This window comes from Ensifer adhaerens (genome assembly GCF_028993555.1).
GTDB lineage: Bacteria > Pseudomonadota > Alphaproteobacteria > Rhizobiales > Rhizobiaceae > Ensifer > Ensifer adhaerens_I.
Map to the genome: position 1 here is coordinate 1,401,514 of NZ_CP118610.1, position 112,990 is coordinate 1,514,503.

Genomic DNA, 112,990 nt, shown 5'->3' on the forward strand with positions numbered 1-112,990 from the left:
TGGAACATAAACAAGCTGCAACTCGGCTTTGATGAATTCCAGCCACCGAACCCACGGACTTCGGTCTCTGCACGAGCACTCACTCGCTCATGCTCGCGCCAAGGGCTATCGAGCCATGCAATTCAACTTCGTCATCAGCAGCAATGAACGTGCGGGACGGCTGTGGCAGTCGCTCGGATTTGAGACCGTCGGTCGGCTTCCGGAAGTGTTCGTTCACCCCTCGCTCGGCTACGTCGACGCCTTCGTGATGTTTCGCAAGCTTTAGCCGAATGCTTCATACACTGCATTTGCGAGGGGGAAAGAGCGATCAATTTCATCGCGGCTCGCTGTGCCCGACGAGTCTGCGGAGAAACGCACCATGAAAGGCCGGGTCGTCGACACGCCGGTCCGTCAACGAAATTACGCACCTCGGCGGAGATCTCGGATTGGGGTGTCGTACGGAACCGCTGTTGCTTTGATCAGTGGTGATCGCGTGTCGACCAGATAAGGTTGTGGACGCCTCGATGCGGGCGCCGCTGTGGCTCGGGTCGAAGGAGATCGGGCCGGAGCGGTTTTTTCGGCGAACGGATGGCGCGCGATGGCGTTCCGTTGAGCAGGCGACGATCGTTGGCAATGGACTCCGCAAGTGTGGCGTCCGGCGTCCCACGCATACTTCCTTTCTTTGATGGTGTCTTTAGCTGAGTGCGCCCTGTTCTGTGTCACGAGAAGCCGGTGCGAAAGGGGGGCGCTGGCTATCGGACCAGGCGGATCGCACCGGGATTGTTGATGGTGTTGTTGGCAAGTGCCGCCTTGCAATCCAGCTTGAAGCTGCTGTTGCCGATCATGGTGATCTCCTGCGCGACGATGCGCACGCATTCGCCGCCGGTGGAGCCGTTGCCGGCATACTGGATCTCGTTCGATGCCGGCATGTAGATGATGCCGGCAAGCGACGAGGCGCTGTTGCCATTGATCGTTGCCGGCGCCGTATTGTTCCTGGCAGCAACGATTGCGAAACCTGCCCACTCACCCGTCAGGGATGGCGTGACCTTGAAGGTCGAGCCGCCGTGAATGTCGAGCTGCGCACCGTTCAACAGGAAGAAGGTGACACCTTCGCCGCTGATCACCGACTGGCTGGCGAATTTTAGGTTTCCGCCGTCGATGATGTAGTAGCCCGGCCGCAGAAGAACCTTGCCCTTGATCTCTAAACCACCGTAGGTGCCGGGCTTCAGTTGGACAGTGTAGCCGGCAGGCGCGTTGTTGGGCGTCTTGCTCGTGCCATTGCAGTCACCATTGCCGCCGCCACCAGCCACGAAGTTCTGTCCGCATCCGGCAAGGCTCACCCAGCTCCCGGTTGTCGGCATTTTCTTGGACCCGAACGGATCGGAGATCGGCGCAACGTCCTCCACGGCCTTGGGGCAGGCAAGCGTGAGATGGGCAAGCGTCGCCGAAACCTTGCCCGTGGCATAAAGACACTCGGCCTTCAACGTGGCCGAACCGCTGAGATAGATCGACTGCGCATCGCTCGAATTCGACGTGATGGTACAGCCTGAGGTGTCGACACTGGCACTGCCGCTCACTTCGAAGGCCCGGGTTGCGGTCGGGGAGAGTGCCAGCATGCATGCTTCCCGCCCTGGCATGCGGGCTGCCACGCTTGCGCGATCAATCGTATAGGGTTTAAGGCCCCAGAAGAGCGGCGCGTATTTGAGCTCATAGGTTGCCGTCGCCGTGGTCTCCACGCCGAGGGTACCGAAGGCGACTTTGATGGCCTGCGACTCCACCGGCGCCGAGCTCCCCTCCGAGCCGATATCTGCAACGATCTCCGGCGTGCCGAAGTTGGCGAAGAAGGTGTTGTTCGCCAGGTCTTTCGCCTTGGACTCATTCGCCCCCTCGCCATAGGACTTGACCGCGGAAAAGGCGGCCGCATCGAGCCCGTCCTGCATTTTGGCGGATTCAAGATTGATACGGGCGAGATTGATGGCGATGGACGCGCCGGTAAACAACGGCACCAACGCCAGAGCTGTCAGGATGGCGAAGTTGCCGCCTTCATCCTTTCCTATGCGGGTAAGATTGTTTCTGAGAAAGCTTAGCATCGATTTGTTGCCCCCACGAATCACGACGGCTCCAGTGGCAGGTGGCCAACGAAATGGCGCATCCACTTCTCCTGAGGGAGAAGCGGTCCAGTCGGCCGCATTTTCCCCGCCGCCTCAATCTGCACATTAGAAAAGAATAATATGGTGAAGCTAAAAAGCCGTTAAGCTACCCGGTCTGGCGCTACCGGGCTAGATCTGCCTTGACCTGCAGGCGGAAGTCGTGGCTGCTCTATGTGCCGTCAAGGCTGCAAGCTGCCGCGCAATTGGACCCTGGCGCTGCTGTTCCAAGAGGTTGGAGGCTTCGAACACGGGTGGTATATATTCTCAAACCATCATATAAGAGAGCGGCGGGGAAGGCGTATGCTCGAAAGTCGGGTCAACAATCCACGACAACCGACGAGACCTTCGGGACGCAAGGGACGCCTCTCCGAATATGGAGGCGAGCGGCGGATCGTCACCGCCCTTTGCTATGATCTCGTCGGGTCGACGAGACTCCTCCACCTCCTCGATATAGAAGACTACCAGGAGCTGATCGTTGCGTTTCAGAATGCGGCGAAACACGCGATCATCTCGCATTCCGGCGTCATGCAGCTTGAGGCTGGCGATGGCGGCGTGGCGCTCTTTCCGATCGAGCTGGGCGCCAAGGATGCCGCATCACTTGCCATCCGGGCCGGTCTCGCGATCGTCGAAGGATGCGCGGGCGTTGCCCGGGAAACCGGGCGCGACGACTTGCGCGTTCGCGTCGGGATTGCGACATCCGTCGCGCTCATACAAGAGACGCAGGAGGAGAAGGGGGAACCGGTTACCGGTGCCGCACTGGCTATCGCCACCCGCCTGGAAGAGATTGCCGACCCGGACAGCGTTTTTGTTTCGGAGGACACGCGCGACCTGGCTGGCAGGTCGCATGCTTTCGTGTTCGAAGGTGCAAGGACGCTCAAGGGCTTTACGGTGCCCGAGAAGGTATGGCGTGCACTCGGGCACAAGATTGATGTCGACAGGTTCTACGCTTTCGGTAGCCTCGGCGGCCCCTTCATCGGCCGCGAAAGCGAGTTGAACACGATCGCGGGCTGTTGGGAAAAGGTTCGCACGCAGGGTGGCGAAATCCTCGTGCTCGAAGGCGATGCAGGCATCGGAAAATCGCGGCTTCTGCGGGAGATTCGCAAGATGACGCGCGACCGGCGATCGGGACTGTACTTCTTTCAGTGCCTGCCAGGCGGGCACCGCTCGACGTTGCATCCCCTGTTGAACAGTCTTATGGGCGCCACGTCTGGACAGGACGATCAACTGGGCCTGTCAGCCTCCGCCGTAGCGACCCCCTTTGAACGAAACGGCATTCGCGACGCCGAAACGATTGAAACATTCGCCTATTTGCTGGGTGCGCTCGGGCGAAATCAGCGTCTCGCCGACAACGACCCCAAAGCCATTCGGGGAAGGGCTCATCGCGCCGTGTTTCGCGCACTCGCCGCCTTGTGCGCGAACGGGCCGATCGTCCTGGCTGTCGAAGACATCCACTGGATCGATCCAACCTCCCGGGATTTGCTGGTGGAGGCCGCTCGGGTTGCACGCCAACTTCCGATTCTCCTTGTCACGACCTCACGTCCCGGGTTTGCGTCGGATTGGCTCGACGCGGCCAACCCCACGCGGCTGACGTTGCTCCCGCTTGATCGTGACGAAACTCGGCGGGCGATAGAGGCAAGATGGCCGGAGCAGAGGCAGGCCATGCTGCCTGAGCTCTACGACGTTATCGAAAGGATATCCGGGGGCGTACCGCTCTTCATTGAGCAAATCTGCCAATGGGTCTCGGAGAACGTTGCCGCAGACACTATGAGCCTGTCGGAAAACGTTAAACCCAGCCATGTGTCGGCATTCGAGGAAATACTGGATGCGCGCCTCAACCACCTGGGTACGGCGAGAGACGTGGCGCGAGCGGGAGCAGTTGCGGGCAGCCGGTTCACGCTGTCGTTGCTGCGCGAACTTCTGCCGGGGCTCGGCAAGAAGTCTCTGGCCAAGGCTGCCGATACCCTGAGTGATTCAGGGTTCCTGATGCGGATCAGGACGCGAGGGCATATCGCCTACGGCTTCCGGCACGTTTTGATTCAGGAAACGATCTACAACGCACTCCTGCGCAGGCAGCGGCAGGCATTGCATCGGCGGCTGTTCGTTGCTGTCAGTAAAAACCGCCAAATGGCCGCTTGGATGGACACCGGAACGCTCGCCGAACATGCGGAACGAGCGGGGTTCATTGAAAATGCAATCGAATTGTACACGGCAGCGGGCAAGGAAAGCTCGAGCCGATCGGCCATGGTCGAGGCGCGCAACTATCTGGAGCACGCCGTGGAGATTTGCGATCGTTTCGGCGAGGGACATGCGATCGAAACACTTCAGCTATCCGCGCTGACTTCGCTTGGCCCAGTTTTGACCGGTCTTGTCGGCCTGAACTCACCTCCGGCCCGCAAGTTGTATGAAGACGGCGTGGCCATTGCCCGCCGGCAACCGATGGAAGAGCAATCCAGATGGTTTCCGATCTATTGGGGGTGGTGGCTCACGGGAACAGACTTTCGCGTTATGCGCGAACGCGCTCTGCAAGTGCGGGCCATGCAGTCGGGCACGGAAGATCCCGAGATCAAGCTTCAGGTCAACCATTGCAGCTGGGCCATCGATTTTAACCTCGGCCACCATCGGGAGGCTCAGGATGCGATCAAGGCCGGACTGGCGCTTTATGATGAGCAATCGGCGAAAACCAACAGAACGCTATTTGGCGGCCATGACGCCAAGGTGTGCGGCCTAGGGCAATTGGCCCTTTCGCTCTGGCTGACAGGACAACCGAAAGCCGCGGATAAGGCGCTTTCAAAGATGGTCGCGTTCGTTGACCGGATATCACACGCGCCCAGCAAGGCGCATTCGCTCGATACGGAAGCGGTGTCTGCCTTCTACCGGGACGACTTTGGTCGTCTCACCGAAATCTCCAAGAGAATGGGAGACTTCGCGAGATCGCATGAAATGCAGTCGCTATCCGGCCTGTCGCTGCTCTTTACTGGATGGGCTCTCGCGCATAGGGAAAGCCTCGCAAGCGGGCATGCGATGTTTCGCGAGGGCCTATCGCTCTTGAGAAGCCTCGGTGTCGTCGCAGATCTCCCGATTTATCTCTACATGCACGCCACGCTGCTCGGGCAAGCTGGCAACTATCAATCAGCACTCGAGGTCACGAATGACGCGATCGAAAAGGCGAGGGAAACCGGTCATGCCTATTGGCTCGCAGAGCTCTACCGTCGCCGCGCCGTTCTTCAGGCGCGGGTCAGCACCACAAAGGATCCCATCATCCTCGATCTGCTCTCAGCCGTAGATATCGCCGAGAGACAAGGAGCAAAGGCACTTCTAAGACGGGCGAGACACTCAATGCAGGAGCTTGGCGTTGCCGTCCAACGTTGAACCAACGAGGCGGAAACCCGACGATCCGTCAAATCTTCAGCGGATGCTTGCGCGTTTTCGCGACGCCATACTTGCTGGCTTTAGCAATCCGCTTTCTCCCCCCGCGAACCTTGAAGAAGCCGAGCAATGCTTGCGCACGATTTTACCGCTTTGCCGTCGTACGGGCATAACCCGGCTCGGTGATCTGACTGGACTTGATCGGCTCGGGCTTCCGGTTGTTCAAGCCGTTCGACCCATCGCCCTCTCTGAAGTCTCGTCGCTGGGGCGGGGCTTTTCCATGGTGGCAGCGGCAGTGGGGGCAGTCATGGAATCGCTTGAGCGGTTCTACGCCGAAGCCATTCCCTCCGAGCGAGTATTTTTCACAACGGCGGATGAACTCAAGATCGCGGACGGCCTGTTTGACAATCTCCTGGCACTTGATCGCCGGGGGAACTGGCGGGCAAGGACGATACCCTGGATCACCGGCATCGACGTCGCTACCGGGTTCTCACAATCGATCCCCCTGGAGCTTGTTCACACGTGCTACACGGATCCGCCGCCCGCCCATGATGGTCTATTCATGCGCACGACCACGGGGCTCGCCTGTCACATGACGGTTTTCGACGCGTTCCTGCATGGATTGTTCGAATGCATCGAGCGCGACGCTATCGCTCGCGCCTTCGCCACCCACGGCTTCTTCGATCGAATGCGCATTTCCCCACTCGGGCTGGGTGACGGAGTCGAGCACATACTTTCCATTGCGGGCAAGCACCATATTTCCTTCGGCCTTTGGCTAGCCTCTTCGCCGGCAGATGTCCCGGTGGTCTGGTGCCAGACAATCGAGACGGGCCCCGGCGAACCGATCCTTGCTCTTCCGACCGAGGGCTATGCGGCGGGACCGAGCATCGCTGCGGCAGCGGAGAGCGCGATGCTCGAAGCGCTGTCAGCACGGGCCGGGGCGATATCGGGTGCGCGCGACGACCAAACCCGGCGGCATTATAGACGCAGCACCGATTTGATCGTCGCCAAAGCTCGCCAACTCATTCTTGCGGACACGTCCGGCTTGCCACGGCCGTCAATTGAACCGTGCGCCGTTTCGGATCTCGGCGCGCTTATCGGCAGGGTCATATCCGCCGGCATGGGGCCCATATTGGCTGTGCCAGTGGGAGCGGACGTCGAAACAGGCGTTCAGTGCGTGAGGACCATCCTTCCCGGAGCCAGCCCCTTTTTGATCGTGCGGTGAGTGTTCACATGGTCGATGCGAGCGAGAAGGGGCCGATCCTGGTGTTTCTTGGTCCGACGCTTCGGCTGAGCGAAGCGGAGCCGGTTCTCGACGCCATCTACCTGCAGCCCGCCGCGCAAGGCGACATTCTGCTTGCAGCCCACGCATTCCGGCCGCGTGCGATGGTCCTGATCGACGGGCAATTCGAGGACAGGCCGGCTGTCCGACACAAGGAAATCCTCTGGGCGATGGCGCAGGGGATCGTCGTGATCGGCGCGGCAAGCATGGGCGCGCTCAGGGCGGCGGAACTCAGTGAATTCGGCATGATCGGCGTCGGTCTGATCTACAGGTGGTATCGGCGCTGGCGGCTTGCTCCCGATGATGCGGTCGCCGTTCTTTCGGGACCGCCGGAGCTTGGCTTTCTTCCTTTGACAGACGCACTGGTCGATCTCCAACGGACGTTTTCCACCCTGACACGCCGGAATTTCATATCGGCCGCCGAGTGCACCTCGCTCACCACAACGGCGCGGAACATGAACTTTCGAGAACGCCGGTTCGAAGCGATTTTACGGGATGCAGGATGGCAGGAGGAGGGGCTCAAACAATTGCGGAAGGAGATAGTGGGGCAAAAAAGACGGGACGCTCTGCATGCACTGCGAATCGCGCCAACCCTCGTGCTGCGGGAAGATGCAGCGCGGGTGAGGGGGAAGGACGCATGGGTTGCAACGAACACCTTCGTGCGTGATCTAGAGGCGGGCGGCATTGACTCAAAATTAGTAAACACTTATAAATTGAATCCTTAAATCCCGGATTTTCAATCGTGGGGGGGCATATGTTCCATGCGTCTGGTGCGCGACGATGCCCCCGAGTCCGGAAATGCGCGTGTCGGCACACGCTTTTGGATTTATCCGCAGCCTCCGTTCATTCCCGGATACGAACAGCCCGATCGTGTGTGGCTATCGATACCGCGCGACGAAATCGGTGAGGGCCCGAGCGACGTCTCCATGTATGTGGCGGATCCGCTCTATGACAAGCGGCCCTATGGCCTTGCGGGCTTGCCGCCATTCGGGGGGGCGAAGCGCGCGCCGGTGGGGCCTGGTCCGGACCGTCACTTCGATAACATCGATCCAGCCTCCCGTCCATTTCTTGCTGTTCACGCCTACGCCTGCGTGCGTTTTGTTCTCGACATTTGGCAAAGTTATTTGGGGCGCCGGGTCCACTGGTTCTTCGATCAGACCTTTCCAAGGCTAGAAATCGTTCCATTTGTCGATTGGGACAATGCTCAAGCGGGCTACGGTTTTCTGGAACTGGGTTGGTCCGACGTCGATGGCATCCTGAGACCTTACGCGTTGAATTTTGACACGATCGCGCACGAGGTCGGGCATCTGATCATGCTCTCGGAGACGGGTCTGCCAACAGTGACATCGCCTGATGGTGACTTCTTTTCGTTCTCCGAAGCTTTTTCGGACTCTGTTTCGCTGATCTCGTTCCTGCACTTTGATTCCGCGATTGACCGGCTTTTGCGGCGAACGAGAGGCAATCTGCTGCTCTACAATGAATTGAACCGCTTTGCGGAAACCAGCCCCGAAACGCAGATCCGTCTGGCCACCAATTTTCGGCGAATGTCCTCAGTTACCCGCGAGGTGCACGACCGCGCGCTGCCGTTCGTTGGCGCAATCTTTGACAGCATCGTTGCACTTTATCATCGCGATCTGGTCGCGAACGGTTGCGCCGACAGGCGGCTTCTGGATGTCGATATTCGGGATCTGGCGCGGGACGAATTTGATACGTTTCGTCAAGCGACGGCGGAGGCATTCAGCAAGAAGCCTTTATATTTCAAGTTGGCACTGATCGCAGCGCGCGACGCCGTGGGAGCAGCGCTAGCAACCTCATTAAACAGGCTTGACCTGAACTCGCTGCGCCTTGAGCAGGCGGCAGAGGCCATCGTCACTGCGGCGAACGGGGCGGCGGCCGAACTGCTCGAAGAGAATTTTGCCTGGCGCGAAATCACCGCTTCTCGGTAAGTCAAGGGAGGAAAAAATGAGTGGTTGTTACGCGAATCCTGTTGTTGGAGATGTGCAGGAACTGAAAGATAGAATTGACTACAAATCTTATAGACCGGGTGATGTTCGGCTCTATGGAAGGCCTGCAAAGCTATATGAAAAAAAGAAAGATGGTAAATATATAAAGGACAATTTGGACGATATCGAGAAGAAACTAAAGAGCATAGGAAATAAGGATGTGGCTGATGATGTAGGCAGTATAATACTAAAAATTATAGAGTATATGATGGGTAGCTCTGGTATTGTTGGTGACGGAGTGACGGTTGCTGTGTTTGATGGTGATTGTTATAGTTTTCTTCCCGTCAGCATGAATGTGCCCAAGAATTACATTAATAGTATTGGTGTAATTTATGGCTATGCCTATGAGGGGCATTGCTACAAGTTGCCGAAACCGCAGATCATGTGTCTATCTGAAAGACCGTCAAAAATCCTCAAGGGCGATTGCGGCTGTGATTGTGGGTTTGACCCGGCATTTGGATATGCTGTTTGGTCGATCGACAAGCTTGAACGGGCCATATCTCTCGACATCCGTGCTGACGATCTAAAGACGCTGGTGCTGGACGAAAACCTGCCAGGCAACCGGTCGCCGCTCGCCTATGCGCAGACGATGGCGTTGGCGCCACAACGGAACCGAGACTGACGGGGCGCACTTCTATTGGAGGAGGGCTCAATGCCTGCACCGGTGATTTCCCAGCGTTCCAGGTTGGCAACTGCGCGGTTGCGCCCGACCGCACGGACTTATGCGATGAAGCGACGAGGTTCTCGTTTTGTGCGTTTAGATGGTGTTGTCTAATCGCTCGGCATAGATCAAGCTCTTTTTGACATGCTCAACAACGGCCGGCCGAGCATCGTTCGACCTGACGAGTGTCAAACTGCGGATGTGCGGACCGCTGTTTCGTGGTGCGGTGTTGATGACGTTTGCCGGGAGCACGGTTGTCTGCGCGGTCGATAGCTGATCGCCGCATGAAGGGTTTTCGCCGGAGGGATCTTCCAATGTAACGGACGCAGTATGGACGTGGGACACGTTCAGCTGCCAACACCATCTGCGGAATGACCCGACCTACGTCCCGGCAGGGACGATTCAACGCATCCGATAAGGCGGACTTAATTCCGACCTGGTGAACTCAGGCAGTCATGCCGGCGGACCGGTCAAAAGATTCGCCGGTTGTCAGCATTCTATGCATTATCACCGATAGCTTGCGCGCCACAGCAACTGCCGCTCGTTTGAAGCCGACCTTCTCTCTGAGCTTCATCCCCCAGGCACGAAGTGAACTGTCAGCATGGGCCCGGGTCAGGATCACCGTAGCGGCCTCATAAAGGAGGCCACGCAGATGACGATCTCCCCGCCGAGAGATGTGGCCGTCATAGTCGACTTCCCCGGACTGATACCGTCTTGTTGTCAGTCCCAGCCATGCTCCCACCGACCGGGAGATTCGGAAGTTTTTCGGATCCTCTATCGCCGCAACAAAGGAGGCGGAAGTCACCGCACCGATCCCGGGAATGGACTTCAGTACCTGACATGCGTCGCTCCGCCGTGCCATAGTGACGAGCTGACGATCAAGTTGCGCAGCGCGGCCTCGGATACTACGCCAAGCCTCGAGAAGGGGCAGGATGATCTGTTCTAAGGCCGCATTGCTAGCCAACAGATTGCGTACATTCGCCGCAAATACCAAGCCACTAGCTTTGGACACGACCAGCCCAAACGTCTTCATAACCCCACGGATCTGATTGGATAGCTCCGTCATGATCCCGATGAGCTTGGTGCGCGCGGTCACCAATGTGCGGATAAGCATGCTGTCATAGCCCTTCACGCGTACCTCGCGGTAGAAGCCGACCTCAGCCAGCTGTGCCAAGCCGTCGGCGTCTTTGGCGTCTGTTTTGTTCGGGGCCATGTCGAGCGCGGCCTTGGCATGGCGGGCGTCGATACAGATTGCCGGAAGCCCTTCTGCGCTCAGCGCATGATAGAACCACACAGACAAAGGACCGGTCTCGAACACCACCCGCTCTGCTGCCGGTGCGCGCTGGCGGATCACCTCTGCGAGCAGCTTCGGATCGGATGGGCATTTGCCGCGCCAAATCCTCTTGCCATCGCGCCGAACAGAAATCGCTGTCTCTTTCAATGACACGTCGAGGCCGATATATTCGCTCATGGTTGTTCTCCAATTGATGTTTGGGGCCCGGCATCCAGTCGTGAGCCCGTATTCGCATCTTATCGGGGAGCAACCACCTTGCTATTCAGTACCATGACCAATCTGGCGCCCCGGGGCGGCTCGCTCCTGCGATTACCCCATGTAACGGGCGGAACCCGGCTCGCCAGGTTTGAAGGGCCAGTGGTCGTCCCTCACAATGATGGTGTCGCGGAGTCAGGAGTGGCCTGCTCCATAGCATCACGGAGAAACGACCATGAAGCAGTATGCGGGCATCGACGTATCATTGGAATACTCGAGTGTGTGCGTGGTGGATGCGGATGGCCGGATCATCATCGAGGCGAAGATCCTCAGCGAGCCGGATGCGCTGGTCGCCTGGTTCGGCGCGCACGGCGTGGCGATGGAGCGCATTGGTCTGGAGGCCGGCCCGTTGTCGCAGTGGCTCCATGCCGGGATGGTGAAAGCAGGTCTTTCTGTCGAGCTGATCGAGACGCGCCACGTGCGTGCAGCCTTTAAGACGATGCCGGTCAAGACCGACAAGAAGGACGCCCGCGGCATTGCGCAGTTGATGCGGCTTGGCTGGTTCAGACCGGTCCACTGCAAATCTCTTGCCGCCCAGGAGGTGCGTGCGCTGCTGACTGCCCGCAAGCTCATTCAGGGCAAGCTTCACGACATCGAGATGAGCATCCGGGGCATCCTGCGCGGCTTCGGCCTCAAGGTCGGGCCGACGACGCGGCGCACTTACGCGGGACGTATCCGCGCGCTGATTGCCGGCCATTCGACCTTGGAAGCGATCGCTACGGCACTGCTCAAAGTGCGCGACGCGCTTGTGCACGAATTTGCAGGGTTTGACCGCAAGCTGCGTGCCATCGCCCGCCAGGATGACAACGCACTTCGGTTGATGACGACGCCCGGCGTTGGCGTCCTGGTGGCGCTGACGTTTGTCGCGGCCGTCGATGCACCGGAGCGATTCCGCTCCTCGCGGGCGGTCGGGCCACACTTCGGATTGACGCCGAAGAAATATCAATCGGGCGAGACCGATCATAGCGGTCGCATTTCGAAGATCGGCGATGGGGGTGTGCGAACCGCGCTTTACGAGGCGGCCAACGTCATCCTGACGCGACCGGTCAAAGGTTCCGATCTGAAGGGCTGGGCACTGGCGGTCGCCAGACGTGCCGGTCCGAGAAAGGCGCGTGTGGCGCTGGCTCGCAAGCTGGCGGTGGTGTTGCATTGCATGCTCAGGGACAGAACCAACTTCATTGCTCATAAGGGAGCGTCCGCCCTGCCGGGTTGACCGCAGGAGACGACAAGACAGGCGTTCGGACGGGCACAGCCATCAGCCCTCCGCAGCAAGGTCCCTTCGCCGGGACGATGGATGGGTTAGGCCGTTATGCGATCAGCAGCACGCGGTGACTGCGCCGTTTTAGATTGGCCAACCGGTCCTCAGCAGACCCCATAGAGCAGCGGCAAAGCTCCGACTGCGGACAGAAGCAAGCACTCGGCGAGGGATTACGCGCACAAGGGATTGACGAGGCGCCCGTTACAGAAGGATCGCATAATGCATAGAGGCTTCGAACACGTTGAGAGGCTTCAGATCACCACCTGCTCGCCGAGTTCTACGACTCGGTTGGGCGGAAGGCTGAAATAATCAGCCGGATCGATCGCTGCCGATGCCATCGCGATAAACAGCTTGTCTTGCCATCCAGGAAGCCCGGAGTTCGGATCGGCGATCAGCTTGCGACGGCCGAGGAAGAAGGACGTGGACATGATCTCGAACTTGAAGCCGGCCTTCTTGCAGAGCGCGAGGGCCTTGGAGACATTCTGCGTGTCCATGAAGCCGAAGGTCAGCTCGATGCGAGTAAAGCGCTCGGAGAGGTGGGTGATCGCAAATCGCTCGCTTTCACGAACAAACGGTACGGAGGCGGTCCTGATCGTCAGTATGACGTTGTGGGTATGAAGGACGCGGTTGTGCTTGATGTTGTGGAGAAGGACTCCAGGCGTTTTATCGGGGACGCTCGTCAAAAATACGGCAGTACCGGGAACCTGTGCAGGAGCGTGGTCGGATTTTCGTTCGATCGAGGCGATGAATGCCTCCAGTGGTATATCGTTGCGCGTCGCCTTCTCCCGAAGCACCAGCGTCCCTTTGCGCCAGGTCCACATCAGGATCATGATGGTCGCCGCTATCAGGATCGGCACGTAGCCGCCATCATGGACCTTCAACAAATTCGCTGAGAGGAAGATGCACTCGAGGACAAGGAGCGGCATCAGAAAGCTAGCAGCAGAGAAGGCCGACCATCCCCAGGTGACACGGACGAACTGGAACGAGAGAAGCGTGGTCACCACCATCGCGCCTGTCACCGAAATGCCGTATGCGGTGGCGAGAGACTCTGAATCTCCGAAGGCAAAGATCAGCACCAATATGCCGACGAGCAACACCGAGTTGACGTCCGGAACGTAGATCTGACCGGTGTTGGATTCAGAGGTGAAGCGGATTTCGAGGCGAGGCAGAAAACCGAGATGGATGGCTTGGCGCGCAAGCGAGAATGCACCTGTGATCACCGCTTGGCTCGCAATGATTGTTGCAGCCGTTGCTAGAATGACCACGGGCAGCAGCGCCCATTTCGGAAACATCAGGTAAAAAGGATCTGAGGAGGCGGCCGGGTTGTCTAGGACCAGGGCACCCTGTCCGAGATAGTTGAGGGCGAGCGACGGGAACACTAGAGCGAACCAGGCTGCCTGGATCGGCCGCCTACCGAAATGGCCGAGATCGGCGTAAAGCGCCTCCGCCCCCGTGACCGTCAAGAACACGGCACCTAGTACGATCAGCCCGACGAAGCCCGCGTGCGTGATGAAGTAGACTGCATAGACCGGATTGAGGGCGTTCAGGATGGAAGCGTCGTCAGCGATATGGGCGAGGCCGCCGGCCCCCATCACGAAGAACCAGAGAACGGTGATTGGTCCGAAGAGGCTCGATACCGCGGCAGTGCCTCTCGACTGAACAAGAAAAAGTCCCAGCAATATCGTTGTCGAGATCGGCAGCACATAGTCGCCGAGGGCCGGCGTTACCAGCTTCAGCCCTTCGACGGCAGACAGGACGGAAAGGGCTGGCGTGATCATTGCGTCGCCAATGAAGAGTGCTGCACCGATGAGGCCCGCGAAGAACAACACCGTCGTGTGCCTCGTGGACTTCTTCATTAGGAGAGCAAGCAATGACAGCGTCCCGCCTTCGCCGTCGTTGTCCGCCTTCAGAAGGAAAAGGACGTATTTGACGGTGACGATCAGTGTCAGCGTCCAGAGCATCAACGAAATCAACCCAACGACTTCGTCATGGCTTATGCCATCATGGGCGAAGGGGCGTAGCGCTTCCCGGAACGCATAGAGGGGGCTTGTACCTATATCGCCGTAGACAACGCCGACAGCGCCAAGAACGAGCGCGGCGAAGCGCCTCTTGTCAGCGCCATGGGCCACAGCGTCAGTTACGGAAGTGGTCATCGATCCTCCGGTCGCGGCGGGCAGCTATTCTTGCCGGGCTTCTCATCTCGTGAGTTGAGTCATTGATCCCAGCCTGCCTCACCTTGCAAGTGGCTCTCGGCGTTGAAAGGCGGTTCCCTCGGCCGTTTTCCAGAGACGAGATCGACCTCTATTTTGATGCGCAAACGGTCCACGGTAAATGCTCTTTGACCGTAACCTGCAACGATCCGAGATGAAATGCGACACCCGCTTGGAAGGGAATTAGTCAGTCACGTGCGACCGGTGCAGGTGTATAGTGGCGGTGCCAACGCCGCAGGTCTGCACGACGTGAACCTGTTGTAGCTCCGTAATAAGCTAATTCGGCAGGAGTTGGTTCAGTGGCTGCTTCTAGACCAAAGCCAGGAAACATGTTGCCTTTGCTTGGGGACGGGATCGCGGACTCTGTTCCAACGAGATAGCACCGGCGAGCTTGGGCTATCTCGCAGCGGTCGTCCTGACTGTCATTGCGACAGTCGTCGCCATCGACGTCGACAGCGGTGTCTCGATCCCGAACCTTTCCCTCATCTTCGTGGTGCCAGTCGTCATTGTGCCCGTTACTTTTGGATTGGGGCCATCGGTGTGTTCGGCGGTTCTTGGCGCGCTTGCCTACAATTTCTTCCTGACTGAACCGCGCTACACGCTGATTGTCGATGACCCGGCGAACATCTGGGCTATCGGTCTTCTCTTTGTAGTCGGCCTGATTGTGAGCGGTGTAGCCTTCACCGCTCAGCGACGAGCGAAAGAGCTAGTGGAACTGAGGCGCGATGTTACCGTGTTGCAGGAGTATTGCCGTGACGTATCGAGGGTGAACAACAACACGCATGCGGCCGTCTCTACCGCTGCCAGGGTATTGGCCGAACTCTTCCACGTGCCCGCTTTCGTAGCGATTGTTTCGGATGATCAGGTAACATTCTTCAAATGCGCTGGGGATCTGGAGCCGAGGGTCGCTGAGTTTGAAGCGGCACGACTATCACTCGTGACGGGAACAGCTCAACGCGCCGGAACGTATCCGACCTTGGACTCGCGTTTCGATTTCTGGCCCTTGGCAACGACGGGGCAGGGTGTTGTGGTTGGCCTGTCCTTCGACCCTGACCGACGTCCCGCTGCGCCAGATGATCTGGTTGATATCGTGGGGAGGGTCCTGTCACTGGCGATCGAGCGGCAGCGCTCCTGAACTCGTCGAAGAAAATGAGTTTCAAGCGCCTTAGAGTATCGAAATCGAGTTTCGGTGCGGCTCTACCGACCGGACTAGTCGTCGGCAAATGGGGGGCGCCAACCGGTCGGTCAGGTTGGCGAGGAGTCGCTTTGCAAATTGAAGATTTACCTGCAGGCCGCTACTGAAATCGTTCAACCTTCCTCCGGTGGCCTGACATGTCTGAACTGCAACAGCAGCAATAGGTCATAGGCGATCTTCAGCGCTGCGCAGATGAGGAGCGGCCAGGCCCGGTAGGACGCGGCAAACAGTGCTCCTGCCAGAGCGGGACTTGCGGCGGCAGCGAGACTGCGCGGCACGGATGTGAAACTTGCCGCCGCGGCGCGCTCCGCTTCCGTCACGACGGCCATCACATAGGACGAGCGTGTCGGCACATCCATCTGAGAGAGTGGCTCGAATGTGCTGGCAACGGCCGCAGCCTGTTTGGACCGACCGTGTCTGGCGAAGCTTGGGGGCTGGGCGCCGTCAGAACGGCTGAATGGACCGGCGTTCCCATGATGGAAGTGCTTGAGCCAGCGGGCCTGCAACCTGAGGCGACGGAACTGACGTTCCGCGGTGCGGATAGCGGGCTCGTCGACGGGCACGGCACGCCGGTTCGTTTCGAACGTGGTCTCAGCCTGGACCAGATTCGTGAAACGGGCGCACTTCTTGCCTACGAGATGAACGGCGAACCGTTGTCATCGCCCCACGGTTATCCGTTGAGGCTGATCGTACCCGGTTGGTATGCGGTCACCTCCGTCAAGTGGCTGGCCGAAATCATCGTCTGCGACCAGCCCTGTAAGGCCCACTACCAGACTGAGAAATACTGGTGCCATTGGGTGCGCAATGGGTAAGACGAGCGCGCGCCGGTGGAGTTTATGAACGTGCGAGTGCTGATATCTTCGCCAGATGAGGGCGAGTGCCTGCCGCATGGCGAGACCGCGATCCGTGGTGTCGCGTGGTCGGGCGCCGCGAGCATATCCAGGGTCGACGTAAGCCTGAACGGCAGCTCTTGGCGCGAGGCGCGGCTCGTTGGTGAGCGGCGGCGCTCTTCCTGGCAATGGTGGGAGCTGATCACGCGACTTGAGCAGACGGGGCCGCTCATAGTGCGGGCGCGCGCCACAGACATGGCGGGCCGGACTCAACCTGAGCACGCTGAGTGGAACCGACTGGGCTACGGCAACAATTCGATCCACTCGGTAGCGGCAAACGTAGTCTGAAGGCGAGAAGGCGTGCGCCTCGGTAAGCGCCGCCACTGCAGGTACGGGGTAAGGTCAGATGCCTGCTGGTTTCTTGCGTGATCATGGTCTATCTCGCAAGCTACCATCTCTTCGATCGCGCCGCTTATCGGCGGCGGCGCATCGCCACCCGTTACGACAAACCCGTGCGAAACTTCATTGCCGCCATCCAACTCGCCGCAACCAATATCTGGTGGGCTGATTGAGTCCGGGGCAGACGCCTCGAAATTCAGCAAGCGTTCAGCCAAGTTCCTGCGCGTTGCTCGCCACCTTCAGGATTTCCTCCGCGGCACGGGTGGCGCCTGCCGCTGCCTGCATCGTCTTCGCGTTTGCCTTCAGACGGGACTTCATCACCGCGTCTGAAACGAGATCGTCGATCGCGCCGGCGAGGTCGCCATCCGTCCAGCCGTAGCGATCGAGCTTTCGCCCGACGCCCGCCTCCGCGGCGCGGGTGGCATTGTCGTGCCCATCCCAGCAATAGGGCATGACCAGCGACGGCACGCCGTAGTAGAGCGCTTCGCAGAACGAGTTGTTACCGCCGTGGTGGATGAACAGGCGCGCCTGCTCGACCACTGAGGGTTGCGGGAACCAACTGTCGATGAAGACATTGTCCGGCACCTCGCGATATTCGTCACGCCAGTGCCCACCATTGACGAGGAAGCGGTAGGGTAGCGTGGCGAACACCGCGATCATGCGTTTCATCATATCGACATCCAAGGCGCCAAGCGAACCAAAGCTCGTCAACACCAGCGGTGCGTCGTTGTGGCTGGCAAAGCGCGGAGCCGCATAGGGAGCCTCGTGGCGGACACAGCCGTCGAGAAAGACGAACCGGCGAGGGTCCAGCGGGACCTGTCGATCATGACGGATGATCGTCGGCGCCAGAAGGAGGTTCAGCCATGGCGAGGCCGAAAGGAAGTTGGAGCTTTCCAGTGGTTTCAGGCCGCAGTCCGCCAGAAATGCGGAAAATCGACGGTGGGCCGGAGCGGTAACCCGTTCGTACGCCTTGGCGAACGCTTCCCAATCAGTGTCCGGCCTCTCGCCGCAGCCGGAGAGGTAGGGTGGCACGTTCGGGTCCGGCACCTCGGTCTCGGCGCAGGAGACAACACGGATCCATGGTACGCCGGCATTGGCGATCGCGGGAAACATCACGACGTTGTCGAGTACGATCGCATCCGGCTTCAGCCTGGATAGCAACTGGCGCAGCGGTTCCTCGACGCGGATCGCAGTGTCGACGATCGCGTCCCATGTCGGCCTGACATAGCTCTCAAGCTGATCGAATGGCGACTGCCGGAAGGCGTCCTGATGGCGCGCGATGAAGTCGTTCCAGTCCGTCGGCGCACCGGAGGTGTCATCGGCGAGCTGGTACTCGGGGAAACCGTACTCGGCGAAAACGCCGGAAAAGCCGGGATGACAGATGAAGACGGGCCGCGCACCGAGGCGGCGCAGTTCCTGTGCGATCCCCACGCAGTTCAGCGCCGCGCCGAAGCTCGCTTCCGGAAAGAGCGCTATTGTCTTGGATGCGGCCATTGGGATCAACGCGAAACGAGCTTGAAGGCGGGGGGCACGCCGCGGCCGGCCAGTCGCGGCCGCCGTTGGCGGGAGAGCTGCAGATGCACGCGCATGAGATCGGCGGCGAGGTCCATCTGGCCGCGCTCGATCTGTTCCAGGATCTGCAGGTGTTCGAGGTTCGACTGCATTAAGCGGAAGACTGCAACGTGGCCGGCTGGCGGAGATGCGCGGCGGCGGCGGTGATGGTTTGCCAGCGCCTCCGCCATGAACGGGTTGCCACAGCTCTTGGCGATCAGTGTGTGGAAGTCGAAGTCGGTCCGCTCGAAGAGCTTGCGGTCGAAGGTCGTCTCGTTCATCCCCTTCAGGATCAGCATGGACTGGCGCAGCGCAGTCAGCGCCGGCAGGTCGCGGCGAAAATCGGGAAGCGTCAGCGCCAGGGGCTCGGTGGCAAGCCGGAACTCGTAGCTCCAGGCGGCGGCGTCGCCGCTGACGGCGAACTGCTTCAACAGCCACTGCTGGCCGGCGCCCCGCTCGGCAAGGTTTTCCTCCGCCAGTTTCATCAGCGCATTTTGTACCGTCTGGCGAGACACGTCGTATCGCCGCTGCAAGGAGGCGATTGTTTGCATCTCAGCGATACGGCCGGCGGCGAGGTCGCGCAGGATCGCTGCGTGGATTTCGTTCTCGCCGTCTCCTCCCGAAGTGTCGTCCAGGCGCGCGGTCGCGGCCGGGTCGGCGGCGAGAAGATAGCCGCCCTCGGGCTCGGACGTCACAAGGCCGCGCTCGGCAAGTACCTGCAAAGCCTTGCGGATCGGCGTTCTGGAGACATTGCAGAGCGAGGCGAGTGCCTGTTCTGCCAGCCGTTCACCGGGCGAAAATCCACGCTCACCGGCGATGTCCAGTATTTTTTGCGCCAGTTCCACATGGCGATAATTGTGGCGCTTCGGTTCCGGATTCATGCGCTCAAACTGGCCTCCATCGCCGCGCATGCTGCCTGTTGCGCCGCGGTTTCGCAAGTCTCGGGATGACAATTTTCTGCTTTCTCGAACTGCGTCAGAATCCCTATTGACGTATTTTTTTTCTAATTAATACTTCCCCACGAGAGGCAGCGGAGAGTTCGGATCAACCGACGGGCTGCATCGACAGAGGCCAGGAACAATTCAAACAAGGGAGTTTTTTCGTGAAAGCGAAGAACGGAACGGTCGCATTGCGCGCGGCCGCGGCATTTGTTGCCGCCAGCCTGACCGCGGGGACGGCCTCGGCAGCCGACCTCGTCATCTCCAACTGGGACGGCTACATGGCGAAAGACATCGCCGAAAGCTTCAAGGCTGCGACCGGGCTCGAGATCGAGGTGGTGAACCACGCCACCAACGAAGAGATCATGGGCAAGATCATGGCGGGCCAGGGCAAGGGCTATGATGTCGTGTTCGTCTCCTCGCCATTCGCAGAAATCCTCAACCATCAGGGGCTCGTAGAGCCGCTTGACAAGGCGGCGATCCCGAACCTCGCCAATCTCTATCCCGAAGCGGCGGCGCTCGCCTACGATCCGGGCAACGCCTTTTCCGTTCCCTATACTTGGGGAACCACGGGGCTCTGCTACCGCTCCGACAAGGTCAGCGGCACGCCCGACAGCTGGCTGAACCTGCTGCAGCCGTCCGACGACCTCAAGGGCAAGACGACCATGCTTGCCACCGACCGCTGGCTGATGGGGGCCGGCCTGCTTGCCAAGGGCTACTCGGTCAACGAGGCCGATCCGGCCAAGATCAATGAGGCGCGCGATCTCTTGATCGAGGCGAAGAAGACGCTGCTCGCCTATGACGACACCACCTTCTACTCCAAGCTCGTCTCCGGCGAGGCTTCGCTCGTCCACGCCTGGGACGGCTGGTGCAACTACGGCATAACTGAAAACAAGGACATCAAGTTCGTCGTGCCGAAAGAAGGCTCCGATCTCTGGGTCGACACCATCGTGGTCATGAAGAATTCGGAGAAGAAGGAAAACGCGATGAAGTTCATCAACTTCATCCTCGACGCCAAGAATCACGCCTGGGCGGCCGAGAACATCCTCTACAAGGTGCCGAACAAGGCTGCGATGGAAAGTCTGCCGGCTTCCCTCGGTGAGCAGTATCCGAACATGAAGATGACCCCGGCGGAGCTCACGAAATATGAGCTGCTGCGCGATCTCGGCCCAGCCCAAAAGGACTATTCGCGCGCCGTTAGCGAGATCAAGGCGGCGAACTAGAGCGCCGTGGGTTCATATGAACGCACAAAGGGCGCTCTAGCACTCTGATCCTAGAGCATCTTTCCGCTTTCATGCTTCGTTGAAGGCGGGATGCTCCAGAGGCTTCCTTTTCCTAACGGGGAGAAGGCGTCGGCAGGTGGACGAGGGGCGGTTCCAGCGAGGCTGCGGCCGATGGGAAATTGCCCTTCATCCCGACGCTCCCCCCGAAGGCGGGGAGAGGGGAATCTGGCGCCGTGCCCGGGCTCATCAAATTGCGCGAAAAACCGGGCTCATCAAATTGCCCGAAAAAAAAGTTGCCGAGCGGTCGCGCCGTTCCCTCACGAAACAACAGCAAGGCGAACACCGACGTGTCTTCCAATGCCACCAGACCGAACCTGCTTGTCGCTCCCGGCGTTGCCTGGCTCGTCACCTTCATGGTGGTGCCGTGCCTGCTCGTATTGTCCTATGCCTTCATCCAGCGCGGGATGTGGGGAGGGGTCGAATACACCTTCACGCTGGAGAACTTTGCCCGCGTCGCCGACCCCCTCTATGCGAAGATCTTCCTGAATTCGGCGCGCATTGCGCTGACGACCACGATCGTCGCCATCCTGATCGCCTATCCGGCGGCCTATGCAATCGCCCATGCACCGCGCATGCGCCAGCCGATCCTGCTGTTCTTCGCCGTGCTGCCCTTCTGGAGCAACTACCTGATCCGCACCTATGCCTGGATCGTGCTTCTGAACCGCGAGGGCCTCATTAACAACCTGCTGCGCGCGCTCGGCTATACCGGCGAGCCTCTGTCGCTGCTCTATACGGAGTCAGCCGTCATCACGGGCCTCGTCTACAACTACCTGCCCTTTGTGATCCTTGCGATCTATTCCACGCTGTCGCGGCTGAATCCGGAATTGATGGAGGCTTCCCGCGACCTCGGTGCCGGTCCGGTCCGCACTTTCTTCCGCGTGACACTGCCGCTGACCCTCCCGGGCGTCGCTGCCGGCGGCGTGTTCGTCTTCGTTCTGTCGATTGGCAATTTCGTCACCCCCGCATTGCTCGGTGGCGGCCGGTTTCAGATGGTCGGCAATCTCGTCTACGACCAGTTCCTGACCGCGAACGACTGGCCCTTCGGCGCAGCGCTTGGTGCGGCCCTGATCGTCACGATGATCGTGCTTCTACTAACTCAGGCCCGCGCCACCTCCCGTGCGAGCGGCGAGACGAGGGGGGTGCAGGCATGATCGGAGATACCGTAACAGGCGCGATCGCCGAGGCCCCGGTTGTCACAAGCCTGGCAGTGAGCGCCTTTCGCCGCAAGTTGCCGGGCCGCATCATCCTTCTGCTCGTCTTCGGCTTCCTCTACCTGCCGATCGCCGTGCTTGTCATGCTATCCTTCAACGATAGCGGGCTCCCGACTTCCTGGTCGGGCTTCTCCACCCGCTGGTATGCCTCGCTGCTCGGCAACTCCGATATCCTGCACGCGGCCTGGAACACGCTGGTTGTCGCCGTCTTCGCGACCCTGATTTCCACAATCCTCGGCACGCTGCTGGCGCTCGGCATGGAGACCAGACGCCGCAAGAGCAATGGGTTGGAGGCGCTGGCGTTTGCGCCGATGGTGATCCCCGATATCGTGCTCGCCGTGGCGCTTCTCAGCTTCTTTTCGCGCCTCAACCTGATGATGGGGCTGCACACGATCATTGTCAGCCATGTCGTATTCGATCTCGCTTTCGTCTGCTCGGTGGTGCGGGCACGATTGAAGAACTTCGACTTCTCGATCGTGGAAGCCTCGCGCGATCTCGGTGCCTCGGGATGGACAACCTTCTGGCGCATCACTTTCCCGGTGCTGCTGCCGTCGATCGTCGCGGGCGCCTTGCTCGCCTTCACGCTTTCTGTCGACGAGTTCATCATCGCTTTCTTCACCGCCGGCGCCGGCCGCTCCTCGATCACCCTTCCCATGCAGATCTACTCCATGATCCGCTTCGGCATCACGCCCGAGGTCAATGCGCTCGCGACCATCGTCATGGGCATAAGCGCCACAGCACTGCTTATTTCGCAATGGCTTAACAAAGAGCAGGTCCGATGAACCCACAAACGCCTCCCATCCTTCGGATCGAAAGCGTGGCGAAGAGCTTCGGGCCGGTGACCGCCGTCGATGGAGTATCGCTCGACATCCGCGAGAACGAGTTCTTTGCGCTTCTGGGGCCGTCGGGCTGCGGCAAGACCACGCTTCTGCGCATGCTTGCCGGCTTCGAGACGCCGAATGCCGGCCGAATTCTGCTCGATGGCCGGGACATCTCGCCACTGCCGCCGGAAAAGCGGCCGCTGAACCTGATGTTCCAGTCCTATGCGCTGTTTCCGCACATGACGGTTCGCCAGAACCTCTCCTACGGTCTGGAGATGGAAAAGCTCGACAAGACTGAGATCCGCCGCCGGGTCGACGAGACGTTGGCAACGACGGACCTGACCCAATTCGCAGACCGCAAGCCGGAGCAGCTCTCGGGGGGACAGAAGCAGCGCGTCGCACTCGCCCGCGCGCTCGTCAAGCGTCCGAAGGTCCTGCTCCTCGACGAACCGCTCGGCGCACTCGACAAGAAGCTGCGCGAAAAGATGCAGCTCGAACTGAAGCGAATGCAGAACGAGGCGGGCATCACCTTCATCGTCGTCACGCACGACCAGGAGGAAGCCCTGGTCATGGCGGACCGCATGGCGATCCTGAAGGACGGGCGGCTTTTGCAGTGCGGGTCGCCAGAGGAAATCTACGAGGCGCCGGCGGACCGTTTCGTCGCCAACTTTATTGGGGTGATGAACTTCATCGAAGGGACGGTGACAGGGGAGGGCCACTTTGTGGCCGAGGGCCTGCGGCTGGCGCTGCCCGATGCGAGACCGGGGCCGGCGACGCTTGCCGCGCGGCCGGAGACCATCGCTGTCGGTCAACCCGGACAGCGGCTGGCCGGCACGATCGCCGACATCGCCTATCACGGGCTCGACCGCGTGCTGCACGTCAAGACCGCCGCCTCGCCGGTACCGCTGCAGGTCCGCGTGCTGGCGAACGGCGCCGCCGCCCACAGGATCGGCGACACACTCGGCCTGACCATCGACCCGGCCAAGTGCCGGCTCTTTGCGGGAGTGGCGGCATGAGGGGATGGAGACGGCGAGGCTTGCCAGCTTCTCCCCGTTCACGCGGAGAAACTGGCGGCAGCCGGCTGAGGGGCTGAGCCCGAGGTAGAAACCGAATTCAGGGACGTCATAAAGAGGGAACAAATGTCCAAGACCATCGCATTCTTTCCGGAAGCGGCCTTCGGGCCGGCGTTGAACTCGGTCGGCATCGCCCAGGCAGTACAGGTTCTCGGCCACAAGGCCGTTTTCCTTTCGGATCCGGGCTTCGTTTCGGTCTACGAAGGCTACGGATTCGAGGCCCACCCGGTGAACCTGTCCGAACCGATGCCGCCGGAGCAGATGGCCAGGTTCTGGGAGGACTTCATCAACGGCCACATCCCGAACTTCCGCAAGTCTCCGATCGAGCAGGTCGACAACTACGTCAAGGACTGCTGGACGGCGATCGTCGACAGCGCCAAGTGGGCACAGAAGGACCTGCCGGGTGTGCTCGCAAGGATCAAGCCGGACCTGATCTGCGTCGACAACGTCATTCTCTTCCCTGCCATCAAGCAGTTCGGCAAGCCGTGGGTGCGTATCATCTCCTGCTCGGAAAACGAGATCGAGGATCCGAAGATCCCGCCTCATCTTTCCGGCTGTGGCGAGAAGGACTACGCAGGTCACGCGGCCTATCGCGACCATTTCAATACAATCATCAAGCCGATCCACGACGACTTCAATGCTTTCCTGACCGAGAACGGCGAAGTGGTCTATCCGATCGGTCAGTTCTTCGAGGCCTCGCCCTACATGAACCTGCTGCTTTATCCGGAGCCGGTGAAGTTCGAGCGCGAGCATCCGCTTGACCCGAAGCAGTTCCAGTATCTCGAAGGGTGCGTGCGCAAGGAGAAACCCTACGAGGTGCCGACCTTCGCCGAAAACAACGACAGCCCGCTGATCTACATCTCCTTCGGCTCGCTCGGCGCGGGCGATACCGACCTTCTGAAGCGACTGATCACGACGATCGGCAAGCTGCCCTATCGCGCGCTCGTCAATGTCGGCGACTACAAGGACCAGTACGAGAACCTGCCGGGCAACATCATCGTTGAAAGCTGGTTCCCGCAGCCTTCGGTGATCCCCCAGGTCGACGCCGTCATCCACCATGGTGGCAACAACTCGTTCACCGAGTGCCTCTATTTCGGCAAGCCGGCGATCATCATGCCCTATGTCTGGGACGGTCACGACAACGCCACCCGCGTCGACGAGACCGGCCACGGCTTCAAGATGCCGCGCTATGACTGGACCGACGCCGACCTTGCCGCCAAGCTCGACGCCTGCATCAACGATCCGGCGATGAAGACGAAGCTCGCCGCCAGCAGTGCCCACATGCAGGCCCGAAGCGGGCCGAAGAAGGCGGCAGCAATCCTCGATGAGCTGGTGAAGACGGGGGACCCATGATGGCTGAGGAACCCCGCTTGTCGGCGTCCGCTTCGCACCGCTCTCCCCGACCGGGAGAAGGTGGCCCGGAGGAACGGATGGCGGCATTCGCACGAAAAGGATGAATAAGTTGACAGAGAACTTCAAATCGACCGCGCCCCACATCCACGGTGCCACCACCTATTCCGACCTGGTGGACTGGGGAGCCCAGCCCGACAGCCAGGAGGGAAACTCGCACTCCTCCGGCCGGCTCGTCTTCAAGGGACCGAACAACCAGCCCGAAAGCGGCATCTGGGTCTGCACGCCCGGCCGTTGGCGGCTTTCCATCCCGCGCGACGAGTTCTGCCACTTCGTTGCGGGCAGGGCTCTCTATCGCTCCGACGACGGCGAGGTGATCGAGGTTGAGCCCGGCACGGTGGTTATGTTTCCCGGTGGCTGGACGGGGGAATGCACCGTCATCGAGACGATGCGCAACGTCTACATGCTCGTTTGAGGTGAAACCATGGCGACGCCTTGTCGGCCGGATACCGCCGCTGTCGCGATCAACGACCGGGTCCAGGCGTCACTCGAACACAATCGGCGGATGCGCGGCAAAGCGAACTCGGTCTCGTCTGATGCCGCCGTGGTCATTGCCACCGGCTGGACCGGCACTTCCATCATACCAGAACCCTGACCGAGGCTCGTGTGAGCCGCGGCGATCGACGCACAAGGACAAAGGAAACACCATCATGCCGATTACCCCCTTCATGAAGAAGCCGCTCGAGCAGACCGACCTCGTCGACTGGGGCGTCATCCCGACGATGATCGAGGGAGAGAGCCGCACCTCCGGCAAGGTCATCCACAAAGGGCCGAGCGGGGCGTCGGAATGCGGGCTGTGGGTATGCACGCCGGGCAAATGGTTCTGCCACGTCACCCGCGATGAGTTCTGCCACTTCCTCGAGGGCCGTTGCACCTACGTTCACGAGAGTGGCGAAGTCATCGAGATCACTCCTGACACGGCCGCCTTCTTCCCGCAGGACTGGAAGGGCGAGTGCACCGTCCACGAGACGATCAAGAAGGTCTACATGATCCGATGAGCCGGGGGAGGCCAGTGAGACTAGAGAATCCCGCTCTCAAGTGGAATCACTGGAAGCGGAAAGATGCTCTGGAATCAAAGTGCTAGGGCGTCCTTAGTGCGTTCATATGAACGTACGGCGCTCTAGAAGGCCTGCCGCCGAGGCGCTCGCGTCAGTCAATCCTTGCCACTCATTTACCTGCGGGAGAGAGCCAGGAGAAGGGGCATGACCCGAAACGCAGCCGCCCCAAAGAACAAATCGAAGATGGATCCAACCCGTCACCGACAGAGAGAGGAACCCCGATGTTCAACCCAGCCGAGCCGGTGTTCTACCGGCATCCGGAATATGTGCCGGCAAGAGGTAGTCACCATCCGGTGATCGACCCCGCGCGGCTGACGGAGGTCGGGCGGTTTGCCATTACCACGACTGACGAGATGGACGCCACGCTCGATGTGGCGACTGCCGCTCAGCGCGACTGGAAGAAGCTCGACGCCAAGGCGCGCGCGACCGTGTTGCACCGGATCGCCAATCGCATCGAGGCGACCAACATGCGCCGCTGCGCCGAATTGATGTCGCGCGAGATGGGCAAGCCCTATCCGGAAGCGATCGGCGAAGTGGCGAACTGCGCCGGTGCATTCCGCTATTTTGCCGAGATGGCGCGCGACGAGGCCGGCAAGGTCGCCGGCACAACGCAAGCCGGCTCGTTCCAGCACGCCCGCTACGAGCCGCTGGGCCTGAGTGTCCATATCATGCCCTTTAACTTCCCGATCCTCCTGATGTGCTGGACGGTCGCAGCGTCGCTTGCCGCCGGCAACGGCTGCATCATCAAGCCCGCGCCGGCGACGACGCTATCGACGCTCGAATTCATGCAGGTCTTCGAGGCTCTGCCCGCGGGCTTGATCGCCTGCCTGCCGGGCGACGTGGCGCTGGGCGAAGCGCTGGTCGCCTCGCCCAAGACCCATGCGATCGCCTTTACCGGCTCGGTCGCCGCCGGCAAGGCGGTGGCGATGGCGGCCGCCGGTCACATGAAGCCGGCCGTAATCGAGGCGGGCGGCTCCGACCCGATGATCATTACCGCGAACGCACCGCTCGACGTCGCCGCAGCCGGCGCCGTCACTGCGGCGTTCCACATGTCCGGTCAGGTCTGCACCTCCGCCGAGCGCTTCTTCGTCGTCGGAAGCGTGCACGATGCCTTCGTGGAAAAGTTTGCGGCTGAGGCGAAGCGCCTTCGTATCGGCAACGGGCTGAGCAAGGCCGAGATCGGCCCTCTCGTTTCGGAGACGGCGCGCAACAAGGTCATCCGGCTGGTCGAGGACGCCAAGGCCAAGGGTGCCACCGTCGTTATCGGCGGGAAAGTCCCGGACAGTGAGCCGGTCGGCTGGTTCTACGAGCCGACGATTCTCACCGGCTGCACCCCTGACATGGCGATCATGCGGGAAGAATGCTTCGGCCCGGTCGCCGCGATGATGACCGTGAAGGACTTCGACGAAGCGATCGAGAGGGCGAACGACAGCGAGTTCGGCCTCGGCGCTTCGATCTTCACCAACTCCCTTGAAGAGGCGATGGAGGCGGCCGACCGGCTGGAAGCCGGCATGGTCTGGGTCAACAATCCACTGATCGACAACGACGCACTGCCCTTCGGCGGCTGGAAAAAGTCCGGACTGGGGCGTGAACTGTCGAAGCTCGGCCTCGACGCGTTCCGCCGCTCGAAGATGGTCATCATCGACCATAAGCCGGTCATTCAGGGCTGGTGGTATCCCTATCCGGACGAATGGTTCTACGAGTCCGAGGGGCGCAAGCACGCTTGAGGTCCGATCTCAAAAGGAAAGAACATGATTATCACTCTTCTCGGCGGCGCGGGTTTCATGGGCGCGGGCATCGTACGTGACCTCGTCTCCGATCGCGCCATCATCGACATCACCAAGATCCGCCTTTGCGACGCCGCGCGCGAAAAGATGGAAGCGCTCAAGGACGAGCTCGGCGACCCGCGCATCGAGCTCGTCGACCTCGACGTTGCCGATCCGGCCACGCTTTCCGCCGCGATCATCGGTGCGAACCTCTGCATCAACTGCGTTCCGACGCTGCTCGGCTTCCAGATGACAATCTTCGAGGCAGCACTCGCCGCAAGAGTGTCCTATGTCGACCTCGGCGGACTTGGAACCTACACGGTCAAGCAACTGGTCGAGCATGAGCGTTTCAAGGCGGCCGGTGTCACCGCCGTCATCGGTGTCGGTGCCGACCCCGGCATGTCGAACGTCATCTGCCGTGCGGTAGCCGACGAACTGGACGAGATCGACAAGATCAATCTCTATTGGGCGGCCGAGCTGACGGGCGAAGAGAATCCGGTACTGGTTCCCCCTTACAGCGTTTCGACGGTGCTTGCCGAATACGCCCATCCGAGCACGCAGTTCTATGACGGCGGCCACGTGGAATGCCCCCCGATGAGCGGCCGCGAATTTCTGGACCTGCCGGATCCGTGGGGACGCTGCGAATTCATGCATTCGCCGCATTCCGAGCAGCTCACCGTTCCGCTCGCCGACGGCATCCGCGAGAAGGGCATCAAGGAATTCTCCTGGAAACTGCACCTGCCGCACCGAGAGCATGAAGCCTGGGTCGGGCTTGTGAAGGCCGGTTTCGGCGATTTCAACGATCCGGTGGAAATCGGCGGCGTCAGCGTCCGGCCGCTCGATGTGCTGAACAAGGTGATCGAGCGCAACATCCGAAGGAACGCTGAAAAAATCCCCGCTCAGGAAAGCCACGAGATCCATTTCGCCATCGGCATGGGCCGCAAGAGCGGCAAGCCGGCCACTGTGCGTGTCGAAGTGACCGTCTCGCCGGACCCGATGTACGGCCCATATGTCGACGCCTGCACCTCGATGAACGCCTCAATCGCCGCGCAGTTGATCCTGAAACACCCGAGGAAGCCGGGCGTCTACGCGCCGGAGGCCTACTTCGACGTGGCGACCTACTTCCCCGAGTTGGAGAAGCGCAAGTTCCGGATCTCGAAGACGAGTTGTTTTATTTCCTGATGACGTCACTCCCATCGCTTCAGCAGCCCTGCCAGAACGGTCAGCGCCTCTGTCAGATCTTCGAACGACGGGCCGCCGAGGCAAAGTCGAATCCCGCTCGCCTGATCGTCTCTGTCTACCATCATGGTTTCCGGTGGGGTCAATTTGATGCCGGCCGCCGCTGCAGCGAATACGAAACGATCGGCCGTGTCGCGCTGCATTGGTAGCCAGGCGTTATAGGCGCCGGGATGCCAGATCAGTTCGGCGGTGCCGAGGAGAGAGGCCGCCAGGCTGGATCGACGCCGCGCCTCATGGCGCAGGTCCCGCTGGATCGATGGGATGATGCCGGCAATCAGCCATTCTTCGACCACGGCGCAGGAGAGGGGCGACGGCGACACAGGCATATCTTGCAGGGTCTCTTCCGCTGCTGCGCTTAATCCAGCCGGTAGTGCGAGCGCACCGATTTGCAATCCGGGGCCGAGCGACTTGGACATCCCGTTGACATGAAGGACGATTTCTGGAGCCAATGCCGCCAGCGGAGGTAAGCCAGGCTCGGATGCCGCATAAACGCCGTCTTCGATGATCGATGCGCCCGCCTGACGGCAGATTTCCGCCATTGCCTGCCTTCGCTTTTCGCCCATCGTGGCGGTTGTTGGATTGTGCAGCGTCGGCGTGAGATAGACTGCCTTGCTGCTGGCTGACGAGGCGCTGTCGAGCGCGTCTGCAAGTGCCTCGGGCACCATCCCTTCCGCGTCGATCCTGACGCCTTGCATCCGATACCCCTTGCGCCGGGCGAGCGCGATCGCGCCAGGATAGGTGATGCGTTCCGTCAGGATCACGCCTTGCGGACCACAGGCGAGGTCGAAGGCCAATGCCAGCGCCTGACGGGCACCGCTGGTCAGCACCAGATGCGACGGATCGACGGTCAGGCCGAGCGTTTCGAGCCAGCGGGCCAAAACAAGCCGGTGCTCCAGATGTCCGGCGGGCGGGGCGTAAAGATTGAAATGATCCGCATCGATCTTGCGTGCGATCCCGGTCAGCGTCCGCGCCAAAATGCGGGCGTTGAGCGTTGCGGGCGGGGTATTGGATGAAAGGTCGATCTGCCGATCGTTGCGCGCCTGGCGGATCGCCACGAATGTTCCACGGCCCTTGACGCTACGCGTCAGGCCTCTCCGTTCAAGAGCGGCATAGGCTTTCGTCACCGTGCCAAGGCCAATGCCCAGTTTCCACGCAAGATCGCGGTGCGCGGGAAGACGGTCGCCTCCCATCAGCCGCCCTTCGATGATGTCGTCGGCGAGAGCAAGCACCAGCCGTTCGGTGGCATTCGTCTCGACGTTTGCAAGTCGTGGAGCCCAAGGGGATTGCAGGAGCACGTTCGCAACCTCGATAAAAGTGTCACGTTACACTATTTAAATAAACAGAAAGTGTAACATAGGTTATGACGACGCTGAATGAAATCCACACTTTGAAACAGCCGCCCGGCCGTCATGACGGGGCGCATTGAGGATCTAATGTTCAGCCACGTAACCGTCGGAACGCGTGATCTTGAGCGGGCGGAACGCTTCTATGACGCCGTGCTCACCCCGCTCGGGCTGAAGCGCCGGGTCGTTACACCAGATGGCGGGCCTGCGGCACTCTGCTGGGTGACAGCGCAATCCTCTTTGCCTCGCTTTTATGTCTATAGCCCCTTCAATGGAGAACCGGCGACGGCCGGAAACGGCGGCATGGTCGCCTTTCTGGCGCCGTCGAAAGAGGCGGTGAGCACGGCCTATGCCGGCGGTGTTGCGCACGGCGGCACGGATGAAGGGGGCCCCGGGCCGCGCCCGCACTACGGCGACGGCTATTTCGGTGCGTATCTGCGTGACCCCGACGGGAACAAAGTCCACATCGTTCATCGCGGAGACCTCCGGCAATAGTGCCGGAGAATAGTCTCTCGTTTCTGGAGATAGTCCGAATGATCGCCAGCCAGATCGCACTCGTCTACGGCACCTACCTCGTCGCCACCGCCAGCCCGGGGCCGAGCAACATGGCGATCATGGGAACGGCGATGCGCGACGGCCGTCTGCCCGCCCTCAGCTTGGCGGCGGGCGTTATCACCGGCTCGCTCTTCTGGGCGATCCTGGCGGCGACCGGCCTGTCCGCCGTGCTGGCCGCCTATGCCCAGGCGCTTTTCGTCATCAAGATCTTTGGCGGTGTCTACCTGCTGTATCTGGCCTTTCGCGCGGGCAGGTCGGCCTTAAGGCCGGTCTCCGACTTTGCGAGGACGGATGCGGGGCGGGCGAGGCCGCGCTATCGATCGCTCTACCGGCAGGGTCTTCTCATGCATATCGGAAACCCTAAGGCCATCATGGCCTGGATAGCGATCATGTCGCTGGGATTTCGTGAGGACGCTCCCGCCGGCATGCTGCCGGCGATCGTTGGCGGTTGCGCCTTTCTCGGCGTCATTGTGTTCGGCGGCTACGCCGTGCTCTTTTCGACCGCGTCGATGATTACCCTCTACGCCAGATTGCGACGCTGGATCGAAGCTGTGCTCTCGGCGGTGTTTGCGGCGGCGGGACTTAAACTGCTTGTCTCGCAGAGTTGAAGTCCCGCCCCTCCGCGCCGCCGTCAACAATTGATCCGAATTCAAAAGCGATGTCATGACCTTTGCTATCCATATGGTCGATGTGTTCGGCGCCGGGCCGCTTGCCGGCAATCCGCTGGCGGTCGTCATCGGCGCCGACGCTTTGTCGACGGACGAAATGCAGCGGTTGACGCGGTGGTTCAACCTTTCCGAGACCGCGTTTTTGCTCCCGCCCACGCATTCGCAGGCTGATTACCGGGTCAGGATTTTCACGCTGGACCGGGAGATGCCTTTCGCCGGGCATCCGACGCTTGGCAGTTGCCATGCCTGGCTCTCCGTCAACGGCTCGCTAAAAAACGAAGCGGATATCATCCAGGAATGCGGCGCCGGTCTGGTCACGATCCGGCGTGCGCATGGACGGCTTTCCTTTGCCGCTCCGCCGCTGATCCGTGCAGGCGCGCCGACGCAGGGTGAATTGGACGAGGCGCGGCAGCTGTTGGGGATTGAAGCGCACGACATCCTTGATTCCGCCTGGATCGACAACGGACCCGGATGGCTGGGGATCAGGCTGGCATCGGCGGAGAAAGTGCTTTCGCTTGGTCCGGTCCGCAGCTGGCCCGGCCGGATCGATGTCGGTGTGGTTGGTCCTCATGCAAAAGGCGGCGATACCGCCTTCGAGGTTCGCGCCTTCTTCAGCGATCATCTGGGTGCCATCGTCGAAGACCCCGTCACCGGAAGCCTCAACGCCTCTCTGGCGCAGTGGCTGTTCGCCACGGGCATGGTTGAGGAGGACTATGTCGCCGCCCAGGGCACAAGCCTCGGGCGCCATGGCCGCATTCACTTGAGCCGCGATGATGCCGGCCAAATCTGGGTCGGCGGCGAAACGCGCACGCATGTCGAAGGTCGGCTGCACGGCCTTTGAAAAGACAGATGACAACGAGGTGACTTGATGGATAGCAGTGTTTTCCGCCCTATCTCCGAACGCGTATTGGCGGACGATTGGGGACGGCTGACCAAGTACGAGTATGACCTTCGGCTGAGGGACGGAAGCTGGCAACGGCAGACCCGCGAGGCATACGATCGCGGTAACGGGGCGACATGCCTGTTGTACAATCCCGCAAGCGGGCGTGTCCTGCTGACCCGACAGTTCCGGTTGCCGGTTCTTTTGAACGGCGGCCTGGAGTCGCTGATAGAAACACCGGCAGGACTGCTTGAAGGCGCGGAACCGGCAGCGCGGATGCGTTCGGAACTGATTGAGGAAACCGGCTATGAGGTTTCCGAACTCACACATTTGTTCGACATCTATATGAGCCCGGGATCGGTCACAGAGTACCTGGCATTTTTCTATGGCGAATATGCCGAGAAACACAAAGTGGGGGCGGGTGGCGGCTCCGCCGACGAGGGGGAAGACATAGACGTCCTGGAAATCGCCTTGCCTGAGGCGATGCAGATGATCAACCGTGGCGAGCTTCGCGACGCCAAGACGATCATCCTGCTTCAGCATCTTGCCATCCGGCTTTTGCAGGAAAAGCACGGGACACGCTCATCCTGACCTCCGGATCTTGTCGATCCGGGATCGCTGCCGGTTATGCTCTCACGGCTTGCCCGCAAAACTGTTTTCCGACCCGGCGCGACAGCGCCGGATCAGCCTGATCATTGTTTGAAGATCGAAAACGCCAAGGAGTTTCAGCATGTCTACTGCCCCGCCCAGCCCGATCCACACACGCACCGCATCGGCGGCAGATACCCTGAAAATGCTGGTGCGCTATAAAGCCTGGGCGAATGGGCTGACGTTTGGGAGCATGATGGCGCTGCCGGAGGGTGAAGCCCTTCGGCAGAGGCCGACACGGTTCGGAAACATGGTGCATACGCTGAACCATGTTTATGTGGTGGACGACATCTTCAGACATCATCTGCAGGGAAAGAAACACAGCTACACCGCGCGCAACACCGACCTTTCGCCCGCAATTGGCGATCTGTGGGAGGCGGTTCAGGAAATGGACCGCTGGTACAGCGATCTTGTCGACACCTGGTCGGACGAGGACCTCGCGAAAGCCGTTCATTTCGAGTTTGTCGGCGGAGGGGAAGGCGTTATGACCCGCGAGCAGATCGTGCTGCATGTCGTCAACCATGGCACCTATCACCGCGGCTTTGTCGGCGACCTGATGTATCAGGTGCCTTTTACGCCACCGTCAAACGATCTTCCGGTCTTCATCAGGGATCATTATTGCAACGCTCGGTGAGCGCACGCCAGCCGCGGATCGCGGGCAAGTGCCTTTTTGTTTGCTTGCCGGCCTCATCGCCTATGACAAGGCCACGATCGGCGAGGTCGTGTCGCGGCTGATTGCCAAGGGATTGCTGATCCACCGTAAGCAGCGCGGACCGGCGTTCCCGTGAGTTGCATATCACCGAAGCGGGTTCCAATCAGCTTGCGAAGATGATTCCCGGGGTTCAGCGAGTCCAGCAACAGCTTCTGGCGGCGCTGACCGAGCCGGAACAGGCCCAGTTCCTGGAACTGCTCAAGAAAGTGACGCAAAGCGTGAACGAAAGGAGCCGGGCGCTGTTGCGGACCCAGGACAGCTAGCGACCACACGCTGTAGTAACAACATTCTAATTCGGCATGGGCATGAGTGGTGTGCTGGAAGGCCTCATCGAGGCGGCTGCATCCGCCGCGCCAAGTAGATGTAGGCCAGCGCGATCCCAGGAAAAGTTTTGGGCGGTTTTTCCGTCCTGAATTGCGCAATTCCAGGGAGTTGGGTCAATTCAATGTTTCAGAGACCCGTACCGTTCTCAAAACAGTCGCAACCCTTTCAGGCTCACGTGACCGTCCTTGCCGATGATGATGTGATCGTGCACGGCGATCCCCAAAGGCTTCGCTGTTTCGACGATCAGCTTGGTCATGTCGATATCGGCGCGCGATGGGGTCGGATCGCCTGATGGATGGTTGTGGAGCACTCTGTCCATGAGTGTATCCATACGATTCGAGTGACGTTCAAATGGTGCCGGAAAGTGGGGTGAGTCTTGTGGTCGGAGAATCAAGCGGCCTCAGCTTTTTCAGCTTGATCCCTCTCTCCTGCTTGGTCGTTGTGCCATGCGGCACATCACCATATTCTTCTGATCCCACATGGGATGTGGATGCGAAGCGTTCTCGCTTTTCTTTCCAAAATCGCATGATGTATCAAGTGGAACAGTCGGGCGAGTGTAAGTGCCTTCGACCAACGTTTGTGAAGTTCTTGCGAAGGTGTCGTTACGGTTGCTTCGTTGAATTGGCCGGCACCTTTCGGCAAGGTGTCACCGACCATTTGGCGCGATTCCCGCGCGAAGGACCGATTGTTTGCCGATGAAGACGAGCCTCGACCACTTGCCCGAAGCCAAGCGGCGCCAACTCGCCCGGGCGCTCGAAATCCTGCGCGAGGAGTTTGAGGACGCGCTGGCTGGGGGCGAGGCCGATTTCAAGAAGAAAGGGCGCATCCTCAAGGTCATTCTGTTCGGCAGTTACGGCCGCGGCGACTGGGTCGATGAACCACACACTGGCAAGGGCTATCGTTCCGACTACGACCTGTTGGTGATTGTCAACAATCGCAAGCTGACGGACTTTACCAGATACTGGAACAACGCTGCCGACCGGCTTTTGAACGACCGGGAGCTGAAGGGCATCCAGGTGTCGTTCATCGTGCATTCGCGCCGAGAGGTGAACACGGAAATCAAGCGCGGGCATGGCTTCTTCTGCGACATCCGCAGCCAAGGCATCGTCCTCTACGAGCTCGACAGCGAACCGCTGGCTGAACCGCAACCGATGTCTGTGGCGGAGCAGTTGAAGGTCGCGCAAAGTCACTATGAGAGCCGCTTCCCCCACGCAGAAGGGTTCGTCATAGGCGCTGAGTTTCATTGGAAGGGCGGACGTCCCAACCATGCCGCTTTCGAACTGCATCAAGCAATCGAGCACGCTTACTCAACCGTGCTTCTTGTGCTGAAGAACTACGGCCCACCGTCTCACAACTTGCGCTTTTTGCGTGGGGTTGCAGAGGGTCTCGATCGTCGTCTCGTCGAGGCCTGGCCGCATGGCCAGCAACGCTACGTTGCCTGGTTCAACACGATCAACGACGCCTATGTGAAGGCGCGTTACTCCATGCACTATCAGATTAGTGATGAAGCGTTGTCCTTTTTGGTGGAGCGCACCCAGGTTCTTCATGCTTTGGTCAAAACGGTCTGCGAAGATTATCTGGCCGGGCTGACCGGCGAAAACCGAAGGTAAGTTGCGATCTGGAGCCTTCAAATACACTCGTGCAGACGCGGATTGATGCCTTGAAACGGTCAATGAGCGCCTTGGCGATCGGCGTGGTATCCTTGCGCGGGATCAGCAGCATTTCCAGGATTTCATAGTCCGCGAGCACGGCGTCGCCATGCTCGCGGTAGCGCGCCCGCAGCCGATCACGATGGCCGTGATAATGCGCTTCGGGTGCCGGTGCCTTCTTGGCCGCCGGTCCGCTGTCCAACTGCAATTGTGGAAAGAACGTCCTCTCGTCCGCCGATGGCGCTTTCATCGCCGTCAGGGGAGATCGGACGCTTCTTCATGCGGCGCCGGCGTTGTTGAGGCCCGGCTTGAACAGGCCGGCCGGCGACAGCGTGAAGATCTCGCAGCCATCGGCGGTCACGCCGACCGTGTGCTCGTACTGGGCCGAAAGCGACCGGTCACGGGTAACGGCGGTCCAGCCGTCCGCGAGCACTTTCACGTGTGGGCGCCCGAGATTGATCATCGGCTCGATGGTGAAGATCATGCCCTCGCGCAATTCCGGGCCTTCATTGGCGCGACCGTAGTGCAGGATGTTCGGTGCGTCGTGGAAGAGTTTGCCGACGCCGTGACCGCAGAAGTCGCGCACGACCGAGCAGCGTTCCGCTTCCGCGTAGGTCTGGATCGCCTCGCCGATGGCGCCGGTGCGGGCGCCAGGGCGTACGGCGGCAATGCCGCGCATCAGGCTCTCATGGGTCACATCGAGCAGCCGCTCGGCCGCGCGCTTGATCTCGCCCACCGGATACATGCGGCTGGAATCGCCGTGCCAGCCATCAACGACATAGGTGACGTCGATATTGACGATGTCGCCGTCGCGCAGCGGCTTGTCGTTCGGAATCCCGTGACAGACCACGTGATTGATCGAGGTGCAGGAGGACTTCGTGTAGCCACGGTAGTTCAGCGTCGCGGGCAGGGCGCCATTGTCCATGCCGAACTCGAACACGAAGCGGTCGATCTCGTCGGTCGTCACACCGGGCTGCACGCGCGAGACCAGTTCGTCGAGGCAGCGCGCGGTCACCTGGCAGGCCTTGCGCATGCCCTCAAAACCTTCCGGTCCGTAGAGCCGGATGACGCCGGTGTTTTTATAGGGGGCGGACCCTGCCTCGATGTAAGTCACCATTCCAAAGCCTTCATTTGTTCCAAGTCGGATTTCATAGAGCAGCGAGGGCGCCTTCGTCCACTGCCATCAACCCGGTCGGACGGATTTGCGTCGGCGATACCTGACATTTGATCGCGTAGGCCTCGACCCCACGCGCCATGGCGCGATCAAAGGCTTGCGCGTAGGCCGGATCGAAATCGCGGCAGATTCTTAAGCGTTCGCAGTCGCCGCGCTGCACGAGATAGATCATGACGGCACGGTGACCAGCTTCGACCATGTCGCCGAGCTCGTCGAGATGTTTAGCGCCGCGTTCCGTCGGGCTATCCGGAAACTCCGCTAGACGCGGCGTGCGGCTGAAATGCACGTTCTTCACCTCGACATAAGCAAGGCCGCGATCGGGGTCGCTGAGCAGGATATCGATCCGCGAATTGCGGCCGTATCTCTGTTCCCGGGCGAAGCCTTGATAGGTGTGGAGATCGGAGACGAGCCCCAGCCGAATGGCCTCTTCTGCGAGCCGGTTGGGCAAACCGGTGTTTATCCCGACCAGAGTGCCGTCGGCTTCGACGATTTCGAGCATGTGACGGTATTTCCGTGTCGGGCTGTCATGTTCCGACATCCAGATGCGCGAGCCGGGCGTCGTCAGGCCACGCATCGAGCCCGTATTCGGGCAGGATCCGGTCAGAGCTGCGCCGTCGGGCAGGATCGCATCGAAAAGAAAGCGCTTGTAGCGCTGCACGAGAGTTGCCTGTGCGAGCGGCGGGTCGAAGATCAAGATTGTTCCTGCAGCTGTTTCATGCCCGCGCGCGAACGTAGGAGCCTGGCGCTTCCTCGAGCGAGTTCAGCGGTCCACCGGCTTTACGGGCCGGAACGCGCCTCTTGTCGAGCTTCTCGATCCATTGGTGCCAATGCGGCCACCAGGATCCGGGCGTTTCTTTCGCGTCCTTGAACCAGTCGTCAAAATCGCCCTTGGGCGCGCCGCCGGTCCAGAACTGGTACTTGCCCTTATCCGGCGGGTTGACGACACCGGCAATGTGGCCGGAGCCGGAAAGCACATAGGTGACCTTGCCGCCAAAGGAAGAGCTGCCCAGGAACACCGAGCGCGGCGGGGCGATGTGGTCTTCCTTGGTGGCGAGATTGTAGATCGGGACCTTGACGTCGCCGAGCGACACCTGCCGTCCCGCCAGCATCATCTCGCCCTTCGAGAGCTTGTTCTCGAGGTAGCAATTGCGAAGGTAGAAGGAGTGGTTGGCGGCCGGCATCCTTGTCGAATCGGAATTCCAGTAGAGCAGGTCGAAGGGCAGGGGATCCTGCCCCTTGAGGTAGTTGTTGACGAAGTAGGGCCAGATCAGTTCGGAGGCGCGCAGCATGTTGAAGGCGGTCGCCATCTTCGAGCCGTCGAGATAGCCCGTCACGCTCATGTTCTGCTCAATCTGGCGAATCTGGTCCTCGTCGACGAAGACCTTGAGGTCGCCGGCATGGGTGAAATCGACCTGTGTCGTGAAGAGTGTTGCCGAGCGGATGCGATCGTCGCCTTCGGCGGCATGCAGTGCGAGGGTCGCAGCAAGCAAGGTACCGCCGACGCAATAACCGATGGCGTTGACCTCACGCTCGCCGGTCGCCTGCTCGACGGTATCGAGCGCAAAGCCGATGCCTTCGCGGGCATAGGCTTCCCAGTCCTTCGTCGCATGCCGTTCATCGGGGTTCACCCAGGAGATGACGAACACCGTATGGCCCTGGTCGACTGCCCATTTGATGAAGGATTTCTGCGGGTTCAGATCGAGCACGTAGAACTTGTTGATCCATGGCGGGCAGATCAGCAAAGGCCGCTTCAATACGGTCTCCGTCGTCGCCTCATACTGCAGCACCTGGCAGACATCGCTTTGGGCGATGACCTTGCCGGGCGTGATCGCGATATTCTCGCCGATCGCGAACTTGCTGGTGTCGGTCTGCCTGAGCTTGAGGTCGCCGCGGCCGGCGGCCACGTCCTCGGCAAACATCTGCATGCCCTTGACGAGGTTGGCTCCGTTCGATGCGACGGTTTCCCGATAGAGTTGCGGATTGGTGGTGACGAAATTCGTGGGTGAGAGCGCGCTCGAAACCTGGCGAACGTAGAAGGCCGCCTTGTGTTTGGTGTGGTCGTCGAGCCCTTCGGCGTCCTCGACCATGCGCTCGGCCCAATCCGAGGTGACGAAATAGGCCTGCCGGATGAAGTCGAAGAACGGGTTCTTCACCCAATCCTCGTCCGTAAAGCGCTTGTCGTTACGCTGGAGGGCGGCAGGCGCCGCTGTGCCGACGTCGCCGGACATGCGGTGGAGCGTTCGCGACCAGATCTCGAAGAAGCTGCCCATCAGGTGCGTCTGCGCTTCAAGCGTGCGGCGCGGATCGGAAAGCCAGTATTCGGAGACCTTGGAGAGCGTTTTCACCATGTCGGTGACCGGCTCGGCGAAGACGTCGGATTTCTGCCCCGATTCACGCGGAGCCAGCCAAGCGGATGCCGCCTTGCCGAGTTGCTCCATGGCGCGGGCGAGGTTGACGGCGAGGCTTTCCGGGTCCTTGACGATGTAAGGTTCGACGGATTTGGGGTCGAATCCCGCGAAGCCGTCCTTGCCAGTGGTGCCTTCCGCATTCCTCTCTGCTGTCACCCGGCTTCCTCCACAGCATCTTGTTTGTTTTGTATTTTTACATTCTGCCCGAAAATGATTACAAGGGCTAGCGCATCGTCGCGCGTCAAAACAGAGGTCGTCTTTAGTATGCTTGCCGTCGGAAAACAGCGTCCCATCACCTGGCTTGCCGGGATCGTTCTGCTAGGCGCGCTTGCTGGCTGCAACAGCCAGAAGACAAACTTCGAGAACTATCCTTCGGTCTATGGTCAGAAGCCGGCCGCGACGACGCAGATGACCAATGAGGAAGCGGCCGACATGCAGGCGCGCCTGACGTCGCTTGGCGCCGCCCGCAAGTCCGGCGCGATCTCCGAAGCTGAATATCAGCGTCGTCTGAAGGAAATGCGCGCGCTCGCCGAACAGCACGGTACTGACACGCTGAAAGAGATCCAGAATTAGCGCTTGCCTTTCCGGTGATTTGGACGCAAAGCGTTCAATGGCCGCAAGGACGGCCGTTCACCACAGCGCACGGTTTCGCGAAGGCTTGAGCCGCTGGCGGGAGCGTGCGCCAAACGAGGTTTGGAGATGGAAGAGTTTCACAAAGTCCGGCGTTTGCCGCCCTATGTTTTCGAACAGGTCAACCGTTTGAAAGCAAGCGCGCGAGCGGCCGGTGCTGACATCATCGACCTCGGCATGGGCAATCCGGATCTTCCCACACCACAGTCGATTGTCGACAAGCTCTGCGAGGCCGTTCAGGACCCGCGCACGCATCGTTATTCGTCGTCGAAGGGCATTCCCGGGCTGCGTCGTGCCCAGGCCGCCTATTACGCCCGTCGCTTCGGCGTCAAGTTGAACCCGGATACGCAGGTCGTCGCCACCCTTGGTTCCAAGGAAGGCTTTGCCAACATGGCCCAGGCGATCACGGCGCCCGGTGACGTGATCCTGTGCCCGAACCCCACCTATCCGATCCACGCCTTTGGTTTCCTGATGGCCGGCGGCGTCATCCGCTCGATCTCGGTCGAACCGGACGAGACCTTCTTCGGGCCGCTGGAGCGCGCCGTTCGCCACTCGATCCCGAAGCCTTTGGCGCTGATCCTCAACTATCCGTCGAACCCGACGGCGCAGGTAGCGACGCTCGATTTCTACAAGGACGTGATCGCGTTTGCGAAGAAGCACGACATCATCGTGTTGTCGGATCTCGCCTATTCGGAAATCTACTTCAACGACGCACCGCCGCCGTCAGTTCTGGAAGTACCGGGCGCGATCGACTGCACGGTCGAGTTCACCTCGATGTCGAAGACCTTCTCGATGCCGGGCTGGCGCATGGGTTTTGCCGTCGGTAACGAGCGGCTGATTGCAGCGCTGACACGGGTGAAGTCCTACCTCGACTACGGCGCGTTTACGCCGATCCAGGTGGCCGCCACCCAGGCACTGAACGGCGACGGCAGCGACATTGCCGAAGTGCGCAACATCTACAAGCGCCGCCGCGACGTGATGGTCGAGAGCTTCGGCAAGGCCGGCTTCGAAGTGCCGCCGCCGGCAGCGACGATGTTTGCCTGGGCGAAGATCCCCGAGAAGTTCCGTCATCTCGGTTCGCTCGAGTTCTCGAAGCTCCTCGTCGAGAAGGCTGACGTCGCGGTTGCTCCGGGCATCGGCTTCGGCGAACAGGGCGACGACTATGTTCGTCTGGCCCTCGTCGAGAACGAGCACCGCATCCGCCAGGCGGCGCGCAACATCAAGAAGTTCCTGTCGACCGCCGACGAGACGATGCACAACGTCATCTCGCTCAACGCGCACAGGTGATTGGAGCGGGATGAGGAAAAGTGTCTTCGGTTTTCCGCCCGCATCCCGCTTAACAAATGATTCAAGACGGGAGGCGCGCCACCAGTGCGCCTCCTTCCACAACGGCACCGCGGTTCTCGCGGGTTCGCCCTCTACATGTTAGGAAATGGCTATGGCAGATGCCCTCAAAATCGGCATTGCGGGCTTGGGTACCGTCGGTGCCTCGCTCGTGCGAATCCTCCAGGATCGTCACGAGATGCTTGCGACAACGTGCGGGCGGGCAATCGAGACCACGGCCGTTACCGCGCGCGACCGTAACAGGGATCGCGGCGTCGATCTTTCGAAGGTCAGCTGGTTCGATGATGCCATTTCGCTGGCGCGGGGCGCCGATATCGACGTCTTCGTCGAACTGATGGGCGGCTCGGGCGATCCGGCCTATTCGGCCGTCAAGGCGGCGCTTGAGCGCGGCATTCATGTTGTGACCGCCAACAAGGCGCTGCTGGCCGCCCATGGCATCGAACTCGCCAAGATCGCCGAGGAGAAGGGCGCGCTGCTCAACTACGAAGCGGCAGTTGCCGGCGGTATTCCGGTTATCAAGGCTCTGCGCGAGTCCATGACCGGCAACACGATCTCGCGTGTCTACGGGATCATGAACGGCACCTGCAACTACATCCTGACGAAGATGGAGAAGGAAGAGCTTTCCTTCGAAGCCTGCCTCAAGGAAGCGCAGCGCCTCGGTTATGCCGAAGCGGATCCGGCCTTCGACATCGAAGGCAACGACACCGCGCACAAGCTGTCGATCCTGACGAGCCTCGCCTTCGGCACGGCGATTGCGGCCGACGACATCTATCTCGAAGGCATCACCAACATTTCGATCGACGACATCCATGCGGCCGCCGACCTCGGTTACCGCATCAAGCTCCTGGGCGTCGCGCAGCGCACCGAGAGTGGTATCGAACAGCGCGTCCACCCGACGATGGTGCCCTATGATTCCGTCATTGCGCAGGTCGATGGCGTGACCAATGCGGTTGCGATCGAATCCGACATTCTCGGTGAATTGCTGATGGTCGGCCCCGGTGCCGGCGGCAACGCAACGGCCTCGGCGGTTCTCGGCGATATCGCCGACATTGCCAAGAGCCGGCCTGGCGCCCAGCACGTCCCGGCCTTCGGCCGCCCGACGCATGCGCTGTTGCCTTACAAGCGTGCCCAGATCCAGAGCCACGAGGGCGGCTACTTCATTCGGCTGAAGGTGGTCGATCGCACTGGCGTTTTCGCAAACATCGCGACGCGCATGGCCGACAACGGCATCTCGCTGGAATCGATCATGCAGCATTCCAAGCACCTGATGGAATCGGGTGAGCCGCAGACGATCATTCTGGTGACACACGCAACGTCGGAGCATTCCGTTCGCGATGCCATCAAGGCGATCAAGGGCGAGGGGTATCTCGTCGGCGAACCGCAGGTCATCCGCATCGAACGTCCGAAGGCGAACTGAGGACGGGCAGAGGCCTCAGGCCGCAAGGCACGGCACCCGTAGCGTTGGACTGCCATCGATAGATTGAAAGCCTCGCCGTGCAAGCACGCCGGCGAGGCTTTCTTGTTTGGCATTGGGGAGTGAAGCCGATAAGGCCGTGAAACGCGGATCTCTGTGTATGCCGTTCCAAAAACGGTCACGATTGTCGGGGTTATGCGCTAAGAAACGTTAAGCGCAGGCGGGTGGGACGAGCATGGAAGAATTGGTGGATCCGGTACAGCGGGCCTTTCTCGGCGTCGAGCAGTCGATCAGCGGCCAGCGCTGGGTGTCGCGGCTTGATCAGGCGGGCCAGAACCGGGCACTCGCCATCAGCCAGATCCACGGCTATTCCGATCTGCTCGGTCGCGTGCTTGCCGGCCGCGGCGTCGTGCTCGACGATGCCGCAAGCTTCCTCGATCCGACGCTGCGCTCACTGATGCCGGATCCGGATACGCTGACCGATTGCCGCAAGGCCGCTGATCGCCTGGCGGCCGCCATCAAGCGGCGTGAAAAGGTCGTTGTCTTCGGTGACTACGACGTCGATGGTGCTGCCTCGTCGGCCCTTATGGCCCGCTTCCTCCGTCACTTCGGCATCGACGCGGAGATCTATATTCCCGATCGGATTTTCGAGGGCTACGGGCCGAATCCGACGGCGATCGAACAACTGGTCGACAATGGCGCGGATCTCATCGTGACCGTCGACTGCGGCTCGACGAGCCATGAGGCGCTTGCCGTGGCGGCGCAACGCGAGGTCGATGTCGTCGTCATCGACCACCACCAGGTTGGCTCTGCGCTGCCGGTCTGCCATGCGCTCGTCAATCCCAACAGGGAAGACGATCTTTCAGGGCAGGGACATCTCTGTGCTGCCGGCGTCGTTTATCTCGTTCTGGTCAACACCTTGCGCGTTCTGCGCAATGCCGGCGATGGCCGTGTTGCATCCTTCGATCTGCTGGCCCAGCTCGATCTGGTGGCGCTTGCCACCGTCTGTGACGTCGTGCCGCTCAAGGGGCTCAATCGGGCCTATGTCGTCAAAGGACTGATTGCTGCACGGCATATGGGCAATGTCGGGCTCGCGGCGTTGCTGCGGAAGGCAGCGATCGGCGGCCCGGTCACGCCCTATCACCTGGGATTTCTGGTGGGGCCGCGAATCAACGCCGGTGGCCGCATCGGCGATGCAGCGCTCGGCAGCCGGCTTCTGGCCATGGACGATGCCGGAGCGGCGGAAAAGATCGCCGCACAGCTTGATGAACTCAACCGCGAGCGGCAGGCCATGGAAGCCGCCATGCTGGCCGAGGCCGAGGCTGAGGTCCTTGCGGAGTACGGCACGGGCGAGGGCGCCTCGGTGATCGTCACGGCGCGTGAGAACTGGCATCCCGGCATCGTCGGTCTGCTCGCCGCTCGCATCAAGGAGAAGTTCCGCCGCCCGACCTTTGCCATCGCCTTCGACCCGAACGGGCGCGGCACCGGCTCTGGCCGTTCGATCAATGGCTTTGATATGGGCAAGATGGTCCGCGCCGCGGCCGATGGGGGCCTTCTGATCAAAGGCGGCGGTCATGCGATGGCTGCTGGCCTGACAGTCGAGCGCACGAAGCTCGGCAAGCTCCGGCAATTCTTCGAGGAACGTGCCGAAGTGGCAGTGCGCGACCTCGTCGCCATCCAGACGCTCAAGGTCGATGGCGCGCTCGCCGCCTCCGGTGCGACGCTGGAACTCATCGATCTCCTGGAGCAGGCCGGCCCCTACGGCTCGGCCCACCCGCAGCCGGTCTTTGCCTTCCCGCAGCATCGACTGCGCGACAGCCGGCAAGTGGGCGCCAACCACATCAAGGTGACGCTGGAGGGCCAGGACGGCAGCCGGCTCGACGGCATCGCGTTCCGGGCAACGGAGACGCCGCTCGGCGATTTCCTGCTCGCGAGCCGCGGGGCGTCCATTCACGTCGCAGGCTCGGTCTCGGCGGATTTGTGGCAAGGGCAGCGCCGGGTGCAGCTTCGCGTCACGGATGCAGCGAGGGCGTTTTGATACGCGCGTTCGCGCCGACATGGATTCCGGCGCATTGGCGATTGGCGTTGCCTCAACCATCCGTGCACTATCACTGATTTCACGGTGATGGCCGAGACAAGCACACATTGCACCCGTGGATGCAGGGGTGGTAGCATGGCCGCTTCGACGAGGCGTTTAGGGGGAGTTCGTTGCTGACCGTCAAATCCAGATTGGCGATAATACTGGCTGTTTTAGTGTTTGTGCCCACAGCTTGGTCGTACCTGGAAAATAATGATCCCTGCACAACCGAGTACTGCGTGTGGATCGCCGGTTTTGGGTTTTTGGCCGTATGTGCGGCGCTTGGGCTTTTTGCGCTGTATCACGCCCTGGTAATCCTGGAAGGGCTCTGGATGTCGTTCCTGCACCGCCATGACTAGGCATGACCGTCTTGGCTCTTACGGTGTTTTCGTCCAGGTGACGTACGCAAATCCCTTGAGAACGTTGGTTGGCTGACCGCGCTTGCTTCTGCTGGCCTTGGGGATCTTGGCACGCCCAACGGGACTCGAACCCGTGTTACCGCCGTGAGAGGGCGGCGTCCTGACCGCTAGACGATGGGCGCCCATGCTTCTCGCTGATGATTTGCAATGCAGTCTTGCGACCGTGCACAGTTTATCTGCGGATATTATGCTCTTTCAGCGCAAACCACGAGATAAATTCAACCGCATCGCTCCGGCGATAGGATCGCGGGATTCGATCGAAAGTGAGCCGCAGGCGCTAATTGCTGTGTAGCGATATTGGAAATGTGGGAGAGAAATTCAACACAGTGGCACGCCCTAGGGGAGTCGAACCCCTCTTCCCAGAATGAAAATCTGGTGTCCTAACCGATAGACGAAGGGCGCACTAGCTGTGTGGGCGCCTTATAGCCAGCGACTCTGGATACCGCAAGCGCCAATCTCAGGATTTTTGTGCTTTTCCTGTTAAAAACAGCGAGAAAAATTCGACGCGCGGCAGGCCGGAATCGGAGGTGCGTCCGAGACAGAAAATCACTGTTTCAGATGAGGAAAATGACGATTTGTGTGGGGGAGAAATTCAACACAGTGGCACGCCCTAGGGGAGTCGAACCCCTCTTCCCAGAATGAAAATCTGGTGTCCTAACCGATAGACGAAGGGCGCACTCGCTGTGTGGGCGCCTTATAGCCAGCGACTCTGGATACCGCAAGCGCCAATCTCAGGATTTTTGTGCTTTTCCTGTTAAAAACAGCGAGAAAAATTCGACGCGCGACAGGCCGGAATCGGAGATGTGTCCGAGACAGAAAATCACTGTTTCAGATGAGGAAAATGGCGATTTGTGTGAGGGAGAAATTCAACACAGTGGCACGCCCTAGGGGAGTCGAACCCCTCTTCCCAGAATGAAAATCTGGTGTCCTAACCGATAGACGAAGGGCGCACTCGCTGTGTGGGCGCCTTATAGCCAGAGGATTTCAGAACCGCAAGCGGCAAATTTCATATTTCTGTAAAAATTCCACAGTCGCGGGCCGGAGGGCACCTTGCGTGGAATAACTCATGGAAACAAGCGGTTGGCTTCAGCCTTTGCCGCGCCGGCAGCGCCAGTTCCAATCCCGCTGCGTGCCGATGTCGATATGGACCGACTCCGTGTGGCAATAGGTGCCGACGCCGCCGCGGCCGGGAACGCTGCGCAGGAATTCGGCAAGATCCCACTTGCTGACGCCCTGGACCTGAATGTCTGCTGCCTCGCAGCGCGTATGCAGCGACTGCTTCGCGCGGTTGACCTTGATCGGTCTGAGGCCGGAGGTCACCATGACCTGTTTGCCGTAATGTGATTCCACCTTCTTCAGCATCTGCATGAGCTCGGGCTTGAAGCAACCGGCATCGACCTTTTCCGTCTGAAGAATCAGTCCGCTCGGTGCCAGCCGCGCCAGGCCCGAAAGGGATGCAACCTGCACCGGCGCGCTGTCGTCGTCGTCGCCGAGATGCTCTTCGTGCTCGAAATTGTAGAGCGAATTCAGTTTGACGCCCGGAAGCGTGTAGGCGAGGGATGCTGTCTGCGGCTGGCTGGCGTTGCTGGTGGTAATCGTCTTCTTTTCCGCCGGCTGCGCAGCGCGCAGCGCTTCCTGCTGTTTCTCCTTGCGTTTCCCGGCAAAGAGCGTTGCGAGTGTCCAGGTTTTCGGCGCTTCCTGGTCGCCGTTGCTTTCCTTTGCCTCCGCGGTCGCCTGCATCGGTCCTGCGATTGCCACTTCCGTCGCGGCTGGCGCAACCTCCGCGTTGGCCACGGCCTGAAGTGCAGCCGAATTTTCACTGCCGGTGGCAGCCTCGGCGCTGAGCGGTACGGGGACGGCGTCCGGCGCCGGAGTGGGAGCGTAGGCGGTGACCGCCGTGTCTGCCGGCTGAGCGGTGGTCTCTTTGGCGGCACCCTGTTGCGGCGTCATGATCGGCCGAGGCTGTCGCTGAGTGCCGCTGAACAGGCTGTTGGTGGTCGCGTTCATGGCGGGCTGGCCGGCCGGCAGCGGCACGGCACCATTGGCCTGCGGCTGGGTGTTCGGCGTGCCCTGCGTCGCTACGGCCTGTCCATAGATGCTGGAAGAGGCGGCGCGCAGGCCTGTGGTCTGCATCGTCAGGGACTGGGCCTGGGTGGGGTCCTGCGCCGTGGCAGCCTGCTGCGCTTGCGGATCGCTGCCCATGGCGGCCACCTGCGCATCCCGGACCGGGCCCTGCCCAGCCGATTGTGCCGCCTGGGCTGCGGTCTGCCCCTCAAGGTCCAGCCCGGTGGTCACGTCGTTGTCGGCAACGGCCGACACGCAGCCGCTGAGCGCCAGGAGTGAAACGGATAAGGCAGCGGCCCGCGCAATGGCAGCGAGCACTGCACCCTTTGTACCCGGATGTTGCAACGTCCTATCCCCGCTCTCCGTGCATGATCGGCGAAGCCCCCGCCTTCTCATGCATTAAGTCTCAGTTCCGAAACATCGCTCAGAACAAACAAACTCATGTTTCTCGCGGCGATCCGAATGAACGCCACGGGAAAAGATCAGGCCAAGTACAAAGGGGGTCGTCGCCACGAGACATCGCGGATAGGACCCGGTATCAACGTTTCGCGCGAAAAAATACTCAACGACACGCGATTTGTAAACCGGCGCTAACCTTGAGCCCGCATGTTGCACACATGCAAAGGCCCGGATCGACCGGGCCTTAGATCATTCATAGCTGCTGCTGATCGGCGACTCGGCCATGCCAGCCGGTGAGACCGGCCACATAGGGGTATCCTCGCCAGTCAGAATTGCGCGGGGCTTACCATGCGCCGGTATTGGCCATCGAAGCCCAGGGCTCCTGCGCCGGACGGTTCTCGCCCTTCTGCAGGATTTCGATCGAAATGCCATCTGGGGAGCGTACGAAGGCCATATGGCCGTCGCGCGGCGGGCGGTTGATGGTGACGCCATTGTCCATCAGGTGCTGGCAGAAACCGTAGATATCGTCGACCTCATAGGCAAGGTGGCCGAAATTGCGCCCGCCCGTATAGTCTTCCGTATCCCAGTTGTAGGTGAGTTCGAGGCAGGGTGAGAGCTCCCCGCGGGCGCGATCGATGTCGCCGGGGGCGGCGAGGAAAACCAGCGTGAAGCGGCCTTTCTCGTTCTCGTAACGGCGGATTTCGGTCAGGCCGAAAAGCGTGCAGTAGAAGTTCAAGGCCTCGTCCAAATTCTTGACGCGAACCATCGTGTGCAGATAGCGCATTGCAATGTCCCTGTTTTGCAGAAGATGGCGTATACTGAGCTGCCAGCAAGCCAGAGGCAAGGCAGCGTCCGCATATTAGATCTCGGCCAAAATATGCCGAGGGTCTTGCGTATCCGCGGCGGGACGATGTTATTCTGGTCAATAAGAATCAGTTAACCGTATTGGTAGTTGCGCGTAAACGAGGGGCTGGGAGAGAATGGCGGATAGGACATCTTCAAAAGACGTCATGCATGGTGACGACTTTGGCAGTGACGCTCTCGACCTCATCGAAATCACGGGCGTGATCAAATGGTTCGACGTCGCCAAGGGCTTCGGGTTCATCGTGCCTGACAACGGCATGCAGGACGTGCTGGTCCACGTGACCTGCCTTCGGCGCGACGGTTACCAGACGGTTCTTGAGGGCGCGCGGGTCGTGGCTCTGATTCAGAAGCGGGATCGCGGCTACCAGGCGTTCCGCATCCTGTCCATGGATCAGTCGACCGCGGTACACCCGTCTCAGCTTCCCCCGGTGCGCACCCACGTGCAGGTGACGCCGACCAGCGGTCTTGAACGGGTCCTGGTCAAGTGGTTCAACCGCACCAAGGGCTTCGGCTTCCTGACACGCGGCGAAGGGACCGAGGACATCTTTGTTCATATGGAGACCCTGCGGCGCTTCGGTCTCACCGAGCTTCGTCCCGGACAGGTTGTCCTGGTGCGCTTTGGCGATGGCGAAAAGGGCTTGATGGCTGCCGAAATCCATCCGGACGGCCCGTCGCCGACAAGCCGGTCGCACTGATGCTTGCGGCACGAAACCTTTCCGGAAAAAGCGCCCTGTTGGCGCTTTTTTTGTTGTTCGTCTTCACCATTGTCGCTTTGGCCGAGGTCGAGTTCACCAAGGACAAGATGCGGATTGTGACCGCCGACGGGAAGGTGCACGAATTGACCGTCGAGCTCGCGGTCGATCCCGACCAGCGCGAGCAGGGGCTGATGTTCCGCAAGTCGATGGCACCGGATCACGGCATGCTGTTCGATTTCGGTGAGACACGCCGCGTGATGATGTGGATGAAGAACACCTATCTTCCGCTCGACATGCTGTTCATCGACAACAGGGGCGTCGTGCGGACGATCCGCGAGGATGCCGTCCCATTTTCCGAAGCGATCATTGATTCCGGTGAACCGGTCGCCTTCGTGCTCGAGCTCAATGCCGGCACCGTCAAACGCCTTGCTATTCGGGCCGGAGATCGTCTTGAAGGCGCTCGATTCCCGGGGCGATGATCCCCGGGGGTGATGATCACAAATCGACAGCTGGCATCCGTTGGCCTTGTAGTTCGAGGATCAGCGCCTAAATCACCTGTATCGAGACGAATCGATCCTTTCGATGACGACGGCAAAGCCTTTTGGGCAGACTTAAACTTAATAAGTTGCTAATGTTCTGCCGAAGGCGACAGGAGGCATCTGTGATGATCCGGAGTGTGCTTTTTGCGATCGTGGCGGCCTCTGCGTTCACACAAACAGCGATGGCGGCAGACCTGACGCCGGCGCTGGAGCCAGCGCCGGTTGTCGAAACGCCGCCGGTTTTCGTATGGACCGGCGGTTATGTCGGCCTTCAGGGCGGCGGCGGCTGGCTGAAGGGCGATTTCAGCGCGCCCGGCGGTAGCGGTTCTGAAGATTTCAATGGCGGCCTGCTCGGTGCCTTTGCCGGTTTCAATTATCAACAGGGTGATTGGGTTTACGGCATCGAGGGTGATGTCAACTACAACTGGAACGACAAGAGATTCGATGTAGGCGGCACGTCCGCTGACGTCGGTACCGATGTCTCCGGCGCAATTCGCGGGCGTGTCGGCTACGTGCTGAACGACAAGGCGCTGCTCTACGGGGCAGGGGGGTGGGCGGTCACGCGGGGCTTCGTTGACGTGCCCGGAGCGTCGAAGGAGAAAGAGACCTTCAACGGTTGGACGATTGGCGCTGGTGTCGACTACTCGTTTACGGACAACGTCTTCGGACGCGCCGAGTATCGCTACAACGACTATGGCGACAAGGACGTCGGCGGCGTCAACGTTGATCTCGACCAGCAGCAGTTCACCATCGGCGTCGGTGTGAAGTTCTGACCGATGTTTCCGAGACGAGGAAGCGCCGACGTGTCGCTGGCGCTTCTCGAAGCGTTCATGCCGGTTGCAAAATTCCGCCTGCGCGATCGGCGATTTCGGCTCGATCGCCTTCGTCCGACAGATCGAGAGCCGCACGCAGCCCGTCCCGGATGGGCCGTTGCAACGCCTTGCGTGAGCCAGACTGCAGCGTAAGCCGTCCTGCTTCTTCAAGCCGGCCTAGCCTGTTGCGCGACAGTCCGAGTTCCGTCGACAGCAGGCGATCGGCGCGCACGCGGATCGGCATCGGCACCTCAAGGACGATCTTAATATGGGTGCAGATGTCCCCTGGCCGAGCGACGACGCGCCTTGTCACATGGCAATCGGCGAATTCTTCGATCCTGTCGGTGCTTCGGCGCAGTCCCTCGACGTCGAACGAGACCCGGCGAATCCAGTGTGGGTCGTTGTTCTGAAGCGCATCGAGCGTTTGTGGCGCAATGTCGCGGACATTCTGCCGCTCGAAGATCGGGCGATTCCAGGTGTCGTCGCAATCGGCGCAGCGATAGATCAGCCAGGCATCGAGTCGCCGGCCGTTGGCATTCAGCCGCGTCTTGCCGCTGCACTCGAAGGGGCGCGCTCCGCGGCAGCGGCTGCAGGCAAGCCAGGGGCGGGGCGCGGTTTGTGGTTCAATGGTCCACAGGACCGTCAATGTATGAGACATGTCGTCTGGTTCTTCCAAAAGGAAGTCCATCGAGACGACGGTTTGAGTACCCGTTCCGGGGACGCGGTCTGGCAGCGTTTGTAGGTGATGGTTCCGCCCGGTGGTGTAGCACCGGGCTTGAGATCGGCAATGCCATTCCGGTCTCGAACCGTCACCTCGACGAACGCGTGAAATATCAATCCGATAGCGTCGAGCGCTACCGGGCGTACGGGGTGAAACTAGCGAGACCGGATTTTACAAAGGCAAAGCGAAACTCCAGGAGAGACAGCGCGATTGTGGCTGCGCGTGCGTTCTACAACGTCGTGCGTTCCGCGCGAAGTGCGGAGTTGTCACACATACGCGTCATGGTAGCTTTTTGCTCGCATAGGTGAAATTTTGCCACAGGCAATTTCTCTCAATAGGAGTAGTATGAGGCATTACACCTCCAATCTGGAGCGGCTTTTCCATCGGGAAGGCCGCTACTTTTTTGGAAGGTGTAGCCGATCCTTCTCAGCCGGCCCGGCCGAAACGCAACTCCGTTGATGTTGAAGCAGGTGCAGTCGCTGAGGAAAATGACATGACGCGGTTGCGACCGCTGCTCTTGGCCTGATAGAGCGCCGCGTCTGCCCTGTTGAACAGGTCCTCCCACGAACTTTCGTCGCCGCCGGCTGCAAGGCCCATGCTGACACTGAGTGCCACGCGTTGCCCGTTGCCTGTCACCACGAGTTCTTCGACGGAGCGGCGCAGCCGCTCGGCGATGACAAGCGCCTGCGCTTCGCTGGTCTGCGGCAGATAGAGGCCAAACTCTTCTCCGCCAAGACGGGCAAAGCAATCGCCCTTTCTGAGATTTTTCTTCATCAGGTCGGCAAAGGCGATCAGTGCCTGGTCGCCGGCCTGGTGGCCGTAGCGATCGTTGATGCGTTTGAAGAAGTCCAGATCCATGACGACGAGGCAGTCGCCATGCCAGTCCGATCCAGGCAGTTGCGTGAGAAACCAGCGTCGGTTGCGCGCGCCGGTCAAGGCATCGGTGTCGGCCGAACATCTGAGTTCGGCTTCGGCCCTCTCCTTGACGAGGACGAGCGCAAAGAGGGCGATCGCGAAGTGGCAGATGATCGAGAGGAAGAAGGCGTAGGTGGTGGTGATCGGTATGATTCCCGGCTTTACAAGGCCGATCACCACGGCAAGGCAGAGGCTGGCACCGACGGTCATGGCCGCCGCAAACAGCGCGCGTACCGGCAGTGGCTCCCTGTTGCGATCGGCGATGACGGCAAGGGCGGCCGCCGCCAGGAAAGCAAAGGCGGTGGCATTGAACACGCTGGCGCGGATGTAGTTGACCACATGGAAATGCGTGGCAAGGCCGATTGTCGCGCCCGCGGCCGGTATCGATAGCGCCAGCCAGTCCGCCTTGCGTCGGCGGCCAGCGCTCAAGCGGCGCACGCCGATCCAGAACAGCGCATAGCCGCCGATACCGAGCGTGAAACTCGAAAGCGTCCACAGATAGGTCGGCAGCAGCTGCTGTTCGCCGTAGCCGGCGAGCGTCGACGCAAGAGCCAGGAAGAAGAATCCGCTCGCGAGAATCCCAAGCCCTTCATCCCGCGGCGATTGCCAACGGGCATAAAGAAAGCAGAACGCGCCGACGAGGAACGACGATTTATGAAGCAGCAGAACGGTTGCGAGATCGAGTTGGGCGGTCATGGGATAGTGCTCGGGCGGGCTCGGGAGGCTGGCGCGGTGCGGTTGTGCACCACTTGGCTCTAGCCGCAATGGATTTAGCGATTACTAAACTCGAATGACAAACCGACACTTTTGTCCCATTTCGGGACATTTCTGCCAGCGACGGATCGCGAGTGGAGCGAAGCCAGGATTTCGTCAGTGTGGACGGCGAAGAAATAGATGTTGCAGCCCAAGGGCGAAGCGTGTATCTCCGGCGCCGTTGGCACGGAGTGTAGCGCAGTCTGGTAGCGCATCTGGTTTGGGACCAGAGGGTCGGGAGTTCGAATCTCTCCACTCCGACCATCGTAACGCCCGAGGCGGCGTTCTTGATTTCCCAGCGTCTTTTCCCTTCGTCAGGTATCGTCGCGCCGCGCTCATTGAGCTCGGACTGCGCGCCCTGCCGGAGAAGCTTGCGCCCCGCGCAAGCGTGTTGCTGAAAAGCCGAATTTATCCGGCCAAAAGTCATTCCGTTTTAGATCATTCTGCGTTATGGGAAGACGGAATGCTGGTGCCCGTGAATGTTGCCAGCGAAAGTATGGAGCCGTTCGAAACCATGTCCGCAAAGATCTATCGTCCAGCAAAGACCGCCATGCAGTCTGGCAAGGCCAAGACGAACCTGTGGGTGCTGGAGTTTGATCAGGAAAAGCCGCGCACCATCGACCCGATCATGGGCTACACCAGCTCCGGCGACATGAAGCAGCAACTGCGGCTAACGTTCGAAAACGCCGAGCAGGCCATTGCCTATGCCGAGCGCAACGGCATCGAGTATCGCGTGATCGCCCCGAAGGAAGCGACGCGCAAGAGCGTGTCCTATCCGGACAATTTCCGTTTCAACCGGATGCAGCCCTGGACCCACTAGGTCCTCCGGTCGCATTCGTCGGGCGCAGCCCGGGACGGCCCCTTAGCTCAGTTGGATAGAGCACCTGCCTTCTAAGCAGGTTGTCGCAGGTTCGAATCCTGCAGGGGTCGCCATCAATTTTCTAAGTATCTGTTTCTAAATCAGAAATTCTGCTCAATCCCTCACCAAGATCAGAGTGAGGGATTAGGATGTTCACGTTCAGTTTCTCCGCACCCGAAACTGCAAGCCGCTTCTTGTCGGCATTGCGGGTGTAATGGTTAGCCATCGAATCGCTCCGCCACCCGAACCGCGCCTTCAGTTCGCAAGTGGAGACTCATACTCTCCATAAGCCGGTAAACCGGGGGCCGGAGGGGTCTAGCCACCTCTCCGGTTCCCCAGAATGTAGAAAAAGCGCTGCGGCGTTCGGCAACTGGTTTGCCGACGTCTGCGTAGAGGCTGGTGTCGATGGAAGAGCCCACGGCCTTCGCAAGACGCTTGCCCAGGTCCTTGCCGAGAGCGGCAACAGCAGTGCCGATCCGGACTTGGAAGCTGAGCTTGAGGCTCATGGGTTGCTCCTAGTCCTGCCGAAGCGGGATTCTTCGGTAATCTTGTAAAAGTAAAGCCGCCCGATTTGTCACCGGGCGGCTTTTCCTGTCTGGGGCGACCACGGTCGCGACACTTGAAAGTTTATTGCGCAGGCGCTGTAGTCGAAGGTTGCGTCGTAGACGGCTGAGTAGTCGGGGTCGTTGTTGATGGCTCAGACGTTGACGGCGCCGTTGTCGACGGCTCGGTAGTTGAAGGCTTCGACGTTGTCGGTGTCGTGGTTGTGGTGGACGGCGCCGTTGTCGTTGGCTCTGTCGTCGTGGACGGGGTTGTCGACGGCTGCGAGGTTGCTGGCTCAGTCGTGGTCGCCGGAGTTGTCGCAGTTTCTGTGGTCGCTTCCTTCTTCGGCATCAGGAAGACGACGCCAAGGATCACTACCACGGCAGCAATGATTGCAATGAGGGTATTTCGGCTCATGCTTCACTCCTTTTGGATGCATCCGAGGAGTGAATTCTACCACGCCAACCAAAACCGGAGATGAACAGGCAAGCGGGGCGAGGTCAGTGACATGCGACTCAAGGCCCGCCGTAGCGTGCGACACTCACTTCTTTTTGAGCGTGCTCTCGCTGTTCTTTACCTGCGAGCCCGGGGCTGGTGCCGTTTTCTCGACCTTGTCCTTCTTCGGCTTGCGCGTCTCTTTGTTGCTTCGAACCTGACCTTTAGCCATCACCCCTAAACTCCTCTGGTTGATGGACGAGCAATACTGCTTTCAGCCCACTATCCAAGGGTACGCCCAGCCCGCCCGGTTTGTCACCATCCTCGGCGGCCTTGCTTGGCTCGTCTACTTCATCATCTACCACGTCCAGATCGTCTGATGACCATCATCGACCTGCAGAAGGTAAAGGCAGACCGCGAGGCGCCCCAGAGTGCCCGTTGTCAGGCGAGATGCGCAGAAAGGCGTGCACACGTAGCTGACGCCAGCGTCGTTTGGCAGCGTACACATGACACTGTCATGTGTTCTTGGTTGTACGTGGCGTTGTCATGGTACTCTTCCGTGACAACATGCTCTGCGCCGCATTCGAGGCATTTCTGCCGGTAATGTTCAGTCCGCAAGCCCGCTCTCCGTCAGTTTCGCTCAGGCATTTCAGACGCGCGGCAACCAATCCCAGCGGCGCTCACGTGAGCGACAGAATCAGACCGGTTTCGTCAGAATAGAACACTTCCGCAACGGCCTTTGCAGCGCCGGTATCAGATAGTTCCAGATACATGCCATCGCGCTGTACGTACGCCTACTTCGATGGCTTCCAAGCTCGGTCTCCCTCTGGCTTTACCGCTGATATTGCCAATATCTTCCGTCATCAGTGAAAGGAACCGGCCTCAGTCTCGACGCCGATCGAATGCGTTGCTGATCCCGCATGCCTAAATAGGGAGCCGGACCTAAGGCCCGGTTCCCCGACGTCTCAGTTTCTCGAGCTCGACGCGCGCCTTTTCAGCACCACGACCAGTAAGGCTGCAGCCATAAGGGTACCAAGGGTAGCTCCTACGCTGCCAACGAGCATCAGGGTGTAGAATTCGAAGGGATTTTCGTTGGCCGTCAATATGACGGCCCCACGCCTGCTGACCTCGCCTGTAATGAGCGCATGAATGACCCCATAGAGCGCCCCAGGGCCGATTGACGCCGCACCGATCGCAATGAGGGTTTTGTGGAGCCGTCCTCCGTCGAGAAGACGCTCACCAAGCTCTTGGAGTTTATCCAGCCGCCGTTTCGTTGTTTCAGGCATTCAGAACACTTCCCCGATGTCTCAACTTTTGCCCTCAGAAGAGGGTAGAGGTTGCGACGTCTAGTCCCGAGTCAGCGCCTCTACCAGCCGTTGCTTGTTGACGAACTCGATAAAGGCTCTCTTCTGTTCGGCCCCACCATAGAACTGAAAACTGTTGTGACCGGAGGCCGCCCGCATCAGTTCCACACAAGTAGCCGGCAGTTTCAGCTTAAACAGGTTGTGGTAGAAAACGGTGTAGGCAACCAGAGCGTCGTCCCACGGTATGTTTTCGGTGCTGCCAAGGGTCGCATACAGCGGCTTTCGGTGCTCCTCGGTATACATCGACATCCGAGCAGCCGCAGCACCTCCACACGTCGAGAGTGTTACGAACACTCCCCATTCAAGTCCGTTGTTCAAGGGGGTTAGGATCCCGAGTAGGTATTCCCAGTCGATCATCGTCCCGTCTGTAAGGCAAATCCCCTGGTCGTTGCCGTGCATGCTGAGGTGGACAATTGGCGTGCCGAGGCGACCGATCGCCTGACGCAAAGGCGAAGCTTCGTCTGACAAGTCAAATGCTCTGACAAACTGCTCTTCGTTTACCGCCAGAAAGTAATCATGTCGCGTGTTCGATAGCTTGAAGGTCTCACATAGTGACCGCCCCTCGGTGCGCCCGTCGGATAGATCGCGCGGACTCGGGGACTCGACGATGTCGAATGGTGGCTAGGGGCAGAAATGCTCGTAAGATTTGGGGGTAGGGTGGACCCCAGAGCGCAGCAGTGCTGGCGGGTCGCGCTCTGGGATCACTAGCGCCAAAGGAATGGCGCTCAACTAGGAATGGCAGCGCCGATCGGATTCTGCAACGCGGCTAGGACCTTTGCCGGAGCGCGTAAGACCTAGGTCTGACGTGGTTTCCCCGAGGCTGATTAGCGCTTCAGCTTCCCGACCTTGATCGTGTTGCGGTCGCTGTTCCGGCATGTCCCGCAGCGGGTGGAAGGTGGGCAACCGAGGCGGTGATCGCTAGTGCCGCATGGTCTCCGAGGCAACCTCAATGTATCGGCCGATCGACCAGAGCCCTCCCATGTGGGAGGGCCTTTTTCTTCCGGACTGGCCAGGGTTCAACCACCGTGCAACAGAAGATTGCGTCCTGAGATTGAAATTCTGCTTCAATTGCTTTTTGATAGCAGAGGCGATCATTGCTCCATAGCCTGGAGACTTTAATGGATATGACTACCCCCAGCGGGCAGCTTTCTGGCCTGTCCTTCTTGGTGTTCTGGGTGTTGCTGGCGATCCTGCTCTTTAGCGGCGTGCGTCAGGGGTTGAGTGCAGGGCCAAAGGACGATGCTCGGTCGAGCGCGCAGGATCGTTCTGTTGGACGCATAGATCGGTATCTGTTGGAAAACGACAGAGAGCGTCGAGCCGCGGTGCTGGCTGTCGAGGCCAAAGCCAGATCCTATTTCGCGCGCCGCATAGGTAAAATCCATCTGGCAGCGCTGGCCTTCTTCGCCGTGACGACATTGCTTCTGACGCTCTGGAATCTGCATGAGGCCAAGATGCACCGGGCATCTCAAATCCAACTCATTCACCTGCTGCTACGCGATGTGGCCGAGCCCACCGCCTAGAGACTTCATTCGCCAAGTGTGACGATCATCGTCAAAATTGCCAGAAACGACAGGAACGTGACGGCCATCGAGGTGGACCAAGCCCTTCGCAACGATCTAAAGCGATCGTCGACCAAAACCGAAGTTCCACGGCTGAACTTTCGCCCCATCTTCTCGCCCCGGCTCAACTCCCTTTCGTCCACGGGATTGATCAGCGCTTTCGTCCGCGCCAGGATGACAATGTTGCACACCACGCAGCTGATAAACCCGCATAAAAAGGCCGCGCCGGCGCCCCAGAAAGCGATCTGCGCGAGGATGCTGTGATCTTCTGGCCTGAATGCCACATTGCCCTCTCAAGGTTGATCCATGCCAGTCTTGAAATTGAGCCGCGTAGTCAACTCGTGAAGCTGGAGCGGCGGCGCCACCGCCGTGTTTTATGGAATGTCGATCCCTCTGCGCTGCAATTCTTGCTCTGCAAGATCGGCATATAGCTGCCGCGGCAAAGGTCCCTTCCATGTCAAAGAAGGTCGCGGCGCGTTCGTCTCTTTGATGTAGATGTTGCGTACTTGTGCATCGGTCGCTTGTCGGAGGAATTGCATAAACTTGTCACGCTCTTGCCGGGTTATGCGAGTGTCCCCTCTAACATGGGGCAGGTTTCTGCTCATGCGAGTGTCCGTTCTTCGTTATGATAGGGCGGGGAGGCAACCGTGAGGATTTAAGATCGCACAGCGCACGTTTAAGTCAATGGTAAAGTAGGCAAACAAAAAAGGCCGGACTGAATCCGACCTTCCAACAACCGGTAGCGGGTGGTTTCTCCGATGAGCCTATTGAAACCCATTAGGGCGTATCAAGCTTTGTCGTCGCTTGACGCGGGCCAGACGCTACCGGCAAAAAGCATTATACGCCTCCCATCTCTCATTGCCAAACTCTTTCAACTCGAAAGCCTCCCTACAGCGGGAAAACGCTCGGGTGCGCCTTTGCCTATGTCTTGATGCAGGCGCCATGCTGGACAGCGGAAATCGGCCTCCTGAGGAGAGGATTGTCGTAGCGAAGGACGAAGCGGGCCGAACCAAGGGCGTTGATTTCGGACTTCGAAAACTCCCCCGAATTCGGGTTAGTTTTCCCGCGACCGCCCTGATTACCCTCTGGCTGCAGAGCCCCCGCCGCAGCCCTCTGCCCTACTCAGCCACGGATAACCCAAACCCCTAGCACAAGTAAGACAAGTGGCGGGCCCAGCAGCAGCGCACCGAAAAGCAAGGCTGCCATCTGCACTTCCCTGCCAACTAGAATTCGGCTCCTAATCTCGTCTGGCACGGTAGATGCTTCGCCCACGGATGCGGCTTCCTTTTCAGCCTTCCAGCCGTCTGTGACCACCGCCCAGCCATGGAGGTAGATGGAGCCCTCATTCGTGCCGGCTCGCCCTCGTCCTTCAACGTCCACATAGAAGGCCAGTATCAGCACCCAAAGTACTGAGGCGATCAGCCATATTCGAAAGAGGCCACGTCGGATATTCATCTTGCCGCACCACCTAGCAAGCAAGGATATCACCGCGCTGGCCCGTCCGCACGCAAAGACCTAAGCGCCTGAATTTTCTCGCACTTGGAGCTGCCCCCAAATTTGGGGAGAAGTCAGTACTCTCCACTAGGCTTAAAGAATACGTGGCCACTAAGGCCGGCGACTTTCCCGTCCTCTGTTCGGTGCCAAGTGAGCCTGGCGTCCGTCGGGAACGCGCACCCTTTTTGGAGAAACTGGGCTAGACGAGCGCTCAAGGCGTTTGAACAGGGTGAAACCACCTTGAAGCCCATTGATTGAAGGTCTCGTTCCATTACGTCCGCATCGCTGCCGGCCGGAAACCGCGTCTGCAAGCGTCTCGTGAGCTCCGGCGAGAAGGCCTGTTTCTTCCCTTCGGAAAGACCGCACCCGGGACTCCATACATTCCCTTCTTCGACGGACGATAAATCCAGCAGTAGTGGGGGCAGGGGGCGATCGCACTCCCCGATCAGCGTGACCAGACCGGTAAAGCCGGCAAGGCAGGCAACGCAGGTAGCGATCAGGCCAAGTGCAGCAGCGGAACGATTCATTCATTGCCCCTACGCATTGCAACCAATACGTCGAAGCGTCGCACAGTGCACGTACCAGTCAAGGATTATCGTAGCGCCCGATCGGGCTATTGAAAAGGTTACAGATTTCTGTCGCGCTCGTTGCTAATCTAGCGACATGCGTGGCTTACTGCTCTCAATTGTTGTGCTGAGTGGCCTCCTGGCGGTCGACTGGATCGCATCCGAGGGGCGCTATAGCAGCGCGGTTTGGCGCGGAGCGAATGAAGAAAGCCAATACGTCCGATATCGGGTGCAAGATTTGGTCGATAGGATTGGCCTGTAGTGCGGCGCATCCATGACAATCTATTGGGACAGCAACAAACTGCTTTGGGATTGGCTGCTCTCGATCTCGAAAATCTCGCGCTTCAGACGCGCAATGTGCTCGTACGAATACTGCGCATCCTCCAACAGCATATAGGCTTGGTCTTCCGCATATTTCGCATGGCGGCGATGAGTGTCGATCTGCGCCAGCTTTTGTTTGATCCGAGGATCGTCCCTGTGCATTCCAGCCTCCTGGAAAGCCCCGCCTAAGCTGGGTTTGATCTTCAAGGCTAAAATAGCAATTGCGGAAATTCAGCGCCAGTTGCTCACGTGAGCTACGCCAAAGGCAGGAGCAATCGGGCGGTATGACCTCTCAGTTACTCCCATTTCGTTTCTCTCCTCTCGTTTAACCCTTACGGCCAAGACAAGACAATGCATGGCACTGCGATACCTCGATTGGGCGACAAGACGCAAATCCTTGTAACATGATAACAATAACGCTTTGGAGCGTATCATGTTCTCTGTGCGTGGGGCCGCATTCATCGCGCTTTGTGTCGCGTCTTACATCCCGATTCCGGTCCATGCCGCCGAGCCCGTCGGCCAGGCAGTGCAAATCCGGACGGCAGTGAGCGGCGCTCGTGGCCCGATCGCGGTCAAGGACCCGGTCTACAAGGACGAACGGATCTCGACATCGAAATCCGGCCTCGGCCAGTTCGTCTTTCAGGATGGCACCAAGCTGGCCGTCGGCTGGGGCTCCTCCGTCGTCATCGACAAGTTCGTCTACGATGATCAGAAGTCGGTGAAGAAGCTGACGATCATGGCTGCCAAGGGCACCTTCCGCTGGATCAGCGGCAAGTCCGGGCACTCCGCCTATCAGATCGTCACGCCGGCCGGCACGATCGGTGTTCGTGGCACCGCCTTCGATTTTTATGTCGGCCGCGACGGCACCACCGCCGTCGTGCTGCTCAGCGGCGCCGCAAGCTTCTGTGGCGCCGGCGGCTGCCGGCAATTGACACAGCGTTGCGACTGCGTCGTCGCCAAGCCCGGCGGCGGCATCAGCGACCCGGCGCGAGTTAGCCGTGGCACGCTGAAATCACTTGGCAATGCTCAGGCCCTTCCTTTCCTCTCCGGTGGGCAACGACTGTCGGGAGCGTTGGGCTGGGCGGGGGGTGGTTGCAGCCTTGCGGCGGCGATCCAAGAGGACCTCGAGCGCCAACCGCAGACTGTGCAACCCCGCGCCGTCGAAGAGCAACCTCCCGAGGAAAAGCCGCAGAAACCCGACAAGAAGCCAGACAAGCCACACAAGCCGGACAAGAAGCCAGATAAGCCCGACAAAAAGCCAGACAAGCCCGACAAAAAGCCTGAGAAGCCTGCGAAAGAAGAGGGGTACCGCAATCGCCACTGGGAGACGAAACACCCAGGCATACGTGGCGAGGATGCCAATCATAAGGATGTCCGCGAACACGCCAACGACCATCAAAATAAGGGGAACAAAGGAAACAAGCATCATAACGACTGAGGTCGCTGCGGGGGGCGATGAATGAACGCAATAGGGGTTACTCACGCACCGTGATCGACCTAGGATGCGTGGAGCGGTGAGGGACGCGTCTAAAATTTCGCAAATGAATCAAAGGGAATTAATCACCCCTCACTTTTCCCGGTAAGTGTTGATTTCGTTGATGAAATAGCCGTTTCTAGCATTCCTGCAGGGGTCGCCAAGTTTTTAACTATCTGTTTCTTCGATAGAAATTGTGGATCGTGCCGTGAGGTACGCAGGGCGACTTAAGTGCCTCGTGTCAGGGCGTCCACGAACTTGACCACCTCGCTTACTGTGTTGTCATTCCAGATGTCGTTGTGACCGGAGTGTTCGTCGATCCGCATCTGTTTGGGTTCAGGCGCGATGTGATAGAGCGCCTCGCCCGAGGACAGCGGAATGCTATCGTCCAATCGTCCGTGAATGAACAGCTTCGGTTGCTTTACCGTCGCTATCTGGAGGTCGGAACGGAAGGGATCCTTGAGGAGGAGCGCCACCGGCAGGAGTGGATACCGTGCCTCGGCGACCGACAGCACCGACAGATATGGGGAGATAAGGATCACGCCGGAAGCTGGTCTTTGTGCCGCGGTGTTCACGGCGATGCCGGTGCCGAGCGAGCGGCCGAGCACAACGATGCCGCGATTGATGCGGGGCGTCAGCCAGTCAAACGCCGCGATGCCGTCAGTCAGCAAGCCGTCCTCGCTTGGCGAGCCGGTCGATCCCGGATAGCCGCGATAGGAAATCGCGAGCAATCCGATGCCCCGTGCCGCCAATGCCTGTGCGAGAAACCCATAGTTGTCGAGCCGATCTCCATTTCCAAAAAAGAGCAGGACACCGGGTTTGCCGGGCTTACCTTGACTATAAAGCCCGTGCAGCGTTTCACCATCCGGCGTTTTGACCGAGACGTTGTCGCCCCAACTTGCCAGGTTCGGTGCGGCCGTGGGCGTGGCCCCGGGATAGAGCAGGGTGCGCTGCGAGAAATAGACGAGGCCAAGAACAACAAGATAGGTCAGGACCGCTGCAAGCGGAAGGATCAGAAGAAGTTTTGTGGTGCTCATGGCGCCATTTCCGATCCTAGGAGATAACCGTATTCCATAAAGCATGGATGTCCATAGAAATATTCTGAGAATATTGGGAATTGGCAATGCGTTCTAGCGTAGACGGCGGATCGTCCGGAGCCGCTGGCGAATATATTCACCAACATCCGGCAGAAATAATGATTGATCCACGCCCGTGCCGATCGGAGACTTCGGCGCGGAGAGATTGGACGGCGATAAATATAGACAATCCGATCGACAATGTATCCGGTGGTTGGCTGCTGTCCTTCTTATGCGACGGCACGTAAAAAAACGGGCCGGTGGATGGCTCCAACCGGCCCGTTCCGGCAAAAGGCGGAAAGGGGAACGTCTCTGCGCGGGGCTGCAGCGCCGCGCGTAGGGAGATCGATACGGTCTGATAATGCCCGAACGCCATTTCCGGAATTGACATTTATCGCTCAAAATTTGACATTTCCCGCATGCCTTCCGATGGACGTCCACAATCTGTGATCGAAGTTTCCGTCGTCATCCTGCCGGAGTCGTCGATCATGTCGCTCGCCTCGGTGCTGGATCCGATGCGTGCCGCCAACCGCATCTCGGGGCGCGATGTTTTTCGCTGGCGGCTGCTTTCGGCGGATGGAAAGCCTGTGACGTTGACCTGCGGGGTGCCGATCGCGGTCGATGGTAGGTTTGCCCAGCCGCTCGCAGGCGACGCGCTGCTGGTGATCGGTGGCTTCAATCTCGACCGGCATGTGGGGAAAAAATTCATCGGATTCCTGCAAGAATGCTCCCGGCACTTCGATATCGTCGCCGGCATCGAATCAGGCTGCTGGCTGTTGGGGCGTACCGGCCTGCTCAACGGCCGGCGGGCGACTGCCCACTGGGAGGAGCTCGAAGATTTCAGCCAGGCCTTTCCGGCCCTGACCGTGCTTGGTGACCGATTCGTCGCCGACGGCAAGTTCTGGACATCGGGCGGTGCGTCACCGACCTTCGACATGATGCTCCATTGGATCACGCAGAGGCTGGGTTCGGCGCTTGCGCTCGATGTCGCCAGCATCTTCGTCTACGACCAGACGCACAGCGCGACCGATGTTCAGCCGTTCGTTTCGCTCGGGCGCATCGAGACGCGCGATCCGGAACTCGCCGAGGCGATTCGATTGATGGAGCGCACCCTGGAGCGTCCGTTGACAATCGCGGCTTTGACGAAGCGGCTGTCGGTTTCGCAGCGCAAGCTGGAGTTGCTGTTTGCACGAGGGCTATCGACCAGCCCCGGCGCCTATTATCTCCGCCTTCGCCTCCAGGTCGCACACCGTCTGGTGCGCGATTCCGGCAGCCCGATCCGCGAGATCGCGCTTCGCTGCGGTTTCGATAGCCTGTCGGCTTTCTCGCGTGCCTACAGCCGCGAATATGGCGTGAGCCCGCTGAAAATGCGTTCGGCGCGGCGAGCGGCTGTGGTGTGAGCGGATTTCCCCACGCTGGCGAATGCCGAGCGCGCCTGGACATCAGATCAGGATAGGAGGTCAGTGAACCGTTTGCGGCGGTTCGTCGGTAAACGCCTGGATGCCGTCTCGCTGAACGGTCGCAATGAACTCCTCAAAGGCTTCGCGATCGGTGGGGAAGGGTTCTTCCCACGTGGTGGAGAAACCTTCCTCATCGATCACCTCGAGGACCCAATCGCGGTTCGAGCCCGCTGGCCGATAAATGCGCAATTCGACAACGACGCCGTCGTCACTGAACTGGCCGGAAAATTCTGAATACTCGTACGTCTGCTCTTCGTCAGTCATTTCTGTAGTGTAACACGCTTGTTTGAAGACGTCTCATTCTGTTCGGCAGCGACCGCTGCTCGGGCGTTCGACGGTGTCAGCCGTCACCGTCTTGTACTTGGCGGCATCTCCCATTCCGATGGTTCGAAGGCATCGAGAGTGCCGGCATGCCTTGGCCTCATCCAAACGGAGCGACCACCCAGGCGCGCTACGCGCGGCGGCTGGGTAGTTGGCGATGGGAAGGCCCTTTGGCGAGCGTCGAAGCTACGGAGCGTCGAAATTGACACCCCGTCCGCTCCGAATGCGATATGTTAGCGGCAGCGTGCCTCGTATCGCCGTCCGTAGCGATCGCGATAGATGCAATAGCCTTCGCGCTCTTGCGAACGACCGATCAGGTTGCCTATGACGCCACCGGCAACAGCGCCGATTGCCGCGCCGCCCCAGCTATCGCTCACAGCGCCGCCGATGATGGCGCCGGTGCCGGCGCCGATTGCCGTCCCTTTCTCGGTCTGCGTGCAGGACGCAAGCGTACCGATCACCCCAATCGCAATGACAAGCTTTTTCATGCTTTCCCCCTTTGCTGATACAAACCTGCGGGTTTCACCACGTTGCAACCACGGCATGAGAGCTCAGCATCTACGCAACGCGTCAAATTGTCGAGAGCGGCTCTTCTCAACAGCGATGTTTGGCGATCACGCAACCGATCGCTCGCGACCGATGGCGCGAAGTCCCCTAACGCGCGTGGGGCAGCTATTCATCGCAGGTTCAGGCTGATTCGCCCAAAGTCATCGGCAGATAGGAGGAGTTACGATGAAAAAGCTCTTATCCGCCTTCGCAGCGATTGGCCTGGCTGCATCTTTTGCTCTGCCGCTAAGCGCGGCTCCGATTTTCGTGCCGAAACCCGAACAGTCGCAGGCCGTCACTGTCGAACAGGTTAACCACCGCAGCCATCGTCATTGGCATGCAGATCGCCGGTGGGACCGCCGATGGGATCGGCGGTACGCTTGGCGTTCATGCGGTTACTACGGCAGGTGCTATCCGCGCCAGTACGGGTACTACGACGGCTACCGTGATCGCGACTACTATGGTTACGGTGACCAGTACCGCTACCAGCGTCGATCTGGCGTCACGGTCTACTTCGATTTCTAGTACTGCGCCCTGACCGACCTCTGAAGCAGGTCGACGAGAGCTGCCGCCTGAGTTCAAGGCCGGCTAGTACGACCTGCTTTTCTGATCACCAAAGTGCTTGCTGTGATGCCTGGCAGTTTGCTCTTCACAGGTTCGCGGCGCGCGACTTTTGCAGCGGATGTGTCACGCGGCGACTCACTAAGTTACTGCGCTCTTTAAATCTGTCGTTGGCTGCTTGGAATTCGTGGTGAGCGCGCAGGGATTCGAACCCTGGACCTACTGATTAAAAGTCAGTTGCTCTACCGGCTGAGCTACGCGCTCCCTGGCCGCGGCCGTGAAACCCGGCGGAAGTGGGCGGACATATGCACGCGTGTTTCCTGTCGGTCAACCGAAAAATTGCCGGTTTTGTGAAGAAACGGTGCATGGCGCAATGATCGCCAAAAGGTGATTGGTATCATCATGATCCTGCGGCTAAGGAATGGCCCAAATGCCGCATGCCGGAGTTCTTGCCGTTGTCGATCGCCGATATTTCCATCTGGACCGCCATTCTTGCCGGCGCCCTCTCGTTCCTTTCGCCCTGCGTTCTGCCTCTCGTTCCGCCCTATCTTTGTTACATGGCCGGCGTTTCGGTCGATCAGTTCCGCAGCGGTGATGCGGCGACGATCGGCAGCACAAGGCGCGCGGTTCTGCCGGCAGCACTGTTGTTTACGCTCGGCTTTGCGACGGTGTTCGTGGCGCTTGGGGCAGGGGCCTCGTCGATCGGCATGCTGCTCCGGCAACACATGGATCTGCTGTCGCGCGTCGGCGGCGTGATCATCATCATCATGGGCCTGCATTTCCTCGGCGTGTTCAAGATTGGCCTGCTGGCGCGTGAGGCGCGCTTTCAGGGCGGCGGCAAGCCGGCGACGCTCTCTGGCGCCTATATCATGGGGCTGGCCTTCGCCTTCGGCTGGACGCCCTGCATCGGTCCGGTGCTCGGCACAATCCTAGGCGTCGCCGCCGCGCGCGACACGGTGTCCGACGGCGCCATGCTGCTGGCCGTCTACTCGCTCGGGCTTGCCATTCCGTTCTGGATCGCCGCTGGTTTTTCCGGCGCCTTCATGCGCTTCCTGTTGCGCTTCCGTCGCCACCTCGGCCTGGTAGAGAAGCTGATGGGCGGCCTGCTGGTGCTGGCAGGTCTCGCTTTTCTCTTCGGTTTCATCAGTTCCGTCGCCATCTGGTTCCAGACGACCTTCCCGATCCTGATGAAAATCGGCTAGGGCATTGCCTCGTATTTCGGAATCACTTTTCGCCTGGACCGGCCTAATCGTCCGGCCGGTTCGTGGGCTAGTGCATTCCGCTTCAAGCGGAATCGCTTGAAGCGGAAAGACGTTCTGGAAACAAAGTGCTAGAGCGCCGTTCGAAGGCTTGGCGTCGGCGTGGGCGAAGTCAAAGTCGCGAGGGGAAAGATGACGGAAATCGCGGGTCTGGTGCTGCCGTTCTTCGGCCTGATCTTTCTCGGCTACCTGACGGCGCGTTTTGTCCATCATCCCGGCGAGGCGATGGGTTGGCTCAACACCTTCATCATCTATCTCGCTCTGCCGGCACTCTTCTTCAAGCTCGTCTCGCGCACGCCGATCGAACAGTTGGCGCGCGCCGACTTCATCCTGACGACGGTCGGCGCGACCTATATCGTGTTTTCGCTAATCTTCCTCATCGGCGTCTATATCAGGCGTAACTCCATTGCCGAGGCGACGATCCAGGGCTTTGGCGCTGCCTACGGCAACATCGGCTACATGGGGCCCGGCCTTGCGCTGCTGGCGCTCGGTGACGCCGCCGCTGTTCCGGTGGCATTGATCTTCAGCTTCGAGAACGCCGCCCATTTTGCCGTCGCGCCGGCGATGATGGCGATATCGGGCGGCAGGCAGGAAAAACCGCTGGTGCTTGCTGTAAGCGTTGCGCACAAGATCATCCTGCACCCGTTCATCCTTGCGACGCTTGCCGGCGTCCTCGCCGCCTTCTTCGCGGTGCAGCCGCCGGTGCCGGTTCAGCGGCTGATCGATTATCTCGCGCAATGCGCAGCACCCTGCGCGCTCTTTGCCATGGGCGTGACACTGGCGCTGCGGCCCATCAAGCGCATTCCCGTCGAGATCGGCTACATCGTTCCGGCGAAGCTGCTACTGCATCCGCTGGTCATGTTCACGGCGATGAGCCTGACGGGAAATTACGATCCGATCTGGGTGCAGACCGCAGTGCTGCTCGCCGCACTGCCGACGGCAACGAACGTCTTCGTCATCGGCCACCAGTATGGCGTATGGCAGGAGCGGGCCTCGGCAACGATCCTGATCACCACGACGCTTTCGGTCGCGACTGTCACCGGCCTGCTTTACCTGATCCGTTCAGGCGCTCTTCCGCCCGATCTTTTCCCGTAGGCCGTCCTTCAGGGCGTTGAGCGCGCTGCCGGGGTGGACGCCTTCGCGCATCAGCAGGCTGCGGAGCGGCCCGACGGCGGAAAGTACATGGAGCCCCAGCGCGCGCAGAGCCTGAACCGGCAGGAAGCCGGAAAGCAGCGAGCGATTGAGCAGATCGACACTTGCCGTGCGGCTGATGATGTCGGGCCGTCGACGGCTGTCGAAGCGATCGCCGATATCGCCTGCAAGCGCCTCTCCGTTAGCCGTACCGATGAGATCAACGAGCGTCATCACGTCGCGCAGGCTGAGGTTGAGGCCTTGGGCACCGATCGGCGGAAAGGCGTGGGCCGCTTCGCCGAGAAGCACGACGCGGCCCTTGCCGAAGCGTTGCGCGGTCATGCCCGAGAGCGGGAAGGATTGCGGCGTGCCTTCGACCGTCACCTTGCCGAGAATGGATTGCATCCGGTCCTCGACAGCGCGGGAGAGGGCAGCGAGCTCCAGCGTCAGCGTTTGCGCGGCATCATCGGGTTTGCGCACCCACACGAGGCTTGAGCGGTTGCCGGGCAGGGGAACCTGGGTGAAGGGGCCGCTTTCCGTGTGGAATTCGGTCGAGATGTTCTGGTGCGGCAGCTCGTGTGCAAAGTTCAGAACGACCGCCGTCTGCGGATAGGACCAGGTGCTGACGGAGATCTTTGCAGCTTCGCGCACGGGCGAGCGACGACCGTCGGCACCAACAAGGAGATGCGCGCTGCATTGGCTGCCGTTCGCAAGCTCGATCGTTGCGACGCCATCCGAAAGCTCGAAGCCGATTGCGGAGGCGGTGATGCGGGTCAGCGTCGGGCTCGCTTCTGCCCGCTGGCGGAGAATGTCGATGAAAGGTGCGTTCGGAATGTTGTAGCCGAAGGCGTCGAGCCCGACTTCGGAGGCGCGGAAATTGACCGGTGGCGCACGCAACAGCCGGTTGGTTCCGTCGAGAATGCGCATGGTCGAGAGCGGTGCCGTCAGCGGCTCGACCATTTCCCACAGGCTGAGCTTTTTGAGATACTCGATCGATTGGTCCATCAGCGCCGTCGTGCGTCCGTCGGCGACCGCCGGCTCCGGACCGATCAAGGCTACGCGGTAACCGGCGTCGGCAAGCGCGATGGCCGCGAGCGATCCCGCGAGACCTGCACCGATGATGGCGATGTCGTAGTGATCCATGATGCAACCAACCTTTCACGCACGCTGTGAGGCGTCTTGGTCCAGCCTCGATCATACCTCTAGTCGCGGGCGAGAGCGAAATAAATGGGTAGAATCAGCGCAGAAGCAATTTGCAAGTGTCCACAGGACAATGGGGCTGCAGGAAGCGACCGAGCTTGAATTTTAGTGGCGATGCGTTGCAAAGGGTGCATATTACGCGCAATGCGCCGCAGAGCGGTTGATGCGGGCTTCCAGGTCCGTACGGGGAAATAGCTAGGGGTAGGCGGCGTCCGCAGATGAAGTTCTTTAACTACAGACGAGTTCCCTACGCCGAGATCCGCGCCTTCTCCGTGCACATCTTGACCGCTTCGGGATCGTTTCTTGCCTTCCTCGGCGTGGTCGCTGCGGCCGAGCATCGCTTCGTCGATATGTTCTGGTGGCTGGGCCTGGCGCTGCTCGTCGATGGCATCGATGGGCCGATTGCCCGCAAGGTCCGGGTCAAGGAAGTATTGCCCAACTGGTCGGGCGACACGCTCGACAACGTCATCGACTACGTGACCTACGTCCTGCTACCGGCGTTCGCACTCTATCAGAGCGGCATGATCGGCGAGCCCTGGTCCTTTGTGGCGGCGGGGGCGATCGTGGTGTCGAGCGCCATCTACTATGCCGACATGGGCATGAAGACGGACGAGTATTTCTTCTCCGGCTTCCCCGTCGTTTGGAACATGGTGGTCTTCACGCTGTTCGTCATCCAGGCAAGCGAAGTGACGGCGTCGGTCGTCGTCTTCGTCTCCGTGGTGCTCACCTTCCTGCCGATCAATTTCCTTCACCCGGTCCGCGTCCAGCGTTTGCGGCCGCTGAACCTTGGCATCTTCCTCGTCTGGTCGGCGCTCGGCGTTTACGCGCTGCTCTTGCATTTTGCGACACCGGCCTGGGTCGTGACCGGCTTCGTGGTGACGGGCATCTATCTCTACGTGATTGGCTTCGTGCTGCAGATTTTTCCAAGTCTCGGCCGGAAATAGGAGCAGGCAATGGCACAGGCGATTGTGGTACGCGAACTCGGTGGACCGGAGGTCCTGAAACTCGAAGGCGTCACGCTCTCGCCGCCGGGACCGGGCGAGGTGCAAATCCGCCAGGTCGCCGTTGGTCTCAACTTCATCGACGTCTATTTCCGCACCGGCCTCTATAAGTCCGCTTCAGGCCTACCTTTCGTGCCGGGCAAGGAGGGTGCGGGCATTGTCACAGCGGTCGGTGATGGCGTCAGCCTCTTCGCCATTGGTGATCGTGTCGCCTATGCCTCAGCGGACGGCGCCTATGCCAGCGAACGCAATGTCGATGCCTCGCAGCTCGTCAAGGTGCCGGACGGTATCAGCCTCGAGACAGCAGCTGCGATGATGCTGAAAGGCATGACGGCACAATATCTGCTCAACCAGACCTATCAGGTCGGCCCCGACACGACGATCCTCTTCCATGCCGCTGCCGGCGGCGTCGGCCTGATCGCTGGCCAATGGGCCAAGGCACTTGGTGCAACGGTCATCGGTACCACGGGCTCGCAGGACAAGATCGATCTGGCGCTGGCGCACGGCTACGACCACGTGATCAACTACCGCACCGACAGTTTCGTGGCGCGTGTGAAGGAATTGACCGATGGCCGCGGCGTCGATGTCGTCTATGATTCCGTCGGGCGCGACACTTATCCGGCGTCGCTGGACTGCTTGAAGCCGCGCGGCCTGTGGGTCAGCTTCGGCAATTCGTCCGGCCCGGTGGACGCCTTCAGCATCGGCATCCTGGCGCAGAAGGGCTCGCTGTTCGCGACCCGTCCGACACTCTTCGGTTACGTTGCGACGCGGCCTGCGCTGGAAGCGTGTGCAAATTCCCTGTTTGATATTGTGCAAAGCAACAAAGTGCGTATCAATATAAATCAGACTTATCCGCTCGCCGATGCAGGGCGGGCGCATACGGATCTCGAGACAAGAAAAACAAGTGGAACAACACTGCTGATTCCGTGATCGAAGCCTTAAGGCGGACGCGGATCAACAGAGGGGAAAGAGGGCAGCGTGCCTGTTGAGGGAGTAGCGGCGAACGGTCACCTATTGGCTGTGAGCAACCTGACGAAATTGTTTGGCAGCTTTGCAGCCTGCAATGGGATCAATCTGCAGATTGAACAGGGCGAGATCCACGCCCTTCTCGGCGAAAACGGTGCCGGAAAATCGACCCTGGTGAAGATGTTGTTCGGCGTATTGGCGCCGACGGCCGGTGAGATCGTCTGGCAGGGCCAGAGCGTGCGCATCGCCAACCCCGCCGCCGCGCGCAAGCTCGGCATCGGCATGGTTTTCCAGCATTTCTCGCTGTTCGAGGCACTGACCGTCGCCGAAAACATTGCACTTTCGATGGATGCAAACATCTCGCTCGCCAAGGTGGCCGAGGAGGCTTCGCGCCTCTCGCATGCCTATGGCCTGCCGCTCGATCCGAAGGCGCATGTGGCAGACCTCTCGGTTGGCGAGCGTCAGCGGATCGAGATCGTGCGTGCGCTGCTGCAGAACCCGCGCCTCATCATCCTCGACGAGCCGACCTCGGTGCTCACGCCGCAGGAAGCTGACCGTTTGTTCGAAACGCTCTACAAGCTCAAGGCCGAAGGCCGCTCGGTTCTCTACATCAGCCACCGCCTCGAGGAGGTTCAGCGCATCTGCGATCGCGCAACGGTGCTGCGTCACGGCAAGGTGACCGGAGCCTGCGACCCGAAGGCGGAGACCCCGTCGTCGCTGGCGCGCATGATGGTGGGCAGCGATGTCGCGGCCGTCACAGCGGAAGGCACGAGTGCAAAGGGTGCGGTGCAATTGGAGGCGCGTCACCTGACGGTCCCGGCACGCACGCCCTTTGCCGTTTCGCTGAAGAACATCTGTCTCAAGGTTCATGCTGGCGAAGTGCTGGCGATTGCCGGTGTCGCCGGCAATGGCCAGGGCGAACTCTTCGATGCACTGTCGGGCGAGTATCCGGTCGCTGACGACACTGCCGTTCAGATTCGCCAAAGGCCCGTCGGCAGCAGGAACATCAACGCGCGCCGCCTGATGGGCGCCGGCTTCGTTCCGGAAGAGCGCCACGGTCATGCCGCCGTGTCGGCACTGCCGCTCTCGGACAATCTCGTGCTTGCCCGCAGCCGCTCGGACGCCAAGGCATTTCTCGGCGGCGGGTTCCTCAAGATCATCCGCCGGGATGCGGTGGCGAGCGCCACGAAGCGCATTTCCGAGGCGATGGACGTGCGCAAGAGCGGTGAAGATCCGCCGGCGGGCTCTCTGTCTGGCGGCAACCTGCAGAAGTTCATCGTCGGCCGTGAGCTTGACCGACAGCCGAGCGTGCTGGTGGTCAATCAGCCGACCTGGGGTGTGGATGCAGGCGCCGCCAGCCGTATCCGCCAGGCACTCGTCGATCTCGCCAAGTCGGGCTCGGCCGTTCTCGTCATTAGCCAGGATCTCGACGAGATTTTCGAGGTGGCGACCGAAATCGCAGTCATCAGTGATGGAAAGCTCTCTGATCCCTATCCGGCCAAGGAGCTTTCGCGCGAAAAGATCGGCCTCCTGATGGGTGGCATGTACGGCAAGACGGAAGGCACGGAGGCCGCACATGCGCATTGAACTGGAAAAGCGCGCCAAGGTCTCGACGCTGTTTTCGGTCCTGTCGCCGTTCATCGCCTTCCTGCTGACGATCGTCTTCGGCGGCATCATGTTTGCGCTGCTCGGCAAGAACCCGATGACGGCGCTCTACAGCTTCTTCGTCGAACCCTTGAGCGAGGTCTGGTCGCTGCACGAACTGGCGATCAAGGCGGCACCCCTGATCCTCATCGGCGTCGGGCTTTCGGTCTGCTTCCGTTCGAACAACTGGAACATCGGTGCCGAGGGCCAGTTCATCATGGGCGCGATTGCCGGCTCGATCCTGCCGGTGGTCTTCTATGACTGGCAGTCGCCGCTGGTGCTGCCGCTGATGATGCTGATGGGCATGCTCGGCGGCGCGCTCTTTGCGGCCATCCCTGCCTTTCTCAAGGCGCATATGAACACCAACGAGATCCTGACGAGCCTGATGCTGGTCTATGTCGCCCAGCTCTTTCTCGACTGGCTGGTGCGTGGCCCCTGGCGCAATCCGGGCGGCATGAACTTTCCGGAGACGCGCACCTTCGCCGTGGATGCGATCCTGCCGGAGATGATCGCCTCGGGACGGACCCATTGGGGCTTCGCCTTCGCGATCATCGCGGCGGTCCTCGTGTGGTTCATGATGCGCTACACGCTGAAGGGCTTCGAGATCTCCGTTCTTGGCCAGTCGGAGCGGGCAGGGCGCTTTGCCGGTTTTTCGTCGCGCAAGATGATCTGGTTCTCGATGCTGCTGTCGGGGGCCTTTGCCGGTCTTGCTGGCATTTCCGAGGTTAGCGGCGCGATCCAGCAGCTGCGCCCGGTCATTTCGCCCGGTTACGGCTTCACCGCCATCATCGTCGCCTTTCTCGGCCGCCTCAATCCGCTCGGCATTGTCGCTGCCGGCCTGGTGCTTGCCTTGACGTATCTCGGCGGCGAGGCGGCGCAGCTATCGATCGGCGTTTCCGAGAAGGTCACGCGTGTCTTCCAGGGCCTGTTGCTCTTCTTCGTGCTCTCCTGCGACACGCTCATCCATTATCGCATCAAGCTGGTCTTCGACCGGTTGACCGCGACAAACACCGAGGGGAGCCGCTGATGGGTATCGTCGAAGCGATCCTCTTGAGCGTCATCACCGCCGCGACCCCGCTGGTTCTCGCTGCCATCGGCGAACTGGTGACCGAACGGTCAGGCGTGCTCAATCTTGGCGTCGAAGGCATGATGATCATGGGTGCGGTCTCCGCCTTCGCGATCACCCAGATTACCGGCTCCCCCTATCTGGGCATGCTTGCAGGTGTTGCGTGTGGCGCGATTTTCTCGCAGCTCTTCGCCTTCCTGACGTTGACGCTCGTGGCAAACCAGGTGGCGACGGGCCTTGCCCTGACGCTGCTCGGGATCGGCGTCTCCGGCATGATGGGCGAGAGTTTCCTCGGCCTCCAGGGCATCAAGCTGCAGCCGATCGCGATACCGCTTCTGGCGGATATCCCCTATATCGGGCCGCTTCTCTTCCGGCAGGACATTATCTTCTATCTGTCGATAGCGGTTGTCGCCGGCGTGCACTGGTTCCTGTTCCGCAGCCGCGCCGGCCTGAAGCTGCGCGCCGTCGGTGACAGCCACGCTTCCGCGCACGCGCTCGGCGTCAACGTCATCCGCACACGCTATCTCGCCGTCATGTTCGGCGGCGCTTGCGCCGGCCTCGCCGGTGCACAGCTGTCGCTCGTCTATACGCCGCAATGGGTGGAAAACATGTCGGCGGGGCGCGGCTGGATCGCGCTGGCGCTGGTGGTCTTCTCTTCCTGGCGGCCCTGGCGGCTGGCGGCCGGCGGCTACCTCTTCGGCGCGGTTTCGATCAGCCAGCTGCATGCGCAGGCCTTCGGCCTGGGTATCCCCTCACAACTCCTTTCATCGCTTCCCTACGTGGCGACGATCGTCGTCCTCATTCTCATTTCGCACAACCGGCGCATGACCTTGATCAATACACCGGCATCGCTCGGCAAGCCGTTCGTGCCGGACCGGTGATTTCAAGTATTTCAGACAAACGTTTCTCAAACCGACAGGGGTAAAAAAATGAAGAAACTACTGCTCGCTCTCGCAAGCACCGCGGCGGTGATCGGCTTCGCCACGGGTGCCAGCGCTCAGGAAAAGGCCAAGATCTGCTTCGTCTACGTCGGTGCCAAGACCGATGGCGGCTGGACCCAGGCGCACGACATCGGCCGCCAGGAACTGGAAAAGGCGCTCGGCGACAAGATCGAGACCCAGTATCTCGAAAGCGTTCCGGAAGGCCCGGATGCGGAACGTGCGATCGAGCGTCTGGCACGCTCGGGCTGCGGCCTGATCTTCACCACGTCCTTCGGCTTCATGGATGCGACCATCAAGATCGCGCAGAAATTCCCGGACGTGAAGTTCGAACACGCCACGGGCTACAAGACCGCGCCGAACGTCGCGACCTACAACAGCCGCTTCTATGAAGGCCGTTACATCCAGGGCCAGATCGCCGCGAAGATGTCGCAGAAGGGCGTCGCCGGCTACATCGCTTCCTTCCCGATTCCGGAAGTGGTGATGGGCATCAACTCCTTCGTCATCGGCGCGCGCTCGGTGAACCCGGACTTCAAGATCAAGGTCGTGTGGGCAAACACCTGGTTCGATCCGGGCAAGGAAGCTGACGCCGCCAAGGCACTGGTTGACCAGGGCGTCGACATCCTGACGCAGCACACGGACACGACGGCGCCGATGCAGGTTGCCGCCGAGCGTGGCATCAAGGCCTTCGGCCAGGCTTCCGATATGATCAAGGCCGGCCCGCAGACGCAGCTGACGGCGATCGTCGACACCTGGGGCGCCTACTACATCAAGCGCACTCAGGCATTCCTCGACGGCAAGTGGGAAACCACCTCGAGCTGGGATGGTCTGAAGGACGGCATCCTGACGATGGCGCCCTACACCAACATGCCTGATGACGTGAAGAAGATGGCCGAGGAAACCGAAGCCAAGATCAAGTCGGGCGAGCTGAAGCCCTTCACCGGCCCGCTGAAGAAGCAGGACGGTAGCGAGTGGCTCGCTGCCGGTGCAACGTCTGACGACGGCACCCTGCTCGGCATGAACTTCTACGTCGAGGGCGTCGACGACCAGCTGCCGAAGTAAGCCGTCGCGCAGAGATGAAGATAAGCAGACCCCGCCCTCACGGCGGGGTTTGTTCTTTTGAGGATGGCGTCAAGAAAGACGGTGTGACCACGGCCGGCGAGCGTGGCCAGCGCCGATTTCGCTTGTTTTTCCGGGGGCTTTCCGGAATCGATCGATCAAACTACACTCGTTTGCGCAAGTTTGAGGCAAGCGGACGGCGGTGCTTCCCGGCATCGATATCCGCGCGTCGCGCAGGAATCAGGCAGGGGAGTGCCTGGAGGAGATGGATTGAACAGGAGTTTGCTGGAAACCGTTGTGTCCGGCTCGCGCAAACGCACGAGCCATGCGCATGTCGTCGATCAGCTCGGAAAGGCGATCATATCCGGCGAGTTCCCGGTGGGCTCCATTCTTCCAGGAGATCCGGAACTCGCGGCGCGCTTCAAGGTGTCGCGGACGGTGCTGCGCGAGGCGATGAAGACGCTTGCCGCCAAGGGCCTGGTCGTGCCTCGGGCCCGCATCGGTACGCGCGTCACGCCGCGCAACGACTGGAACCTGTTCGACAGCGATATCCTGACCTGGCATTTTGAGTGCGGGGTAGACGAAGATTTCCTGTATCACCTCAGCGAAGTGCGCCTCGCTTTCGAGCCGCATGCGGCAGCACTTGCCGCACGAAACGCTTCGGAAGCAGAGATCAGCCGCATGATGCGCCTTGCCGTCGCCATGGGCGAGGAGGGGCACACGGCGGAGAGCCTTGCCGTGGCGGATCTGAAATTTCATCTCGCGGTCGCCGAAGCCTCCGGTAATCCGTTCATGCGAACGGTCGGCGGGCTGATCGAAGCGGCGTTGGTTGGCGTCTTCAAGCTGAGTTCGCCGGTCGCCGAAAGGGGCGGGATCGACGAGGTCGCCCGCAACCATATCCGCATCGTCGAGGAGATCGGCCGGCGTGATGAAGTCGGTGCACGGCTCGCGATGGAGAATGTCATCAAGATCGGCCGCGAGCGGGTCCGCAGCGCCTTGCATAGTCGCGCCTGATCCCTCCGACTTCGCGGGATTGTTCGAAATCCCGCTATGGATGATCTCCAATGTTCAGCCGATCGCATAGATTTCAATGCTTGCGCTTGCTCAGATCGCCCGCTGGCCTTATCTGGTGATTGGTCGTTCCCAGCGGAGCGGCTTTCGTCAACGGTGACCTGGAGACCATGTCCGAGTTTTTTGTCATTTTCGTCCTGCTTTTGATCAATGCATTTTTTGCTCTCTCGGAAATGGCAATCGTCTCGGCAAGCAAGCCAATGCTTCGCCAGATGGCAAAACAGGGAAACGCCCGCGCTGAAGTTGCGCTGCGGCTGGCGGAGGATCCGGGCAAGTTCCTGTCCACGGTTCAGGTCGGCATCACGCTGGTCGGCACGCTGGCCGGCGCCTATGGTGGCGCGACCATCGCTGCCAAGATCGCACCGATCCTCGATGAAATCGCCTGGATCCATCCCTACGGAAACACGGTCGCCGTGGCGCTTGTCGTCACGCTGATTACGTTCCTGTCGGTCGTCATCGGCGAACTGATCCCGAAGCAATTGGCACTGAAGAATTCCGAAGCCCTGGCGATGTTCGTGGCAAGGCCGATGCTGTTCCTGTCGCGGATCACTGCTCCGATCGTCTATCTCTTCGAAACGGCCGCATCGGTCGCCATGCGCCTTCTCGGTATGCGCCCCGACGATCCCGACCATGTGACGGAAGAGGAAGTTCAGGCGATCATGGCCGAGGGTGTCGAGAGCGGCGCCATCGAGAAATCGGAACATGAGATGCTCAGGCGTATCATCCGGCTCGGTGACCGCAACGTGAAGTCGATCATGACGCACCGGACCGAGGTGAGCTTCATCGACGTCAACGACAGCCTGGAGACCGTCGGCCGCAAGATCGACCAGTTCGGCCATTCGCGCTATCCGGTGGTCGATGGACCGAGCGGTGATGTGCTCGGCGCTGTTCTGGCGAAGGAGGTGCTGAACGCTCCGACCTCCGGACCGTTCGACGTGCGCAAGTACATCAAGGAAATCCACACCTTGCCGGAGACGGCGTCGTGCCTGAAGGCGTTGGAAGCCTTCAAGTCGTCGAGCATCAACATGGCAATGATCGTCGACGAGTATGGCAGCACCGAGGGTATCATCACCATCGCCGACATCCTCGAGGCGATCGTCGGCGTTCTGCCGTCGAACTATGACGACATCGAGCACGCGCTGATTCGCCAGCGTGAAGATGGCAGCTATCTCGTCGACGGCCGCACGCCGATCGACGAGATCCATCTGACGATCGGCATCGAAGGCATCGATGCCGATGGCAACTTCGAGACGATTGCCGGCTTCCTGGTGCAGCAACTGCGCAAGACGCCGGAAGAGGGTGACATCGCCATCGCGCATGGCTACCGGTTCGAGGTGATCGACATGGATGCACGCCGGATCGACAAGATTCTGGTCAGCCGAAGCGACGAAGCCGCCAACTGATCCAGTTCAAGGTGATGTCGCGGGGTCGGGGGACGCGTTTTCTCCGGCTCGAGGCGATGGCGTCACCGTGGACTGGCCGGCCGGCCGCCCAAAAGCAAAAGGCCGGGCTAACCCGACCTTTCTCCAGATCACCGCGGGTCCGCTAGTGCATCCGTAGTCGGACGTCCTCGGCGGTGATCAAGTAGCTCCCCTTGTACAGCGCTTTCATGTCGGCGCCATGACATGGTCCACGGCTTGCACGCAGAAACAAGCTCGTCCAGGCAAGGGGCAGCTGTGGTTCGCCTGCCAATCCGGGCTCGCCCGCTGAGTGGAGTTTCTTGCTTCAGCGAAGCCTGAGGATGTCGCAGGATGCACCCAGGGGCGATCCTGCCGCGTGCGGCCGGCGCACGATCAGACAGTCGGACTGCGCGAAGACCTTCATCATCGACGAATCCTGCCGTGAGAAGGGATGCGCAACGAGGCTCCCGTCGTCGTCTCTGGTGAGACGCGCGCGCACATAGTCCTGCCTGATGTCATTGGCCGGCAGCGGGCTCGCAAGTCGCGCGGTTGCCATACGCGCGCGGGACGGCAATCGTGCGAGTTTGCGTGTCAGCGGCTCCAGGAACAGCAGTGCGCACACGAGGCTCGAGACGGGATTGCCGGGGAGGCCGAGTACGGTCGTACCTCCAAGCTTGCCCACCATCAGCGGCTTTCCCGGCCGCATGGCGATGCGCCAGAAATCGAGCGTCATGCCGCAGGAAAGGAGCGTTGCCTGAACCAGGTCATGGTCTCCGACCGACGCGCCGCCGAGCGTGACAATCACGTCGACATCGGCGGCCTGAGCCCGCGCGATCTGGGCGGCGATGGCCTGCTGGTCGTCTGCGACAATGCCGAGATCGAGGACCTCCGCACCATTGTCGCGCGCGATTGCTCCGACGCCGAAGCTGTTCGAGGCGATGATCTGGTCCGGTCCCGGCTTGCTGCCGGGAGCCATGAGCTCGTCGCCGGTCGCAAGGATTGCGACCTTCGGCCGCTTGAAAACGGGGAGATTCGCGTGGTTCATGCCCGCGGCCAGCGTCAGTCGTCCGGCATCGAGCAGGTCACCAGCCGATAGCGCCTTTTCGTCCCGCGCAAAGTCCTGTCCGGCCAAGCGGATATGGCGGCCCTTGCCGGGCACGAACTTGGTGCGAATCCGGTCTTCCGCCAGGCGCTCGGTGTCTTCCTGGATGATCACGGTGTCGGCACCGGCGGGCAGGGGCGCTCCGGTGAAGATGCGCACCGCCTGTCCGCGCTCCACCTCTCCCTTGAAACCATGGCCGGCAGCGGATTGGCCGATCACGGCAAGTTCCGCGCCAATGGTCTCGATATCCTGATGGCGAACCGCATAGCCGTCCATCGCCGAATTGTCGAAGGCGGGATGGGTAACAAGGGCCGAGATATCCTCGGCAAGGACGCGGCCGACAGCGTCGTGAAGACCGACATGCTCTGTCAGAGGCCTCGGGGTTGCGCTGCCAAGAATTCGGTCGAGCGCATCTTCGACGGACAGCAGCGACATGACCTCAGTTCCCTTCGCGCCGAAAGTCGCCGGAGCGGCCGCCGGACTTGCTGACGACCTGGATCCCGCCGATCTCCATTTCGCGATCCGCGGCCTTCGCCATATCGTAGACCGTAAGGCACGCGACGCTCACAGCCGTCAGCGCTTCCATTTCGACGCCGGTGCGACCGGTGAGCTTGGCGAGCGCCTCGACACGGAGACCGGGAAGCGTTGGATCGGGCGTGATGTCGACGGTAACCTTCGTCAGCATCAGCGGGTGGCAGAGCGGAATGAGATTGGCGGTCTGCTTGGCGGCCATGATGCCGGCGAGCCGCGCCGTGCCGATGACATCACCCTTCTTCGCATCGCCTTCGAGAATGAGCGTCAGCGTTTCCGACTTCATGCGCACATGACCCTCGGCGACGGCAATGCGCACCGTTTCTGCCTTGTCGCCGACATCGACCATGTTCGCTTCGCCGCTGCCACCAAGATGTGTGAGCGTCGGCTTACCCATCACTCGGCCGCCAGCGTGCTTGCAGTGCCGGTCAGCAAGGTGCGCGTGGCGGATTCGACATCGCTCTTGCGCATCAGGCTTTCGCCGACGAGGAAGGTGGTGATGCCGCTCTTTTCCAGGCGCTGGCAATCCTCATGGGTGAAAATTCCGCTTTCGCCGACCAGCAGCCGGTCGGAAGGGACCATGCTCGCCAGCTGCTCGGAGACAGCGAGGTCCACCTCGAAGGTGCGCAAATTGCGGTTGTTGATGCCGACTAGCGGGGAGGCGAGCTTGAGCGCCCGTTCCATTTCCTCGGCGTCGTGCACCTCGATCAGCACATCCATGCCTAGCTCGAAGGCCGCCTCTTCAAGCCGGCGGGCATCGTCATCGCTGAGTGACGCCATGATCAGCAGGATGCAATCCGCGCCCCAGGCCCGAGCCTCGAACACCTGGTAGCTGTCGAACATGAAGTCCTTGCGAAGGGCAGGCAAAGCGCAGGCCGCGCGGGCGGCTTCCAGGAAGACGGGCGCGCCTTGAAAGCTCGGCGCATCCGTCAGCACCGAGAGACAGGCGGCACCACCCGCTTCATAGGCCGTGGCGAGCGCCGGCGGGTCGAAGTCCGGGCGAATGAGCCCTTTGGACGGACTTGCCTTCTTGATCTCTGCGATCAGCCCGAATGTACCGGCGGCCTTGCGCGCGGCGAGCGCGGCATGAAAGCCACGCGGCGCAGACTGTTCGGCGATACGCGCCTTGAGTTCGGAAAGCGGCGTCTGTGCTTTCGCAGCCGCGATCTCGTCGCGCTTGTAGGCTTCGATCTTGCGCAGGATATCCGTCATCGTTGCCGATCCTTCCTCAGGCCGCGTTCGAAACGCTGATCAGGCGCTGCAGCGCCATCTTGGCGCCGCCGCTCGAAAGCGACTGGCGGGCGAGCGCCATGCCCTCGCCGAGGTCCTTTGCCCGTCCGGCTATCATCAGAGATGCCGCAGCATTGGCAAGGGAAATGTCCCGGTAGGCGTTCTCGGCGCCATCGAGCACAGCCTGCAGCGCAACGGCATTGTGCGCGCCGTCGCCACCCTTCAGTGCATCGAGCGTCACGGTCTGAAGGCCGAAATCGGCCGGCGTCAGCGTGAAAGTCGAGATCTTGCCGTCTTCGAGGGCGGCGACCTGCGTCGTCCCGGTCGTGGTTATCTCGTCGAGGCCCTCGCCGTGAACGACCCAGACATTTTTGGAGCCGAGATCGCGCAACACCTCGGCGAGGGGCTGTACCCACTGCGGCGCATACACACCGACCAACTGTCGCTTGACGCCCGCCGGATTGGAGAGCGGGCCGAGCAAGTTGAAGATCGTGCGTGTGCCAAGCTCCACACGCGTGGGGCCGACATGGCGCATTGCCGAATGATGCTGTTGTGCGAACATGAAGCCGACGCCGGCCTCGCGAATGCACTGCGAGATCGCCTCCGGGCCGATGTCGAGCTTGACGCCGAGGCACGAGAGCGCGTCGGCGGTGCCCGACTTCGAGCTCAGCGCGCGGTTGCCGTGCTTGGCGACGGGTACGCCGGCACCGGCGACGATGAGCGAAGCGAGCGTCGAGATGTTGTAGGTACCGGCGCCGTCGCCGCCGGTTCCGACGATGTCGACGGCGTCAGCAGGTGCATCCACCGGCAGCATGCGGGCACGCATGGCGCCGACCGCTCCGACGATCTCGTCGACCGTTTCGCCGCGCACGCGCAGTGCCATCAGGAAGCCACCGATCTGTGAAGGCGTCGCTGCCCCCGACATGATGATTTCGAATGCGGCACGCGCGTCTTCGCGGTTCAGCGCCTCACGGGCGGCCACCTTGGCGACGAATGGCTTCAGATCACTCATCAGTTGTTTCCTCGAAGCCTATCGTTGCGCAATTGCGGTTTCGCCGAGCGTCTGGTTGATCGTCACGCCGTAGGCGGCCTGCAGCGTGGCGACCATCTGGTCGACAATATCTTCGCCGCTGAGGCGGGCCAGAGCCTCGATCTGACGGCTATCGTCCTGCAGGGCGTCCGTCGGCCCGCTATCCTCGACGGCCGTCACCTGCAAGAGCACCTGTCCCTCGCCACCGATGCCGGCAGCGTTGGTGACAAAGCCGTTCGGGCCCGAGAAAGCAGCGACGACGGCGGCCGGGCTGAGGGCGGCGTCCGAAGTGGAGCGCATCAGGCCGGACTTCGTTTCGACGGTAAGGCCGAGTTCATTGGCAATGTCGGCAAGCTTGGCACCCTGCTCGAGACGCTGCTTCAGCTCACCCGCCTTCTTGGCAAGCGCTGCGCGCTGCTGTTCGGCCATCCAGTCGGCGCCGATTTCGTCGCGAGCCTCGTCCAGCGTACGATCACGCGCGGGGGTAACTTCGTCGAGGTCGAACCAGACATAGCCGTCGCGGCCGACATTGACGGGCAGCGTTTCTGCGCCGACATCCGCCTTGAAGACTTCCTGCAGAAGGGCTGCCTGCTCCGGCAGACCGGCAACGTCGTCGCCGTTCTTGTCCTTGCCGGTTGCATCGATCGCATCGATTGTCACCAGCTTCAGCTTGAGCTGGTCGGCCACTTCCTTGATCGGAGCCCCGGAAGCGCGCTCGTCCTCGATCTTGTCGTGAAGGCGCATGACTTCCTCGCTCGCCGCGGAAAGCGCGATGTCCTTGCGCAGCTCTTCCTTGACTTCGTCGAAGCTGCGTACCGCTTCCGGCCGGATATTCGTCACGCGGAGAATGACCGGGCCGAAGGCGCCGTCGACAACCGGGGATACGCCGCCGTCTGCGGCAAGCGCGAAGGCCGCTTCGGCGACCTTGGCATCAGGTACGCGATCCTTGGTGAACTCGCCGAGAAGGACGTCGGCCGACGTCTTGCCTTCGGCCTTCACCAGATCATCGAAGCTTGTGCCGGAGGAGAGCTTGGCTGCTGCGGCGTCGGCCGCTGCGCGCGACGGGAAGGTGAGCTGCTCGATGGTCCGCGTCGCAACGGTGCGGAAGCTCTCCTTGCGCCGGTCATACTCGGCGCGCATCTCATCGTCCGTCACTGTTGCAGTGTCGGCGACGTCGACCGGCTCGAGCTTTACATAGCTGACCTTACGATATTCGGGGGCGCGGTAGTTCGCCTTGCGGGCATCGTACCAAGGCGTCAGCACGTCGTCGCCCGGTGCCTTCACAGCATCGATATTTGCGTTCGAGAGCAGCAGGTAGTCGACCGTCCGCTTTTCGTGGCGGTAGGCGCCGATCGCGTCGGTCAGAACCTTGGGAGCGGCATAGCCGTCCGAGAGCGCGTCGACGATTTGCGAGCGGATCGCCGTCTGGCTCTGGCTGTTGATGTAGTCCTGTTCGCGCAGGCCGGCGTTGCGCAGGACGCTCGAGAACGTCAGACGGTCGAACTGGCCATTGACGCTGTGGAACGCCGGATCGTCGGCGATCAGCTTGGCCAGCCGGTCCTGCGACAGGCCAAGGTTCATGTCGTCGGCCAGCTGATCGAGAGCAGCACCTGCGACAACCTGCGAATAGACCCGCTGTTCGATGCCGAAGGCGCGTGCCTGTTGCGGCGTCAGCCGCGTGCCGAGTTGGCGGGAGGCCTGAGCCAGCATGGTTTCATAGCTGAGCCGGAACTCCGGCGCCTTGACCTTGACGTCGCCGACGACCACCACCGCATCCGATTGGTTCGTCATTGTCAGCGATGAGCCGCCCCACACCATGAACGACAGCACGAGAATGACTAGCAGGCCTTTGACAACCCAGGTCTGGGCGGCAGTTCTCAGGAATTCGAGCATGGGGGCAGAAACCTCGTTGCAATGCGGCGGCCATTGGCCAAACGAATTCGTTCCTTAAAACAAACGAAACAGGAAATGAAGGGTCGTTTGCCGCAAATTGCGCGCACTCACGGGATCGTTGGTCGATCCCGATCGCCCGGTTTTCAGCGCTTGCCACCGTGCGCATTGCAGCGTGCGCGTGAGATGGCCGGTCGGCCGGCGGCCCATTGGGCGCGCGCAGCACAATCCGTGTCGGATTCATTAGCCGGCAATCGAAATTTATCTGTCAGATTGTGTCGAATAAGCCTTGGAACTGTGGTTCTGTTGCAAGGCAAGGGGCGATTCTGAAGACCCCACAGGAAGGCATGCCATGCAGTCGACAATCGTGATGGTCAATCTTTTTGGAGCAGTCGCACTGCTGCTCTTCGGCCTGTCGCTCGTCAAGGATGGCGTGACACGCGCCTTCGGTGCGCGCTTGCGCACCGGCCTCGCACAAGGAACCAACGGGGCTGTGCGCTCTTTCGCGACCGGGCTTGTCGCGACGCTGGCCCTGCAGAGTTCGACGGCCACCGCCTTGATGACCGCTTCCTTCGTGGAGAAGGGGCTCGTGCGTTCGCGCATGGCGCAGATCGTTCTGCTCGGCGCCAATGTCGGGACGGCCATGACTGCCTGGATCGTCGCGACCGGCATCGAGTGGCTGTCGCCGCTGGTGATCCTCGTCGGCGTGGTTTTGCACCGCGCCAGCCGCTCGAACGCCCGCCAGGGTCTCGGGGCGGCCCTTGTCGGCATCGGCCTCATGCTGCTGTCGTTGCACCTGCTGGGCTCGGCGACCGAGCCGATGCGTGATTCTCCGGCGCTCGCCGCCTTTCTCGGCATGCTCGACAGTGCCTGGCCCGTCGCGCTCCTCATATCTGCCGGGCTTGCCTTTGCTTCGTCCTCCAGCCTGGCCGTCGTCATGCTGGTGCTGTCACTTTCGTCCGCGGGCATTCTCACGGTGGGGCTGACGGTGGCGCTCGTGCTTGGCGCCAATCTCGGAGGAGCGATCCCGCCAGTCATGGCGACCTTGGCTTCAGCCCCGTCCGCGCGCCGTGTCACTCTCGGCAATCTCGCCATTCGCGCAGTCGGCTGCCTGATCGCGCTGCCGCTGACGAGCATGAGCGTCGAATTTCTGCAGAGCCTGCCGCTGCCGCGCCAGAACCTGCCGGTTGATATCCATCTCGCCTTCAATCTCGCCGTCGCGATCCTCGCCTGGCCTTTTGCCGGCTTGTTGTCGCAACTGATGGTCCGCTTCGTTCCCGACACGGAGACGGAAGAGAGCGGGCCGCGCTATCTCGATGAAAATGCCCTGCATACGCCGGTCATGGCGCTTTCCGGAGCGACCCGGGAGGTACTGCGGGTGGGCGATCTCGTCGAAACGATGCTGATGCGCGCGGCCAACGCTTTCGAGAACAACGATCTGTCGGAAATTCGCGACATCGCCAAGTTCGAGAAGCAGGTCGACCAGCTGCAGCAGGAAGTGAAGATCTTTCTGTCTCGGCTCGGGCGCGATGGCTTGAGCCAGGAAGATGGCCGGCGCTCGATCGTCATCATCGACTACGCCATCAACCTCGAACATATGGGCGATATCATCGAGAAGGGCCTTTGCGAGGAGATCGGCAAGAAGGTCAACAACGGTCTGAAGTTCTCGGAGGAGGGCTATCAGGAGCTGAAAAGCCTGTTCAATCTTACGATCGACAATCTTCGCGTTGCCCAATCCATTTTCGTCAGCCGCAATGCCGATCTCGCCCGGCAGCTCATCGAGGTGAAGGTGAGCGTTCGCCACATGGAGAAGCGTTCGGCCGAGCGGCATATCGAGCGGTTGCGCGACGGGCTGGTCCAGAGCCTGCAGACCAGCTCGCTGCATCTCGACATGTTGCGGGATCTCAAGCGCGTCAACGCGCATATCGCGTCCGTCGCCTATCCGATCCTCGAGGAGAACGGGCTCTTGACCGAGAGCCGTTTGCGGCCCGAGGCCTAGCCGTCAAATCTCAGGAGCCGGCGGCGGGCGTCACGGCCTTTAGCTCGTTGCGGATGAAGGCGTCGTAGCATCTCGTCAGCGTCACGCGGCTATGGCCGGGCTCGAGGCTCGGCTGATAGAGCGAAAGCAGCATGCGATTGACGTTGGTGACCGGACAAGTCGGTACGAGCGCGATGTCGAGTGAACGGATGGCGGTGCGGACATCTTCATCCGGTGCAGGGACGGCGCGGAAAGGATCGGCGCCGATCGCGACATGTTTCGGGGCGCGGCGATCCATCAGCCACGGAAACGGATTGGTAAAGTCGATGTTGAGGATCGTCTCGAAACGCACGCCGTTTGCCGCCTCATAAGTGCGCATCGCATCGATGGCCACATCCACATTCGTCAGCCAACCGGCCTGAAAATCGAAATCGCTGTAAAGCAGGAAGGACGGCAGCTCGCCGGCATCCGCCAAGGCGTCGAATGCTGGGCGCTGCATTGCATAGACATCACGCAGGCGCTCGGCGCGCAGTGCGAGAATCGGCCGCAGATTGACCGCTCCCATCGTTTTGAGGTTCCGGCTCTCAAGAGGTACATTGTTGACGGCGCCGATCCAGGCACGAGCGCTCTTTTGAACGACGGCCGTGGCTGGCGGCAGCGCTGCGGCCAGAGCAAGAACGGCCACTGTGATCGCACGGGGTTTGGATGCGCTGCCGCTCACTTCGTCGACAGCGATTTTCAGCAGCAAAGGCAGCAGAAAGATAAAGGCCTGGCTGCCAGTGTTCTGGCTTTCGAAAAGAATGCCGGCGAGGACGAAGGCAGCCAGCCAGAGGAACGGCTGGTTGATAACGTCCGCAAGTGCCGACACTGAGGGTCGCCCACCAAGCTGTCGCAAGCACCGGACGAAGGATGGAAGGTGCACTGCGAAAAGCACCAGCGCGAGCAGTCCGGCCGGAACAAGCAGGCCGGCATTGAGCGACGCTGCCTGCAGCAGGCGCGGCAACAGGCTGCCGTCATTGAGGGCGAGCAGCGCCAGTATGTCGTCAATGTAGGCAGACACCACGCCCATCGAAATCTCGACCAAGCCCAGCACGGCAAAGAACAGCAACGCTGCGGCTATCGCTGATTTTAGAGCGATACGGCCTGCGGCAAACGCCATCAGGCAAAGAACCGTGCCGGCGACAACGCCCGTGATCTTCACGAAGAAGAGAGAGGCCATCGCCGCTGCAACGACGAACACGAGGACACGGCGGTCGCGAACATGAACCAATGCCGCTGCCAGCACGTAAAGGAGCTGGCAGACCTGTCGGTTGTAGATGCCGAAGCCGTCGGAGCCGGGATAGGGGTAGAAATCGCCGGTGTTGAACGGCAGCGCCGAAAAGACCAGGAATGGCAGCAGGAGCGCGTAGGCAAGCCGCGCCGAGCGCCTTTGCACGTCGAAGATGACGAGCGCCATCATCGGCCCGGTGACGACAAGCAGACACCAGCTCGCCAGCAACAACGGCTGGCCGTTGGGAAAGGTGCCCTGCAGACCCGTGAACAGGTAATAGCCAAGCGCACCGACCGGCGTGAAAAAGTCGACGGACGGCACTTGCCCGTCCCGTATGCGATTGGCGGCATCGAGGTAAAGATAGTGATCCCAGAACATCGGGCCGATCGGCTGCGGGATCGTGATGGAGAGCAGCAGCGCGAGCACACCAAGAGTGAAAACAAGCAGAAACAGCGGTGAGCGGACGAAAGTGAGGGCCACGCTCACCGGTCGTGCCTGTACATCCGGTTCGGTACGGCTATGCATCGCTGTTTCGTCTCCCCCTGGGAGCGATGCACCCGCACTGCTTGCTGACACAGGCTCCGCGCCTTCTTATGCCATCATCCGGTTTTAAGCCGGTTAATGCGACGTGATTGTGCGAATTATGCTTCTCGCAATATCTTGGAGATACCACAGCACCGAATCGTGCGTGATTTTGTACTTGAGGCGATTTCGATTTAAGAAATTGCGCAGGAGGCGTCGGCCTCGGGAAAACCAAGGAGAGTATTGTATGGAACGGACGTGCCTGGCCATCATTCTGGCTGCGGGTGAAAGCACGCGGATGAAGTCGTCCATGTCGAAGGTGCTGCATCCGGTCGCTGGCCGGCCGATGATCGCGCATGTCGTCCAGGCGCTGGCAAGCGCCTCGATTTCCGATATCGCCCTGGTGGTCGGCCGTGATGCGGAAGCCGTTTCGGCGGCGGCCGATGTCGGCGACGTGTCGGTCTCTTCCTATCTCCAGAAGGAACGGCTGGGCACGGGTCATGCAGTGCTGGCCGCCCGTGACGCCATCGCCAAGGGCTATGACGATGTTCTCGTCGTCTTCGGCGACACGCCGCTGATCACGCCGGAACCGCTCAAGGCCGCACGCGAAGGGCTTGCCGCCGGCAACGACGTGGTGGTGATCGGCTTTGAGGCAGCGGATCCGTCGGGCTATGGCCGCCTGATCGTCAAGGACGGTGCCTTGCTCGCCATTCGCGAACACAAGGATGCGACCGAAGAGGAGCGCCGCATCACCTATTGCAATGGCGGACTGATGGCGATCGACGGGCGCAAGGCGCTTGGCCTGCTTGGGCGCATCGGCAACGCCAACGTCAAGGGCGAATATTATCTCACGGATCTCGTCGAGATCGTGCGCGAGATCGGCGGACGGGCGATCGCGGTCGAGGCGCCCGAGGAGGAGCTGACCGGCTGCAACACACGTGCCGAGCTCGCCTTCATCGAGCGGCTCTGGCAGCAGCGCCGCCGTCACGCACTCATGTTGTCGGGCGTATCGATGATCGCGCCGGAAACGGTGTTTCTCGCCTGGGATACCGTGCTCGAACAGGATGTGCTGATCGAGCCGAATGTCGTCTTCGGTCCCGGCGCACGCGTCGAGAGCGGTGCGATCATCCACGCTTTCTCGCATGTCGAGGGCGCGACGGTCCGGGCAGGGGCGACGGTCGGTCCTTTTGCCCGGCTGCGTCCGGGCGCCGATCTCGGTGAAAAGTCGAAGGTTGGCAATTTCTGCGAGGTCAAGAAGGCGGAGATCGGTGCCGGCGCCAAGGTTAATCACCTGACCTATATCGGCGACGCCTTTGTCGGCGCGGGTTCGAACATCGGTGCCGGTACGATCACCTGCAATTATGATGGCGTGAACAAGCATGAGACCCGGATCGGCGAAAATGCCTTCATCGGGTCGAATTCGTCGCTGGTTGCACCGGTGTCGATCGGTGATGGCGCCCTGGTCGCCTCCGGCAGCGTTATTACCGAGGATGTTCCGGCCGATGCCGTTGCCTTCGGTCGCGCGCGCCAGGAGATCAAGCCGGGTCGGGCGCGGCTGTTGCGCGAGCGCTATCAGGCTGTGAAAGCGGCCAAGAAGGCTGCGAAAGCGGCCGAGTAGATCTACCGCGCGCCAGGCGCCTTATCGGATGCGTAAAGGTCGCCGTGGCGCTTTGATTGTGGCCTGTCTTGTTCCTTGAATCGGCTGCGTTTCAAGGAAACTTGCAGAGCGTTAAATACTGAAACCGAAAGTGAAATCGGTGCGGATTGCCTGGCCCGGCAAATGCTTTACCAAGGCAGCACCACGGGCGGGACAACTGCCTTTATCGGCTGAGGCGCCGCGACGGGCGCGGGGACAAATCGGAGACGACTATGTGCGGTATTGTTGGCATCGTTGGCAACCAGCCGGTATCGGAGCGCCTGGTCGATGCGCTGACGCGCCTCGAATACCGCGGCTATGATTCCGCCGGTGTTGCGACCATCAATGGCGGCGCGCTGGAGCGCCGGCGCGCCGAAGGCAAGCTCGTCAATCTCGAGATCAAGCTTCGCGAAGAGCCGCTGGCTGGCACCATCGGCATTGCCCACACGCGTTGGGCGACCCACGGTGCGCCGACCGAGCGCAACGCCCATCCGCACTTTACCGACGGGGTCGCCGTCGTCCACAACGGCATTATCGAGAACTTCGCCGAACTGAAGGACGAATTGATCGCCGACGGCGCCAAGTTCCAGACGGACACCGACACCGAGGTCGTCGCGCATCTGCTCTCCAGGTTCCGCCGTGATGGCCTTGGGCGGCGCGAGGCGATGCATGCGATGCTGACGCGGGTCACCGGAGCCTATGCGCTCGCCGTGCTTTTTGAGGACGATCCGTCGACGATCATGGCGGCGCGCAACGGTCCGCCGCTGGCAATCGGCCACGGCAGGGGCGAGATGTTCCTCGGCTCCGACGCGATCGCGCTTTCGCCCTTTACCAACGAGATCACCTACCTGATCGACGGCGACTGGGCGGTGATCGGCGCAAACGGCGTGCATATTTTCGATCTGGAAGGCAATGTCGTCGATCGCCCGAAGCAGATCTCGTCGGCCGCCGCCTATATGATCGACAAGGGCAATCACCGGCACTTCATGGAAAAGGAGATTTATGAACAGCCGGAGGTGATCGCGCACGCGCTCAGCCACTACATCGATTTTGCCGGCAACCGCATCAAGACACTGGCCGACACGATCGACTTTGCCAAGGTTCCGAGCCTGGCGATTTCCGCCTGCGGCACGGCCTATCTCGCCGGCCTCGTCGGCAAATACTGGTTCGAGCGTTATGCCCGTCTCCCGGTTGAAATCGACGTCGCCTCCGAGTTCCGCTACCGCGAAATTCCGTTGTCACCGCAGTCGGCAGCGCTGTTCATCTCGCAGTCGGGCGAAACCGCCGACACGCTTGCCTCGCTACGCTACTGCAAGGAGCTGGGTTTGAAGATCGGCGCGGTCGTCAACACGCGCGAATCGACGATCGCACGCGAGTCCGACGCCGTGTTCCCGATCCTTGCAGGCCCGGAGATCGGGGTCGCCTCCACCAAGGCTTTCACCTGCCAGCTTGCCGTGCTGGCGTCGCTGGCGATCGGCGCCGGGCGCGCCCGCGGCACTGTGAGCGCAGACGAAGAGCAGGCGCTGGTTCGCTATCTCGCCGAAATGCCGCGCATCATGGGCCAGGTCCTGAACGCCATCCAGCCGCAAATCGAGCTTCTGTCGCGCGAGTTGTCGAAGTGCCGCGACGTGCTTTATCTCGGCCGCGGCACCAGCTTCCCGCTCGCCATGGAAGGCGCACTCAAGCTCAAGGAAATCTCCTACATTCATGCCGAAGGCTATGCCGCCGGCGAGCTGAAGCACGGGCCGATCGCACTGATCGACGAAAACATGCCGGTCATCGTCATCGCCCCGCATGACCGCTTTTACGAGAAGACGGTTTCCAACATGCAGGAAGTGGCGGCCCGCGGCGGCCGGATCATTCTGATCACCGACGAGAAGGGCGCTGCCGCCTCAAAACTCGAAACGATGGCGACGATCGTGCTGCCTCACGTCGACGAGGTCATCGCACCGATGATCTTCTCGCTGCCGATCCAGTTGCTCGCCTATCACACGGCGGTGTTCATGGGCACCGACGTCGACCAGCCCCGCAACCTCGCCAAGTCGGTGACCGTCGAATGATTTACGTCCGGCACGAGCGCCCAGGAGATGAGAAGGCGATCCGCGACGTGACCGCGGCTGCCTTCGAAGGGCATCCCCATAGTGATCAAAGCGAGCCCTTCATCATCGAACGCCTGCGCGAAGCCGGTGCGCTGAGCGTCTCGCTGGTTGCCGAGATGGACGATGCGATTGTCGGGCACGTCGCCTTTTCGCCCGTTACCCTTACGCCGGCAGAAACCGGCTGGTTCGGGCTTGGTCCGGTCTCCGTCAAGCCGGACGTTCAGGCACAGGGCATCGGCAGACAGCTGATCCTCGAGGGGCTCGAATGGCTGAGGGCAGAAGGGGCTGCCGGCTGCGTCGTCGTCGGCGATCCTGCTTATTATCAAAAGTTCGGCTTCCGCAACGAATCGGCTCTTGTATTCCCCGGTTGTGCGCCGCAATATTTCATGGCGCTGGCTCTTACCGGCGCCATGGCTGCGGGCACGGTCGCCTATCATCCGGCCTTTGCGGTCGAGTGAGGTTAAGACGGAAGAAGCATGGCGGAACACTCAAAACGCGGCTATATCGGCACCCGGCTGCGCAACTACTTCCTGACTGGCCTGATCATCTGCGCACCGGTGGCGATCACCGTCTGGCTCGTGCGCACGTTCATCGATTGGGCCGACGGTTGGGTGAAGCCGTATCTGCCGAACTTCTACAATCCGGACACCTATTCGCCCGTCGCCATTCCCGGCTTCGGGTTGCTCGTTGCCATTTTCGTGATCACGTTCGTCGGCTTCATGACCGCAAACCTCGTCGGGCGGTCGATCGTCAATTTCGCCGAGTCGCTGGTCAATCGAACGCCGCTCGTCCGCACGATCTACAAGTCGACGAAACAGATCTTCCAGACCGTGCTGCAGGAGCAGTCATCGTCCTTCAAGAAGGCTGGACTGATCGAGTATCCGAGCCCGGGCCTCTGGTCGCTCGTGTTCATCGCGACCGACGTTAAAGGCGAAATCGCCTCCATATTCGACGAGCGCGGCATGGACATGGTGGCGGTGTTCCTGCCGCCGACCCCGATCCCGACGGCGGGGTTCCTGCTGTTCGTCCCGCGTGACAAGATCACCTTCCTAGAAATGAACGCGGAAGATGCTGCCAAGCTGCTGATTTCAGGTGGCCTGGTGACGCCCGACTACAAGCCGCTTGCCAATGCGCCGCTGAAGATCGGCCAGCAGAAAACTGCGTGACGCGTTAAACGCCGCTTGTAACGGAAAACCGTTCAGACTTTTCCGGGAAATGCTAGCCGGCCCGCAGGAAGCGGATCGCCTCGTCGCGCCGGTAGAGGTAGAGCAACGTCCGAAGCGCTTCGCCGCGTTCCGACGTCAGATCCGGGTCGCGCTCGATCACGTAGGCGGCGTCTTTACGGGCGATTTCCAGGAGATCGCCATGGGCTTCCAGGCTGGCGATGCGGAAGCCCGGCGTGCCCGACTGGCGCGTACCGAGCAACTCGCCTTCGCCGCGCAGCTTCAGGTCTTCCTCGGCGATCAGGAAGCCGTCCTCGCTGTCGCGCAGTATCGAGAGCCGTGATCGGCCATTCTCGCTGAGCGGTCCCTTGTAGAGCAGGATGCAGGTCGAAGCCTCGTCGCCGCGCCCGACACGGCCGCGCAACTGATGGAGCTGGGCAAGGCCGAAGCGCTCCGCATGTTCGATCACCATGATCGTCGCATCGGGCACGTCGACGCCGACTTCGACGACGGTGGTGGCGACCAGCAAGCGGATCTCGCCATTCTTGAAGGCGAGCATGACGGCGTCCTTCTCGGCCCCATTCATGCGGCCATGCACGAGGCCGACATTGTTGCCGAAGCGCTTGGCAAGACCTTCGTATCTTTCCTCGGCCGACATGACGTCGACGGCTTCCGACTCCTCGACGAGCGGGCAGATCCAGTAGGCCTTCTTGCCTTCGCGAAGGGCGGCGTCCAGCCGATCGACGATATCGCCGGTACGCTCCGTCGGAATCGTCACCGTCTGGATCGGCTTCCGACCGGCAGGCTTCTCGGTCAGCTTCGAGACATCCATGTCGCCGAAGGCCGCGAGCACCAGCGTGCGCGGGATCGGCGTTGCTGTCATGACAAGCATGTGCGGCGAGATCCCCTTGGCGGTGAGGCGCAGGCGCTGGTGAACGCCGAAGCGGTGCTGTTCGTCCACCACCGCCAACGTCAATTCCTTGTAGTTCACCGTATCCTGGAAAAGTGCGTGCGTGCCGATCACCATCCGTGTCTCGCCGGAGGCGATGCGGTCGAGGATGGCATCGCGTTCCTTGCCCTTGGTGCGGCCGGTCAGGACGTCGATCGTGATGCCGGCCGGTGCCGCCATTCTGGCAAGGGTTGCATGGTGTTGCCGGGCGAGGATTTCGGTCGGCGCCATCAGGACCGCCTGGCCGCCGGATTCGACGGCCGCGAGCATCGACATCAGCGCCACCATCGTCTTGCCGGAGCCGACATCGCCTTGCAGCAGCCGCAGCATGCGCTCGGTGCCTGCCATGTCCTTGAGGATGTCGGCAATGGCCGTGGACTGGCTCGCCGTCAGCGAAAAGGGAAGGGCGCCGATGACGGGCCGGGACAGCGCGCCGGTGGCGTGGACTGGAATACCTGCGACCTTGCGAAGGCGCTGTCGGACGAGCGCCAATGACAGTTGCCCGGCAAGAAACTCGTCATAGGCCAGGCGGCGGCGTGCGGGTGCTTGTGGATCGATATCCGTTGCGTCCCGGGGATCATGCAACGCCCGGAAGCTCTCAACCGCACTGGCGAAGCCCTGCTTGGTAAGCAGCGCATCATCCACCCACTCCGGCATTTCCGGAACGCGGGCGACGGCCGCCTCGATCGACTTGCGCAATGTTCGCGGCGAAAGCCCGGCGGTCAGACCATAGACCGGCTCAACCAGCGGCAGGTTTTCCGCCTCGCTTGCCCGTACCGCGTAATCCGGATGAACCATGGAAGGACGGCCGTTGAACCAGTCGACCTTGCCGCTGACGATTACGGTCTCGTCGACGGGCAGCGACTTTTCCAGCCAGTTGCCCTTGACCCGGAAGTAGGTGAGCGCCAGTTCGCCGGTCTCGTCATGCAGGAAGACGCGATAGGGCAGATTGGGTTTGCCGCGCGGCGGCGGCTGGTGCCGATCGACCCGCCCGGTAATCGTCACGATGACCCCTTGCGGCGCATGGGCAATGCCGGGCTGCTGGCGGCGATCGATCAGCGAATGCGGCGCGTGGAAGACAAGGTCGACGACACGGCAATCCTCGATCGTTTCACGACCGAGCAGCTTGGCATAGAGCTCGCCGATCTTCGGGCCGATGCCAGGAAGTGTGTCGAGCAATGAGAAGAGCGGGTCGAGCAGGGCGGGACGCATGGTGATGAAATTGCGATGATAAATCGGGCTTTGGCAAGGCTGACAATCACCTATTCAGAGTTTATAGAGCCCAGTGACGACAAACCGTAGCCTAGAGCGTCCCGCTTTCAAGTGGTATCACTGGAGGCGACAAGGTGCTCTGGAATCAAAGCGCTGGAGCGTCCTTCGCGTGTTCGTCCGAATGCGCGGCGCTCTCCTGCATGTTTCCATTCTCCCTAAGGCCAATCCGGGTTAGGGACAAAAACATGCAGCAATCTAAAGTGCTACAGCGACTTTCGTGCGCCCTGGCAGACGCGCGGCGCAGTAGCGGCGGCAGGAAGGAATTTCCATGACTGGCATCTCACGCACCAGCGCCGATCTCGATCCGCGGCGACGGCGGATCCTGTTCCGCGCCTGGCATCGCGGCATTCGCGAGATGGATCTGATCCTCGGGCAGTTTGCCGAGGCCGAGCTTTCGGCCCTTTCCGACGTGGAGCTCGATGAACTCGAGACGATCATGCGCGAAGAGGACAATGACCTCGTCAGGTGGATAACCGGCGAGCAGCCGGTGCCCGCTCGCTATCAGACGCCGATATTCGAGCGTATTGCCGCCTATCGTCCGGACTTCGACAAGCTCCCCGAAGGGATGAAATAGACCGATGATGCTGGTTGGCCTTGATCCGAAGAAGATTGTCGAAGCACAACGAGAAATCACGATCGGGCCGGTTCCCGCCGGAGCCGAGGCGCTCGTTCTCGCCGAACTCGCGCGTGCGGGCCAGCCGGTCGCCTACATTCTGTCGGACGGTCAACGGATCGCGGATCTGGAGCAGGTGCTTGGCTTTGTGGCGCCCGATATTCCGGTGCTGACGCTGCCGGGTTGGGACTGCCTTCCCTATGACCGCGTGTCGCCAAGCGCCGACACATCCGCGCGGCGTCTCGCAGCACTCAGCGCGCTGATTGCGCACAAGAAGAAACCGCATGCGGCGATCGTGCTGGTGACGGTCAATGCGGCACTTCAGAAGATCTCGCCGCAGGATGTGATCGAGAGCTTGGCGTTCTCTGCCCGACCCGGCAATCAGGTGCGCATGGATGACATCGCCACCCGGCTCGAGCGCAACGGTTTCGAGCGGGTCGCGACCGTGCGCGAAGTGGGTGAATATGCGGTGCGCGGCGGCATCCTCGATGTCTTCGTGCCGGGCAGTGGCGAGCCCCTGCGCCTCGACTTCTTCGGCGATACGCTCGAGACCATCCGCTCCTTCGATCCCGCCAGCCAGCGCACGACCGGCCAGGTCCGCTCTCTCGATCTCAACCCGATGAGCGAGGTGTCGCTGACGCCGGAGACGATCAGCCATTTCCGCAAGCAGTATCTTTCGCTCTTCGGCGCGACGACCCGCGACGACGCGCTCTATCAGGCCGTGTCCGAAGGGCGGCGCTACGCCGGCATGGAGCATTGGCTGCCGCTCTTCTATGACGGGCTGGAGACCGTCTTCGACTATCTCGACGGTTTCCGCATCGTCACCGATCATCTGGCACGCGAAGCCGCGGCCGAGCGCTCGAAGCTCATTCTCGACTATTACGATGCCCGTCTGGCATCGGCCTCTCCCGGCAAGTCGCAGACGACCCAAGGCACGCCCTATAAGCCGGTTCCGCCTGAACTGCTCTATCTGAATTCGCAGGGCTTCAACGCCGCGCTCACCTCGCGCGACGCCATTCGCCTGTCGCCGTTCAACGAGCACGAAGGCGAAGCTCGGCAGGTGATATCGGTGGACGCGCGCCAGGGCATGCGCTGGGCAAAGTCGTCGGGTGAAGGGGAGACGGACAGCGAGCGCGTCAACGTCTTCGACCAGGCGGTCAAGTACATTGCCGAGCGCCGCTCGAAGGGCGCCAAGGTGATTGTCTCGGGCTGGAGCGAAGGGTCGCTGGACCGCCTGTTGCAGGTGCTTGCCGAGCACGGACTTGGCAACATCAAGCCGATCAAGGCACTGGCCGAGGTCAAGAGCCTGAAACCGGGCGAGGCGGGATCGACCGTCCTCAGCATCGAGGCTGGTTTCGAGACCGGCGATCTCGTTGTCATCGGCGAACAGGATATCCTGGGCGACCGCATGGTGCGCCGCTCGAAGCGACGGAAGCGCGGGGCAGACTTCATCGCCGAAGTCGCTGGCCTCGACGAGGGCAGTTACGTCGTGCACGCCGAACACGGTATCGGGCGCTTCGTCGGCCTGCGCACGATCGAGGCCGTTGGCGCACCGCATGATTGCCTCGAGCTCGTCTATGCCGACAATGCCAAGCTCTTCCTGCCGGTCGAAAACATCGAGCTTCTGTCGCGCTATGGGGCGGAAGGCACCGATGCGATCCTCGACAAGCTTGGCGGGGTTGCCTGGCAGGCGCGCAAGGCGAAGCTTAAGAAGCGGCTTCTCGACATGGCGGGTGGCCTCATCCGCATCGCCGCCGAGCGTCATACCCGCCACGCGCCGGTTCTTGTTGCTCAGGATGGCGTGTACGACGAATTCGCCGCGCGCTTCCCCTATGACGAGACCGAGGATCAGCTGAACTCGATCGAGGCCGTGCGCGACGATCTCGGCAGCGGCCGTCCGATGGACCGCCTCGTCTGCGGCGATGTCGGTTTCGGCAAGACGGAGGTTGCACTGCGCGCCGCCTTCATCGCCGCCATGAACGGCGTCCAGGTCGCCGTCGTCGTGCCGACGACGCTGCTCGCGCGCCAGCATTTCAAGACGTTCTCCGAGCGCTTCCGTGGCCTGCCGATCCGCATCCAGCAGGCGTCCCGCCTCGTCGGCTCGAAGGAGCTGGCGCTCACCAAGAAGGAAGTGGCCGACGGCAAGACCGACGTCGTCGTCGGCACCCATGCGCTACTTGGCACTTCGGTTAATTTCGCCAATCTCGGCCTCCTGATCATCGACGAAGAGCAGCACTTTGGCGTCAAGCACAAGGAGCGGCTGAAGGAGCTGAAGTCGGACGTGCACGTGCTGACGCTTTCGGCAACGCCGATCCCGCGCACGCTGCAGCTGGCACTGACGGGCGTGCGCGAACTGTCGCTGATCACCACGCCGCCAGTCGACCGCATGGCGGTGCGCACCTTCATTTCGCCCTTCGACGCGCTGGTCATCCGCGAAACGCTGATGCGCGAACATTATCGCGGCGGCCAGAGCTTCTATGTCTGCCCGCGCTTGAGCGATCTCTCGGAGATCCATGATTTCCTGAAGTCCGACGTTCCGGAGCTGAAGGTAGCCGTTGCCCACGGCCAGATGCCGGCAACCGAGCTCGAGGACATCATGAACGCCTTCTACGACGGGCGTTACGATGTGCTTCTGTCGACGACGATCGTCGAATCCGGTCTCGATGTGCCGACGGCAAACACACTGATCGTCCATCGCGCCGACATGTTCGGTCTCGCCCAGCTTTACCAGCTTCGAGGCCGAGTCGGCCGCTCGAAGGTACGCGCCTTCGCGCTGTTCACGCTGCCGGTCAACAAGACGCTGACGGGCATGGCGGAGCGCCGGTTGAAGGTGCTGCAGTCGCTCGACACGCTCGGTGCCGGCTTCCAGCTGGCGAGCCACGATCTCGATATCCGCGGTGCCGGCAATCTGCTCGGCGAGGAACAGTCCGGCCACATCAAGGAGGTCGGTTTCGAGCTTTACCAGCAGATGCTCGAGGAAGCAGTCGCCGAACTCAAGGGTGAGGAAGAAATCCACGATACCGGCTGGTCACCGCAGATTTCGGTCGGAACGCCGGTCATGATCCCCGAACACTACGTGCCGGACTTGCACCTGAGGCTTGGGCTCTATCGCCGCCTTGGCGAACTGACGGATCTCAAGGAAATCGACGGCTTCGGCGCCGAGATGATCGACCGCTTCGGGCCACTGCCGATCGAGGTCCAGCACCTGCTGAAGATCGTCTACATCAAGTCGTTGTGCCGCACGGCCAATGTCGAAAAGCTCGACGCCGGGCCGAAGGGCGTCGTCGTGCAGTTCCGCAACAAGGAGTTTCCGAATCCGGCAGCACTCGTCGGCTACATCGCCAAGCAGGGTACGCTGGCGAAGATCCGGCCGGACCACAGCGTCTTCCTCCAACGGGAACTGGCGACGCCGGAGAAGCGTCTTTCAGGCGCTGCCATGGTCATGACGCAGCTCGCGGGTCTGGCGAAATAACAAAGTGCCGCGCTGCCGGGTTGATGCGGCAGCGCGGCATGAGCCTCTTTTGTGTGAGAACGGTTCCGGTTCGCCGTTGCGCGATCAGTTCGGCTTGCCGCTCGCCTTCATCTGCGCGATTTCGCGCAGCGCATTCGTAAGCACGTCGACGGATTGGGCCCCCATCACTGCATATTGTCCGTCGAGAATGAAGCAGGGAACACCGGTCACGCCCATCTCGCTGGCCATGCCGACCTCTTCCTTGACTGCGTCCTTGTCGGCATCGGAGGTCAAGAGCGCCGCGATGACGGGGCGGTCAAGCCCGGCCTTCTCGGCGATATCCAGGAGCACGGCGTGATCGCCGACGTTGCGGCCTTCTTCGAAATTCGCCTTGAACAGCATGCCGACGACGGCCGACTGCGCTGCCTCGCCGTTGGTCGCAGCCCAGCGGACGAGCCGGTGGGCGTCGAGCGTGTTCGGGCTGATCTTCACGGCATCGAAATCGAAGGAGATGCCATCGGCGTTTCCAAGTTCGCGCAGCATGTCATGCGCGCGATCGACTGCCGCCTGGCCGCCGAGCTTTTCCGCCAGGTGCTGCTTGTGGTCGACGCCTTCCGGCGGCAGGTCGGGATTGAGCTGATAGGGCCGCCAATTGACTGTGACGAGCACGTCCGGGACGTTGGCGATCGCCTGATCCAGCCTTGCCTTGCCGAGATAGCACCAGGGGCAGACGACGTCCGAGACGATATCGATGCTGACGGTTTGCATGGTGCGGGTGCCTTTCCTTGTTTGGTATGTCGGCGAGATAAGCCGGTTTCATCCGGCTTTCAATGCGTTACCAAAAGGGAACCAACCCTCTATTGGGCGTTTTGGTCCCACCAGGCCGGAAGTTGGTAGCCATAGAGCGGCAACACGTCGGGACGGCCGATGTGCTTGCGTCGCGCCACCCACTGTGCGTCCAGGTGATAGAGCGGAACCAGATAGGAATTGTTGACCAGCAGCCGGTCGTGGGCGCGCACGGCAGCCGTGAAATCCTCAGTCGTGCGGGCCTGGAGAATGTTGTTGATCATGCGGTCGACATCCTTGTCGGCTACGCCGGCAAAGTTGTCGCTGCCCTGTCGATCCCTGGACTGGGAGGACCAGCGCCCAGCCTGCTCGATGCCGGGTGACAACGTCGATGGGAACGACTTGATGATCACGTCGTAGTCGAAGGACTGGCTACGCTGCTGATACTGCGAATCGTCGACGGTGCGCACTGTCACCTGAATGCCCAGCGGCGCGAGGAAGCGCTGATAGGCAAGCGCGATCTTTTCCTGGCCCGCGTTCTGGCTCATGATTTCGAAGGCAAGCGGCGCGCCCTTGGCGTCGACCATCTTGCCGTCCTTGATCTGGAAACCCGCCTCGCGCATCAGCGAGACGGCGACACGCAGCACGTTGCGATCACGCCCAGAAGCGTCCGTCACCGGCAGCCGATAGGTGCCGTCGAGGATTGCCGGGTTGATGCGATCGCGTGCATCGCCGATGAGGCCGAGTTCACGGTCGTCAGCCGGTGCGCCGAGGAAGCTCAGCGTCGAATTCTGCCAGTAGCTCTGGGTGCGCGTATAGGCACCATCGAAGAGGTTCTTGTTGACCCACTCGAAGTCGAACACGAGTGCCAGACCCTGCCGGAGCTTGAGGTTGTCGAACATCGGCTTGCGGGTATTGAACACGATACCGAGCATGCCGGACGGCGTTTTCGGCTTGAAGGTCTCCTTGACGACGTCGCCGGAGCGGACAGCCGGGAAATCGTATCCGCGCGCCCACTTGGTGGCACTGCCTTCGGGATAGATGTCGATCTCGCCTTTCTTGAACGCTTCGAACAGCGAGTTTTCCTGAAGGAAGTATTCGACGGAGATTTCGTCGTAATTGTCCTGGCCGACCTTCGACGGCAGGTCCTTCGCCCAGTAATCGGGGTTTCTTTTGTAGACGATGCGCTCGCCCGGTTTCACTTCAGCAACCCGATAGGGGCCGGAGCCGAGCGGCGGCTTCAAGCTCGTCTGGTCGAAGGTTGCAACGTCAATGGCGTGTTTCGGCAGGACCGGCGAGAGGCCGAGCAACAGCGGAAGTTCGCGGTCGGCTTCTTCGGTAAACGTGAAACGTACGCTGCGGTCGCCCACCTTCTCCATCTTCGCCACCTTGGCCAGGCGGTTGCTGAAGGGCACGCGTCCCTTGTCGCGCATCAGTTCGAAGCTGAAGATCACGTCTTCAGCGGTGACCGGCTGCCCGTCGGCCCAGCGGGCGTTGGGGTTGAGGTTGAACTGGATGAAGGTCCGGTCGTCATCCCATTCAACCGATTCGGCGAGCAGGCCGTACATGGTGAAGGCTTCGTCGCGCGAGCGCTGCATCAGCGATTCGTAGACGAGGTTGCCGTATTCCGGGTCCCACATGCCGCGCGCCGTCGTGCGCATGCTCTTCAGAATGAACGGATTGAGGCTGTCGAAGGTGCCGACTACGCCGTAGGAGATCTTCCCGCCCTTCTTCACGTTCGGATTGACGTAGGGGAAGTTCTTGAAATCGGCCGGCAGCGCCGGTTCGCCATGCATGGCAATGGCATGCACGGGTGCGGCTACCGCACCGTTCCCGAACGATGTGACGGTCATGAGCAGGGCCAGACCGGAAATAAATGCACGCAAAGTCACCTCCCGTAAAGGGGTACCAACAGGCCGATTCCCTGAACGTTACCAATGGTGACCGATGAATCCAACCGATCAGCCGCCCAAATTCCGCCCAGTAGCAAGTCAAAAAATGACAGGAAACACTGGATAATCGAAGCGAGCCAATGTAACAGGTGTTTCCGGAAACGGGGTCATGCATTTGCCTTATTTGGCCAACAGGACAACGGCGGCTGACGATACTCACCTGCGGAACGAACTGTTCCGTTACCGGATTTCAGGAGACGGAATCACAATGATCTTCAAGTCGAATTTTACCAAACGCTCGGGTATGGCAGCGCTGGCGCTCTCTGTAGCTGCTGCGGGCGTACCGGGTGTTGCATCCGCCCAGCAGGCAGGTGGCAAGCCGCCGCAGGGCTGGTTCAAGATCTGCACCAAGCAGGAAGACAATGACGTCTGCATCGTTCAGAACCTGCTGACCGCCAACAACGGTCAGCTCGTCACCGCTGTCGGCCTCATCACCGTAAGCGGCAAGGTCAACCGAAAGGTTCTGCAGGTTTCCGTACCGTCCGCGCGCCTGATCCCGACGGGTGTCCAGATGCAGATCGACGGCGGCAAGCCGGTAAAGCTCGACTACGCAATCTGCATGCCGGACAAGTGCGTCGCTGAAGCGCCGCTCTCCGACCAGCTGATCGCCAGCCTGAAGAAGGGCAATGAAGTCGTCTTCACGTCGGTCAACTTCCAGCGCGCGCCGAACCCGATCAAGATGGCTCTGACGGGCTTCACCGGCGTGTTCGACGGCGAGCCGATCGAGCAGTCGCAGCTCGAAGAGCGTCAGCGTCTGCTGCAGGAAGAAATGCAGAAGAAGGCAGAGGACGCCCGCAAGAAGCTTGAGGAAGCCCAGAAGGCTGCCAAGCAGAACTAAGCGATCTCTCGCTATTTCCAAAAAGAAACGCCCGGACTTGATGTCCGGGCGTTTTTATTTTGCCGGAGGCGAGAAGCCCTAGTGGCGGAAAGCCGCCTTGGGCCTGTAATGGCCGACGCCATCCTTGTCGAACAGGGCATCGACTTGCGCGTGGCGCATCGGCCGGTCGCTGTCGTCGAATTCCAGGTTCTGCTCGGAAACGTAGGCGACATACTCGCTGTCGTCGTTTTCGGCGAACAGATGGTAGAAGGGTTGATCCTTGCTCGGGCGGATCTCCTGCGGAATGGCGTTCCACCATTCTTCGGTGTTGGCGTATTCCGGATCGACGTCGAAAATGACGCCGCGGAACGGAAAAATCCGATGGCGAACCACCTGTCCGATCTCGAATTTGGCGTTTCTTTGTTTCATGACGCAACACATCCTTTCAGGAGATTATCTGGGTTGGCGAACCCAAAACATCAATAGGGATCTCCTTCCGCCCGGCGTTGAACAATTGCGCTCGGTGTCTGGACAGACGCGCAAAAGTTGCCGCCCCAATAATATCACACAATTCGGCAAAGCGTGCCGCTCCCCACAAAGGGGCGCATCTGACGAAAAAGAAAAGCCGGCGACCTCGATCGAGGCGCCGGCCTTCTTCATGGGGTGCATAGCCGGAAGCGATGTTGCTGCCGGAGAGCACGGTCTTAGACCGAGTAGTACATGTCGTACTCGACCGGATGCGGGGTCATTTCGAAGCGCATCACTTCCTGCATCTTCAGTTCGATGAAGGAGTCGATCTGGTCGTCGTCGAATACGCCGCCGGCGGTCAGGTACTTGCGATCCTTGTCGAGGCTTTCGAGCGCTTCGCGCAGCGAGCCGCAAACCGTCGGGATCTTCTTCAGTTCCTTCGGCGGCAGGTCGTAGAGGTCCTTGTCCATGGCCTTGCCCGGGTGCAGCTTGTTCTTGATGCCGTCGAGGCCGGCCATCAGCATGGCTGCAAAGGCGAGGTAGGGGTTGGCAGTCGGATCCGGGAAGCGGACTTCGACGCGCTTGGCCTTCGGGTTGGTGCCGAACGGAATGCGGCAGGATGCCGAGCGGTTACGTGCCGAATAGGCGAGCAGAACCGGTGCTTCGTAGCCCGGGACGAGACGCTTGTAGGAGTTCGTCGACGGGTTGGTGAAGGCATTCAGCGACTTGGCATGCTTGATGATGCCGCCGATGAAGTAGAGGCAGGTTTCCGACAGGCCGGCATACTCGTCGCCAGCAAACGTCGGCTTGCCGTCCTTCCAGATCGACAGATGCACGTGCATGCCCGAGCCGTTGTCGCCGAAGATCGGCTTCGGCATGAAGGTTGCCGTCTTGCCGTAGGCATTGGCGACCTGGTGCACGACGTACTTGTAGATCTGCATCTTGTCGGCGTTGCGAACCAGCGCGTCGAACTTGACGCCGAGCTCGTGCTGGGCAGCAGCCACTTCGTGGTGGTGCTTTTCAACGGTCACGCCCATTTCGGACAGGACCGTCAGCATTTCCGAGCGCATGTCCTGGCAGCTGTCGATCGGCGGAACCGGGAAGTAGCCGCCCTTGACGCGCGGACGGTGGCCGAGGTTGCCGGTCTCATAGTCGGTATCGTCGTTCGACGGCAGTTCCGAGGAATCGAGCTTGAAGCCGGTGTTGTACGGATCGGCCTTGTACTTGACGTCGTCGAAGACGAAGAACTCGGCTTCCGGGCCGACGAAGACGGTGTCGCCGATGCCCGATGCCTTGAGGTAGGCTTCGGCCTTCTTGGCCGTGCCGCGCGGGTCGCGGTTGTAGGATTCGCCCGAAACCGGATCGAGAATGTCGCAGATGATGACCATCGTCGACTGCGCGAAGAACGGGTCCATATGCGCTGTTTCCGGGTCGGGCATCAGCACCATGTCGGACTCGTTGATGGCCTTCCAGCCGCCAATCGAGGAGCCGTCGAACATGACGCCGTCAGCGAACATGTCTTCGTCGACGCAGACCACATCCATCGTTACGTGCTGCAGCTTGCCCTTGGGATCGGTAAAGCGCAGGTCGACGAACTTGACGTCGTTGTCCTTGATTTGCTTCAGAATATCGCTTGCAGTCGTCATTTGCCGTTATTCCCTGTGTGAGATGACGAGGTTTGAAAAGAACCGGGCCGGACGGCCCGTGAAATCAGATGGCGTCGAGACCGGTTTCGCCCGTGCGAATTCGGATGACTTCTTCCACATTGGAAACGAAAATCTTTCCGTCACCAATGCGGCCGGTTTGCGCTGCATTGCGGATCGCCTCGATGACGGCCTCCGCGTTTTCGTCCGCCAGCACCACTTCGACCTTAACCTTCGGCAGGAAGTCCACCACATATTCGGCGCCGCGATACAACTCCGTGTGGCCCTTCTGCCGCCCGAAGCCCTTGGCTTCCGTGACGGTAATACCCTGCAGGCCGACTTCCTGAAGGGCTTCCTTCACTTCGTCGAGCTTGAAGGGCTTAATGATCGCTTCGATCTTTTTCATGAGAAAATGTCTCTCCGCTTCTCCCTTTAAAGCAGGATCATGCCCGCTCGCCTTGAATATGCACGTTGCATGCCAGTTTTTCTGCGAAAATCTGTCAGAACGACAAAAAATCTGCTGCCAAGACACGGATCACCGGGTTTTCATGCCATTTCGCGGCCGGGATCTGCCTAATTTTTATGATTTTCGATCGAAACTTGCCCGGCGTCGGTCGGTGCTTTTAGTCCTCGATGGGGTGAAGCACGTTATTTGAGCAACAAATATGTGCAAATGCACAATTCTAGGGCAAATGGCTTGTTGGGTGTGGGGTCTTGCGTCATGCGGTCGAGCATGGATAAGTCTGCGACATGCGCTCCGAACTTCAGCACTTGTTGATCACGCCCTCGGAAATGACGGCGATCGATCAGGCCGCCGCCAAATCCGGCATCGAAAGTTTCACGCTGATGCGCAACGCCGGCCTGGCGGTGACCGCGGCAGCCTTGCGACGCTTCCCGGATGCCATCCGTTTCGTCGTGCTCTGCGGGCCGGGCAACAATGGCGGCGACGGCTACGTGGCGGCCTGCGGTCTCGCGGAAAGTGGGGCGAATGTCGCAGTTTTTGCACTCGGCAATCCCGCGGCACTTCAAAGCGACGCCGCACGCGCGCAGTCGGAATGGAACGAACCGGTGGCATCCCTCACGGCATTCGAACCCCGGGCCGGCGATGTCATCATAGATGCGCTGTTCGGGGCAGGGCTCTCGCGCGATCTCTCGGGTGACGTCGTTCAAGTGATTGAACGGATCAACGCGAGCGGGCTGCGGGTCATCGCGGTCGATCTGCCGAGCGGCGTCGATGGAAGGACGGGTGAAATCCGTGGGGCCGCCTTCGCAGCCCACCATACCGTAACCTTCATGGCGCCGAAGCCGGGCCACTGGCTCTTGCCCGGTCGATCCCTTTGCGGAACGCTCGCAGTCTTCGATATTGGAATTCCGCCGCGCATCGTGCGGGCCCAATCTGGCCCGCTGCGTCTGAATTCGCCGGCAGTCTGGTCCGGCTGGGGTGGAGATCTCGCGCCTTCCACGCACAAGTTCAGGCGCGGTCACCTCGTCGTCTTCTCCGGGGACCGGCAAGCGACAGGTGCCGCGCGTTTGGCCGCCACGGCCGGTCTCGCGGCCGGCGCCGGATTGGTCACGCTGGCCACGGGAAAGGCTGCTCTCGGCATCAATGCGTCGCACTTGACCGCCGTGATGGTGCGGGAAGTGGAAGGTAAGCGAGACCTGACGAAATGGTTGCAGGATCGCCGCTTGGGCAGCTTCGTCCTCGGGCCAGGTTTCGGCGTCGGCAAGAAGACGAGGGACTTTGCGCTTGCCGTGTGCGATCGATCGCTGGTGCTCGACGCCGACGGGATCACGTCGTTTCAGGCGAACCGCGAAGAACTCTTCGCCGCGCTCGCAAGAGGCGGCGGCCGGATGGTCATGACACCGCACGAGGGCGAGTTCGCCCGCCTCTTTCCTGAAATTGCCGGTGATGATGCGCTCTCCAAGATAGAGAAGGCGCAAAAGGCGGCTCGCATGAGCCATGCCGTCATCGTCTACAAGGGAGCGGATACGGTGATCGCTGCACCGGACGGTCGAGCCGTGGTCAACAACAATGCGCCGCCATGGCTGGCAACGGCCGGTTCGGGAGACGTTCTCGCGGGCATCACCGGCGCACATCTCGCCCAAGGGTTGCCGGCCTTCGAGGCAGCGGCGGCCGCCGTCTGGCGCCACGGCGAAGCTGGTAGCCGGGCCGGGCGAGGGCTGACCGCAGAGACACTGATCGGTGCGATACCGCCACTGGCATGATGTCAAGAATGCAGCGCCTCAAGCAGCTGGCCTTCATCGAAGGGACCGCTCGAGGCGCGTTGGGATGAATGCGGACTCTTAGCCGCGCGTGCCCTTGGCGATCGGCTCCTGATAGGTGAAGCCCATGTCCCAGGGGAAGTAGATCCAGGTGTCCTGGCTGACTTCGGTAACGAAGGTGTCGACCATCGGCCGGCCCTTCGGCTTGGCGTATACGGCGGCGAAATGCGCCTTCGGCAGCATGGCGCGAACTTCCGCGGCCGTCTTGCCGGTGTCGGTCAAGTCGTCGACGATCAGCACGCCTTCGCCGCCGTTCTCGGCGATTTCGGGCGCGATGCCCTTCAGCACCTTCATCTGCCCCTGCGTGTCATAGTCATGGTAAGACGCGATGCAGACGGTCTCGATCATGCGGATATTGAGCTCGCGGCAGATGATCGCCGCAGGGACCAGGCCGCCGCGGGTGATGCAAACCATGGCGCGCCATTCCTGGCCATTGTCGGCAAGGCGCCACGCAAGGGCGCGCGCGTCACGGTGGAACTGGTCCCAGGAGACGGGAAAGGCTTTATCGGGCAGCGACATCTGTGGGCTCCGGCTTGTCTGTACGTGGGTAAGGCGAAGCGTCCGGCAGATCGGGCAGGCGGGAACGCGTCATCCTGATTTGCAGACATGCAATAACGGCAATGGCGGTCAAAGCGCAAGGCTCTACAGCGGCGCGCGCCCTCGAAGATACGCCAAGGTCGCTGCAACACCTAAATCAGCCGCATGATTTTGTCCGTAGATCGATGCTGGTTTAAGGCCTTATGCAGGTCTGTCAGCCTTTTGCACGTGCTTCGGTGATTGCCTGGATCATTGCCTGCACGTCGGCTTCGGCCGCAGCCAACGCCTCCGGATCGCGGGCGCGCACGACAATATCGGTCGAGAAGTGCTTGCCGTCGAACTTGGGATAGGAGCCGATGCTCGTCTCCGGATGGTTCTTCTGCACCTCCGTCAGAGGGCTGCCGATATCGCCTTCGCCGAATGGCGAGCGCACGGTCCGGGAGAGGAGCGGCGAACCGACCTGAAGGCCGGGCAGCAAGGCGTCGAGCATGGCCTGAAACACTTGAGGCACACCGGCCATGACATGGACATTGCCGATCGCAAAGCCCGGAGCCGTCGAAACGGGGTTCGGAATATGGCGTGCGCCGAGCGGCATGCGCGCCATGCGCTTGCGCGCGTCGGTGAACTCCATGCCGCGGCGTTCGTACATTGCGCCGAGCAGGGCCATCGCCTCGGGCTCGTAGACGCACTCGACGCCGAAGGCGCGCGATATCGCATCGGCGGTGATGTCGTCGTGGGTCGGGCCGATGCCGCCTGACGTAAAGACGTAATCGTAGCGGCCGCGTACGGCGTTGATCGCTTCGACAATGGCGGCTTCGTCATCGGCGACGATCCGCACTTCGCGAAGATCAATGCCAACCATGGTCATCATGTCGGCGAGATGGCCGATGTTCTTGTCCTTGGTGCGACCCGACAGAAGTTCGTCGCCGATGGCGACCATCGCGGCAGTGACGATTTTTGTGCTCATCGGTAATTCCTATTTATATGAGTCAATCATTTAACAGTGATTGTTTATTGTTCAACGGGCGAGAACAGTCTGTTTCCCGGACAGCTCCTGGCAAGCGGCCGCATTTTGATAAATCTTCCCGGCAGCGGTGATCAAGTGGGATCGCTTGAATCCAAAGGAGCATTTTATGGCCAAGGTTCTTGTTCTTTATTATTCGGCATACGGACACGTCGAAACGATGGCCTATGCGGTCGCCGAAGGCGCGAAATCGGCTGGCGCCGAAGTGGACGTGAAGCGCGTTCCCGAACTCGTGTCGGAAGAAGTCGCCAAGGCCTCGTACTACAAGCTGGATCAGGCAGCACCGATCGCCACCGTCGAAGAACTTGCGCAGTATGACGCGATCATCTTCGGCGCCGGCACGCGCTACGGCACCGTTGCCTCGCAGATGCGCAACTTCATCGACCAGACCGGCAGCCTGTGGGCCAAGGGCAAGCTGGTCGGCAAGGTCGGCTCGGTCTTCACGTCCTCCGCGACGCAGCACGGCGGCCAGGAGTCGACGATCCTCGGCTTCATCCCGACCTTGATGCACCACGGCATGGTCGTCGTTGGTCTTCCCTATGCCTTCCAGGGCCAGATGGGGGTCGACGAGATCAAGGGCGGCTCGCCCTACGGCGCCTCGACGATCACCGGCGGTGACGGTTCGCGCCAGCCCTCCGAGGTTGAACTCGAAGCCGCTCGTTTCCAGGGCGCACATGTCGCCGCGATCGCGGCGAAGCTCGCCGGCTGATCGCTTTAAGATATTGGATTTCTTGATCAAGGGCGGCTCCGCGAGGGGCCGCCTTTTTGATTCCGGGCACGCGTTTGCGAGTGATTCGCGAAGGTGGCAATTCGCACCGCACCTGTGGTAATATCCGCGGCGTTCGGCATGAGCATGCCTTTGACGAGGAGGAAAGAAGGGCCGTGCGGCAACGGCCCGCCGAAGACCGAAGCGTTTTCGGACTGTTGGGAGGGAAGTATGGCGCGGATTACTTACACCATCGTTCCTCATGACGGAGGATGGGCCTATAAGGCCGCCGACGCTTATTCGGAACCCTTTCCCAGCCGCGAGATGGCACTAGCCGCAGCCAAGGCTGCCGCCGCCGAACAACAGGTCGGCGGCGACGACGAAGATATCAGTTTCCAGGATGAAGAAGGTCACTGGCACTTCGAGCACACAGACGGCGGCGATCGGCCGGAAGCGACCGTAGACGACGGCTAATTCGCTTCAAGGCAACTGGCTCAATCCGAACACGAGCGTAAGAGTATTGCGTGCACACCATCTCTCCACGGAGGATATTCGATGCACTATAGCGTTCAGATCTTCACCTGGACCCCGCGGCAGGGAGTCCACCAGGTCGGATCGGCAATCGAGGTGGACGCCCCCAATTCCAAGGCGGCAGCGGTCTCCCTTCTCGGCCTCAGGCTGGAGAACCAGGGATGCGCAACGAAGCTCGCCGTCCGGGTATGGCACGACGATGCCTACCAGGCCGAATGCGATTGCTACTACTACAACAGCTGAGCGGCCCTTCTTTCCGGCGTGAACCTGTCGCTGCAGAGTGACAGTCAGACGCCCGCCGCCGAATGATCCAAAAAGCCGTTTGTCTGGTGCGGGCGACGGGGGTCGAACCCGTACAGCCAAGGCCGAGGGATTTTAAGTCCCTTGCGTCTACCAGTTTCGCCACGCCCGCATGATCCCTAGATCAATCACTTGGACTGCCGCGTCAAGAGGATGGTGTCTCGGATTTCGAACGGTCCGCAAAAATCGGGCACGCCGCTTGGGACGGGGCGCCGGCGATTGTCGGGTTCGCGAGGAGCTTGACGCCAAGGCGCCTTGAGCGGTGCAAGGGACTTAAATCCCTCGGCATTGGCTGGGTTCGACCCCCGTCGCCCGCACTCGTCGCTTGTCGTCCGGCGACCTGATGAGAGCGGTGGTCAGTCCCTCAAAGCACGAACGAGCTCGGCTAGGCCAGCGAGGTCGTTGATCTCGCGGAAGCGCGGATGGCTCTCGGGTTTGTCGTGATGCTCGAAGGCCCAAGTCAAAGCGTGAGGCACATAGACAGCCCAACTGCCCGCATCGAGGGCGGGCACGACGTCGGACTTCAGCGAATTGCCGACCATCAGGCTTTTGGGTGCGCCGTCGCCGTGGCGCCTGAAGATGCGCTCATAGGTGCTCGCATTCTTGTCGCTGACGATCTCGACGGCGTCGAAATAGTCGCCAAGGCCGGAGGCGGCGAGCTTGCGCTCCTGGTCGAAGAGGTCGCCTTTGGTGATCATGACGAGACGAAATTGGCCGTGAAGCGCGTCGAGCGTTTCCTTGACATGGGGCAGCGGTTCAACGGGATGGACGAGCATGTCGCGGCCGGCCGCGAGGATCTCGGCGATCACGGAAGAGGGGACTTTGCCGTCCGTCACATCCACCGCGGTCTCGACCATCGAGAGCACAAAACCCTTTATGCCGAAACCATAGAGACCGAGATTGCGCTTTTCCGCGGCAAGCAGCCGTTCGGAGAGGTGTTCGGTGTCCGTGTGGGGGCTGAGAAGTTCGGCGAAGCGTGCCTCGGTCAGGCGAAAGAACTGTTCGTTCTGCCAAAGGGTATCGTCGGCATCGAAACCAACAGTCGTTATTGCATCAGGCATGGTCTTACGGTCCGGCTATCTTGAATGGCTGGTCAACGCTGGCGCTCTTGCCGCTATTGATGTCGTTGAAGTGGAAGCGAAGCACATAGTCCCCGGCCGGCGCGCCGGAAACATCGATGGTCAGCGTCGCATAGATTTCCTGGTTTCTGAGGTAACCGGTGAAGGTGAAGTCGCCGAAGGCCTTCTGCCCGGCGAGCACGTCACCCTTCGGGTTGAGGATATCGAAATCGACGGTGAAGTGGCTCTCGAGCTTGCCCTTCTCTTTGGCATCCTTCCAGGAGAGGCCGATGGGCTCGATGTAAGAGATCAGCGACTCTCCCTCCTTGAAGACAGAACCGTCCCGCGGCTGGTACATCGCATAACCAGTCGGCTGCTTGGAAACGAAGATCGCCTTGCCGATCGCGAAGGGCAGCGTTTGCGAGAAGTCGCTCATGGCCTTGAGAAGCAGGTCTCGCGCCTTTGCCGCATCGCCCGAAGCGGCAAGTTTCTCCGCCTGCGCTGCCGCATCGGTGAGAGGCCCGGCATGGGCGATGGAGTTTCCAGATAGTGTCGTGGCGGCGCTCAGCGTCGCCAGAAGAAGCATAAGTTTCACCATGACGTTCCCCCATCGCCGGATGACACCGACTTTCGGCATCTGCCACACCAAGTCAAGACGATAGGGCCTGTCGGCCAATGGTCAATGCTTCCAGAACACCGGCGTCAGGATCACCAGCACCGTCAACACTTCCAGGCGGCCGAGCAGCATCATCAGCGACAGAAGGTAGAGTTCTGGATCGCCGAGCGTGGAGAAGTTGCCGGCCGGGCCGATGATGGGGCCAAGCCCGGGGCCGACATTGGAAAGACAGGTGATGACTGCGGATGTCGCGGTGACCAGGTCATAGCCGAGTGCACCCATGGCGAGGCTGCCGAACACCCAGAGCAGGATGTAGGTGATGAAGAACAGGAAGATGGCCCGCTGCGTATCGGCATCGACGGTGTTGTCGCCATAGCGCACGGCGTAGATCGCATTGGGATAGACGAGTTTGTTTAGCCCCGAGCGGATCGCGTTGAAGAGCACGATGAAGCGATAGGCCTTGATGCCGCCTGCGGTCGATCCGGAACAGCCGCCCATGAAGGTGGCGACGAAGGCAGCCATGACTGCGAAGGGCCCCCAGAGGCTGTAGTCCTGACTGGCATAGCCGCTGGTCGAAAGGATCGAGGTGATGTTGAAGAAGGAATGCGCCAGCGCCAGGTGAAATTCGACGCCATTCACCAGGCGATGATAGATGGCGACCGCGATCGAGAAGGCCGAGAGATAGCCGAGAAAGACGATGATCTGTGGATCGCGCAGCGCGTCGAGACGGCCGCGCGCCACCAGCACGATAAGGATCGAGAAGGGCAGGCTGCAAAGCGCCATGAAGAAGGTTGCCGTCCACAGCAGCGGGATGCTGCCGAAATAGGCGAAGGACGCATCATGGGTGGAAAAGCCACCGGTCGCGACCGTCGACATCGCGTGGTTGATCGCGTCGAAGCGGTTCATGCCCGTCAGATAGTAGCCAATCGTACAGAGCAACGTGATGACGATGTAGATCACCAGAAAGGCACGGCTGAAAC

General features: G+C 60.7%; 103 protein-coding genes, 8 tRNA genes and 5 pseudogenes (2 of these 116 running past the window's edge). 66 read left to right on the forward strand and 50 right to left on the reverse strand.

What is annotated here, in order from left to right:
• Positions 1 to 32: the 3' portion of a GlxA family transcriptional regulator gene (locus tag PWG15_RS06805; RefSeq protein WP_275023672.1), read on the forward strand. Its footprint begins 1,063 nt before the window's first position; only the last 32 of its 1,095 coding nucleotides appear in the window; the start codon falls outside the window, past its left edge; the stop codon is at positions 30 to 32.
• A 29-nt stretch (positions 33 to 61) separates the two neighbouring features.
• Positions 62 to 265: pseudogene (locus tag PWG15_RS06810) on the forward strand (N-acetyltransferase family protein); the annotation flags it as partial.
• A 466-nt stretch (positions 266 to 731) separates the two neighbouring features.
• Here PWG15_RS06810 and PWG15_RS06815 read toward each other — a convergent pair.
• On the reverse strand, positions 732 to 2,069 hold the full coding sequence (locus PWG15_RS06815) for a TadE/TadG family type IV pilus assembly protein (RefSeq protein ID WP_275023673.1): 1,338 nt from the start codon (positions 2,067 to 2,069) through the stop codon (positions 732 to 734).
• A gap of 360 nt (positions 2,070 to 2,429) precedes the next feature.
• On the opposite strand from PWG15_RS06815, the gene PWG15_RS06825 reads away from it, so the two are divergent.
• Genes PWG15_RS06825 through PWG15_RS06845 form a run of 5 tightly spaced genes read left to right on the forward strand, consistent with a single transcriptional unit; the run spans position 2,430 to position 9,402 of the window.
• Positions 2,430 to 5,498, forward strand: coding sequence for an ATP-binding protein (locus PWG15_RS06825; RefSeq protein ID WP_275023674.1), 3,069 nt, complete (start codon positions 2,430 to 2,432; stop codon positions 5,496 to 5,498).
• Positions 5,499 to 5,541: 43 nt separating this feature from the next.
• Positions 5,542 to 6,720 (forward strand): YcaO-like family protein, encoded by a 1,179-nt coding sequence (locus tag PWG15_RS06830; protein ID WP_425536752.1) that lies wholly within the window; start codon positions 5,542 to 5,544, stop codon positions 6,718 to 6,720.
• Between the two features lie 8 nt (positions 6,721 to 6,728).
• Positions 6,729 to 7,502, forward strand: a complete 774-nt coding sequence (locus PWG15_RS06835) for a TfuA-like protein (protein WP_275023676.1) — start codon at positions 6,729 to 6,731, stop codon at positions 7,500 to 7,502.
• Positions 7,503 to 7,538: 36 nt separating this feature from the next.
• On the forward strand, positions 7,539 to 8,723 hold the full coding sequence (locus PWG15_RS06840; RefSeq protein WP_275023677.1) for a gluzincin family metallopeptidase: 1,185 nt from the start codon (positions 7,539 to 7,541) through the stop codon (positions 8,721 to 8,723).
• A 16-nt stretch (positions 8,724 to 8,739) separates the two neighbouring features.
• Complete coding sequence (locus tag PWG15_RS06845) at positions 8,740 to 9,402, forward strand: hypothetical protein (protein WP_275023678.1); 663 nt, start codon at positions 8,740 to 8,742, stop codon at positions 9,400 to 9,402.
• A 484-nt stretch (positions 9,403 to 9,886) separates the two neighbouring features.
• Here the strand turns inward: PWG15_RS06845 and PWG15_RS06850 are convergent, their stop codons facing one another.
• Complete coding sequence (locus PWG15_RS06850) at positions 9,887 to 10,912, reverse strand: IS110 family RNA-guided transposase (protein ID WP_275023679.1); 1,026 nt, start codon at positions 10,910 to 10,912, stop codon at positions 9,887 to 9,889.
• 253 nt (positions 10,913 to 11,165) lie between these two features.
• On the opposite strand from PWG15_RS06850, the gene PWG15_RS06855 reads away from it, so the two are divergent.
• A complete protein-coding gene (locus PWG15_RS06855; protein ID WP_275023680.1) occupies positions 11,166 to 12,203 on the forward strand; it encodes an IS110 family RNA-guided transposase in 1,038 nt (345 codons plus the stop codon).
• 296 nt (positions 12,204 to 12,499) lie between these two features.
• On the opposite strand, the gene PWG15_RS06860 is transcribed toward PWG15_RS06855, so the two are convergent.
• Positions 12,500 to 14,401 (reverse strand): potassium transporter Kup, encoded by a 1,902-nt coding sequence (locus tag PWG15_RS06860; protein ID WP_275023681.1) that lies wholly within the window; start codon positions 14,399 to 14,401, stop codon positions 12,500 to 12,502.
• A gap of 448 nt (positions 14,402 to 14,849) precedes the next feature.
• Here PWG15_RS06860 and PWG15_RS06865 point away from each other — a divergent pair, with 448 nt between their 5' ends.
• Complete coding sequence (locus tag PWG15_RS06865) at positions 14,850 to 15,593, forward strand: DUF4118 domain-containing protein (protein WP_275023682.1); 744 nt, start codon at positions 14,850 to 14,852, stop codon at positions 15,591 to 15,593.
• A 173-nt stretch (positions 15,594 to 15,766) separates the two neighbouring features.
• Here the strand turns inward: PWG15_RS06865 and PWG15_RS06870 are convergent.
• Positions 15,767 to 16,021 (reverse strand): annotated as a pseudogene (locus tag PWG15_RS06870) (MFS transporter); the annotation flags it as partial.
• Between the two features lie 3 nt (positions 16,022 to 16,024).
• Here PWG15_RS06870 and PWG15_RS36455 point away from each other — a divergent pair.
• A pseudogene (locus PWG15_RS36455) lies at positions 16,025 to 16,831 on the forward strand (sulfite oxidase); the annotation flags it as partial.
• 77 nt (positions 16,832 to 16,908) lie between these two features.
• Positions 16,909 to 17,055 (forward strand): hypothetical protein, encoded by a 147-nt coding sequence (locus tag PWG15_RS06885; protein WP_275023685.1) that lies wholly within the window; start codon positions 16,909 to 16,911, stop codon positions 17,053 to 17,055.
• A 34-nt stretch (positions 17,056 to 17,089) separates the two neighbouring features.
• On the opposite strand, the gene PWG15_RS06890 is transcribed toward PWG15_RS06885, so the two are convergent.
• Entirely contained in the window at positions 17,090 to 18,376 is a 1,287-nt protein-coding gene (locus tag PWG15_RS06890; RefSeq protein ID WP_342457051.1) for a glycosyltransferase, read from the reverse strand.
• Between the two features lie 5 nt (positions 18,377 to 18,381).
• A complete protein-coding gene (locus tag PWG15_RS06895) occupies positions 18,382 to 19,314 on the reverse strand; it encodes a GntR family transcriptional regulator (RefSeq protein ID WP_275023686.1) in 933 nt (310 codons plus the stop codon).
• 221 nt (positions 19,315 to 19,535) lie between these two features.
• On the opposite strand from PWG15_RS06895, the gene PWG15_RS06900 reads away from it, so the two are divergent.
• The 10 genes from PWG15_RS06900 to PWG15_RS06945 all read left to right on the forward strand — a co-directional run bounded on the left by PWG15_RS06900 (position 19,536) and on the right by PWG15_RS06945 (position 29,175).
• A complete protein-coding gene (locus PWG15_RS06900; RefSeq protein WP_275023687.1) occupies positions 19,536 to 20,594 on the forward strand; it encodes a polyamine ABC transporter substrate-binding protein in 1,059 nt (352 codons plus the stop codon).
• A gap of 413 nt (positions 20,595 to 21,007) precedes the next feature.
• Positions 21,008 to 21,805, forward strand: coding sequence for an ABC transporter permease (locus PWG15_RS06905; RefSeq protein WP_275024371.1), 798 nt, complete (start codon positions 21,008 to 21,010; stop codon positions 21,803 to 21,805).
• Entirely contained in the window at positions 21,802 to 22,647 is an 846-nt protein-coding gene (locus tag PWG15_RS06910; protein ID WP_275023688.1) for an ABC transporter permease, read from the forward strand. Before PWG15_RS06905 ends, PWG15_RS06910 begins: the two co-directional genes overlap by 4 nt.
• Positions 22,644 to 23,702, forward strand: coding sequence for an ABC transporter ATP-binding protein (locus PWG15_RS06915; RefSeq protein WP_275023689.1), 1,059 nt, complete (start codon positions 22,644 to 22,646; stop codon positions 23,700 to 23,702). The genes PWG15_RS06910 and PWG15_RS06915 overlap by 4 nt, the downstream gene beginning before the upstream one ends.
• Before the next feature lie 123 nt (positions 23,703 to 23,825).
• A complete protein-coding gene (locus PWG15_RS06920; RefSeq protein WP_275023690.1) occupies positions 23,826 to 25,112 on the forward strand; it encodes a nucleotide disphospho-sugar-binding domain-containing protein in 1,287 nt (428 codons plus the stop codon).
• Positions 25,113 to 25,212: 100 nt separating this feature from the next.
• On the forward strand, positions 25,213 to 25,584 hold the full coding sequence (locus PWG15_RS06925) for a cupin domain-containing protein (protein WP_425536741.1): 372 nt from the start codon (positions 25,213 to 25,215) through the stop codon (positions 25,582 to 25,584).
• 9 nt (positions 25,585 to 25,593) lie between these two features.
• Complete coding sequence (locus PWG15_RS06930; RefSeq protein ID WP_275023692.1) at positions 25,594 to 25,764, forward strand: hypothetical protein; 171 nt, start codon at positions 25,594 to 25,596, stop codon at positions 25,762 to 25,764.
• Between the two features lie 55 nt (positions 25,765 to 25,819).
• The gene (locus tag PWG15_RS06935) at positions 25,820 to 26,167 is read left to right on the forward strand and encodes a cupin domain-containing protein (RefSeq protein ID WP_275023693.1); all 348 of its coding nucleotides are present in this window, start codon (positions 25,820 to 25,822) and stop codon (positions 26,165 to 26,167) included.
• 281 nt (positions 26,168 to 26,448) lie between these two features.
• Positions 26,449 to 27,954, forward strand: a complete 1,506-nt coding sequence (locus PWG15_RS06940; protein ID WP_275023694.1) for an aldehyde dehydrogenase family protein — start codon at positions 26,449 to 26,451, stop codon at positions 27,952 to 27,954.
• A gap of 24 nt (positions 27,955 to 27,978) precedes the next feature.
• Positions 27,979 to 29,175 (forward strand): saccharopine dehydrogenase family protein, encoded by a 1,197-nt coding sequence (locus PWG15_RS06945; RefSeq protein ID WP_275023695.1) that lies wholly within the window; start codon positions 27,979 to 27,981, stop codon positions 29,173 to 29,175.
• Positions 29,176 to 29,180: 5 nt separating this feature from the next.
• On the opposite strand, the gene PWG15_RS06950 is transcribed toward PWG15_RS06945, so the two are convergent.
• Positions 29,181 to 30,527, reverse strand: coding sequence for an aminotransferase-like domain-containing protein (locus tag PWG15_RS06950; RefSeq protein WP_275023696.1), 1,347 nt, complete (start codon positions 30,525 to 30,527; stop codon positions 29,181 to 29,183).
• A gap of 138 nt (positions 30,528 to 30,665) precedes the next feature.
• On the opposite strand from PWG15_RS06950, the gene PWG15_RS06955 reads away from it, so the two are divergent.
• The 7 genes from PWG15_RS06955 (at position 30,666) to PWG15_RS06985 (ending at position 34,301) form a co-directional block, all read left to right on the forward strand.
• The gene (locus PWG15_RS06955; protein WP_275023697.1) at positions 30,666 to 31,070 is read left to right on the forward strand and encodes a VOC family protein; all 405 of its coding nucleotides are present in this window, start codon (positions 30,666 to 30,668) and stop codon (positions 31,068 to 31,070) included.
• Positions 31,071 to 31,108: 38 nt separating this feature from the next.
• A complete protein-coding gene (locus tag PWG15_RS06960; protein ID WP_275023698.1) occupies positions 31,109 to 31,738 on the forward strand; it encodes a LysE family translocator in 630 nt (209 codons plus the stop codon).
• Between the two features lie 55 nt (positions 31,739 to 31,793).
• Complete coding sequence (locus PWG15_RS06965; protein ID WP_275023699.1) at positions 31,794 to 32,639, forward strand: PhzF family protein; 846 nt, start codon at positions 31,794 to 31,796, stop codon at positions 32,637 to 32,639.
• A 27-nt stretch (positions 32,640 to 32,666) separates the two neighbouring features.
• The gene (locus PWG15_RS06970) at positions 32,667 to 33,269 is read left to right on the forward strand and encodes an NUDIX domain-containing protein (protein WP_275023700.1); all 603 of its coding nucleotides are present in this window, start codon (positions 32,667 to 32,669) and stop codon (positions 33,267 to 33,269) included.
• A 139-nt stretch (positions 33,270 to 33,408) separates the two neighbouring features.
• Positions 33,409 to 33,960 carry a DinB family protein gene (locus PWG15_RS06975; protein ID WP_275023701.1) on the forward strand — a complete coding sequence of 184 codons (552 nt, stop codon included), beginning with the start codon at positions 33,409 to 33,411 and terminating at the stop codon, positions 33,958 to 33,960.
• A gap of 28 nt (positions 33,961 to 33,988) precedes the next feature.
• Entirely contained in the window at positions 33,989 to 34,114 is a 126-nt protein-coding gene (locus PWG15_RS06980) for a hypothetical protein (RefSeq protein ID WP_275023702.1), read from the forward strand.
• Between the two features lies 1 nt (position 34,115).
• Positions 34,116 to 34,301 (forward strand): winged helix DNA-binding protein, encoded by a 186-nt coding sequence (locus PWG15_RS06985; protein WP_275023703.1) that lies wholly within the window; start codon positions 34,116 to 34,118, stop codon positions 34,299 to 34,301.
• Between the two features lie 206 nt (positions 34,302 to 34,507).
• On the opposite strand, the pseudogene PWG15_RS06990 reads toward PWG15_RS06985, so the two are convergent.
• Positions 34,508 to 34,669 (reverse strand): annotated as a pseudogene (locus PWG15_RS06990) (JAB domain-containing protein); the annotation flags it as partial.
• A 388-nt stretch (positions 34,670 to 35,057) separates the two neighbouring features.
• On the opposite strand from PWG15_RS06990, the gene PWG15_RS06995 reads away from it, so the two are divergent.
• Positions 35,058 to 35,972 (forward strand): nucleotidyltransferase and HEPN domain-containing protein, encoded by a 915-nt coding sequence (locus tag PWG15_RS06995; protein ID WP_275023704.1) that lies wholly within the window; start codon positions 35,058 to 35,060, stop codon positions 35,970 to 35,972.
• A gap of 52 nt (positions 35,973 to 36,024) precedes the next feature.
• Here PWG15_RS06995 and PWG15_RS07000 read toward each other — a convergent pair.
• The 4 genes and pseudogenes from PWG15_RS07000 to phaC form a co-directional block, all read right to left on the reverse strand.
• Positions 36,025 to 36,292 (reverse strand): annotated as a pseudogene (locus PWG15_RS07000) (RadC family protein); the annotation flags it as partial.
• Positions 36,289 to 37,128 (reverse strand): type I methionyl aminopeptidase, encoded by an 840-nt coding sequence (map, locus tag PWG15_RS07005; RefSeq protein ID WP_275023705.1) that lies wholly within the window; start codon positions 37,126 to 37,128, stop codon positions 36,289 to 36,291. The gene map and the pseudogene PWG15_RS07000, both read right to left, overlap by 4 nt.
• Positions 37,129 to 37,159: 31 nt before the next feature.
• Positions 37,160 to 37,879, reverse strand: a complete 720-nt coding sequence (sfsA, locus tag PWG15_RS07010; protein WP_275023706.1) for a DNA/RNA nuclease SfsA — start codon at positions 37,877 to 37,879, stop codon at positions 37,160 to 37,162.
• A gap of 19 nt (positions 37,880 to 37,898) precedes the next feature.
• The gene (phaC, locus tag PWG15_RS07015) at positions 37,899 to 39,749 is read right to left on the reverse strand and encodes a poly(3-hydroxyalkanoate) polymerase subunit PhaC (protein WP_275023707.1); all 1,851 of its coding nucleotides are present in this window, start codon (positions 39,747 to 39,749) and stop codon (positions 37,899 to 37,901) included.
• A 108-nt stretch (positions 39,750 to 39,857) separates the two neighbouring features.
• Here phaC and PWG15_RS07020 point away from each other — a divergent pair, with 108 nt between their 5' ends.
• From PWG15_RS07020 to PWG15_RS07040, 5 genes are all read left to right on the forward strand, one after another.
• The gene (locus PWG15_RS07020; RefSeq protein ID WP_275023708.1) at positions 39,858 to 40,166 is read left to right on the forward strand and encodes an SHOCT domain-containing protein; all 309 of its coding nucleotides are present in this window, start codon (positions 39,858 to 39,860) and stop codon (positions 40,164 to 40,166) included.
• Between the two features lie 126 nt (positions 40,167 to 40,292).
• Positions 40,293 to 41,510: an LL-diaminopimelate aminotransferase gene (locus PWG15_RS07025; RefSeq protein ID WP_089044643.1), complete on the forward strand. Its 1,218-nt coding sequence runs from the start codon at positions 40,293 to 40,295 to the stop codon at positions 41,508 to 41,510.
• Positions 41,511 to 41,661: 151 nt separating this feature from the next.
• Positions 41,662 to 42,984, forward strand: coding sequence for a homoserine dehydrogenase (locus PWG15_RS07030; protein ID WP_275023709.1), 1,323 nt, complete (start codon positions 41,662 to 41,664; stop codon positions 42,982 to 42,984).
• Between the two features lie 232 nt (positions 42,985 to 43,216).
• Positions 43,217 to 45,019, forward strand: a complete 1,803-nt coding sequence (gene recJ / locus PWG15_RS07035; protein ID WP_275023710.1) for a single-stranded-DNA-specific exonuclease RecJ — start codon at positions 43,217 to 43,219, stop codon at positions 45,017 to 45,019.
• Positions 45,020 to 45,189: 170 nt separating this feature from the next.
• Positions 45,190 to 45,417 (forward strand): hypothetical protein, encoded by a 228-nt coding sequence (locus tag PWG15_RS07040; protein ID WP_275023711.1) that lies wholly within the window; start codon positions 45,190 to 45,192, stop codon positions 45,415 to 45,417.
• Between the two features lie 107 nt (positions 45,418 to 45,524).
• Here PWG15_RS07040 and PWG15_RS07045 read toward each other — a convergent pair.
• The 6 genes from PWG15_RS07045 to PWG15_RS07070 all read right to left on the reverse strand — a co-directional run bounded on the left by PWG15_RS07045 (position 45,525) and on the right by PWG15_RS07070 (position 48,724).
• Positions 45,525 to 45,599 (reverse strand) — tRNA-Glu (locus PWG15_RS07045).
• 205 nt (positions 45,600 to 45,804) lie between these two features.
• Positions 45,805 to 45,879 (reverse strand) — tRNA-Glu (locus PWG15_RS07050).
• A 199-nt stretch (positions 45,880 to 46,078) separates the two neighbouring features.
• A tRNA-Glu gene (locus tag PWG15_RS07055) sits at positions 46,079 to 46,153 on the reverse strand.
• Between the two features lie 199 nt (positions 46,154 to 46,352).
• A tRNA-Glu gene (locus PWG15_RS07060) sits at positions 46,353 to 46,427 on the reverse strand.
• A 136-nt stretch (positions 46,428 to 46,563) separates the two neighbouring features.
• A complete protein-coding gene (locus PWG15_RS07065; RefSeq protein WP_275023712.1) occupies positions 46,564 to 47,886 on the reverse strand; it encodes a D-Ala-D-Ala carboxypeptidase family metallohydrolase in 1,323 nt (440 codons plus the stop codon).
• A gap of 397 nt (positions 47,887 to 48,283) precedes the next feature.
• Entirely contained in the window at positions 48,284 to 48,724 is a 441-nt protein-coding gene (locus PWG15_RS07070) for a VOC family protein (RefSeq protein ID WP_057255868.1), read from the reverse strand.
• Positions 48,725 to 48,920: 196 nt separating this feature from the next.
• Between PWG15_RS07070 and PWG15_RS07075 the strand changes: the two genes are divergently transcribed.
• From PWG15_RS07075 to PWG15_RS07085, 3 genes are all read left to right on the forward strand, one after another.
• On the forward strand, positions 48,921 to 49,499 hold the full coding sequence (locus PWG15_RS07075; protein WP_043623636.1) for a cold-shock protein: 579 nt from the start codon (positions 48,921 to 48,923) through the stop codon (positions 49,497 to 49,499).
• The gene (locus PWG15_RS07080) at positions 49,499 to 49,978 is read left to right on the forward strand and encodes a DUF192 domain-containing protein (RefSeq protein ID WP_275023713.1); all 480 of its coding nucleotides are present in this window, start codon (positions 49,499 to 49,501) and stop codon (positions 49,976 to 49,978) included. Before PWG15_RS07075 ends, PWG15_RS07080 begins: the two co-directional genes overlap by 1 nt.
• 185 nt (positions 49,979 to 50,163) lie before the next feature.
• Positions 50,164 to 50,811: an outer membrane protein gene (locus PWG15_RS07085; protein WP_275023714.1), complete on the forward strand. Its 648-nt coding sequence runs from the start codon at positions 50,164 to 50,166 to the stop codon at positions 50,809 to 50,811.
• Between the two features lie 55 nt (positions 50,812 to 50,866).
• On the opposite strand, the gene PWG15_RS07090 is transcribed toward PWG15_RS07085, so the two are convergent.
• Positions 50,867 to 51,508: a DUF1062 domain-containing protein gene (locus PWG15_RS07090; protein WP_275023715.1), complete on the reverse strand. Its 642-nt coding sequence runs from the start codon at positions 51,506 to 51,508 to the stop codon at positions 50,867 to 50,869.
• Positions 51,509 to 51,997: 489 nt separating this feature from the next.
• Complete coding sequence (locus PWG15_RS07095) at positions 51,998 to 53,182, reverse strand: GGDEF domain-containing protein (protein ID WP_275023716.1); 1,185 nt, start codon at positions 53,180 to 53,182, stop codon at positions 51,998 to 52,000.
• Positions 53,183 to 53,426: 244 nt separating this feature from the next.
• Between PWG15_RS07095 and PWG15_RS07100 the strand changes: the two genes are divergently transcribed.
• The 3 genes from PWG15_RS07100 to PWG15_RS07110 all read left to right on the forward strand — a co-directional run bounded on the left by PWG15_RS07100 (position 53,427) and on the right by PWG15_RS07110 (position 54,172).
• Positions 53,427 to 53,503, forward strand: a tRNA-Pro gene (locus tag PWG15_RS07100).
• A gap of 199 nt (positions 53,504 to 53,702) precedes the next feature.
• On the forward strand, positions 53,703 to 54,059 hold the full coding sequence (locus PWG15_RS07105; RefSeq protein ID WP_275023717.1) for an ETC complex I subunit: 357 nt from the start codon (positions 53,703 to 53,705) through the stop codon (positions 54,057 to 54,059).
• Between the two features lie 36 nt (positions 54,060 to 54,095).
• Positions 54,096 to 54,172: transfer RNA gene (locus PWG15_RS07110), tRNA-Arg, on the forward strand.
• A 144-nt stretch (positions 54,173 to 54,316) separates the two neighbouring features.
• Here the strand turns inward: PWG15_RS07110 and PWG15_RS07115 are convergent.
• The 4 genes from PWG15_RS07115 to PWG15_RS07130 form a co-directional block, all read right to left on the reverse strand.
• Complete coding sequence (locus PWG15_RS07115; RefSeq protein WP_275023718.1) at positions 54,317 to 54,604, reverse strand: hypothetical protein; 288 nt, start codon at positions 54,602 to 54,604, stop codon at positions 54,317 to 54,319.
• A gap of 578 nt (positions 54,605 to 55,182) precedes the next feature.
• Positions 55,183 to 55,308 (reverse strand): hypothetical protein, encoded by a 126-nt coding sequence (locus PWG15_RS07120; RefSeq protein ID WP_275023719.1) that lies wholly within the window; start codon positions 55,306 to 55,308, stop codon positions 55,183 to 55,185.
• A gap of 733 nt (positions 55,309 to 56,041) precedes the next feature.
• Positions 56,042 to 56,362, reverse strand: coding sequence for a hypothetical protein (locus tag PWG15_RS07125; protein ID WP_275023720.1), 321 nt, complete (start codon positions 56,360 to 56,362; stop codon positions 56,042 to 56,044).
• A gap of 60 nt (positions 56,363 to 56,422) precedes the next feature.
• On the reverse strand, positions 56,423 to 56,908 hold the full coding sequence (locus PWG15_RS07130) for a hypothetical protein (protein WP_275023721.1): 486 nt from the start codon (positions 56,906 to 56,908) through the stop codon (positions 56,423 to 56,425).
• A gap of 650 nt (positions 56,909 to 57,558) precedes the next feature.
• Here PWG15_RS07130 and PWG15_RS07135 point away from each other — a divergent pair.
• Positions 57,559 to 57,960 carry a hypothetical protein gene (locus tag PWG15_RS07135; protein WP_275023722.1) on the forward strand — a complete coding sequence of 134 codons (402 nt, stop codon included), beginning with the start codon at positions 57,559 to 57,561 and terminating at the stop codon, positions 57,958 to 57,960.
• Positions 57,961 to 57,965: 5 nt separating this feature from the next.
• Here PWG15_RS07135 and PWG15_RS07140 read toward each other — a convergent pair whose 3' ends face one another.
• The 3 genes from PWG15_RS07140 to PWG15_RS07150 form a co-directional block, all read right to left on the reverse strand.
• A complete protein-coding gene (locus tag PWG15_RS07140) occupies positions 57,966 to 58,283 on the reverse strand; it encodes a hypothetical protein (protein ID WP_275023723.1) in 318 nt (105 codons plus the stop codon).
• Positions 58,284 to 59,121: 838 nt separating this feature from the next.
• Positions 59,122 to 59,454, reverse strand: coding sequence for a hypothetical protein (locus tag PWG15_RS07145; RefSeq protein WP_275023724.1), 333 nt, complete (start codon positions 59,452 to 59,454; stop codon positions 59,122 to 59,124).
• An 887-nt stretch (positions 59,455 to 60,341) separates the two neighbouring features.
• Positions 60,342 to 60,542 carry a hypothetical protein gene (locus tag PWG15_RS07150; protein ID WP_275023725.1) on the reverse strand — a complete coding sequence of 67 codons (201 nt, stop codon included), beginning with the start codon at positions 60,540 to 60,542 and terminating at the stop codon, positions 60,342 to 60,344.
• A gap of 271 nt (positions 60,543 to 60,813) precedes the next feature.
• Between PWG15_RS07150 and PWG15_RS07155 the strand changes: the two genes are divergently transcribed.
• Positions 60,814 to 61,818 (forward strand): FecR family protein, encoded by a 1,005-nt coding sequence (locus PWG15_RS07155; protein ID WP_275023726.1) that lies wholly within the window; start codon positions 60,814 to 60,816, stop codon positions 61,816 to 61,818.
• Positions 61,819 to 62,081: 263 nt separating this feature from the next.
• Here the strand turns inward: PWG15_RS07155 and PWG15_RS07160 are convergent, their stop codons facing one another.
• On the reverse strand, positions 62,082 to 62,891 hold the full coding sequence (locus PWG15_RS07160; RefSeq protein WP_275024372.1) for an alpha/beta hydrolase: 810 nt from the start codon (positions 62,889 to 62,891) through the stop codon (positions 62,082 to 62,084).
• A gap of 458 nt (positions 62,892 to 63,349) precedes the next feature.
• Here PWG15_RS07160 and PWG15_RS07165 point away from each other — a divergent pair, with 458 nt between their 5' ends.
• Positions 63,350 to 64,330: a GlxA family transcriptional regulator gene (locus tag PWG15_RS07165; RefSeq protein ID WP_275023727.1), complete on the forward strand. Its 981-nt coding sequence runs from the start codon at positions 63,350 to 63,352 to the stop codon at positions 64,328 to 64,330.
• Positions 64,331 to 64,390: 60 nt separating this feature from the next.
• Here the strand turns inward: PWG15_RS07165 and PWG15_RS07170 are convergent, their stop codons facing one another.
• Positions 64,391 to 64,654: a hypothetical protein gene (locus PWG15_RS07170; RefSeq protein WP_275023728.1), complete on the reverse strand. Its 264-nt coding sequence runs from the start codon at positions 64,652 to 64,654 to the stop codon at positions 64,391 to 64,393.
• Between the two features lie 290 nt (positions 64,655 to 64,944).
• On the reverse strand, positions 64,945 to 65,199 hold the full coding sequence (locus PWG15_RS07175) for a YMGG-like glycine zipper-containing protein (protein WP_275023729.1): 255 nt from the start codon (positions 65,197 to 65,199) through the stop codon (positions 64,945 to 64,947).
• Between the two features lie 244 nt (positions 65,200 to 65,443).
• Here PWG15_RS07175 and PWG15_RS07180 point away from each other — a divergent pair, with 244 nt between their 5' ends.
• Entirely contained in the window at positions 65,444 to 65,782 is a 339-nt protein-coding gene (locus PWG15_RS07180; protein WP_275023730.1) for a hypothetical protein, read from the forward strand.
• Positions 65,783 to 66,006: 224 nt separating this feature from the next.
• Here PWG15_RS07180 and PWG15_RS07185 read toward each other — a convergent pair.
• Positions 66,007 to 66,082: transfer RNA gene (locus PWG15_RS07185), tRNA-Lys, on the reverse strand.
• Positions 66,083 to 66,273: 191 nt separating this feature from the next.
• Here PWG15_RS07185 and PWG15_RS07190 point away from each other — a divergent pair.
• Together PWG15_RS07190 and PWG15_RS07195 are read left to right on the forward strand one after the other, a co-directional pair.
• Positions 66,274 to 67,020 (forward strand): cytochrome c biogenesis CcdA family protein, encoded by a 747-nt coding sequence (locus PWG15_RS07190; RefSeq protein WP_275024373.1) that lies wholly within the window; start codon positions 66,274 to 66,276, stop codon positions 67,018 to 67,020.
• Positions 67,021 to 67,209: 189 nt separating this feature from the next.
• On the forward strand, positions 67,210 to 68,172 hold the full coding sequence (locus PWG15_RS07195) for an AEC family transporter (RefSeq protein WP_275023731.1): 963 nt from the start codon (positions 67,210 to 67,212) through the stop codon (positions 68,170 to 68,172).
• Here PWG15_RS07195 and PWG15_RS07200 read toward each other — a convergent pair.
• A complete protein-coding gene (locus PWG15_RS07200) occupies positions 68,140 to 69,351 on the reverse strand; it encodes a UbiH/UbiF family hydroxylase (protein ID WP_275023732.1) in 1,212 nt (403 codons plus the stop codon). The genes PWG15_RS07195 and PWG15_RS07200 overlap by 33 nt on opposite strands.
• Positions 69,352 to 69,626: 275 nt before the next feature.
• On the opposite strand from PWG15_RS07200, the gene pcsA reads away from it, so the two are divergent.
• The 8 genes from pcsA to PWG15_RS07240 all read left to right on the forward strand — a co-directional run bounded on the left by pcsA (position 69,627) and on the right by PWG15_RS07240 (position 78,556).
• Positions 69,627 to 70,352, forward strand: coding sequence for a phosphatidylcholine synthase (gene pcsA, locus PWG15_RS07205; protein WP_275023733.1), 726 nt, complete (start codon positions 69,627 to 69,629; stop codon positions 70,350 to 70,352).
• 9 nt (positions 70,353 to 70,361) lie between these two features.
• Positions 70,362 to 71,339, forward strand: coding sequence for a quinone oxidoreductase family protein (locus PWG15_RS07210; protein WP_275023734.1), 978 nt, complete (start codon positions 70,362 to 70,364; stop codon positions 71,337 to 71,339).
• Positions 71,340 to 71,387: 48 nt separating this feature from the next.
• Positions 71,388 to 72,962 carry an ABC transporter ATP-binding protein gene (locus PWG15_RS07215; protein ID WP_275023735.1) on the forward strand — a complete coding sequence of 525 codons (1,575 nt, stop codon included), beginning with the start codon at positions 71,388 to 71,390 and terminating at the stop codon, positions 72,960 to 72,962.
• The gene (locus PWG15_RS07220; RefSeq protein WP_275023736.1) at positions 72,952 to 74,046 is read left to right on the forward strand and encodes an ABC transporter permease; all 1,095 of its coding nucleotides are present in this window, start codon (positions 72,952 to 72,954) and stop codon (positions 74,044 to 74,046) included. The genes PWG15_RS07215 and PWG15_RS07220 overlap by 11 nt, the downstream gene beginning before the upstream one ends.
• Positions 74,046 to 74,966 (forward strand): ABC transporter permease, encoded by a 921-nt coding sequence (locus PWG15_RS07225; protein WP_275023737.1) that lies wholly within the window; start codon positions 74,046 to 74,048, stop codon positions 74,964 to 74,966. The genes PWG15_RS07220 and PWG15_RS07225 overlap by 1 nt, the downstream gene beginning before the upstream one ends.
• 48 nt (positions 74,967 to 75,014) lie before the next feature.
• Positions 75,015 to 76,085, forward strand: coding sequence for a BMP family ABC transporter substrate-binding protein (locus PWG15_RS07230; protein ID WP_275023738.1), 1,071 nt, complete (start codon positions 75,015 to 75,017; stop codon positions 76,083 to 76,085).
• Positions 76,086 to 76,352: 267 nt separating this feature from the next.
• Positions 76,353 to 77,096: a FadR/GntR family transcriptional regulator gene (locus PWG15_RS07235; protein ID WP_275023739.1), complete on the forward strand. Its 744-nt coding sequence runs from the start codon at positions 76,353 to 76,355 to the stop codon at positions 77,094 to 77,096.
• Positions 77,097 to 77,263: 167 nt separating this feature from the next.
• The gene (locus tag PWG15_RS07240) at positions 77,264 to 78,556 is read left to right on the forward strand and encodes a hemolysin family protein (protein WP_275023740.1); all 1,293 of its coding nucleotides are present in this window, start codon (positions 77,264 to 77,266) and stop codon (positions 78,554 to 78,556) included.
• A gap of 322 nt (positions 78,557 to 78,878) precedes the next feature.
• Here the strand turns inward: PWG15_RS07240 and PWG15_RS07245 are convergent, their stop codons facing one another.
• Genes PWG15_RS07245 through PWG15_RS07265 form a run of 5 tightly spaced genes read right to left on the reverse strand, consistent with a single transcriptional unit; the run spans position 78,879 to position 84,339 of the window.
• On the reverse strand, positions 78,879 to 80,090 hold the full coding sequence (locus PWG15_RS07245) for a molybdopterin molybdotransferase MoeA (RefSeq protein ID WP_275023741.1): 1,212 nt from the start codon (positions 80,088 to 80,090) through the stop codon (positions 78,879 to 78,881).
• Between the two features lie 4 nt (positions 80,091 to 80,094).
• A complete protein-coding gene (gene moaC, locus PWG15_RS07250) occupies positions 80,095 to 80,583 on the reverse strand; it encodes a cyclic pyranopterin monophosphate synthase MoaC (protein ID WP_275023742.1) in 489 nt (162 codons plus the stop codon).
• Positions 80,583 to 81,398 (reverse strand): indole-3-glycerol phosphate synthase TrpC, encoded by an 816-nt coding sequence (gene trpC, locus PWG15_RS07255; protein WP_275023743.1) that lies wholly within the window; start codon positions 81,396 to 81,398, stop codon positions 80,583 to 80,585. Before trpC ends, moaC begins: the two co-directional genes overlap by 1 nt.
• Before the next feature lie 16 nt (positions 81,399 to 81,414).
• A complete protein-coding gene (gene trpD / locus PWG15_RS07260; protein WP_275023744.1) occupies positions 81,415 to 82,428 on the reverse strand; it encodes an anthranilate phosphoribosyltransferase in 1,014 nt (337 codons plus the stop codon).
• Positions 82,429 to 82,446: 18 nt separating this feature from the next.
• The gene (locus tag PWG15_RS07265; RefSeq protein ID WP_275023745.1) at positions 82,447 to 84,339 is read right to left on the reverse strand and encodes a peptidylprolyl isomerase; all 1,893 of its coding nucleotides are present in this window, start codon (positions 84,337 to 84,339) and stop codon (positions 82,447 to 82,449) included.
• A gap of 349 nt (positions 84,340 to 84,688) precedes the next feature.
• Here PWG15_RS07265 and PWG15_RS07270 point away from each other — a divergent pair, with 349 nt between their 5' ends.
• On the forward strand, positions 84,689 to 86,335 hold the full coding sequence (locus PWG15_RS07270) for a Na/Pi cotransporter family protein (RefSeq protein ID WP_275023746.1): 1,647 nt from the start codon (positions 84,689 to 84,691) through the stop codon (positions 86,333 to 86,335).
• Positions 86,336 to 86,345: 10 nt separating this feature from the next.
• Here PWG15_RS07270 and PWG15_RS07275 read toward each other — a convergent pair whose 3' ends face one another.
• Positions 86,346 to 88,109 (reverse strand): hypothetical protein, encoded by a 1,764-nt coding sequence (locus tag PWG15_RS07275; protein ID WP_275023747.1) that lies wholly within the window; start codon positions 88,107 to 88,109, stop codon positions 86,346 to 86,348.
• A gap of 244 nt (positions 88,110 to 88,353) precedes the next feature.
• Here PWG15_RS07275 and glmU point away from each other — a divergent pair, with 244 nt between their 5' ends.
• From glmU to PWG15_RS07295, 4 genes are all read left to right on the forward strand, one after another.
• On the forward strand, positions 88,354 to 89,724 hold the full coding sequence (gene glmU, locus PWG15_RS07280; RefSeq protein ID WP_275023748.1) for a bifunctional UDP-N-acetylglucosamine diphosphorylase/glucosamine-1-phosphate N-acetyltransferase GlmU: 1,371 nt from the start codon (positions 88,354 to 88,356) through the stop codon (positions 89,722 to 89,724).
• A 251-nt stretch (positions 89,725 to 89,975) separates the two neighbouring features.
• Positions 89,976 to 91,802: a glutamine--fructose-6-phosphate transaminase (isomerizing) gene (glmS, locus tag PWG15_RS07285; RefSeq protein WP_275023749.1), complete on the forward strand. Its 1,827-nt coding sequence runs from the start codon at positions 89,976 to 89,978 to the stop codon at positions 91,800 to 91,802.
• Positions 91,802 to 92,299, forward strand: a complete 498-nt coding sequence (locus PWG15_RS07290; protein ID WP_275024374.1) for a GNAT family N-acetyltransferase — start codon at positions 91,802 to 91,804, stop codon at positions 92,297 to 92,299. Before glmS ends, PWG15_RS07290 begins: the two co-directional genes overlap by 1 nt.
• Positions 92,300 to 92,317: 18 nt before the next feature.
• The gene (locus PWG15_RS07295) at positions 92,318 to 93,007 is read left to right on the forward strand and encodes a DUF502 domain-containing protein (RefSeq protein WP_275023750.1); all 690 of its coding nucleotides are present in this window, start codon (positions 92,318 to 92,320) and stop codon (positions 93,005 to 93,007) included.
• A 52-nt stretch (positions 93,008 to 93,059) separates the two neighbouring features.
• Here PWG15_RS07295 and recG read toward each other — a convergent pair whose 3' ends face one another.
• Complete coding sequence (recG, locus tag PWG15_RS07300; protein WP_275023751.1) at positions 93,060 to 95,165, reverse strand: ATP-dependent DNA helicase RecG; 2,106 nt, start codon at positions 95,163 to 95,165, stop codon at positions 93,060 to 93,062.
• A 328-nt stretch (positions 95,166 to 95,493) separates the two neighbouring features.
• On the opposite strand from recG, the gene PWG15_RS07305 reads away from it, so the two are divergent.
• Together PWG15_RS07305 and mfd are read left to right on the forward strand one after the other, a co-directional pair.
• Positions 95,494 to 95,799, forward strand: a complete 306-nt coding sequence (locus PWG15_RS07305) for an FAD assembly factor SdhE (protein ID WP_275023752.1) — start codon at positions 95,494 to 95,496, stop codon at positions 95,797 to 95,799.
• 7 nt (positions 95,800 to 95,806) lie between these two features.
• Positions 95,807 to 99,310, forward strand: a complete 3,504-nt coding sequence (gene mfd, locus PWG15_RS07310; protein ID WP_275024375.1) for a transcription-repair coupling factor — start codon at positions 95,807 to 95,809, stop codon at positions 99,308 to 99,310.
• Between the two features lie 84 nt (positions 99,311 to 99,394).
• Here mfd and PWG15_RS07315 read toward each other — a convergent pair whose 3' ends face one another.
• Positions 99,395 to 100,057 carry a DsbA family oxidoreductase gene (locus tag PWG15_RS07315; RefSeq protein ID WP_275023753.1) on the reverse strand — a complete coding sequence of 221 codons (663 nt, stop codon included), beginning with the start codon at positions 100,055 to 100,057 and terminating at the stop codon, positions 99,395 to 99,397.
• A gap of 89 nt (positions 100,058 to 100,146) precedes the next feature.
• On the reverse strand, positions 100,147 to 101,928 hold the full coding sequence (locus tag PWG15_RS07320) for an extracellular solute-binding protein (RefSeq protein WP_275024376.1): 1,782 nt from the start codon (positions 101,926 to 101,928) through the stop codon (positions 100,147 to 100,149).
• Positions 101,929 to 102,235: 307 nt separating this feature from the next.
• Here PWG15_RS07320 and PWG15_RS07325 point away from each other — a divergent pair, with 307 nt between their 5' ends.
• The gene (locus PWG15_RS07325) at positions 102,236 to 102,865 is read left to right on the forward strand and encodes an invasion associated locus B family protein (RefSeq protein ID WP_275023754.1); all 630 of its coding nucleotides are present in this window, start codon (positions 102,236 to 102,238) and stop codon (positions 102,863 to 102,865) included.
• Positions 102,866 to 102,943: 78 nt separating this feature from the next.
• Here PWG15_RS07325 and hspQ read toward each other — a convergent pair whose 3' ends face one another.
• From hspQ to PWG15_RS07340, 3 genes are all read right to left on the reverse strand, one after another.
• On the reverse strand, positions 102,944 to 103,273 hold the full coding sequence (gene hspQ, locus PWG15_RS07330; protein WP_057255944.1) for a heat shock protein HspQ: 330 nt from the start codon (positions 103,271 to 103,273) through the stop codon (positions 102,944 to 102,946).
• 275 nt (positions 103,274 to 103,548) lie between these two features.
• The gene (gene glnA, locus PWG15_RS07335; RefSeq protein WP_057255946.1) at positions 103,549 to 104,958 is read right to left on the reverse strand and encodes a type I glutamate--ammonia ligase; all 1,410 of its coding nucleotides are present in this window, start codon (positions 104,956 to 104,958) and stop codon (positions 103,549 to 103,551) included.
• 64 nt (positions 104,959 to 105,022) lie between these two features.
• Entirely contained in the window at positions 105,023 to 105,361 is a 339-nt protein-coding gene (locus PWG15_RS07340; protein WP_003528058.1) for a P-II family nitrogen regulator, read from the reverse strand.
• A 344-nt stretch (positions 105,362 to 105,705) separates the two neighbouring features.
• On the opposite strand from PWG15_RS07340, the gene PWG15_RS07345 reads away from it, so the two are divergent.
• Positions 105,706 to 107,181, forward strand: a complete 1,476-nt coding sequence (locus PWG15_RS07345; RefSeq protein ID WP_275023755.1) for an NAD(P)H-hydrate dehydratase — start codon at positions 105,706 to 105,708, stop codon at positions 107,179 to 107,181.
• A gap of 78 nt (positions 107,182 to 107,259) precedes the next feature.
• Here PWG15_RS07345 and gpt read toward each other — a convergent pair whose 3' ends face one another.
• A complete protein-coding gene (gpt, locus tag PWG15_RS07350) occupies positions 107,260 to 107,757 on the reverse strand; it encodes a xanthine phosphoribosyltransferase (RefSeq protein ID WP_057255950.1) in 498 nt (165 codons plus the stop codon).
• A 232-nt stretch (positions 107,758 to 107,989) separates the two neighbouring features.
• A complete protein-coding gene (locus PWG15_RS07355; protein WP_275023756.1) occupies positions 107,990 to 108,742 on the reverse strand; it encodes a competence/damage-inducible protein A in 753 nt (250 codons plus the stop codon).
• A gap of 166 nt (positions 108,743 to 108,908) precedes the next feature.
• Between PWG15_RS07355 and wrbA the strand changes: the two genes are divergently transcribed.
• The 3 genes from wrbA (at position 108,909) to PWG15_RS07370 (ending at position 110,279) form a co-directional block, all read left to right on the forward strand.
• On the forward strand, positions 108,909 to 109,508 hold the full coding sequence (wrbA, locus tag PWG15_RS07360; protein WP_275023757.1) for an NAD(P)H:quinone oxidoreductase: 600 nt from the start codon (positions 108,909 to 108,911) through the stop codon (positions 109,506 to 109,508).
• Between the two features lie 228 nt (positions 109,509 to 109,736).
• A complete protein-coding gene (locus PWG15_RS07365; RefSeq protein ID WP_113537144.1) occupies positions 109,737 to 109,979 on the forward strand; it encodes a DUF2188 domain-containing protein in 243 nt (80 codons plus the stop codon).
• Between the two features lie 81 nt (positions 109,980 to 110,060).
• Positions 110,061 to 110,279 carry a hypothetical protein gene (locus tag PWG15_RS07370; RefSeq protein WP_077961275.1) on the forward strand — a complete coding sequence of 73 codons (219 nt, stop codon included), beginning with the start codon at positions 110,061 to 110,063 and terminating at the stop codon, positions 110,277 to 110,279.
• An 84-nt stretch (positions 110,280 to 110,363) separates the two neighbouring features.
• Here the strand turns inward: PWG15_RS07370 and PWG15_RS07375 are convergent.
• The 4 genes from PWG15_RS07375 to PWG15_RS07390 form a co-directional block, all read right to left on the reverse strand.
• Positions 110,364 to 110,448: transfer RNA gene (locus PWG15_RS07375), tRNA-Leu, on the reverse strand.
• Between the two features lie 244 nt (positions 110,449 to 110,692).
• Positions 110,693 to 111,397, reverse strand: a complete 705-nt coding sequence (locus PWG15_RS07380) for an HAD family hydrolase (protein WP_275023758.1) — start codon at positions 111,395 to 111,397, stop codon at positions 110,693 to 110,695.
• Positions 111,398 to 111,401: 4 nt separating this feature from the next.
• Positions 111,402 to 111,992, reverse strand: a complete 591-nt coding sequence (locus PWG15_RS07385) for a hypothetical protein (RefSeq protein WP_275023759.1) — start codon at positions 111,990 to 111,992, stop codon at positions 111,402 to 111,404.
• Positions 111,993 to 112,073: 81 nt separating this feature from the next.
• A protein-coding gene (locus tag PWG15_RS07390; protein WP_275023760.1) for a TrkH family potassium uptake protein crosses the window boundary here: on the reverse strand, positions 112,074 to 112,990 show its 3' portion. Its footprint extends 538 nt past the window's final position; 917 of the gene's 1,455 nt are visible here — the last part of the coding sequence; its start codon lies beyond the right edge, outside the window; the stop codon is at positions 112,074 to 112,076.

Excerpts from the sequence above, each read along its gene's own strand:
- PWG15_RS06815 (WP_275023673.1), bottom strand. The coding sequence starts at position 2,069 with ATGCTAAGCTTTCTCAGAAACAATCTTACCCGCATAGGAAAGGATGAA.
- PWG15_RS06825 (WP_275023674.1), top strand. The coding sequence starts at position 2,430 with ATGCTCGAAAGTCGGGTCAACAATCCACGACAACCGACGAGACCTTCG.
- PWG15_RS06830 (WP_425536752.1), top strand. The coding sequence starts at position 5,542 with ATGCTTGCGCGTTTTCGCGACGCCATACTTGCTGGCTTTAGCAATCCG.
- PWG15_RS06835 (WP_275023676.1), top strand. The coding sequence starts at position 6,729 with ATGGTCGATGCGAGCGAGAAGGGGCCGATCCTGGTGTTTCTTGGTCCG.
- PWG15_RS06840 (WP_275023677.1), top strand. The coding sequence starts at position 7,539 with ATGCGTCTGGTGCGCGACGATGCCCCCGAGTCCGGAAATGCGCGTGTC.
- PWG15_RS06845 (WP_275023678.1), top strand. The coding sequence starts at position 8,740 with ATGAGTGGTTGTTACGCGAATCCTGTTGTTGGAGATGTGCAGGAACTG.
- PWG15_RS06850 (WP_275023679.1), bottom strand. The coding sequence starts at position 10,912 with ATGAGCGAATATATCGGCCTCGACGTGTCATTGAAAGAGACAGCGATT.
- PWG15_RS06855 (WP_275023680.1), top strand. The coding sequence starts at position 11,166 with ATGAAGCAGTATGCGGGCATCGACGTATCATTGGAATACTCGAGTGTG.
- PWG15_RS06860 (WP_275023681.1), bottom strand. The coding sequence starts at position 14,401 with ATGACCACTTCCGTAACTGACGCTGTGGCCCATGGCGCTGACAAGAGG.
- PWG15_RS06890 (WP_342457051.1), bottom strand. The coding sequence starts at position 18,376 with ATGGCCGCATCCAAGACAATAGCGCTCTTTCCGGAAGCGAGCTTCGGC.
- PWG15_RS06895 (WP_275023686.1), bottom strand. The coding sequence starts at position 19,314 with ATGAATCCGGAACCGAAGCGCCACAATTATCGCCATGTGGAACTGGCG.
- PWG15_RS06905 (WP_275024371.1), top strand. The coding sequence starts at position 21,008 with ATGGTGGTGCCGTGCCTGCTCGTATTGTCCTATGCCTTCATCCAGCGC.
- PWG15_RS06910 (WP_275023688.1), top strand. The coding sequence starts at position 21,802 with ATGATCGGAGATACCGTAACAGGCGCGATCGCCGAGGCCCCGGTTGTC.
- PWG15_RS06915 (WP_275023689.1), top strand. The coding sequence starts at position 22,644 with ATGAACCCACAAACGCCTCCCATCCTTCGGATCGAAAGCGTGGCGAAG.
- PWG15_RS06920 (WP_275023690.1), top strand. The coding sequence starts at position 23,826 with ATGTCCAAGACCATCGCATTCTTTCCGGAAGCGGCCTTCGGGCCGGCG.
- PWG15_RS06925 (WP_425536741.1), top strand. The coding sequence starts at position 25,213 with ATGAATAAGTTGACAGAGAACTTCAAATCGACCGCGCCCCACATCCAC.
- PWG15_RS06930 (WP_275023692.1), top strand. The coding sequence starts at position 25,594 with ATGGCGACGCCTTGTCGGCCGGATACCGCCGCTGTCGCGATCAACGAC.
- PWG15_RS06935 (WP_275023693.1), top strand. The coding sequence starts at position 25,820 with ATGCCGATTACCCCCTTCATGAAGAAGCCGCTCGAGCAGACCGACCTC.
- PWG15_RS06940 (WP_275023694.1), top strand. The coding sequence starts at position 26,449 with ATGTTCAACCCAGCCGAGCCGGTGTTCTACCGGCATCCGGAATATGTG.
- PWG15_RS06945 (WP_275023695.1), top strand. The coding sequence starts at position 27,979 with ATGATTATCACTCTTCTCGGCGGCGCGGGTTTCATGGGCGCGGGCATC.
- PWG15_RS06955 (WP_275023697.1), top strand. The coding sequence starts at position 30,666 with ATGTTCAGCCACGTAACCGTCGGAACGCGTGATCTTGAGCGGGCGGAA.
- PWG15_RS06960 (WP_275023698.1), top strand. The coding sequence starts at position 31,109 with ATGATCGCCAGCCAGATCGCACTCGTCTACGGCACCTACCTCGTCGCC.
- PWG15_RS06965 (WP_275023699.1), top strand. The coding sequence starts at position 31,794 with ATGACCTTTGCTATCCATATGGTCGATGTGTTCGGCGCCGGGCCGCTT.
- PWG15_RS06970 (WP_275023700.1), top strand. The coding sequence starts at position 32,667 with ATGGATAGCAGTGTTTTCCGCCCTATCTCCGAACGCGTATTGGCGGAC.
- PWG15_RS06975 (WP_275023701.1), top strand. The coding sequence starts at position 33,409 with ATGTCTACTGCCCCGCCCAGCCCGATCCACACACGCACCGCATCGGCG.
- PWG15_RS06995 (WP_275023704.1), top strand. The coding sequence starts at position 35,058 with ATGAAGACGAGCCTCGACCACTTGCCCGAAGCCAAGCGGCGCCAACTC.
- map (WP_275023705.1), bottom strand. The coding sequence starts at position 37,128 with ATGGTGACTTACATCGAGGCAGGGTCCGCCCCCTATAAAAACACCGGC.
- PWG15_RS07020 (WP_275023708.1), top strand. The coding sequence starts at position 39,858 with ATGCTTGCCGTCGGAAAACAGCGTCCCATCACCTGGCTTGCCGGGATC.
- PWG15_RS07025 (WP_089044643.1), top strand. The coding sequence starts at position 40,293 with ATGGAAGAGTTTCACAAAGTCCGGCGTTTGCCGCCCTATGTTTTCGAA.
- PWG15_RS07030 (WP_275023709.1), top strand. The coding sequence starts at position 41,662 with ATGGCAGATGCCCTCAAAATCGGCATTGCGGGCTTGGGTACCGTCGGT.
- recJ (WP_275023710.1), top strand. The coding sequence starts at position 43,217 with ATGGAAGAATTGGTGGATCCGGTACAGCGGGCCTTTCTCGGCGTCGAG.
- PWG15_RS07070 (WP_057255868.1), bottom strand. The coding sequence starts at position 48,724 with ATGCGCTATCTGCACACGATGGTTCGCGTCAAGAATTTGGACGAGGCC.
- PWG15_RS07075 (WP_043623636.1), top strand. The coding sequence starts at position 48,921 with ATGGCGGATAGGACATCTTCAAAAGACGTCATGCATGGTGACGACTTT.
- PWG15_RS07080 (WP_275023713.1), top strand. The coding sequence starts at position 49,499 with ATGCTTGCGGCACGAAACCTTTCCGGAAAAAGCGCCCTGTTGGCGCTT.
- PWG15_RS07085 (WP_275023714.1), top strand. The coding sequence starts at position 50,164 with ATGATCCGGAGTGTGCTTTTTGCGATCGTGGCGGCCTCTGCGTTCACA.
- PWG15_RS07090 (WP_275023715.1), bottom strand. The coding sequence starts at position 51,508 with ATGTCTCATACATTGACGGTCCTGTGGACCATTGAACCACAAACCGCG.
- PWG15_RS07095 (WP_275023716.1), bottom strand. The coding sequence starts at position 53,182 with ATGACCGCCCAACTCGATCTCGCAACCGTTCTGCTGCTTCATAAATCG.
- PWG15_RS07105 (WP_275023717.1), top strand. The coding sequence starts at position 53,703 with ATGCTGGTGCCCGTGAATGTTGCCAGCGAAAGTATGGAGCCGTTCGAA.
- PWG15_RS07115 (WP_275023718.1), bottom strand. The coding sequence starts at position 54,604 with ATGAGCCTCAAGCTCAGCTTCCAAGTCCGGATCGGCACTGCTGTTGCC.
- PWG15_RS07120 (WP_275023719.1), bottom strand. The coding sequence starts at position 55,308 with ATGGCTAAAGGTCAGGTTCGAAGCAACAAAGAGACGCGCAAGCCGAAG.
- PWG15_RS07125 (WP_275023720.1), bottom strand. The coding sequence starts at position 56,362 with ATGCCTGAAACAACGAAACGGCGGCTGGATAAACTCCAAGAGCTTGGT.
- PWG15_RS07135 (WP_275023722.1), top strand. The coding sequence starts at position 57,559 with ATGGATATGACTACCCCCAGCGGGCAGCTTTCTGGCCTGTCCTTCTTG.
- PWG15_RS07145 (WP_275023724.1), bottom strand. The coding sequence starts at position 59,454 with ATGAATATCCGACGTGGCCTCTTTCGAATATGGCTGATCGCCTCAGTA.
- PWG15_RS07150 (WP_275023725.1), bottom strand. The coding sequence starts at position 60,542 with ATGCACAGGGACGATCCTCGGATCAAACAAAAGCTGGCGCAGATCGAC.
- PWG15_RS07155 (WP_275023726.1), top strand. The coding sequence starts at position 60,814 with ATGTTCTCTGTGCGTGGGGCCGCATTCATCGCGCTTTGTGTCGCGTCT.
- PWG15_RS07160 (WP_275024372.1), bottom strand. The coding sequence starts at position 62,891 with ATGAGCACCACAAAACTTCTTCTGATCCTTCCGCTTGCAGCGGTCCTG.
- PWG15_RS07165 (WP_275023727.1), top strand. The coding sequence starts at position 63,350 with ATGCCTTCCGATGGACGTCCACAATCTGTGATCGAAGTTTCCGTCGTC.
- PWG15_RS07170 (WP_275023728.1), bottom strand. The coding sequence starts at position 64,654 with ATGACTGACGAAGAGCAGACGTACGAGTATTCAGAATTTTCCGGCCAG.
- PWG15_RS07175 (WP_275023729.1), bottom strand. The coding sequence starts at position 65,199 with ATGAAAAAGCTTGTCATTGCGATTGGGGTGATCGGTACGCTTGCGTCC.
- PWG15_RS07180 (WP_275023730.1), top strand. The coding sequence starts at position 65,444 with ATGAAAAAGCTCTTATCCGCCTTCGCAGCGATTGGCCTGGCTGCATCT.
- PWG15_RS07195 (WP_275023731.1), top strand. The coding sequence starts at position 67,210 with ATGACGGAAATCGCGGGTCTGGTGCTGCCGTTCTTCGGCCTGATCTTT.
- PWG15_RS07200 (WP_275023732.1), bottom strand. The coding sequence starts at position 69,351 with ATGGATCACTACGACATCGCCATCATCGGTGCAGGTCTCGCGGGATCG.
- pcsA (WP_275023733.1), top strand. The coding sequence starts at position 69,627 with ATGAAGTTCTTTAACTACAGACGAGTTCCCTACGCCGAGATCCGCGCC.
- PWG15_RS07210 (WP_275023734.1), top strand. The coding sequence starts at position 70,362 with ATGGCACAGGCGATTGTGGTACGCGAACTCGGTGGACCGGAGGTCCTG.
- PWG15_RS07220 (WP_275023736.1), top strand. The coding sequence starts at position 72,952 with ATGCGCATTGAACTGGAAAAGCGCGCCAAGGTCTCGACGCTGTTTTCG.
- PWG15_RS07225 (WP_275023737.1), top strand. The coding sequence starts at position 74,046 with ATGGGTATCGTCGAAGCGATCCTCTTGAGCGTCATCACCGCCGCGACC.
- PWG15_RS07230 (WP_275023738.1), top strand. The coding sequence starts at position 75,015 with ATGAAGAAACTACTGCTCGCTCTCGCAAGCACCGCGGCGGTGATCGGC.
- PWG15_RS07240 (WP_275023740.1), top strand. The coding sequence starts at position 77,264 with ATGTCCGAGTTTTTTGTCATTTTCGTCCTGCTTTTGATCAATGCATTT.
- PWG15_RS07245 (WP_275023741.1), bottom strand. The coding sequence starts at position 80,090 with ATGTCGCTGCTGTCCGTCGAAGATGCGCTCGACCGAATTCTTGGCAGC.
- moaC (WP_275023742.1), bottom strand. The coding sequence starts at position 80,583 with ATGGGTAAGCCGACGCTCACACATCTTGGTGGCAGCGGCGAAGCGAAC.
- trpC (WP_275023743.1), bottom strand. The coding sequence starts at position 81,398 with ATGACGGATATCCTGCGCAAGATCGAAGCCTACAAGCGCGACGAGATC.
- trpD (WP_275023744.1), bottom strand. The coding sequence starts at position 82,428 with ATGAGTGATCTGAAGCCATTCGTCGCCAAGGTGGCCGCCCGTGAGGCG.
- PWG15_RS07265 (WP_275023745.1), bottom strand. The coding sequence starts at position 84,339 with ATGCTCGAATTCCTGAGAACTGCCGCCCAGACCTGGGTTGTCAAAGGC.
- PWG15_RS07270 (WP_275023746.1), top strand. The coding sequence starts at position 84,689 with ATGCAGTCGACAATCGTGATGGTCAATCTTTTTGGAGCAGTCGCACTG.
- PWG15_RS07275 (WP_275023747.1), bottom strand. The coding sequence starts at position 88,109 with ATGCATAGCCGTACCGAACCGGATGTACAGGCACGACCGGTGAGCGTG.
- glmU (WP_275023748.1), top strand. The coding sequence starts at position 88,354 with ATGGAACGGACGTGCCTGGCCATCATTCTGGCTGCGGGTGAAAGCACG.
- glmS (WP_275023749.1), top strand. The coding sequence starts at position 89,976 with ATGTGCGGTATTGTTGGCATCGTTGGCAACCAGCCGGTATCGGAGCGC.
- PWG15_RS07295 (WP_275023750.1), top strand. The coding sequence starts at position 92,318 with ATGGCGGAACACTCAAAACGCGGCTATATCGGCACCCGGCTGCGCAAC.
- recG (WP_275023751.1), bottom strand. The coding sequence starts at position 95,165 with ATGCGTCCCGCCCTGCTCGACCCGCTCTTCTCATTGCTCGACACACTT.
- PWG15_RS07305 (WP_275023752.1), top strand. The coding sequence starts at position 95,494 with ATGACTGGCATCTCACGCACCAGCGCCGATCTCGATCCGCGGCGACGG.
- mfd (WP_275024375.1), top strand. The coding sequence starts at position 95,807 with ATGCTGGTTGGCCTTGATCCGAAGAAGATTGTCGAAGCACAACGAGAA.
- PWG15_RS07315 (WP_275023753.1), bottom strand. The coding sequence starts at position 100,057 with ATGCAAACCGTCAGCATCGATATCGTCTCGGACGTCGTCTGCCCCTGG.
- PWG15_RS07320 (WP_275024376.1), bottom strand. The coding sequence starts at position 101,928 with ATGACCGTCACATCGTTCGGGAACGGTGCGGTAGCCGCACCCGTGCAT.
- PWG15_RS07325 (WP_275023754.1), top strand. The coding sequence starts at position 102,236 with ATGATCTTCAAGTCGAATTTTACCAAACGCTCGGGTATGGCAGCGCTG.
- hspQ (WP_057255944.1), bottom strand. The coding sequence starts at position 103,273 with ATGAAACAAAGAAACGCCAAATTCGAGATCGGACAGGTGGTTCGCCAT.
- glnA (WP_057255946.1), bottom strand. The coding sequence starts at position 104,958 with ATGACGACTGCAAGCGATATTCTGAAGCAAATCAAGGACAACGACGTC.
- PWG15_RS07340 (WP_003528058.1), bottom strand. The coding sequence starts at position 105,361 with ATGAAAAAGATCGAAGCGATCATTAAGCCCTTCAAGCTCGACGAAGTG.
- PWG15_RS07345 (WP_275023755.1), top strand. The coding sequence starts at position 105,706 with ATGCGCTCCGAACTTCAGCACTTGTTGATCACGCCCTCGGAAATGACG.
- gpt (WP_057255950.1), bottom strand. The coding sequence starts at position 107,757 with ATGTCGCTGCCCGATAAAGCCTTTCCCGTCTCCTGGGACCAGTTCCAC.
- PWG15_RS07355 (WP_275023756.1), bottom strand. The coding sequence starts at position 108,742 with ATGAGCACAAAAATCGTCACTGCCGCGATGGTCGCCATCGGCGACGAA.
- wrbA (WP_275023757.1), top strand. The coding sequence starts at position 108,909 with ATGGCCAAGGTTCTTGTTCTTTATTATTCGGCATACGGACACGTCGAA.
- PWG15_RS07365 (WP_113537144.1), top strand. The coding sequence starts at position 109,737 with ATGGCGCGGATTACTTACACCATCGTTCCTCATGACGGAGGATGGGCC.
- PWG15_RS07370 (WP_077961275.1), top strand. The coding sequence starts at position 110,061 with ATGCACTATAGCGTTCAGATCTTCACCTGGACCCCGCGGCAGGGAGTC.
- PWG15_RS07380 (WP_275023758.1), bottom strand. The coding sequence starts at position 111,397 with ATGCCTGATGCAATAACGACTGTTGGTTTCGATGCCGACGATACCCTT.
- PWG15_RS07385 (WP_275023759.1), bottom strand. The coding sequence starts at position 111,992 with ATGGTGAAACTTATGCTTCTTCTGGCGACGCTGAGCGCCGCCACGACA.